Here is a 115,343-nt window from a genome sequence, read left to right as displayed (position 1 = left end):
GATGTCAATTGAATGCTCAAGCAATCTTTTATAATGTCTGGAGTTAGAATTGATATGTTTTTATCAAAAGTGAAACTCATTTCTACACTGCGTTTTCCTTCAGCTAATGATAAGATAGGTGAAGCAATGGCGAAACCCAGAGTTGCGTTGGGTAATTCAGTTGGAAAACTGGAGTCGTTGGTGTAACCAAAAGGCCACCATTGGGTGTTTTCGTCAGGAAATGCTTTTCCTAATCCATCATACGAATTCGCAATCGGACTGGCTACTATTTTTTTTCCAGTCACATCGTTGTATACGTTTTTTAAGGATGTAACGGTAGTTTTGTTGGCTATGAGTTCATCGTTAGAATAATAAGTTCGTGTTTTCCCAGTTGCATCTTTTCCGCCATCAAAACCTGTTTTTGCCTCTATTTTTTCCTGAGTTGCATTTTTAGCTAACTCAAAAATCATATATACTTTATCAGGTGTGGCAGGTAATTTATCAATTTTTAAAATTTGATTATAGTAAAAATCAAGGTGTCGTCGCGTTAAGTCATTGTATCTTTTTTTGCTGTTTTCCAACAACATTAAAAAGGTGATGAATAACGTTAAGTGAGGTGTTATTTCGTTTTCTGTTTTGCTTTCTTCAATCAAATCAACTAAATCCTTTTTGATTCGGTCTAATTTTAATTGATCATCAACCGTCGGGTTTTTTTCGTTCAATTCAAAAAAATCAAAAAAAGCTTTCCAATCACCAGCAGGAGTTTCAGGGTTTGATGTTTCGTAATAGTTTACGTATTGTGAGAAATTATGAGCAAATAAAATCCAATCGGTTATCTCAAAATCATTAAGTTTGGTATTCTCAGGTTGTAACGCACTGATGTACCGCTGCTTTTGATCGCTGCCGTTGGATGTTAAAACACTTACTATAGTACTGCAATTACTCATTTGTTACAATTTATAAATCGGTTCCTTCTTGTTTGTAGAATGGATATACCATGTTAATTCTCGAATTGGTTGCTCGGACTTTAAAATCAATCAAGACTAATAATTCGCCACTCAAATCATCACCTTGAGTAATATCAATTTTTTCGACATCAATTCTAGGTTCGTGATAGAGTATGGCTGTTCTAATCAATTCGGAAACAAAGGTTTTCAGCGTACGATTCAACGGATTAAACAAAAGTTCATCCATATTGCAGCCGTATTTGGGTTGCATGATGCGTTCACCCACTTTAGTAGAAAGTAAAATTTCCAAGCTGCTTTTAATGTCGTCTTCATCAGTTAACATAGTTACTGCCTTTGTTTTTTCTTTAAATTCTGGAGGGAAACTCCATCCAATACCTAAAAATGCTTGTTTATTTTCCATAGTTAACCAATTAAAACAGTGGGTAATCCAGCGATTATTGAACCGCCATGTGAAGTTGAATCTCCCATTCGTGCGGCAGGTTTTCCTCCGATTAATACGGTTGCCGATCCTACAGCAATGGTATCTGGCGGACCTGTACATGTGGCCATATCGCCAACACGAGCAGCTGGAGTTCCTCCAATAAGAACCGTTGGTTCTCCGGAAGGTAGTATTGGTCCGCCCACATGGGGTACAGTTCCTGTTACCATAGGGCAAACGTGCATATCTGTAATTCGTGCGGCTGGTGCTCCCATAATTTAGTTTATTTGTACAACACTTCCTTTTAAAACAGCGGTAGAGCTCGATGACATTTCAACTCCGCCATTTCCTTCGGCTTTGAATTGAGCATTGGCTTTGATGGAGACATTCGTTCCTTCTATAGTGACATCTCCAGAAGCAATTAATTCAATATTCCCGGCGCTTTCCATTTTTATACCAGCACTGTCAATAGTGATTACATTCGAATTTTCATCTTCAATTACAATCACACCTTGATCTTCGTCGAGGGTTATTTTTTTTCCGGCTGGAGTTTCAATTCCGATGGATTTTTTTTCATCATCAAACACTACTTTCATTTCGCTTCGAGTGACAATTCCTTTCTGATGATTATCATCGGATGCCACAATTGGAGCTGGTTTTCCGCTGCTGTGAAGCATTCCTAAAACGATGGCATTATTTGGGTCTTCGTTGACAAAACCAACGATGACTTCGTCTTCAATTTCAGGTCTAAAAAAGATGCCTCTGTTTTCTCCAGCATCGGGCGAAGCTACTCGGCACCAAATGCCTTGTTCTTCGTTGTTGATGATGGGAATTTTAACCAAAATGCGATCTTCGCCGTTGGGATCTTCTTCCAATTGCGAAACAATGCCAACATGTAATCCTTTGATGGCAGGTAGAATTCCCGAACCTGTTGGAGTATGAATGTCATAGGTTTCTGAAAACCACTCTGGGTTCAGTCCAAATTGAGCATCAATCGTCCAATTTCCTTCTGTTATTTCGTGAAAAACTCCTGTTATGTATGCTTTTCCGTTGAATCGATCACCAACACCTTCAAGAGTAATGATGGTATTGGGTTTTACCGCTGGAATACCTTGAAATTTTACTCTTCCGCGAATTTTAGAAAGTTGTTGAAAGAGTAATTTGGCATCGGCCCAATCTTGAAGTTCGACTTCAGTTATGGTTCCGCCGTGTCGCAATTCTAAATTTTCCAATTCAATTATTCCAGCTAAATCAGAAGAAGTGAGATTACCGTTCAGACTCACACTCGGATCTTTGGCTTCAATTTCAACTAATTCTTGATTAGTATAATCCCAACTGTACGAAGACACTTTAGAGAATTGATTTCGAGCGTCCATTTCGGCATCAAAATCCAATAATGTGGCGCCAAAAGTTACCGTTTCGACCGATGATGACGTTACATCAGGCTTACCGATTTTAATTTTTCCGTTTTCAACAAAGCAAAGCTTTCCATTGGCTTGAGCACGCGACACTATAAAATCCCAATCGGAAGTGTTGTATTGAACCAGTTCTTTGTGACTAAAATTGGTAGCTTCTACGTCTTTCTCCAATCCGTAAGTGTCAATTATTTCCTCAAATGCTGCGCTGTCTTTAACATCATAGAAGTATTTGCTTTTTCTTCCGATGGTTAATTTTACCGCTTCATCTTTACATTCGATAATTAACAAAGAAGCACCTCCTTTAATTTTTATTGAATGTTTGATGATTATGCCTTTGTAAATGGTTTCTTCATCGTTGTGATAACCCGCAGTAATTTCAATTTTTTTACCTGGAATCAGTAATTCTTCATTACTCAATTTAAAATCTCGTTCCGAAGCTTCTCCATCTACTAAAACAATTTGAGCCATAGGAATGCGGTTGACTTCGTTTTGCACCACAATACTTTTTACTTGATAAGTTTTGGATAATTCCTCGCCTTCAATTAAAAGTTTGTGCGTTACTAAATCGGCACTCTGACTGGTTTGTATGACTCCACTATTGTTCATTTAAGATTGTTTTTGGAGAGGTGGAAAAAAAATCTTTTGCCCTGTTTTTAATTTTCTAAAATTGACAATGTTATTGGCTTTGGCTACTTCGAGGTAGTATTTTGAATCTCCGTAAATCTGAAACGTCATCAGAGGTAAAGTATCGCCTTCTTTTACAATACGATGGTGTGTTAAATCAGGCGATTTATTGTTCTCTTTTGCGGCTCTTAAATCATCTTCAACAAAACCTTGAAATTTAGCTTTTGCAACTGCTCTGACCGGAGTTCCATCGGGTTTAAAAAGCTTGAATTCAACATCCATTTCGGTCAACGAACCTTTAAAGAGTAATGTTCCCCAAGAAATGATTAGGTAATTGGGTTTGTGCTCGTCGCCATTGTAATCCAAAATGACTTTTTTGAATTTTTCAATATCGTCAATAATGCCATCGTCAGAACTTTCGTAACCGTTGATTACTCCAGAGCGATCAAAAACAAAGTCGAGTTCCAAATTTTCAGGTAATTTTTTACTGAACTTCGGAGAAACCGTACTCGTTCCAGCTGCTTGAGTGTCATCCGCTTCTATTTTATAGTGATAGGTGTACTTTTCTGGATTCATCAAAGTAGAAAATTCACCATCGGCAATTTTGTTATTAAATGCCGGGTCACTATAAGCTACCACTTTCAATTTTTCTAATTCTCCAGGCATGGCTTAGCGTTCTTTTTTACGTTCGATAATTTTCAGTACTTGTTCCACACATTCAGCAACAGCATCTTCACTTTTGCCTTTTGTTGCGGATGGAGAAGCTGAGGGTTTGGATCCTTCGTTCACATTAATTTTGATGTGAAGTTCTTTTATTTCAATGGGCATACTAACTCTTAATTAAGGTGAAATAATTGTAAGTGAGTTCGAAACTTTCTACTACGAGTTTACTTTCTTCAGCATTAAAATCTTCTACCGACCATTTAATTGGATAAGCATGAACGACATTCCAAGAAATCAAAGGTTGGTGTTCTTCGTTGAGCAATTTGACGGTAAGATTCACTGGTTTGAACGAGAAATTTTCAATCGCATCACGGCACCAATCAATAACTGCAGAATCAATCAACATTCCTCTTTTTAATGTCAAATTGGGATATTTTGTTTTGACAGGAAGTTTGTGTTTGAATCTGTTTTCTCCACCTTCGGCAATTTCTTCGGTTTCGATATCAACAGATAAACCGGATACCGATTGAAATTGATGGTCTTTTTCTTGCGATCCAAGACCTTCAAATTCAACTAAAAAGTGAAAACCAACAGGTGGATAATAATTAGCCATGATTAGTCATTTTGGATGGATAGACCTTCGTGAACAAGTTCCATAGATTCGATTGCAACTTCGTTTCCATCTGCCTTCAAGTCGGTCGATTGAACTTTAGTTGGCCAAGCATTTTTAACTTTCCATGTGATTACGGGTTCGTGTTCTTCGTTGAGCAATTTGATGGTAATGTCTCTACGTTCGATAGTATTTAATTTCACCGTATTCCACCAAGCATAGTATTCGTTATCACTTTTAAAAGTGCCTCTTTTCATGGTGATGTTGGAGAATTTTTGCATGCCAGGCATTTTAATTTTGCTGTATTCTGGACTTGCGCCTTGACGGTATTCGATTACTTCGGTTTCAACATCCAAACCTGAAACTTCTGTAAAACCTATTTTTGTTCCACCCCAGTCAACTGAGAAATGAAACTTTGGTAATGGATAACTCATGATGTGTATTTTTTACGTTGATATTAATTAAGATTCTTGCATTTTGTGAGAGAAACGAAGGATGATGAACTCAGCCGGACGAACTACTGCCATTCCGATTTCAATAATCATTCTGCCTTCTAAAATGTCTAAGGCCGACATGGTTTGACCTAGTCCAACTCGAACATAAAATGCTTGTTCTGGTTTTGCACCCGCCAAAGCACCTGCTCTCCATTGCAGAATTAAAAAGTTTTCAATCATCGCTCTAACTCTGATCCAAGTATTGGCATCATTAGGTTCGAATACAAATTGCTCAGTTGCTTTTTTGATGGATTCTTCGGCCATATTGAAGAAACGACGAACCGGAACATAACGCCATTCGTTATCGTTTCCAGCGAGAGTTCTTGAACCCCAAACTAGTGTTCCTTTACCTGTAAAACTTCGGATGGCATTGATGGATTTACCACCAACGGTATCAATATTTAAGTTGTCTTGGTCACCGTTTGTTATTTTTAAAGCAGGTTTCACAACATAGTTTACACCAACGTTAGCCGGAGCTTTCCATACACCTCTATTCGAATCTACTCGGGCATAAATTCCCGCCATAGCACTACTTGGAGGCAGTGTAATTGGTAAGTTAGAGATTTCTGCTTTTATTGCATTGTACGATTTATTGTCTAAACCTTCAATATCACCAAGGTAACGACCGTTCATAGCTCCGTTGTTGGTGTCTGTTGTTGTTACATTGTTGATTTCGTCTCTTATTGCTTCAACAAGTGTCACCATATCTTCAGTTGGTGTTGATTGATTAAAGACATCAACAGTTATAGTTAGACTATTATCTGGCAACTCAATAATTGAGTCAGTTGTTGCAGCTGGGACAGTAAATGACAATAATTTTCCAATTTCTGATATGACATTTGTAGTATTTGTTTTTACGTTTTGTGCCACTTTCAGATTGGTATTTGCAGCTTTTAATTTTGCAGTTAAATCAATTAAATTGCTGGTTACTTTTTCTATTTTATTAGCTCCTTCAAAAAGACCAGTAAAAGTGTCTAAAGCAGCTTGAAGATTATCTCCAGCTCCAGCAATTTCCTCAACAGAAGCAATGGCTGAATTTGCAGCATTTTTGATTTTTTCTTTGTCAGAAATAAGGCTGGTTAAATTGGTGGTTAATGTTTCTAAAAGTGGTGTGAAAGCAGCAGTCAAAGCTACCGTAAATGTTTCCGAACCTGTATCAGCATTGTTGTATCCGATCGGGCCATCATCTATGTAACTCAACACATCAGCAATACTACCTGAAATTAAATCGTTTGTTAAATCGGCGTCATCATCAGTAATTGAAATTAAGCTAGTGATTGTTGGTTGTATGGTTGCTAATGCATCCTCAACTTCTCCAAATGCTGTAGAAATTGCATCCGGAACATTCGTATAATGATTGATTAATATATCGCTTTCGTTGTATCTGTAATCCAAGATGGTTTCTAGATAAGGATAGTATGCAGCCCCATATTTTAGGTAATCTTTTTCCAAGGAAATTCTGTCTCTCAGCACCTCAGAATCATCTTCTATATCACTGCAAGTATGTGTGTCAATTATGGTGAAACGATCTTGCATATCATGGCATTGTGTTAATGCATCACCATACAAAGCATAAAAATCTACTTCACTTAATGCTTTTGCATCTGGGAATAAAATCAATGTTGGTTCGTCTTCACTTTCTAATAGTGTTAATCCATCAGATAAATCACCAAAGAGTACCGAGTTTTCATTACCATTACTATCTTCGTATTTATTGACAGAAACAATATAACATGGTCCACCACCATTTGCAAAATACATTTGTAATGCGTAATACATCAAAAAAGGTTTTGGACTACTCGGTTGATTGACTACGATATTTCGCTCGGTAACGACATTGTCAGTGACAACATCTGTAATTTCAACAGAAATGGAGTCTTCGGGATAAGCAAATCCAAAATAAGTTTCAAAATCAAGCAGCGAAGTGATGCGCGTTGGAACTCTATCCAAATCATTTTCAATTTTTTTGGTGGCTTTTTCAGTATAGCCAATAAAAGCAGGAATTGCTGTTTCTACCTGTGCCACCGATGGAGGAAACTTTACGATTTCCTCAACGTATACTCCAGGCGTTTTGTAAGTTGTTGCCATAATTGATTGTTTTTAATTATTAAATAAATATTTCCGAATAGTAATCACTATTGATTTTTATGATTGATTTTACTGATGGATTGGGATATTGATTTTCTGCAGGTTCAGCAGGAGTGAAGTCAGTTAACGGATCAATTTCAACAAACCCAGAAAAGGTAAGTGGTTTTGAAGAGTTGGTTTCAACTTCGGTTGCATCTTTTCTATTAATGTATTTCCAAATGGTTTTTCTGTTGTCAAAATGGATTAAAAACTCTTTAGTAGGAGCACTAATCTTATTTTGATTAGTTAAAATGCTGCTCGCTAAATCATGTCCAGTCATCGCAATGGATAGGATTCCAAAAAGGCCTCTTGATTCGGCTGCTTCAAAATCGGGATACAGGTTGTTTGATTCTTCTTCTGAAGCTAAAAAGTCGTCAGAAACAAAGATGTTGTCTGTGAGCAATGGAATGTAATTAAAGCCTACTGGGTTAAAAACTTGTTTTACTGGATTAGGATCAGGAATTGGCTCATTGTATTCAATTCTGAGTGGAATTGCATTGCCGAAATAGAAAAGTTGATTGGACGAAAAAGATAAATCCGTGTAATTTTCAAACTGATAATCGTTAATTTTCATAGTAAAAATTAATTCTAAATCGGTTGGAATCTCAATAAATGGGTCAAGATTATACAAAGGATCGTTTTCGTCCAGTTGTTTTACTTTAGCGTAAATTCTAAAACCAGTTTTGGTTTTTTTGAATTGCATTTTATAATTCTTCAAAGTCTTTTGGGTTGAAATACAAGGACTTATGCTAATAAAATTTTCGTGATCATATTTTGAAAGCATTTTTTGTTTTTCTTCACTGGTCATGCTCCCAAAAACAGATTCACCATCATTTAGAAAGTAATTATGAAATACAGTAACTTCAAAAAGGAGGCTATATGAATATTCAAAACTCATAATAATTACTCAGATTTAGTTATACCTTTTACTTGATTAATTAAGCTTCCTTCGCCTTGAGCAATATTTCGCTCAATTTGAATCATACTCACTTTGTAAAGTGCCGATGGAAGTTGTTTGCCACCCAAAGTTCCCCAGATGTAATTCAATTCTTCGAAGGTTGGTGTGTACAGTTCAACTGTGAATCGAAAATTATCGATGTTACTCATGGCGGTATTATTTCGGTTGTAAATTGTGTTGGCTTGAGTAAACAACTTTTTACCTTGAAAAAACTCAATAATTTTAGAAATATCGTTGAGTGAATTAATATATATGGTTCTGTTGGCGCTAAAAAGTAGGTACAGATTTAGATTGATGACACTATTTTTATAAACTGTTTTCGAATTTTCTATCGAATGATTTGGGAAATTTTTCAGAGTAGACTCTTCGTCTAAGTTAATCATGGTAAGTGCTACTTTGTCTTCCAGATTTTCCGCAACCGTTTCGTTTTGTGATTCTAAAAAAGCAATGTTTTCAGGCACCACTGTTTTCTCCAATCCAATCTCGAAAAGATAGTTGTTTACTTGTTCCGAAATTATTTGAATCACTTCAAAAATCATCTTAGAGGTTCGTTTTGATTAGCTACCAAATTTACATCTCAAATTAGGTATCAAAACAGAGTTAAAACCTCCAAATTTGCTCAGGAAAAACACGGTTATTGCTTAAGGAAAATAGCTTTTATTCTTAGAGAAATTCCCTTAAGAAATACAATTAAAAAAACCATCAAACTATTGATTAGATTGATGGTTTATTATGAAAATAGATGATGAGTTATTTAAAGCAAATCGGAATGATTTCGCCTTTGGCTAAGCAGTATTTTTCTACTAATTCGGGAGTGATTTTTGAAGTATAATCTTCCTCTGTTACTTTGAAACCAATGCTTCTTAATTTGTCAAAATAATCTCTTCCGTAGACGCGAACGTGATCGTATTGACCAAATATTTTGGCACGCTCTTTTTGATCCGTTATAGTATCGTCTGAAAATGTGGTTGCTCTTGATAAGTCTTGTGGAATTTGAAAAATCCCCATTCCACCTGGCTTTAAAACTCGATACAATTCTTGCATGGCTTTGGTATCATCTGGAATGTGTTCTAAAACGTGGTTGCAAAAAATAATATCGTACGAGTTGTCTTCAAAAGGCAAATTGCAAATATCGGCTTTGACATCGGCCAAAGGTGATAGTAAATCGGTAGTAGTATAATCGATATTGGTTTGCTTTTTAAAGCGTTTGTAAAATTCTTGTTCAGGAGCAAAATGCAGTACTTTCTTTTTTTCTTTTGAAGTAAAAAAATCGGTTTCATTTTGCAAATACAACCATAATAATCGATGTCTTTCTAATGAAAGTGTGCTGGGAGAAAGTACATTGTTGCGTTGATTTCCGTAACCGTAGGGCAAAAACATTCGGAAGCTTTTTCCATCAATTGGATCGGTAAAACGATTTCCTTTTAATAGAAATGCTAAAATTGGGCGCACCACTATACTCAGCCGAATTAATATTGGTCGAGGAATAGTGTTTAATATTAACTTGAATAGTTTTTTCATTTTTATTTTTACCACAAAGGCACAAAAGAAAATTTAAGTTTTTACTAAATGACTAAAGGCTGTTTTCTAAACTCATCTTCTTCATTACTGACAATTCCCAAAGCATCATAAATGTATTGGAAAGTGGATAAAATTTCGGGTTTCCCGTCAATTAAAGCTACATCGTGTTCAAAATGAGCGCTTGGTTTTCCATCGGCAGTCAAAATCGTCCAACCGTCTTTCAACTGCTTGATGTTTTTGGTTCCCATGTTAATCATCGGTTCAATCGCAACAACCATGCCTTCAACAAACAATTTTCCTCTTCCTTTTTTACCATAATTGGGCATTTCTGGATCTTCATGCATTTTTCTGCCTAAACCATGGCCAACTAATTCACGAACTACACCATAACCATGACTTTCACAGTATTTCTGAATCGCATTACCAACATCTTCTACACGATTCCCAATTTTAAACTCACGAATACCAACGTACAAGCTTTCTTTAGTCACTTGAAGTAATTTTTTTACTTCTGGCGCTACTTCTCCAATTTCAAAACTGTAGGCGTGATCGCCATAAAAGCCGTTTTTCAAAACACCACAATCAACCGAAATCACATCGCCTTCTTCTAAAGGTTTTGCATTCGGAATTCCGTGAACAACTTGTGCATTCGGACTCATGCACAACGAATTAGGGAAACCATAAAGTCCTAAAAAACCTGGAACTCCTCCATTGTCTCTGATGAATTCTTCAGCTAATTTATCCAATTCAAGAGTCGTAACTCCGGGTTTGATGACTTTGGCTATTTCTCCTAATGTTTTAGAAACCAACAATGCACTCTCACGCATTAATTCAATTTCTTCTCGTGTTTTTGGTATGATCATTTTTTGTAAATTCAGAGTGCAAAAATAGTGAAAAGTGTTCAGTATTGCATTATTCATTTTTGGAATTTGTTTTTTCTAATTTGGAATTTCTCCATTTATGAGTTTTGTCATATTTTATGATAATTTCACATTCTAACTTTGCATAAAATTCAAAAGGTATGAGTAAATATGTTTCCGCAGCAGAAGCTGTAAAAGTAGTAAAATCAGGCGATAGAGTATATCTTCAAGCCGCAGCCGCAGCGCCAACCGTATTGGCAAATGCATTAACCGAAAGAGCTTCAGAACTTCGTAATGTAGAAATTTGTCACCTTCATGTCGAAGGCGAAGCCCGATACGCCAATCCTGACTTGGCCGAAAGTTTTCACGTAAATTCGTTTTTTATTGGTGCCAATGTACGTCATACTTTAAAAGCAGGAAATGGTTCGTATACACCTGTTTTTTTGAGTGAATTGCCGTATTTGTTTCGCAAAAATGTGGTTCCACTTGATGTGGCGTTCATTCATGTTTCGCCTCCGGATAGTCATGGTTATTGTTCATTGGGAGTTTCAGTTGAAGCCACAGTAGCAGCGATTGAAAACGCTAAAATTGTAGTAGCACAAGTCAACCCACAGATGCCGCGTACTTTTGGAGATGGAATTCTACACGTTTCTGAAATTGACTATTTGGTTGAGGTTGATGAGGCAATTTATGGTCACGAACCGGTTCCGTTTACTGCCGAAGAAGAAAAAATAGGTGGATTCATCGCTTCCTTAATTGAAGACCAAAGTACGTTACAAATGGGAATTGGTTCAATACCCAATGCGGCGTTAAGTAAATTGAAAAATCACAAAGATTTAGGTTTACACACTGAAATGTTTTCGGATGGTGTCATTGATTTAATCGAAAAAGACGTCATCAATTGTAATTATAAAGGAACCTTGCGCGGACGCGTTTTAGCCACATTCTTGATGGGTTCGAAACGCTTGTACGATTATGTAGATGACAATCCATTTTTTGAAATGAAAGAATCGTCTATGGTGAATGACACAGCGCGTATTCGTAAAAACCCAAAAATGGTGGCAATTAATTCAGCTATTGAAGTTGATGCAACCGGACAAGTTTGTGCGGATTCTATTGGTCCGAATATGTTTTCGGGTGTTGGCGGACAAATGGATTTTATTCGAGGTGCATCATTGAGTCCGGGTGGAAAAGCCATCATCGCATTACCATCGATTACCAAACGTGGCGAAAGCAGAATTGTTCCGTATTTAAAACAAGGCGCTGGAGTGGTAAGTACAAGAGCGCATGTTCACTATATTATTACCGAAAATGGTATCGCCGATTTATACGGAAAAACTTTGCGTCAACGTGTGACAGAATTGGTTAAAATTGCGCATCCCAATCATCAAGAAAGTATTGAACGACAGTACTACGAAATGTTGAATAATTATAAGTAGTAATTTTTTCAATTGCCACTGGCTTTAGCTAGTGGCAATTGAATTATAAGTCGGGATTGGCCATGATTTTAAACAACTCGGCATTCGAAATGAAGTAGCGATTTTCCATACTCAGTTGCGAAAGTTGTGCGCTGACTAAATTGTTTTCCCTCGAATTAATCAAAAAAATCGAACTTTCTCCAAACGAAAATAAGCGTTCTTCGGAGTTCAACATTACTGAATAATCATTGACTAAATCACCAATTAACTGACGTTGGCGCTCCAATGAATTGATCTCGATTTGTTGCGCGTTTATTTTATTCGTCAGTTGAACTTTCTGTAGATTCAACTCGTATTGTGTGTCTTGAATTTTGAATTGTACTATTTTTAAACTTCCGCGTTCTTTTCTTAGAAAAATCGGAAAGCTAAAATTGACACCCACTTTATAATTGTTGAAATCTGTGGTTGAAAAGGCATTCGGTTCGGATAAATAATGATAGCCTAAGTCGATTTTGGGCAATAATTGATTGGCTTTGAGTTTGCGTTCGACTTCCAAAATTCCGATTTTACTTTCTAATGCATCAATTTTTGGGTGATTGTCTAATGATGGATTCGCCAACATCAAATCGTTGGTACGCAACGTTTCTTTGATGGTTTGTTCTAAATTTTCCTCGGGAATTATAGCGTCTTGCAATTCTAACGGGACATTATTTTCCAGCCATAAAAAATTTGACAATTCCAGTTTGGCTTTGGTTAATTTCAATTGGGAATCTTCTAAACTCAGTTTTCGGTTGCGTACGATGATTCCGGCTTCAACACTGTCAATTGCTGGTTTGTCGCCGTTTTTAATTAATTCGGCAACTCCGTTGAAACGAATTTCAGCGTTCTTCAGATAGTTTTTATACAATTCGACCTCATTGTAATTTCGTTTCCAATTGAAATACGCTACCGAAGCATCGTACAATACTTCAATAGCCTGTAACTTTCGTTCGGCTTCGCTCAACTGAATTTGAATTTTGGCTTTGCGCAAATCGGCCATTCGTTGATTGATCAACAACCCTTGACCAACGGGAACGTTGATTCCCAACGAAGTCAATCCTTGGTTAGGTAAAGTGTTTTGCGGATTTACGTAGATTCCTTCGCTGTTGTCAAATCCGGCTTTGACTTCAATTCCGTACCAAGTTGGAATTTTAAAACTGCTGTTGAGCAACGAGTAATATTCTTTGTCTTTGAATTGTTTTTGATCAAAATCGACTTCAATTTTTGGGTCAAAACCACCGCGTGCCATCATCAAATTGGCTTGTGCGCTGTTGACTTGCAAGTTGGCGCTTTTTACCAAAGGATGGAATTTCTTGACATAACCTAAATATTCATTGTAGGTCAGTACATTGGAGTTTTGTGCTGAAACCCAAGTGGTGAATAGTATAAAAAAGAGTGTTTTAAAATTCATTTTTTGTTGCCTTTTGATTGTTTTCTAACCCTGATGGGAGTAATCCGCCTAGGCGGAGACGGACAGCAGGAAAATGGATTACAAGAATGCCCAAGCCTTTGCTTCGCCAGTTCGTTTTCGCTCGGGTCGTTCAAAAAAAAAAATCATTTCTTCTCTGCTGTTGCTTTATTTTGTGGTTGATAATAATTAGGTGGAAAACCGTTGAGAGTTCGCCACAATTCAAACCAAACCGGAACGTTTTCGAGCAAAGCCAACGTTTGTGCACCCGAACCAATACTGACTTGTTTTGGCCAAGGTGCTTCGTTTTCATCGGGAGCAATCAGTACTCTGAATTTGCCATTCGAACTGATGAAATTTTCTACCGCAACAATTTTACCACCAAAAGTTCCGTAACTCATGTTGGGCCAACCCGAAAATACTATTGTCGGCCAACCGTCGAACCACACACGTACTTTTTCTCCTTTGTGAATGAGCGGCAAATCGGTTGGAGAAACAAAAGTTTCTACTGCAATGTCGTACTTAGCAGGCATGATGCTCACAATTTGAGTTCCTTCTTTAATGGTTTCACCAATTCCCGATTGCAAGGCACGGTTGACGTAGCCATTTTGGGGTGCTTTGATGTAATACAAACCATTTCTGATTTGATAATTCACGTATTGATTTTGCAATTTATTCACTTGTGCTTCAGTGTCGTACTGGCTGCTTAGTGCAGTATATTGGTCGCTTTTGGCTTTGGATGCTTTTTCGGCGTATTCGGCTGAGATGCGATTGACTTCAACTTTGGCGTTGATCAATTCGTTTCTACTGGCCAATAATTTGTTTTCTTGAGTGATGATTTTCGCTTCGACTTCTTGCAATTTCAAGCGCTTCTCTTCCACATCAGTCAAAGGTTTTAAGCCTTCTTTGTTGAGTGTAACCGAACGATTGAACTGTGTGGTTGCAATTTTGATTTGTGTTTTTACCGCTTCCAAATCCATACTGTCGCTTTTGACTTTGAGCAGTGATTGACGGATTTTATTTTTGGCTTGTTGCAGTTTCAAATCTTTTTCGTTTTCGATGGCAGCAATTTGAGTGGAAAGCGTGTTGACTTTGCTTCCGTATGATTGAACGGCCATTTTTTTGGCATCCACCTGACTTTTGGTATTGTTCACCAAATTGGGGTCGAAGTATTCTTCTTTGATTTCGGAAATGAACAAAATAGTGTCGCCTTTTTTGACGTAATCGCCTTCTTTGACGTACCATTTTTCTATTCTTCCCGCAATAGCAGAATGTATGGTTTGCGGACGCTGATCAGGCTTTAAAGTCGTAACTGCTCCTGAACCCGAGATGTTTTGTGTCCACGGCAAAAAGAAAATAATCAACACCATTATGGTCACACCGAGAATGATTCGGTTCAGGATTTTATAGTGCGGACGATGCGTCAAATTGCGCACCGAACTGAATTGTTCGATGTTTTCGGTAATCGGATTTTTTTTAGAAATGTTCAACATAATTATTTCGCTTTTGAATCGTGATTAATTTTTCCTTCGTTCATAATAATATTTCGAGTGCATTTCTGCTTCCAGTAGTCGTTTTTTGAAGCCACAATTACAGTCCATTTCTGTTTTTCATCGGTAATAAAATCGATGATTTCTCGAGCGGCATCTTCGTCCATTTTATCCAAAGGATCTTCATAAAACAGAATTTTTGGTTTATTGACGATGCTACGAGCCAACAGAATTTTTTGGGCATTGGACGACGACAATTGTTTGCCTTCGGGGAAAATTTTTGTGTCTAAACCATTGGGTAATGATTTGATGAAGTCACCCAATTTTACACTGTCAATCGCCCATTTAATGTGTTCGTGTGGCACATTTGGGTTGTTGAAAGTAAGGTTTTCTAGTATTGTTCCTTCAAACGGAGTTTCTCCTGTAATTATCGAACCAATTTGAGATCGATATTGAGTCAAATCAATTTTTCGATACGTATCATCATTGATGTAAAACGAGCCTGAGCTAGGTTGTAATAAACCTGATAAAATTCGGATGAGCGTTGTTTTTCCAGAGCCATTATTTCCTTCCAAATAAATTTTTTCAGAAGGTTCGATTTTAAGGTTGATTTTCTCAATCACATAATCATTGGAATCGGGAAATTTAAAACGCAAATTTTCGGCTTCGAGACTGATATTGGTAAAACAATAATCGGGTGATTTGGTATTGGGTTCTTCGATTTGCAAATCAACAATTTGTCCAATTTTCTCGATGGAAGTGAGTACATCGTACAAACTTTCCAATCCGACAATGATTTTCTCAACCGAATTAATGACCAACAAAATAATGATTTCTGCAGCCACAAACTGACCAATATTCATCTTCTGATTCAGAACCAAATAACCTCCAATCAAAAGCAAACTTGCGGTAATGATTACTTTAAAAACAATAAGTTGGGTAAATTGTCTTTTTATTACACCAAAATGTTTTTCGCGGTAATTGAGGTATTCTTCAACCAATTTGTTGTTTTTATCCAGAGCAAATTCGAAATTGTCTTTTTTGCGAAAGCTAAAGTTATTTCGAGCTATTTCTTGCAACCAACTTACTACTTTGTACTTGTATTTGGATTCTTTCAAACTGCTGGATAATCCTGAATTATAGGAAAATTTAAAAATAGAGTAGAGAAGTAGCAATAATAGCAATCCGAATACAATAAAAAACGGATGATACAACGACAGTAAAATAATTCCGAATACAATTTGCAACATAGCCGACGAAAAGTCAATCAGCAATTTTGATGTTCCTTTTTGGATGGTTAATGTATCAAAAAAGCGATTGGCCAATTCGGGCGGATATTGATTGTACAATTCTTCAAATTTGATTTTTGGCAAACGATAAGCAAACTCAAACGAAGAGCGAACAAAGATTTTCTGTTGAAGATTTTCGGTAATGCGCAATTGCATTAACGATAAAATTCCGACCAAAGCCACGCCAATTACTACAATAAAAACCAATACAATCCATGAAATGCTCACTCTTCCGGATTGGATTAGGTTGATGATGGCTTGGATGCCCAAAGGCAAAGATAAACTCACTAAACCAGCAAAAATGGCATAGAAAAAGATTTGAGAAATGTCTCTTCGGTCAAGTTTTAAAAGATTATAAAAACGTTGTAATGGTGTTAGTGTCATGGTGTTATCGTAAAGTGTTTTCGGCAAGATTCAGATAAAAATCAGTTGGAGAAATGGTCTCGTTACAATTGGTAATGGTCTTTAAATGATTGCGTAAAAAGTGTTGATGCAAAGCGCCTTCTACAATAGAGGATGCCAAACTTTTGGCAAAAGGATAATTTGGATTTACATTCGAAATCATTTCAATCAATCGGTTGATTACTCTTTTGTATACCAAGAAAAATCCTTCTTTATTTTCTTGATCCACTTCTTTGGTGAGTAGTGTTTTGGTAAACTCAACAATGATGATTCTATTCAGTATCGATTCGTCAATATGAGTTGTTGAGATGTCGTCTTCTACTTTTTCGGTTACGATTTCGATTCCTTTTCGCAGTTTTTCAAATGGATTGTGAATGTTTGTCGTGGCAAGAACTAATCGGTATTCCATCCAACCCCAATACCAAGAAGACAAATACAACAATAGTTTGTGTTTGCTCTCAAAATAGCGGTAAATGGAGCTTTCGTTGGAACCAATTCGCTCGCCTAATTTTTTAAAAGTGAAATTTTCAAACCCAATTTCGTCAATTAGAATGATGCTGTGCTCGATTATTTTTTTTCCTAATTCGGAAGTTTCTGGGTTTTTTACATACAGTTTATCGTTAACTGCTATGATGATGTTGGAAAGCATATCTTTCATGATTCTTTATTTTTGAATTTGTTGACTAGGAATGGTTTTCATTTGAATGACATCAACCAAAAAAGCAAATGCCATAGAAAAATAGATGTATCCTTTCGGGATTTCGAATTGGAAGCCTTCTGCAATAAGCGAAACACCTATCATCATTAAAAAACATAATGCTAAAATTTTAAATGAAGGATGTTTGGTTATGAACGAGCTAATCGGTTTTGAAGCAATGAGCATTATAATTACTGTTACAATTACAGCTGTATACATTACCCAAAGTTCCTGTACCATACCAACAGCCGTAATAATGGAATCGATGGAGAACACCAAATCGAGTAGAATTACTTCGCCTAATAATTTACCAAAACTTCCTTTTTTGATTTCACTTGTAGCAGTAGCATTCAAAGTTTCAGTTTTGTGGTAGATTTCTTTGGTGCTTTTGTAAATTAAGAATAATCCACCCAGGATAAGAATTAAGCCTTTTCCGGAGAAATCAATTTCAAATACTCTGAACAGTGTAGAATCGAGTTTTAAAATCCATGAAATCAGTGCTAATAAAGCCAATCGCATAAGCATTGCAAGGCCAATTCCCCAATAGCGGAGTTTGTTGCGCTGACTTTCGGGTAATTTGTCGGCTAATATCGAAATGAAAATGATGTTGTCAATTCCTAGGATGACTTCCAATGCGATAAGTGATAATAAAGGTACAATTGCGTCCATCATGTGTGTTAAAATTTGATTTTAAATCCGAAGTTGAGGTTTTTAACGTCTTGTAGTTCGGATCTGATTTGATTGTTATTTAAATCTAAGTACTGCAAATGATGCAATCCTTCAATTTGTTTTGGGATTTCTATGAACCGATTTTGATTGAGGTACAACGACTCTAGGTGTTCTAATTTTTTAAGATTATCGGGTAGCTTTTCAAGTTGGTCGTTTTCTAAATGCAATGATTTTAATTTGGGTAATTTGGATAAGATTTCGATGGTTTTTGGGAGATTCATATTTTTTTCATCATTCAAATACACTTCTTCTAGGTTTTGTAGGTTGATGAATTCTATAGGTAAGGTTTGAAAGTCATTACCGCTCAAGTCTACTATTTTCAGTTTCTTTAAACTCGTAATCTCGATTGGAATTTGCTGTAAATGATCGTTTTTTAAACTTAAATATTCCAAGTTGATGAACTTCTCCCAAACAGAATTGGGTACCACTTCGGTTTGATTACTTAAGTTCAAAAACACTACTTGTTCCGGATTTTTAAGCGCTTCTTTTAAGTTGGTAAACTCCTTTTGAGTTGTATTTTGCGGATTCTGATTTTGAGCATTAACTTCTTGAGTCAGCAAAACTAATCCGATGAGTACGAGTTGCATAATTGATTTCATAATTTTAAGTGTATTAAAATTAATAATATTTTACGCAAAGATAATAGTAATACTATTAAAAATGAAATTTTAACTTTTATTTATAAAAAAAGCCTCTCGTTTGAGAAGCTTTTATAGTTGTCAGAGTGAAAACTTATTTTTTAAAATAATTCAAAACCCATTCGTTTTGGTCGTGGTCTTTTGCATCAGGATTGATCAAATGATTTGCATCGAGTTTGGAATATAGAATCTCTAACGATTCAAAGTCGCGTTGACTAATCACTTTGAAGCCGTTTAATGTAAGTTGAGCCGCACAAACTCCCATTCCGATTTGATGAACTGGAGTTGGAGCAAAACGATTACCGTTGTAAATTACCTGACTGCCACAAGCGGCACTTACATCCATCATTACGGCCAGTTCAATATTGGCATTTCGGGCTACTTCGAGCATTTTTTCGGATGCTTTTATCATTCCGTCGGTCCAATCAATTCCCGATTCGGTAATCACTTTGACTTTGCCATTAAGTACATCAAATCCGTCGCCACCATAAATGTCACACATTTCTCTTGGTGTTCCAAAAGAAAAATGTTCAGGGCAAAATGGTGTTATGAGTATATTCTTGTAATGAGTTAATTTCACAACGCTTGGGTATTCGCCATAACTCGTTCCGTTTGCACCACATTGCGTTCCAATTAGACACGCACTAGTCAAAACCCGCAATGGATTTTCGGGAGTTGGAATTCGTAAGTTACGCAAATACTCTTTATCAGTCATATTTTTATAATAATGAGTGACACTTCATTACAGTTGGTTTTTCAATTCCCATTAATTCTAAAATAGTGGGAGCAATGTCGCCCAAAACGCCGTCTTTAATGTTTTTTAGTTCAGGGTCAACCAAAATAATCGGAACCGGATTGGTCGTGTGAGCTGTATTTGGTGAACCATCAGGATTGATCATGGTTTCACAATTTCCGTGATCAGCAATAATAATGGTAGTGTAATTATTGGCTAAGGCGGCTTCTACCACTTCCTTTACGCAAGCATCAACGGCTTCACAGGCTTTTATAGCAGCTTCCATTACACCAGTATGTCCAACCATATCGCCATTGGCAAAATTCAAACATACAAAATCAACTTCGCCTTTATTTAATTCAGGAATCAAAGCATCTTTCAATTCGAAAGCACTCATTTCGGGTTGCAAGTCATAAGTTGCTACTTTCGGCGAATTGCGTAAAATTCGGGTTTCACCTACAAACGGAACTTCTCTTCCGCCTGAGAAAAAGAAGGTTACGTGTGGGTATTTTTCGGTTTCGGCAATGCGAATTTGTGTTTTTCCTGCTTTTTCTAAAACTTCACCCAACGTTTCAGTGATGTTGTCTTTATCGTAAATTACGTGGACGTTTTGATAGGTATCGTCGTAATTAGTCATGGTTACATAATACAAATTCATTTTATGCATGTTGAATTCGTGGAAGTCTTTTTGCGACAAAGCTTCAGTTAATTCGCGTCCTCTATCGGTTCTGAAATTAAAGAAAATCACCACATCATTTTCTTCGATGGTTGCAATAGGCTTGCCTTCAGCATCAACCATGACAATCGGTTGAATGAACTCGTCCGTTACGTCATTAGCATAGCTTTTTTCAATACTTTCAACGATGTTTGTCGAATGTTCGCCTTGAGCATTTACCAGTAAATCGTAAGCTAATTTGACTCTTTCCCAGCGTTTGTCTCGATCCATTGCATAATAACGTCCAATAACAGAAGCAATTTTGGCATTTGAATCTTTTACATAATCTTGTAAATTGGCAATGTCCAGCAAAGCCGATTTTGGATCAACATCGCGGCCATCGGTAAAAGCATGAATGAATACTTTTTCCAAACCATAAGCTTGTGCAGCTTCCAATAATCCGTACAGATGCGAAGTATGTGAATGTACTCCACCATTAGAAACCAAGCCTAAAAAATGTACTTTTTTGTTGTTATCAAGTGCGTATTGAAAAGCATCAAGAAGCGGTTGTTCTTGATTCATGGTTTTGTTGTGAACCGCCAAGTTAATTTTGGCTAAATCTTGATAGACAATTCGTCCGGCGCCCAAATTCATGTGACCTACTTCGGAGTTGCCCATTTGACCTTCGGGTAAACCTACGTTCAGACCATCAGTACGTAATTGAGCGTTGGGGTATTTTGTATATAAACTATTTATGAAAGGTACGTTTGCGTTGTCAATAGCGGAAACTTTTGGGTCGGGTGATTTCCCCCAACCGTCTAAAATCATTAAAATTACTTTTTTGTTCATTAGAATTCATTTTTAACAAAGGTAATTCATTTCCGTTTTTTACTGTTGAAAATGGAGTTGATTTTTGAAAAAAATACTAACGAAATCGTTATCTTTTTAGTGAATTGTAATCGATGAAGTAGCGGATGCTAACGGAAAAAATATGGTCTAAGTTTTTGTTGTTGACCAAGTTGTTGATGTTAGAGCTGAAATCCTTGTCAACTGTTAATCCAGAAGCATCGGTCAAGGCATTGTTTCGGTACAAAACAGAAATCTGGCTTCCGGGAGCAAACCACCAGGAATACGATAAATCCAGATTCCAGGTATTGAAATTCTCATCGTGGTTGGTAGAGTAAGACGGATTCAAAAGTAAGCTTCCGTCTTCTTGTAAATTAAAAACACTATCGTAAACGGCAAACGACCAATAATGACGCAACGATAAATTGAAGTTCATTACGTTGTTGACTGTATACTTTCCAGATATAGAATTAGTGTAAATGGTGCGGTCTCTTTTTCCGATGTAAATGCCGTTGTCATCGTCATTCACATAACCTAGGTTGTTGTTTAGGAAGTTGAACGAAAATTCGTAAATCAACGAAAATTTGTTTGTAAAACGGTAACGTGGACTGATGTAATAACCAGCGTTATAACGGTTATCACCATCAAAAAAAGTTGCAAATGGATTGATGTCGATAGCAAATTTTCGATTGTAGTTAGAAGAAAAGAAAATCCAAGGGTTAATCCATTTGGGAACATTTAGAAAGCGTTGTTCGTTTTCCGTTCTCGGTTCGTAAAAATCATACGTTTCGAATGGACTACCATTGAATCCAAATCCGTAATAATCATTTTGTTTTGAGGTAATGTTGAAATTCAAGTTTCCGTTAAATCCTTGTAATCTTCCAGTTCTATTATCAAATTCTGAATAATAATTGCTGTTCACATTAAACGAATTGAATTTTTTAGTCGGATTTAAAATTCGGTAACTGTGATTGAAATAAAGCGTGTGATAATGTGTTTGGAAATTAATTCCCAAATCATTGTTGTCCCAATTGGTTGAAACGTATTGGCCACCAAAGGCAAAACGGTATTTTCCGCTGGTTTCTCCAAAATTTAAGGAAGTGTTGTAACCTGAGCGGTTTGGATTATTTTGATATTCGTTGATGTAACTGTATTTGTAATCACCCGATAAGTTGAACGTATTTTTCTTAGTGTTTAAGTCGAAAAGCAATGCAGAAACATTCGCATCTCTAAATTCACCATTTCGGGTAACATTGGTGTTGAGAAAAGAAACGGAAGAATTTTTTCTGAATCGTTGATCCAAAACAAAAACATTGTAATTGGCCAAAGGTTCAATCACTTCAGAGCGTGTTTCACCAGTGACAGTATTTCTGATTTTAGCAGATGTTTTTTCTGTAACGGCATTCAAAACACCAACTCCAAGTCCGCTTTTGGTTCTTCCAGAAATTTTTAACGCATTGAGTAAATCAACTTTTGTAGGAGGATTTTCTTCGTATTCTTCGTCATCATTGAGCGTAGCGCGTGTCGATGGTCTGCCGCCAATTCTTCTGGTATACAATAAAAACCCTTTACTGAAAAGTTCGGTTCCTTCAGTGAAAAATGGTCGGTTTTCGTTGAATTGTTGTTCAAACGGTCCCAAATTCAATTCTACTTTGTCAAAAGCCGCCTGACCAAAATCGGGAACCAAAATCGCATCCAAAGTAAAAGCATCGTTAATTCCGTACTTTACATCCAAACCACCTTTGAATTCGCCTTTGGTTTTTTGGTCGTCATTAGCATTCAAATAAAAAGAAGAATACGGAATTAAAAACAAACGTGTTGGTGTTTCTATATTCTCAATACCTTCTAAAATTCCGGCTTGATTGGCTTCGTTATTGATGTTGTTGTCGATACGATTCCAAGTAAATTTTTGTCTTAAATGGCGCACTTCTCTGTACAAGTTCAAACCCCAAGTTTGTTTCTCTTCTGATGAAAAACGCAAAGCAGCATATGGAATTTTCATTTCAACTACCCAACCAAAATCAGTAATTTCTACATGACTATCCCAAATGGCATTCCACGAAAAATCTTCACCGTTTGATTCGGTATATACACAATCTTGTTGAACACCTGCTGCGCTAACCAAAAAGCGAAAATCCTGTTGGCCATCATTAAAACCATTCAACGTAATACCAAAATGATCAGCAGTTGCAAAATCATCTCTAATGGTAAGTTCTCTCTTAATAGTGTTAGGATTATCATAAAGTATGGCTCCAACATAAATTGCGTCGTTGTTATAGACAATTTTTACTTCAGTTCTTCGTTCTGTAGATTCCAAAGTCCCATTATCGGGCTCAACCATAACAAAATTGGTTGCTATTTCAGCATTTTTCCATGCTTCTTCATCGAGTTTGGCATCTACTGTAATTTTTTCTGATGTGAATTTTGTTTTCAAAGTTTTCTTTTCACTTTGAGCATTACAAAACGTTGACATCAAAACAAATAGAAAAAGGACTATTAGTTTTTTCTTTAGCATTGAGTTAGGGTTGGAAAAGCAAATATAAATATAAAAATGAAACCCGATTAAAATTAACATTTAATCATTGACGCAAAAGTAAGAAAAGAATTATATAAAAAGTTAAAAAATGTAATTAATCGATAAAATATGTAAATAAACGACAAAAAGTGTCGATTTTATTTTTTTTATTGAATCGGTTTTTTATGTTTGTAACCCCAAATTTACTATTAACTTAAATTACTATTATGTTGAAACGCTTTTTGAGTTTAGCGCTAATTGGCTTTTGTTCCTTTACTATTAAAAAGGATTTACCAATAAAAAGCGCTAATTTGATAGAAACGACCAAGAAATCTGAGGTTGTTCCTAGTTCAATGATAATTGACGAAAAATTTGAACGTTATCAATCCATTGAATCCAATGGTTTTGATTTGCCCGAATACGATTCTTTTTCAAAAGCTATGGACGGTTTTGATGTTTTGAAAGACAGACAAATTATCCAGAGTAACATTCTTACTATAATTGATTTTGATTTGCCTTCTACACAAAAAAGATTGTGGGTGATTGATATGGATGAAAATAAAGTACTTTTTCATTCATTAGTAGCCCACGGAAAAAATTCGGGTGAGCTCAATGCTCAATCGTTTTCAAATGAAAATGAATCGTACAAAAGTAGCTTAGGTTTTTTTATTACCAGTGAAACGTATCAAGGTTCGCACGGACTTTCCTTAAAACTTGATGGTTTAGAAAAAAATAAAAACGATAATGCCCGAAGTCGAGCAATTGTAATTCACGGAGCCGATTATGTTTCTGAAGGCTTTATCAGAGAACACAACCGATTAGGAAGAAGTTTTGGTTGTCCAGCATTGCCTTTGGAGTTGACAAAATCGATTATTTCTACCATCAAAAACAAATCGTGTTTGTTTATTCATCATCATTCTAACCAAAGCATTTTACTGTAATTAATAACGCAATTTAGAATACAAATCGGCATCCAAACAGTAAATATCGTCTCTAAATTGAAGTTGGTCGTTCTCCATCCACGAAGTGTTGTAGGTGAAATGAACATAAATATCTTCCGTCATGTTGATGGTTTTGGTTTGGAGTTTCTTAGCGTCTTTCGTTAGCTCATTTATTTTTTCGATGCTCCAATTTTCGGAATCATTAAGTAAATATTCGGCCAAATCAAGTGGATTTTCAACGCGAACGCAACCCGAACTCAAAGCGCGGTAATCGTATTTGAAATAATTACGATGATTGGTGTCGTGCAAATACACCGCATACTTGTTGTTGAAGTTGATTTTCATAAATCCTAACGAATTGTTTTTACTCGGATTTTGAACGTATTTGTATCGTTTGGCATCAGACAATTTCCATTTAGAAGCGCTGACTTCACGATTTTTAGAATCCAAAATGTGTAAACCTCTTCGACTGAATGCGCTTCTGCTTCGCACTGCTTCCGGAAAAACATCTTCTGCTAAAATAGTTGGTGGAACCGTCCAATTCGGATTCAAAACAATATTGGTCAGTTTAGATGATAATAATGGTGTTTTTCGAGAGTCTTTTCCAATCACAACTTTATGTGATAAAATGCTGTCGTTGTCTTTAAATACAGTGAGATAATAATCAGGAAGATTAACTAAAATGTAGTGATTTCCCAAGTTGTTGGGCAACCATCGCAGTCGTTCCATATTGACAACTACTTGCTCAATTCGTTGGTCTCGTGAATAGTTTAATGCTTCTATGGTTCCGCGTCCAATGACTCCATCAGGTCTTAAGCCATGTCGTTTCTGAAATTTTTTGACAGCAGTTTGAGTTTCCTTGTCGTAGAGTTTGGTCAAAGCTGAATCTTTTCGTTTCAAATCACCCCAATAAATTAATTTTCTTTTGATGGTGATGATCGATTTGGATGAAGTATTTGGGTTGAATTTTTCCCTTAAATCAATTTGCTCCACAGTGGTGTCAGGAAATTCATTAAGTTTTTTTAAAGCCAATTTCAATTGTTGATACATTTTGAGTTGAGGCTTTTGTTTTTCGAAAATTTCAGTAAAATTATTTTGATCAAAACATTCTTGAAGGACAACACTAGCGTCAATTGTTTTCTTTCCTAAATCCCAATCATCGTAGATTTCATATGGGTTTACTTTTCCTTTATTTAAATGATTGATGAATTTTTGAACACTTCTCGTCAGTTGAATATCGTAAGTAATCAATTCAGGTTCAGTCAAGCTATCGTATTTGGTTTCATAACGTTGCAAATACTGAACATAATAATCATTAGGCTCTAAACCATCTTGGTAGGATTGAGTCAATTCGTTCAAAACAAGGTTTCTGTTTTCTTTTGAATCCCATGCTACTTCGTAATTGTTTTTTTTGTAAAATGCTTTTAAAATGGTGTCGTTGTACGAAAGAATTAAAGTAGAGTCAATCTTAATTTTATCTTCCTTAAAAAAACCAAAAATATCCATAAAGGAAGCACTTTCTGTATTGGTAACAGACTTGTGATCCTGGCAGGAAATAAAAAAAGTAAATAAAAAAACGAAGTAGATTTTCCCCATAGGCTATTGCCCTAATTTTTTTTATACATTATAAAATGTGTTCCTATATCTTTAATTTCGAATGCATCGCTTACAATTTCATACCCTGATTTCTGATAAAATGGAACTGCATTTTCTCTCGCGTTGAACCAAATCAAATTCCCTTTTTGAGTAATTACATATTGCTCTGCTTGATCCAATAATTGTTTGCCAAAATTTTTTCCTTGACATTCTTTCAGCACAGCCATTCCTCTAATTTGGAACTGATTTTGAGCACTAAAGATAGCGTTTTTATTTTTGAAAATTGAAATAACTCCCACTAATTTTTTGTCACAAAACAAACCAAAATGCACTGTGGTTTTTAAGTCATCTCCATCAAAAAAACAACTCTCAATGGGTTTTTCATCTCGTAAAACAGGATGCCGAACAGAAAAAGTGGTGGTATAGTCAATATTTTTTATTTCAATCATACAAGAGTAAATTAAGTGATAACGAATCAATTATAAACTGTTTTAGAGCAAAATTAATTCTAGAAAACAGTAATTGACGAATTTTTTCAAAAAAAAATTTGCATCCAATACAACAAATGCTATATATTTGCACTCACCAAAAAAACAAATGCGGAAGTAGCTCAGTTGGTAGAGCTCCAGCCTTCCAAGCTGGTTGTCGCGAGTTCGAGCCTCGTCTTCCGCTCTGAAATTGAAAACCTCTAATTTACGTTAGAGGTTTTTTATTTGCATAAGGCGAGAAGTTTATCCCGATGGCTATCGGGAAGCCTCGTCTTCCGCTCTGAAATAAATTCCCCCGAACTTTAGTTCGGGGTTTTTTTATGATTATAAGTGAGAAATTTACTTCCGCTCTGAAATAAACTCTACCCCAAAAAACTCAAATCCGTTCCCGATTCAATTTCAACCGGAATTTCATTTTGTCGAAACAAACGCGCCGTCAAATCGCCTTTTAATATAATTTGCTCTCCATTCACTCGCAACCAACTTCCTTCTCGAAGTCCTAAAACTGCAGTCGAATTGAATGCATGAAACTCTTTGATTCTAGTTTCGCGGGTTTCTCCCATATGTGTGCTGTTGGTGTCTGGATCAAGGTAATGCGGATTCAAATTAAACGGAATGATGTTCAAAGTAGCAAAACTCGGCGGATAAATAATAGGCATATCGTTGGTAGTTTGCATCGAAACACCAGTAATATTACTTCCGGCACTAGTTCCGAGATAAGGAACTCCTTTTTTTATCGCTTCAGATAAAGCCTGCATCACGTTATTTTCATACAATTGAGTGACCAATAAAAAGGTGTTTCCTCCGCCAGTAAATAGTCCTTCTGCTTTGGTTATCGCTTCAGTTGGGTTTTCAAATTCATGTAATCCAACCACATTTTTATTGATTTTGGCGAAAACGCTTCGTACTTTTTCTGTGTAATCATCATGACTAATTCCGCCCGGACGAGCATACGGAATAAAAATAATCGTCTGACTATTACCAAATAGAAGTTCTAATTCGCTCAATAGATAATCCAAATAATCGCCATTATAAACGGTTGATGTACTTGCTATAATTAAGTTTTTCATTTTTAATAGTGGATTTCTACAAAACTACAAACAAAATCGAATTTTAAATTAACATTTTATTACATTTTACTTGGCTTAATTTTTGGAAGGCTTTCAAGTACTTTTACAAAATAATAGTAGAGATATAATGATCAAAAAGTACCTTCTGTTGAGTTTGTTTTTCGCCTTTTTTTCTTCTGTCTTTGCACAAAGAAGTGAAGTAAAGGGTAAAATTAGAGCTTACACAGACGACTTAGAAGGCATTCACATTATCAATCTGAACTCCAATTCTTCAACAATTTCAAAAAGTGGTGGCTATTTCGAAATTTTAGGACAAGAAAATGACACACTACAATTCTCTGCGGTTCATTTAAAAGGAAAGAAAGTGGTGCTAAAGTACACCGATATAAAGTCGGAGTTGTTTTTTGTTACTATGGAATTGGCAAGTTACAACTTGAAAGAAGTAGTCATCAATCAAAACGATATTAATGCTGTGAGTATGGGTATTTTGTCTAAACCCGCCAAAAAATATACACCCGCAGAGCGAAGATTGTACACAGCAACTGGTGGCGGAAACACCTACGGATTGAATACTCAAGTATCTTTTGACGGAATTTTAAATGCAATTTCGGGTCGAACTTCAATGCTGAAAAAAGAAGTAGCTGTTGAACGGAAAGAATATACTTTAAGAAAAATAAACGAATGGTATGAGGAAACTTTTTATACCGAGCAACTCAAAATCCCAGCCGATTATGTCAAAGGCTTTCAATATTATTTAGTTGAAAACACTCGTTTTGAAGAAGCTGTAAAGAGCAAAAATAAAACTTTAGCAACATTTATAATGGGTGAAATTGCAGTGTCTTATTTAGAAGTCATCAAAGAAAAAAAATAGTGTATGAAGCCATTTTTACTTTTATTTTTAATTGGTTTTTCAATGGAAGCCGTTTCTCAGAATAGAAAAATTGAGGTGTTCAAAGGTGTGCTCGTGTGCGATTCATTAAAAGTTGAACGCGCCACAATTACCAATACAACTCTTGAAACCAACACTATTTCAGATGATTTAGGTTTCTTTTCCATTTATGCCAGAGAAGGCGATACTATTGTTATTTCAAGCGTGACTTTTGATACGGAACGATTAGTTCTCAAAGCATCCGATTTTAAAAAATTAATATCCGTAATTCATTTGACAATGAAAATCAATCAACTTGATGAAGTGAAAGTGGGCGCATTCAAACTCTCGGGTGATTTGGTCTACGATGCCAAAAGAATCAAAGTGAAACCACCAATAAAAGCCGACTTGTCTTCCATCGATTTTAAGAACTTAGAAATAACTGGTGTAAAAACAACTGCAAATTTAGCAATGCCCAGTGAAGCTAATGTTAATCTTGGTGTGAATTTTGTTAAGTTAGGAAAGAGTATTTTTCAATTATTCAATACGAATGATGAGTTTTCAAAGCCAAAACCAACCAAAACCTATAATTCAAACGAATTTGTAGCTGAAATGAAGTCCCGATTTACACCCGGTTTTTATGAAAAGACACTTACTATTCAAGAAGATAAAATAGGATTGTTTTTAGAGTATTGTTTTTCGGAGGAAATCAATCAGAAACAACTTTTAGAAAGGGTAAATTCATTGCAATTAATTGATTTCTTGCTGGAGAAAAGCATTGCCTTTCACAAAGAATAGTACATTTGTAAAATGAAAAAAATAATTCAAAATAGTGCTTTTGTGGTTCTGTTTCTCATGCTAACATCACTGTCGGCCCACAAATTCTATGTGGCAATTTATCAGATCAATCATGTTAAAGAGAAAAAAATGCTGCAAATCACAGCGCGACTTTTCATCGATGATATCAACGAAGCCATAGAAAAAAAATACAACAAAAAATCCTATTTAGCTTCAGATAAAGAAACTCCAGAGCACATTGAATTGCTCAAAAAATACCTTTCAGAAAAATTCATCATCAAAATAAATAATCAACCCAAAAGTATGATTTTCGTTAGTAAAGAAACCGAAGACAACGTGCTAATTTGTTATTTGAAAATGGTTGATGTTGCTAAAATTACTTCCCTTGAGGTCGAAAATTCCATCATTATGGAAAATCACTTCGACCAACAAAACATCATTCAAGCCAATTTTAATGGAAGCAAGCACAGTTTGCTTTTGACTTCTGAAAGTTTTAAAGGAATGTTAAAATAAATAGGTATTCCCGAAACTCACTTTAAAATACTTATTTTTATTGCCTTATTTTATTAATCATGAGAAAATTTCTTCTAGGTTTAGTCCTTTTTCCATTGTTGTCAATAGCTCAGGAAAAGAAAGCCGAAAAAAATCCAGATAAGTTCAAACAAATGTACGATTTGTTGGCTACTCCCAATATGTATCGTACCGCTTCAGGTGCGCCTGGACCTGAGTATTATCAGCAACAAGCCGATTACAAAATCGACATTGAACTCGACGATAAAAACACCAAATTATACGGTCAAGAAACAGTAACCTACACTAATAATGCCAAAGAAGGTTTGGATTATTTGTGGATGCAATTGGATCAAAACCAACAATCCAGAAAGTCGCTTTCGCCAATGGTGGAGAACAATGTAACTGATCCAGTGATGAGTCCGAAAGGATTCTCTCGTAAGTATTTGGAAGAAGATTTTGACGGAGGTTTCAACATCGAGTACGTAAAAGATGCTTCAGGAAAACCAATGAATTATACCATCAATCAAACAATGATGCGAATTGAATTGGCGACACCACTAAAGCATGGTGAAAAAATTTCTTTTTCCATCAAATGGTGGTACAATATTAACAACTATAGATTGGACGGCGGACGCTCGGGTTATGAGCAATTTGAAGACGGAAATCGTCTGTACATTTTGGCTCAATTTTACCCAAGAATGGCCGTTTACAATGATGTAGAAGGATGGCAAAACCAACAATTTTGGGGCGCAGGTGAATTTGCTTTGCCTTTCGGAAATTTTGATGTTAACATTACGGTTCCAGCCGATCACATCTTGGAAGCTACGGGCGAATTGTTAAATAGAAGTGAAGTGTTTACTCCAGCGCAATTGGCACGTTATGCTCAAGCTGAAAAATCGTTTGACAAGCCTGTAATTGTGGTGACTCAAGCCGAAGCCGAAGCCGCAGAAAAAGGATTTTCAACTCAGAAAAAAACATGGAAATTCAAAGCAACTAATGTGCGTGATTTCGGAATTTCAACCTCAAGAAAATTCATTTATGATGCGATGGCAGTGAAATTAGCTACACGAAATACCATGGCCATTTCATTATATCCAAAAGAAGGAAACCCGCTTTGGGAAGAATATTCCACCCGAATTGTAGCGCATACTTTAAAAAGTTATTCAAGTCATACTTTTGATTATCCCTATCCTAAAGCAATTTCAATTAATGCCGAAGATCAAGGAATGGAATATCCGATGATTTGTTGGAATTGGGGTCGACCTGATGCTGATGGAAAATACTCCGATCGAGTAAAACACGGAATGATGAGCGTGATTGTTCACGAAGTAGGTCATAATTTCTTTCCCATGATTGTTAACTCTGATGAGCGTCAATGGACATGGATGGACGAAGGTCTGAACTCGTTTATGGAATACATGGCATTAATCGAATGGGATCCAAATTTCCCAGCCGATCGTGGTCCAGCCAAAAATATTGTTCCCTACATGAGTGGCGATGAAAGAGGTTTAGAACCAATTATGTCCAACTCAGAAAGCATTCGCCAATTTGGTAATAATGCTTACGGAAAACCAGCTGCGGCATTGAATATTCTTCGTGAAACCGTAATGGGAAGAGAATTGTTTGATTATGCTTTTAAAACCTACGCCAATCGATGGAAATTCAAACATCCTACACCAGAAGACTTCTTCAGAACCATGGAAGATGCCTCGGCATTCGATTTGGATTGGTTTTGGAGAGGATGGTTTTACACTACCGATTATAATGATATTGGTGTAAAAGAAGTGAAGAAATATTTTGTAAGTAACGAACCTTCTAAAGAAGTAAAAGACTTTTTGAAAACACGCCGAAGAAGAAACCGTATCGAAGGTCCGATGGTCTACATGATTGCTGATGGAAGCGAAAGCTATAAACCAGACATGAACAAACCGTTTGAAATTAAAGATTGCAAAACGCTTCAAGAGTATGTTGAAAAAACCTTTACCAAAGAGGAGCAAGCCAAATTAAAAACACCTAAATACTTTTATCAGGTTACTTTTGATAAACCAGGTGAATTGGTGATGCCTATAATTGTAGAGTTGACTTTTGAAGACGGAACAACTGAAATGCATCATTTTCCGGCGCAAATTTGGAGAATGAACGATAAAGAAGCCAATCGAACTTTTGCAACCGATAAAGCCATCGTAAAAATAAAAGTAGATCCAAAAGAAGAAACGGCCGATATTAATACAACTAATAATTCTTGGCCAAAAGAAGAAGTAAAATCCAAATTTGATTAATTTAGTTTGTAACTTTGCTCAATAAATTGTAAAACTATGTTTGGAATCGGTGGAGGCGAATTAATTTTCATCATTTTTATTGCCTTGATGCTTTTCGGTACTGATAAAATTCCGGTGATTGCCCGCAATCTCGGAAAAGGTATGGCGCAACTTAAAAACGCTACTAACGAAATCAAATCCGAAATAAAGAAAAGCGCTGAGGCTAATGGTTTAGATACTTCCATCAACGAATTGACCTCTACATTTACCAAAGAAGTAGAAAGTGTAAAAGACAGTTTGGATACTAACATATCGAATCCAATTGATACCATGAAACACGATATTGAGGAAGCTACTGGTCCAATCAAACGCCAAATGTAATGTTGGAAAAGCTAGTTGATCTCGATAAAAAAGTCTTCGTTTTCCTTAACGGATTGGGTTCGCCTACTTTTGATGCGCTTTGGTTGTTCATTACAAAACAGTTCCACTGGACACCATTTTTTTTACTTTTAGCGTTTCTTTTGCAAAGAAAAATTGGCTGGAAAAATTTAGGAATAGCTGTATTGTTTATTGCTGTTCTTCTTTTAGTGGGCAATGAAACCGTCGAGTTGTGCAAAGTTACTTTTGAGCGACTTCGTCCGTGCAATGATCCCGAAATTAAAGACATTATTCGCATAGTTCACCAATCAGATACGTTCAGCTTCTTTTCAGGTCATGCTGCCAATTCTATGGCCACAATGACGTTCATTTATTTGATTCTGAAACACTATTACAAGTATGCTTTCTTGGTTTTCCTTTACCCACTAATTTTTGCTTACAGCCGAATTTATCTTGGTGTTCACTTCCCAACTGATATTCTAACGGGTTATGCTTTTGGTGGAATGTTAGGTTTTATTTTCTTCAAATTATACCAAAGGTACCTTCACAAGAGAGGATTTTAAACTAAGTAACATTAGTTACAAAAAAGCTTAAAATTTGAGTGTAATTTTACAAGATGAAATACTTTGCACTTTTCTTATTCTTCTATTTTAGTGCTTTGACTGTGTTGCCTGCAGTGAAAGTAATCAAGATGCATTTTGTTGAAAATTGTGAATCTTCGTGTCATAAAAGCACTACTTCAGACGAAACAGGAGCTTGTCCAAAAGAAAAATGTCTACTTAACTTTAGTTTTACCAATTATACTTATGTTTTGTTTGCCAACAATTTCGAGTTGAAAAATAACCTCGTTTTTGTTCCTCAAAAATACAATATCGAATACCACAAAAATTTCATTTCTCACTACAACGTAACTATTTGGCAACCGCCAGAATCATTTTATATTTCTTGAATAATTTCAAATAAAAAATAAAATTTAAAAATATAATCATGAAAAAAATAGTTTCAATATTCGCAATTATTGCCTTGTTCCTTTCTATGAATGCCAACGCGCAACAAGGTCCAAAACAGAAAAAACAAAAAGCAAAAACCGAAAAATCATGTTCTGCTGAAGAGAAAAAATCGTGCGGAACAGATAAAAAAGGTGGATGTTGTTCTTCTAAAAAAGCAGAAGAGAAAAAATCATAATTGTAATGTAATAGTATTGTATAGTGTCTATTTTCATAGGCACTGTACAACTATTGCCTAAATCTAAAAAGATGAAAACATTATACAGTATTGTATTTTTTCTAATCGCAAGTACTTTATTTTCGCAAACTACTTTCGATTATCAAATACAATTAAATCCGATAACAATTCCGAATTTTCCTGGAATTCATTCTTATGCTTTTGCCCAACACAATGGCAAATGGCTCATCATTGGTGGTAGAGTAGACGGAATCCACGCGCGCCAACCTTTTAACGCATTTCCAGCTTCTAGTAACAACACTTCTATTTTTGTAGTAGATGTTGCAACGAATCAGTTTTGGTCGGTTTCGGTCAATTCGTTATCTACACCATTAAAAGAGCAATTGCAAGCCACCAATTTTAATTTCTATCAAGATGGAGAAACGCTTTACATTATTGGTGGTTACGCTTTTTCGGCTACAACCAATGATCATATTACGTTTAACAAATTGACTTCAGTTGATGTTCCGAACTTAATCAATGCGATTGTCAATGGTTCGTCCATTTCAAGCTATTTCAAACAAATGACCGATGAAAATCTTGCTGTTAATGGCGGACATTTAGCTAAAATTAATACCACTTTTTATTTAATTGGTGGGCATCGTTTTGATGGACGATACAACCCAATGAATAATCCGACTTTTACGCAAACGTATACCAATAGCATCAAGAAATTTCAAATTGATAATTCAGGTTCGCAATTGAGCATTTCCAATTACCAAGTCATTACCGATGCGGTTCATTTGCACCGACGCGATTATAATTTGTTGCCTCAAATATTTCCTGATGGTTCACAAGGTTACATGATTTCATCAGGTGTTTTTCAAATTAATGTTGATTTGCCTTTTCTATATCCTGTTGATATCAAAGAAGCGGGTTATATTCCACAAACCACTTTCAATCAGTATTTAAGTAATTACCACAGTGCTGTTTCTGCTTTGTATGATGCGACTCAAAATAGAATGCACAATTTGTTTTTTGGCGGAATGAGTCAGTATTATTACAACGGAACGACGTTGGTTCAAGATAATAATGTGCCTTTTGTAAACACTATTAGTAGAACTACTCGTTTTGCTGATGGCTCGTTACAAGAATACCAAATGCCCGAAACCATGCCGAGTTTGAAAGGTGCAAGTGCCGAATTCATTCCGAATGAATCACTTCCACGTTTTGAAAATGAAGTAATAAAATTGGATGAAATCACAGCCGACGAATTTGTAATTGGTCACATTGTAGGTGGTTTGAGCAGTCCGACACAAAATCCGTTTAGTGTAAATCAAACCAATACAACTAGTGCAAGCGCTACCATTTATGAAGTAAAACTCATTCGAAATGAGCCGTTGAATGTTCATGAAATTGATGGGAAAAATCCGTTTTCAATGACTATTTCACCTAATCCAACGTCAAACAACATTGTGAAAATCAATTTTACAATGCCATATGCAACGACTATTGATTATTTTGTTTCTACTATCGATGGGAAAATCATTGCCGATGGTGAAATCGAAGATACAGAGCAAGGAGAAAATACTATGGATTTCGATTTGGAAAATGCTTCCAATCAAACGGTTATCATTACGTTTGTTTTTGATAATAAATTTTATGTTTCTCAAAAAGTAGTAATTCAATAAATCTAAACTTCAATAATTTAAAAAGTGTTCAAGTAATTGGGCACTTTTTTTTGTAACCTAAGTTACACAGTAACACTTGTTACTGTCAGCGCGTTTTTACCGTTCTATTTTTGCTTCATAATTCAGATAAAATAGTATGAAAAAATTCAGTTATATTCTTTTTTCAGGAGCACTTTTGAGTTCGTTCTTTGGATTCGGTCAAGATACCTTGGCTATTTCCAAAAGCGATTTACTCCAAAAGATTTCAGATAAAAATCTACAGATAAAAATCGCCGAACAATCCTATGCTTCTGCTAAAGCCGATTACAGTCAGTCGAGAGCTTTGTTCTTGCCCAATGTGAATATTTCGCACACCGGAATCTCAACTACCAATCCGCTGATGGCTTTCGGATCTAAATTGAATCAGGAGATTTTAACTCAGTCTGATTTCAATCCCGATTTATTGAACAATCCGGAAACGACTCAAAATTTCGCTACTAAATTCGAAATCCAGCAACCGTTAATTAATGTTGATGGTTGGTTCGAACGAAAAGCAGCCAAAGCCAAAATGGAAGCCTATCAATTGCAAACCGAACGCACCAAAGAATATTTGGAATTGGAAGTTTCCAAAGCTTACATGCAATTACAGCTGACTTACAGAGCGGTAAAAGTATTAGAAAAAGCAAATGCAACTGCCAAAGAAAATCTGAAACTAGTGCAGAATTATTTCAAAAACGGAATGTTGCAAAAAACCGATGTGTTGAACGTTCAAGTGCGTGTCAATGAAATCAAAAACCAATTGCAATACGCCAAAAGTAATGTCCAAAATGCTTCGGATTATCTCGCTTTTTTGTTGAATGAAGATGCTAAAGATAAGTTGTACAAACCAACAGAAGAACTCGAAAATACCATCGCTATTGAAACCATTAATCCAACTCTTTCCGACAGTAGAAAAGACATTCAAGCCATGAGTAAATCTTCAGAAGCGTATGGTAAAATGTTACAATCAGCCAAAACAACATTTTTACCTCGATTGAATGCTTTTGGTAGTTATGAATTGTATGATAGAAACCTATTCGGAACTTCTGCAAAAGGATATTTAGTTGGCGCACAATTATCATGGAATGTTTTTGACGGTTACAAATCCATCGGAAAATACGATAAAGCCAAAGCCGAATTTCAAAAGTCTGAAACCGAAAAAGACCAATATAAAAAACAAAGCCAACTCGAAGTAAATAAAACAAGTCGCCAGCTTAAAGATGCCGAAAACAAAGTGAATCTTTCGCAATTGGCTTTCGAACAATCGCAAGAAGCATTTCGTATTCGCCAAAATCGTTACGCACAAGGTTTAGAAAAAACCACCGATTTACTAACGTCAGAAACGCAAATGATTCAAAAAGAATTAGAACATCTGCAAGCTATTTTCGAATACAATTTCACTAAACAGTATTTACAGTTTTTAACTAAATAAAAATCAATGACAATATCAATTTCAAAAATCAATATAAATTTTAAAATGATGAAGAAAATATATTCAATACTAACTGTCTTTTTATTAGTTCTCACTCTTTTCTCGTGTGGAAATGACAAAAAAGAAACCGCCAACAACGAACCCGCTATTGCTGTTCAAGTAAGCGGAATCAACAACGATAATAACAGCCCATTTGTAACAGCAAGCGGAAAAATTGAAGCTGAAAACAGCGCCAATTTAAGTACCCGAATGATGGGTTACGTAACCAAAGTACATGTAAAAGTAGGGCAAAAAGTAGGTGCCGGACAATTATTAGTCAGTATCAACAACACCGATTTACACGCCAAAAAAGCTCAAGTAGACGCTTCCATTTTACAAGCGACTGCGGCGTACAACAATGCTAAAAAAGATTACGATCGTTTTGTCAATTTATACGCTCAACAAAGTGCATCGCAAAAAGAATTGGACGATATGACCGCGCGTTATGAAATGGCCAAAGCGACTCTAGAAGGTGCGCGTCAAATGCGAAATGAAGTCATGGCACAATTCAGCTATTCGAACATTACAGCTCCATTTTCGGGAGAAATTACTAACACTTTTGTCAAGGAAGGCGATATGGCCAATCCAGGAATGCCTTTAGTAAGTGTCGAAGGTGCATCGCGAATGCAAGTTACCGCTATGGTTTCTGAAAGTGATATTTCATCTATAAGCAACGGAATGGCAGTTAAAATTAGGGTGAAATCGTTAAATAAAGAAGTAACTGGGAAAGTTTCCGAAGTAAGTGGTTCGGCTAAAAATACAGGTGGACAATATTTAGTAAAAGTAAATCTCACTCAAACTGACAAATCAATTTTATCTGGAATGTTTGTCAATGTTCAGTTTCCTGTGGTGAATAAAAAAGAAACCACAACAACTGTTTCCGATAAAGTAATGGTTCCCGAAAGTGCTTTGGTCAAACAAGGTCAACTCACCGGAATTTACACTGTTGGAAATGGAAATACAGCCATTTTACGTTGGTTGCGCATCGGGAAATCATTCGGCAATCAAGTTGAAGTGTTGTCAGGTTTGAGTGCTAATGAGAAGTACATCATCTCTGCAGAAGGCAAATTATTCAACGGAGCAAAAATCAGTGTTCAGTAATCAGTTACGGTTTTAAGTTTTAGTCGGTTAACAATTTTAAACTTTTAAACCTTAAACATTTAAACAAAGAAACATGCAAGAAGGTATATCAGGTAAAATAGCACATTTTTTCATCAACTCAAAATTGACCATTTTGTTGATGGTCGCGCTGATGATTATTGGTGTGTACAGTTCGTTTTTAATTCCACGAGAAGAAGAACCACAAATCAACGTTCCAATGGCCGATGTGATGGTCGGTTATCCTGGCGCAAGCCCGGCCGAAGTGGAAAGTAGAGTTGTAAAACCATTAGAGAAAATCATCTCTAATATAAAAGGAGTAGAGCATGTTCATAGTATGGCGATGAACGGTCAAGCGATGATTATTGTGCAGTTTTTTGTAGGTCAAGATGTAGAACGCTCGTACGTGAAATTGTACGACGAGTTGGCCAAATACGAAAACATGTTTCCGCAAGGCGTATACAAACCCATGGTCAAAACGCGTTCCATCGACGATGTTCCAATGTTGGGATTGACGTTGTGGAGTGAGAAACTAAACGATTTTGAAATCCGACTAATCGCTGAAGAAGTCACTTCTGAAATCGAAAAAGTAAAAGACGTTGCGATTACCAAAGAAATCGGTGGACGAAATCGTGAGGTAAAAGTAGTGCTTGACAAAGATAAAATGGCCGAAAATGGTGTTGATGCGCTTGGAATTATGCAAATGATTCAAGCCAATAACGGAAGCTCACAATCGGGTAGTTTTGTGTCGAACGACCAAGAATTTTTAGTAACAACAGGTCAGTTTTTAGCTACTTCTGAAGATATTGAAAACTTAGTGGTTGGTGTAAATTCCAATATGCCAGTCTATTTAAAACAAGTTGCTTCGGTACAAGATGGTCCGTCAACGCCTAGAAGTTATGTATCGTTTGGGTACGGAAAAGCCAACGAAAGTTTCGCAAAAAATAAATCGGTATATCCTGCGGTTACCATTTCCATTGGTAAAGTAAAAGGTGCCGATGCAATGAAAATTTCGGAGAAGATTTTGGAAAAATTAGAACATTTAAAACGCACAGTTATTACCGATGATGTTCACGTAGAAGTGTCTCGTAATTACGGTGAAACTGCGTCTCATAAAGTTGGTGAATTATTAATGCACTTGGGAATCGCTATTATAGCTGTAACTATCTTAGTAATGTTAGCGATGGGATGGCGCGGCGGATTGGTCGTGTTTTTCTCCGTTCCGTTGACGTTTGCATTGACGTTATTTTCTTATTATTTATTAGGATATACATTAAATAGAATCACTCTTTTTGCCCTAGTTTTTGTGGTCGGAATTGTAGTTGACGATAGTATCATCATTGCCGAAAACATGCATCGCCATTTTAAAATGAAGCGACTGCCATTCAAACAAGCCGCAATTTATGCCATTAACGAAGTCGGAAATCCTACTATTCTGGCAACATTCACCGTTATTGCGGCTATTTTACCAATGGCGTTTGTATCGGGAATGATGGGTCCATATATGAGTCCGATGCCAATTGGTGCTTCGATTGCGATGTTGTTGTCGTTGTTTGTTGCATTAACTGTAACACCTTATTTAGGATATCATTTATTACACGAGAAAGACGAACAAGAACATAAAGCCGAACAAGGATTAGATACATCGTGGATCTACAAAATCTACAACAAATGGGAACGTCCGTTTTTAGAAAGTTCGAAAAAACGCCGCTTAATGTTAGGAATTACAGTACTGCTTTTATTAGGTTCGGTGATGATGTTTTTCACCAAATCAGTGGCAGTAAAAATGTTGCCTTTTGATAATAAAAATGAATTTCAAGTGGTGATTGATATGCCTGAAGGAACAACATTAGAACGTACAGCAGCAGTGACACAAGAAATCGCTCAGTATTTGTCGACCATTCCAGAAGTGGTGAATTACCAAAATTACATCGGAACGTCTGCACCAATCACATTCAACGGTTTAGTACGTCACTACGATTTGCGTGGCGGAAGCAATATGGCCGATATTCAAGTGAATTTACTCCACAAAGAAGACCGCGATTTACAAAGTCATGATATTGCTAAAATCGTTCGTCCAGAAGTACAAAAAATAGCTAAAAAATACGGAGCCAATGTCAAAATCATTGAAGTTCCGCCTGGACCGCCAGTTTTATCGACTTTGGTTGCTGAAATTTACGGACCCAATTATAAAGATCAAATTGCAGTAGCTAATCAAGTGAAAACTATTTTAGAAAACACTAATGATATTGTTGATATCGATTGGATGGTAGAAGACAACCAAACCGAATACAGATTGGAAGTCGACAAAGAAAAAGCCATGCTCAACGGAATTGCACCACAACAAGTAGTCGGAAATTTAACGTATTTGTTAAAAGAATATCCCGTTTCAAACTTGTACGATGAGCGTTCTAACGACAATGTTGGTATTGTGCTTTCCTTGGATGACAAAGACAAAACCTCGTTACAAGACATCCAAAACTTAAAAATTAAAGGCAGTCATGGTAACGTAGTTCCGGTTTCCGATTTGGTAAAAGTGGTAACCGATACTTTACAGAAAACCATTTTCAGAAAAGATCAAAAGCGTGTTGTATATGTAACAGCAGATATGGCGGGCGCATTGGAAAGTCCGGTGTATGCGATTTTGGGAATGAACGAAAAACTGCAAAAAATGAAGCTGCCCAAAGGTTACAAAGTCAACGAATTGTATATGGAACAACCTGCCGACGAAAGTGATTTCACTGTAAAATGGGACGGCGAATGGCAAATTACATTGGAAGTATTCCGCGATTTAGGAGCGGCATTTTTAGTGGTAATCGTGATTATTTATATGCTGATTGTAGGTTGGTTCCAAAATTTCAAAACACCAATGGTGATGATGATGGCGATTCCGCTTTCGTTAGTCGGAATTGTATTAGGTCACTGGTTGTTAGGCGCATTTTTCACAGCGACTTCTTTTATCGGAATGATTGCTTTGGCTGGAGTAATGGTACGAAATTCCGTACTGCTCATTGACTTTATCGAAATTCGATTGAACGACGGAATTCCACTTAAACAAGCCATTATCGAAGCGGGCGCCGTACGAACAACCCCCATTTTATTAACAACAGGCGCGGTGGTAATTGGAGCATCCATTATTCTTTTTGATCCAATTTTCCAAGGATTAGCGATTTCGTTAGTATTCGGAGCCATTGTTTCAACATTGCTGACTTTGATTGTTGTTCCGTTGATTTATTATATCACCGAAAGAAAAAAATGGGAGAAACCAGAAGTTAAAGAGGAGACAGAAGCTAATAACTAAAGAAATGAAACTATTATTAATCACAGCAGTAGCCGAATTTGAAAAAGAAGTAAAAAGCATTTTGAAAAAAGCGCAAGTAAAAACCTATTCATACAAAGAAGTAACGGGTTTTCGCGATGCTTCTGAAGATGCTATTGAAAGCAATTGGTTCGGCACCGAAATGAACGAAAATGAATCGATATTGTTTTACGCTTTTGTGGCAAAAGAGAATGTAGATATCGTTTGCGATTCGGTGAAAGAGTTCAATGCTAAGCAAGAAACACTTTCACACATTCATATTGCAGTTTTAAATATTGAAAAAACGAATTAACATGAAAAACAGAATCATCAGAGCAATAGCAGGAACTTTCATCCTAATCAGTTTGCTTTTAGCAATTTATGTCAATCAGAATTGGTTGTGGTTTACCGCTTTTGTAGGTGCTAATTTGCTACAATCGTCCATCACCAAATGGTGTTTAATGGAAGATATTCTGACCAAATTAGGCGTAAAAGATTAAAGCACGCGACTAACAGTCAAACCATCGCGAATAGGAAGTAACACACTTTCTACTCGCGTATCGGTGTTTAAAAGCTGGTTGTATTCCAATAATACTTTGGTAGAAATATCATTCGGATGGACTTCTTCCACCACTTTTCCGCTCCACAACACATTGTCGGATAAGATGATTCCGCCTTTGTTCATCTTAGGAACAATCAAATTAAAATAATGGATGTAGTTTTCTTTATCAGCATCTATAAATACCAAATCGAATTTCAAATCGAGATTCGGAATAATATCCAATGCTTCACCTAAATGTTGCACAATCTGATTTCCCCAAGGCGATTTGTCAAAGTATTTACGTTGAAAATCTACCAATTCTTCTTTGATGTCAATGGTGTGTAAAAAGCCATTTTCTTGCATTCCTTCGCACAAACACAAAGCCGAATAACCGGTGTAAGTTCCGATTTCTAAAATAGTTGCAGGTCGAATCAACTTTGATAACATACTCAAAACCCTTCCTTGAAAATGACCACTCAACATACGTGGTAACAAAATTTTTTGATAGGTTTCTTTATTGAGTTGCGCCAATAATTCGGGTTCGTTTTGCGAATGGTTTTCGATGTAAATCTCTAAATCTTCAGATAGAAAATGCATGATATGTAAAATTTGTTTTGCCTCAAATGTACAGAATAAGTCAGTTTTTTTTATTAAAATGTGATAAATGATGTGGTAAATTTTCTGCCACGAATTCACGAATTAAAAAATATAGCTTAGAACATAAAATTTGTTCATCTTAGATGAACATTCGAATAAAATCAAATTATACTGTAATTAATTTGTGAATTCGTGGCCAAAAAAATAAAATTATAGCTTCAAAATCGTGCCTGCCAAACCGTTTTATGCAATGCAAAATTCTTGTCAATTGCAATTTAAACACTATTTTTAGCACAAAGAAATCAGTAATGTCTAAACCTATTTATGTGCTCGGAACGGGATTATCGCACAACGGTTCGGCTGTTTTGTTGAAAGACGGAAAAGTGTGTGTTGCCATCGAAAAAGAACGCATTACCCGTGTCAAACACGATGGAGGAAACGATTCTGATGCCATACAGTACTGTTTGGATGCAGAAGGAATTTTATTAGATGATATTACAGTTGTAGTGCAATGTGAAAATTTTACGCTTCCCAAACGCGATTTTTTCAAAGGAAAAAGATTGTTCTCCGATACTGATCAACCTAAAATAATTGATATTTCTCATCATTTGGCGCATGCGTACAGCGCAGTTGGAACTTCACCGTTCTCCGATTGTAATGTAATGGTGATTGATGGTTGCGGAAGTCCGTTAGACCAATTCATCGAATTACATCCGGAACAAAAAAATAGTATTGATGCTTCTTTTCTCCAAATCAAACAAATGCAATGCGAAAAAGACAGTTTTTACCATTTTGACGGACAAAAACTCACACCATTGATTAAGGATTTCAGTGTTATGGCAGAGCATTCGGCGAGTGAATTTCAATTACCAACTACGCAACATTCCATCGGCGGATTTTATGCTTCCATCAGCAATTACGTTTTTGGCGATATGGACGACGTAGGAAAACTAATGGGTTTGGCGCCTTTCGGGAAGTCTGGTATTTATAATTTTGATGCTTTTGAATTTCAATCCGGTAGGTTGTATGTCAAAGACGATTGGAAACACCATTTTACCAATCCATCAAAAGGATATGACTATTTTAAGGAGCACTTTGATTATTACGCCAACGTAGCCAAATGGGCGCAAGAGCAAGTTGAAAGAGCCGTCATCTATTGCATTAAAAATAGAGTAGAACAATTCCCTAACGAAAATCTCTGTTACTCTGGTGGTGTGGCTTTAAACGCTGTAGCGAATGCCAAACTCGAAGAGTTGAATCTGATTAAAAATCTTTACATCGAACCCGCAGCTGCCGACAACGGTTTGGCTTTGGGTTGCGCTTTTTACGGTTGGTTAGAGTATTTAAAAATGCCAAAAGTAGAGCATGATGGAAGTACTTGTTTTGGAAAAAATTATACAAAAAAAGAAGTAGATGAGGTAGTAATTTCATCAGAAGAATATACAAAAATAGAATTCAATAACGAAGATGAAGTAGTGAGTTATTGCGCCCAAAAACTCAACGAAGGCAAAACCCTAGCATGGTTTCAATCGGGTTCTGAGTTTGGACCTCGTTCTTTAGGGCGACGAAGTATTCTTGCGCATCCAGGCTTCGTAGGAATGAAAGACTACATCAATAGAAATATTAAATTCAGAGAAGATTTTCGTCCGTTCGCACCTGCAGTTTTAAAAGAAAAAGTAAATAACTATTTTGAGGTTGGTAGAAATAGTCCGTATATGATTTTGGTCGACCGAACCAAAAAAGAATTTCTCCAACAGCTTTGTAATGTCACACATCAAGACGGTTCGGCACGCGTTCAAACCATTGAAAAATCATGGAATCCGAAGTTTTATAAATTGGTAGAAGCCTTTGAAAAAGTATCGGGTATTGCCGTTGTTCTCAATACGAGTCTGAATCGAAAGGGAATGCCAATCGTAGAAACTCCAGCACAAGCATTGCAATTATTCAAAGAAACGGCTTTGGATGTTTTGGTTGTTGAAGATACGGTTTTGGAAAAGCGAGCGTAATCCACAAATTGTTTTACCTTTGCAACATGATGGAGAAAAAAGACATTCGAAGCTTAACCAAAGAACAATTGCGCGATTTTTTTGTAGCTAATGGCGATAAAGCCTTTCGCGGCAATCAAGTCTATGAATGGTTGTGGAGTAAAGGTTCGCACGGATTTGACGACATGACTAATGTTTCAAAAGAAACCCGTGCCATGCTCGAAGCCAATTTTGTCATCAACCACATCAAAGTCGATCAAATGCAACGCAGTGAAGACGGAACCGTAAAAAATGCCGTCCGTTTGCACGATGGTTTGGTGGTAGAAAGTGTTTTGATTCCGACCGAAACCCGAACTACAGCCTGTGTTTCTTCGCAAGTAGGTTGCAGTTTGGATTGTAATTTCTGCGCAACGGCTCGTTTGAAACGCATGCGCAATTTAGAACCAGGCGAAATTTACGATCAGGTTGTGGCGATAGATAGAGAAAGTCGTTTGTACCACAATCGTCCGCTTTCGAACATTGTCTTTATGGGAATGGGCGAGCCGTTAATGAACTACAACAACGTAATCAAAGCCATCGATTTAATCACTTCGGATGAAGGTTTGGGAATGTCGCCCAAGAGAATTACCGTTTCCACATCTGGCATTCCAAAAATGATTAAAAAAATGGCCGACGACGAAGTGAAATTCAAATTAGCCGTTTCTTTACACTCGGCAATCGATGAGGTTCGTGCCAAAATCATGCCTTTCTCTGAAAATTTTCCATTAAAAGATTTGAAGGAATCACTCGAATATTGGTACCGAAAAACCAAAAGCAAAGTTACGTATGAATATGTAGTCTGGAAAGGAATCAACGATACCAAGGAAGCCGTTGATGCATTAGTTAAATTCTGCAAATACGTTCCGTGTAAAGTCAATTTAATCGAATACAACCCAATTGATGATGGCGAGTTTCAGCAAGCTTCCGATGCGGCCATCGATTTGTATATAAAAGAATTATCCAAATACGATATCGTAGCCAAAGTGCGTCGCAGCCGCGGAAAAGACATTGATGCAGCCTGTGGTCAATTGGCCAATAAACAATAAAAAAAACTCTCTGTTGTGCAGAGAGTTTTTTGTTTTATAATTAGGGTTTTTAGTTTCCGATTACAATCGTATAGGATGTGCCGTTGAAGGTGAAAACAGCAAAATTATCGCAAGTACCATCTCCATAATCTAAGGTTGAAACATTGTCGTTTCGAGTAATAGTGATTACACCTTGAACCAAAAGCGGTTTATTCGCAGCAATACAACTCATTTTTACTTTTAGTGGTGAAGTAATTGTACTAGTTCGTATTGATGAATCAGGAAACAAAGTCGTCCAGCTTCCAGTTACTCGGTACACATTATCGGCAAATACTGGAGTACTGTAACCTTCAATGATTTCTCTTACTCTTTGTCCAACTCTTGTGTATGAATTTCCACTTGGGAAAGTGGCTACCATGTCCATGTCCATAGTAACTACCGGATGACTTGGGTTGGTGTCAGTGCCAACAGTCATAGTTCGGGTAAATACTTTTGAACCTACAAATTTGATGGCATTGTGATAGAAATCATCAAAAGTATAATTAATAGTATGTGTAGTAGCGTCAGGTTGAAATACAAACGAAATAATGATTTTTCCTTTTACCACATTTCCGTTGGCCAAAACACATCCTACTGTTCCAAAATCAATTGTTTTTGTTACAGTTGTTCCAGGTGTAATGGCGGTTCCAAAAGCGGGAACTCTTGTTACCGTTGCACAAGTTGATAGAGTAGAAGGAGAAAGTTGCTCTGTTTTTCCACTCACAGAATTAGCGTAAGTACTCGATTCTTGTTCTTCTACAATGTCGGCCACATCATCACTAGCGATGTCCATTTTAGCGTTTATGGTTGCTTCTTCGGCGGTCATTGTCGAGTTGTCATCATCTTTGGAACAACTGAAAATGGTCAAAGCCAAAGCCAATCCGAAAATAAATGAGGTTGTTTTTTTCATAATTGATATTTTTTAAGTTATGGTTATTAATCGCGATTTTAGTTGAAATTCAAAAGTAAGACAACATAAATTATAAATGGTTTAAAGCTATCATAAAATATTTTTCAAATTCCCTCATTATTGTATCTTTGAGGTCGATGAATATTACTTCGCAAATAAAGCAGCCGATAGTCAAAGAAATGGAACTTTTCGAAAAGAAGTTCTTCGAATCGATGTCGTCTAAAGTTGCGCTACTTAACCGAATCACCTATTATATTGTCAACCGCAAGGGGAAACAAATGCGTCCGATGTTTGTTTTCTTGACGGCAAAAATGATTTCAGGCGGAACCGTTAATGAGCGAACCTATCGCGGTGCATCTGTTATCGAATTGATTCACACAGCCACTTTGGTTCACGATGATGTAGTAGACGATAGCAACCGTAGAAGAGGTTTTTTCTCAATCAATGCGTTGTGGAAAAATAAAATTGCAGTTTTAGTAGGCGATTATTTATTGTCAAAAGGATTGTTGCTTTCGATTGACAATGGCGATTTTGATTTGCTTCGAATCATTTCAGTTGCTGTTAGAGAGATGAGTGAAGGCGAATTGCTTCAAATTGAAAAAGCGCGTCGATTGGATATTGACGAATCCATTTACTACGAAATCATCCGCCAAAAAACGGCGACTTTAATTGCGGCTTGTTGTGCATTGGGAGCTAAATCAGTTTCCGAAGACGATGAAACCGTCGAAAAAATGCGCAAATTTGGAGAACTCATCGGAATGGCGTTTCAAATCAAAGACGACTTATTTGACTACACCGACGAAGCCATTGGAAAACCAACTGGAATCGACATTAAAGAGCAAAAAATGACTTTGCCTCTGATTTATGCTTTGAATAATTGTTCGAGTTCAGAGAAAAGTTGGTGCATTAATTCCATCAAAAACCACAACAAAGACAAAAAGCGCGTCAAAGAAGTCATCCAATTCGTAAAAGACAAAAATGGATTGGCCTATGCCGAGCAAAAAATGGTGCAATTCCAACAAGAAGCACTTCAGTTAATTCACAATTTTCCTTCATCAGAATACAAAGACAGCCTTACTTTGATGGTGAATTACGTTATCGAGCGAAAAAAATAATTTTTTTTTATATTCTGTCAACCATTGATTTTATTGAATTTTTTCATTTTCAAATTTCAAAATTGAAAAATTTTCAAATGCTCATGCAACCCTTTTTCAACTCAACTCGTCTATGCTAATAGAACACTTTAATACAATCTAAGATTCTAAAAATCCAACGATCTAAGAAGTCTAAAAATGAAGGTAATTAACTTACATCAAGAAGAAAAAGAATTAATCGAGTTGGCCGTCGACAACAATCGACATGCACAACAAAAGATTTATTCCAAATTCGCTCCCAAAATGTTGAGTGTTTGCCGTCAGTATATAAAAGATGTTCATCAGGCAGAAGACATCATGATTACGGCTTTTATGAAAGTGTTTACGAGTTTGAAAAATTTTGAACATAAAGGCAGTTTTGAGGGTTGGATCAGAAGAATCATGATTAACGAATGCATTTCTTACATCAGAGTACAGAAAAAAGTGACTTTTATTGAAGACGAGACGTATTTTGAAGAAAGCTTCAATAACATCGAAAGTAAATTTTCAGTAGAAGACATACAAACTCTAATAGACAGTTTACCCGATGGATATAAAATGGTGTTCAATTTATATGCGATTGAAGGATTCAAACACCACGAAATTGCATCGATGTTAGGAATCAATGAAGGAACGTCTAAATCGCAACTTTCTCACGCTAGAAAAATGTTGCAAGAACAAATTAACAAGTTAAAAAATTACAGTAATGGTACCGAATAAATTTGAAGAACAAATAAGAGAGCAACTCAACGCTCGCGAAATCCAACCCAGCGAAAATGCTTGGGATCGATTGGATGCCATGCTTTCTGTAGCCGAAGAAAAAAAAACAAAGCGTTCTTTTGGCTGGTTGTATATTGCTGCAAGCATTTTGGTTTTCGTAACTGCTGGTTTGTATTTTTTCAATCAAAATACTTCAGAAAGCACTCCTGATGCAACGATTGTAAATCAAGAAATGACGAAAGACTCAGTAAATGATTCTTTAGAGAAAATTCAAAATGAAGTGCCAACTGAAAATATACAACCGTTAGTTCAAACAGAACAAAATACAACTCAACCCAAAACCCAAAACCCACAATCTACTCCAACCTACAACTTACAACCTACAACCAATAACCGAGTTTCAATCATCAAATCCAATCAATCAATTGCCCAAAAATCGACGCCAAATCCAACTAAAAACACACCAAGCCCAAAGCAAGAAGTAATCGCCCAAAACAACGGAAAAAGTGAAGTCAAAAATCCAACTCCCGTTTTCAATACTCCAACCACTATTGAAAACAAAGAGGTAATTGCTCAAAACGAGGTGAACCAAAAACCATCTACAAAAGTAACTGTCAGCGCAAACAGTTTATTATCGCAAGTAGATGGTGAATTAGAACTTACGTTCAGAGAAAAAGTACTTCAAAAAGTGAGCAAAAATTACAAGGAAGTGAAAGTCGCTTTATCCACTAGAAATACACAAGAGTAAAAATCATCATTAATCAAAAATCAAATATCATGAGAAGTATTACTATTTATTTAACCTTGGCTGTTTGTCTTTTGGCAACCAAATTAACAGCACAAGAGACGTTCGAAGCCAAAGCCAGAGCCATTGCAGAGAAGATTGAAAAAATCACTCAAGAAGAAAAAGAAGCCTTAAAAATTGAAGTAGAAGAAGTGAACAAACAACTCGAAAACGGTTCGCTTACTAAAGCTCAAGCCGATGAGAAAAAACAAAAATTAGCCGAAGCCAGAGCCACGATAATCGAAAACAAAGTAGCTGTTGCTCAAGCCGAATTAAAAGATTTAGTGCAACAAAAAGTAGACGGAAAAATCAAAGAAGTTTCTAAGGATAGAAGTTACACAATTGATCTTGGCTGGAAATCCAAAAACGATTCACTCAAAAAAGCCAATGGAGAACCACGAACTACTTCGCAATTTGTTTTTGCAGCCGGATTGAATAATTTGGTAACCGATGGCGATGTTGAAAATTCTGATTTCCGTTTTCTAGGTTCGCATTTCTACGAATGGGGAGTTTCATACAACACTCGTATAGCTAAAAACAGCAACTTATTGCATTTCAAATACGGTTGGTCAGTAATGTACAACAATTTACGTCCAACAGATAACAGAAGTTTTGTTGTAACTGGCGATCAAACCAATCTTGAAACCAGTCCGTACAACCTTGATGAATCGCGTTTACGCAATGTGTATTTGGCCATTCCAATGCATTTAGAATTCGATTTTTCGGGTAAAAAAGTAAAAGACGATAAAACCATTTTCAGATCGCATCAATCGTTCCGTTTTGGTTTCGGAGGTTACGGTGGAATTCGCCTAAAAACCAAAGAAATTTTGAAATACGAAGACGAAAATGGCGACGACATCAAACAAAAAACCAAAAAAGATTTCAACGCAAGCAACTTCATTTATGGAGTAAGTGCGTACATCGGATACAAAGAAACCAGTTTGTACGTGAAATACGATTTGAACCCATTGTTTCAAAACAATCCAATCAAACAAAACAATGTGTCACTTGGAGTTCGATTCGATTTAAATTAAAATTTGTTTAGGTTAGTTTTATACTTCGAAAAGGCGTTTCTGTTTGGAAACGCCTTTTTTTTATTTTAAATTTTAAATTTTAAATTCTGAATGTGTAATTTTACCGACATTCATTTTTTAGGGTTCTAAAAATCTAAAAATCCAAACTTGATAACAAGAGAAACCATAGACAAAGTTTTTGAAACCGCACGCGTGGAAGAAGTCATCGGTGATTTCGTTCAGCTCAAACGTGCCGGTAGCAATTTCAAAGGATTGAGTCCTTTTTCAGACGAACGAACACCTTCGTTTATGGTATCGCCAGTAAAACAAATTTGGAAGGATTTTAGTACGGGAAAAGGCGGAAGTTCAGTGACTTTCCTCATGGAACACGAGCATTTTTCCTATCCCGAAGCGATTCGTTATCTTGCTAAAAAGTACAATATCGAAATTGAAGAAACCGAGCAATCCGACGAAGACAAAGCCGAAGCCAACGAAAAGGAAAGTATGTATTTGGTTTCCGAATTTGCCAGTAAGTATTTTCAAGATGTTTTACTCAATCACGAAGAAGGAAAGGCCATCGGTTATACGTATTTTAAAGAACGTGGTTTTACCAATGAAACCATCAAGAAATTCAACCTTGGTTATTCGCCCAATCAGTGGGATGCTTTTACCAAAGAAGCATTAGGAAAAGGATATAAATTAGAGTATTTAGAAAAAACCGGACTCACCATTGTTGGCGAAGACAAACAGTTTGACCGATTCAAAGGCCGCGTGATGTTTCCCATTCATAGTATGAGCGGACGCGTTTTGGGTTTTGGAGGTCGTATTTTGACACAAGACAAAAAAGCTGCCAAATACCTCAATTCGCCCGAAAGCGATATTTACCATAAGAGTAAAGTTTTGTACGGAATTTTCCACGCCAAACAAGCCATCGCCAAACTCGATAATTGTTTTTTGGTGGAAGGATATACCGATGTGATTCAAATGCATCAATCCGGAATTGAGAATGTGGTAGCGTCGTCTGGAACCGCTTTAACGCCCGATCAAATTCGATTGGTCAATCGGCTAACCAAAAATATTACCGTATTGTTTGATGGTGATGCGGCAGGACTTCGTGCTTCCATTCGCGGAATCGATTTAATTCTCGAAGAAGGAATGAACGTGCGCGTTTGTACGTTTCCCGACGGCGATGATCCGGACAGTTTTGCCAAAAAAACGTCGTACGAAGATTTGGTAAACTATTTGAGTGAGAATGCTATGGATTTCATTCAGTTCAAAGCGTCACTTTTGATGAAAGAAGCCAAAAACGATCCAATCAAAAAAGCCGATCTGATTCGCGATATGGTGACGAGTATTTCCAAAATTCCCGATCGCATCAAACGCGAAATCTACATTCAGGAAACGTCGCGCATTATGGATATTTCCGAAGACGTGCTGTTCAATACGTTGGCTCAAATTACCAAAAAAGACATACAGGAATTAGGCAAAAAACAAAAAGAAGACCAAAAAGCATTTGAAGTTCATAAAAACGAACCGATTGCTTTAAGTTCTAATGTGGATATTCAATTCGAACTCGAACGAAAAATCATAGAAATACTTTTATTGTACGGAAATAGGGAAGAAGAATTTGAAGATGTGCTTCTGAAAGCCAATGAAAATGGTGAAATGGTAGAAGTGAAAGAGTTGAATAATTACAAGGTTTATCAGCGCATCTTTTTGAGTTTGCAAGAAGACGAAACCGAATTGGCAAATCCGGTTTTCAAGTCGATTTACAATGATTTAATCAACTATTTTCATCAAAACGAAAATTTCGAAATGGAGCATTATTTACAACAATTGCCTCCAGAAATTTCCAATGAAGTAACGTCAATTTTGATGAACGACGAACGCGAAGTGCTCCACAATTGGGAAACCAAACACATCTATGTTAAAGGAAAAGACCAAACCATTGGTCAATACGTTTCCGAAACCATACTAACGTTGCGTTGGTTTTTAGTCAATAAAATCATTGAAGAACTAAAAGGAAGCGTCACCTCCGAACCCGAAACCGACAACTCCGAAACCTTATCGATGGTAGTTGATTATTTAGGATTAACCAATATGTTTTCCAAAAAATTAGGAAGAGTCATCTCACGTCATAGCTAATCAATCCGCCGCAGATTACTTCGTCAGTTCGCTTTGCTCGTGTCACTGATTTGCAAATTTTAAATTTCATTAACTTTTATTGTTCCAATTATTTTTGTGATTCCTCCTTCGTCGGACTCTAGAGCTTTGCTCAAACTGGCGAAACAATGTCAAGTCTGGCCAAAAAAAATCCCGATTCAATCGAACCAGGATTTTATATATTTTAGTAAACTTTGACACGAGCCCATAGGACGACTGGCTTAGCAAACTTTGAAACTTTTTAAACAATATCCAACGTCTTCGCCTTATTCACCAAATCCACCAAATTAGTAACGTTCAATTTTTGCAACAAACGCAATTTATACGTACTAATCGTTTTTTCGTTCAAGCCTAAAGTTTTTGATATTTCGTTGTTTTTCTTTCCGTCGCACAAGAAACGCAATACTTCAATTTCTCTATTCGATAATTTTCGGTACAAACGCTCCGATTTATTTTGTTTGGCAATCAACGCTAAATTCTTTTTCAAACTCTCACTCAACATCACCAAACCTTGATGAACACGTATGATGGTTGTTCCTAATGTTTCCAGTTTTGCCGATTTGTGTACATAACCCGCAACTCCAGCTTTAATGGCATTAGGTGCGTAAATTTGCTCATTTAAATTAGTGAAAATCAATACTTTCGTTTTTGGGAAGTTTTTGATGATCGCTTTTAATTCGTAAATACTTTTTAAGCCGTCCAATTCTAAATCGATTACCAAAACGTTAATTTCTTTATTGCGAAGTGCATCCGGAACCATAAAAAAACTACCAACGTTTGAAACCACGCTAATTTCGGGGTGTTCCTTAAAATAGGATTTCACTCCAAAATGAACTACAGGAAAATTATCGGCTAAACAAACATTTATCATAATTCTATTTTTAGAAAAAAATTAAAAAAACTGCATGTAAAAATAGTAAAAAAAATAAAACAAGCAGTGAAAATGTTAAAAAATCATTTATAACTCATTGGAATCAAACAAACTGGAATTGGTTGCATTTTGTGTTGATTGGCTTTGTTTAGGCGCGTATAGATAGAAAAAACCTCTTTTTCTCGGCCTGAAAAATCATCAATTGTCGCTCCTTTTTCACTTTCATTCATCGCCCATTCTAATTCATCATAACTCGCACCCAATTGATCTTCATCCGTTCGCGAATCGCCAAACAATCCATCCGTTGGCGCAGCCGTTTGTATCGATTCCGGAATCTCTAGAAATTTTCCTAAAGCGTAGACATCACTTTTCATTAAATCGGCAATCGGACTCAAATCAACGCCTCCATCACCGTATTTGGTGTAAAATCCAACACCAAAATCTTCTACCTTATTTCCTGTTCCCGCTACAAGCAAACCATGAATTCCGGCATAATAATACAACGTCGTCATGCGTAAGCGCGCTCTAGTATTGGCCAATGACAAATACAATCGGTGTTCGTTTTCAGTATTCGGAACTTGTTGTACAAAACCCTCAAAAACGCTAGTCAAATTCGTTTCCGCACGTTGCACGTTCGGAAATCGTTTTTGCAATTGCTCAATGTGTTCTCTGCCTCGATTCACCTGACTCGGATGCTGATGAATCGGCATTTCCACACACAAAGTCGTCAATCCAGTCTGCGCACAGAGTGTAGAAGTCACTGCCGAATCCACGCCACCAGAAATTCCCACAACAAAACCATTTACTTTTGCGTTATCCGCATACGTTTTTAACCAATTTACAATGTGATCATTCACTTTTTCAACCTGAATCGTGCTTTTTTTAGCCATTTTTAATGGAAGATTTTGAGTTTGGTACTGTATATTTGCAAAAATAAATAATTAATAATTAAAATACGTAGTTTGTCCAAGGTTGTTGTGTTAAGAAGCTGTAACCAGCTATTCGCTCCAATCTTTTACTATTTTAAAGTGTTTTTCTAACTTCAAAAGGAGCTTCTTGCCAGTCGCTCTTTTTCAGCAAGAAAAACTACTTCAAAATAGCAAAAGGATTTCCGCTACTATCTGGGCTAAAACCATAGAATAAAAATGAAAAAAATCGTTTTATTAGTTCTTTTAGTTTTTACTATTTTCTCGTGCGACAAAAAAAGCAAAGTCGAACAAGCCGTCGAAGAAATTCCGATGCAAATGAAACTGCACCGATTCGAACAAGCTTTTTTCGATGCTAAACCAGCCGAATTGTCTTTAGTGAAGGCAGAATACCCCGATTTTTTCCCTGAAGGAACACCCGATGAAGTTTGGATTGAAAAAATGCAAAACCCGCTATGGCGTGAAATGTACCAAGAAGTGGAAAAAAAATACCGCAATTTTAATTCCGAACAAACCGAAATAGAAGAGTTGTTCAAACACATTAAATACTATTTTCCAACGGTAAAAACTCCTGAAATCTATACTGCCATTGGCGAAATGGATTATAATGCAAAGGCCATTTACTCAAATGATAAATTGGTCATTGCTTTAGAAATGTTCCTTGGTAAGGATCATCGTTTTTATAAAGGTGTAGAAATTCCAGAATACATCACGCAACACTTTGAACCACGCCAAATGATGCCTGAAATTGCTTCTAGTTTTGCATTCGGAGTGATTCCGGTTCAAAATGATGGAACTTTTTTATCTCAAATGATTTACTACGGAAAAGAATTGTACCTAAAAGACGTTTTGTTGGGTGACAGTTACACTGATGCCGAAAAAATTGCCTATACGCCAGAGCAAATCGCATGGAGTAAAGACAACGAATCCTATATCTGGGAATATTTTGTAGCCAATCAGTTGTTGTACAGTACCAATTCTAAACTGCCAAGTCAGTTTTTAAATTTAGCGCCGTATTCCAAATTTTACTTAGAAATTGACAACGAATCACCAGGTCGAATCGGTCGTTGGATTGGTTGGCAAATTGTACGTTCCTACATGGAAAACAACGACAAAGTCACTCTACAAGATATGATCAAAACCGACGCAAAACAAATCTTCGAAAATTCAAAATACAAACCCAAACGAAATGAGTAATTCCATCCAATCCGAAATAAAATTCAACGTTCTATTAGACGAAAACCGCGTTCCAGAATCACTAGCATGGACTGCCCAAGACGGCGGAGTCAACAATGAAGAAACCAAAGCCATTATGCTTTCCATATGGGACAACAACGCTAAAGAAACCTTGCGCATTGATCTGTGGACCAAAGACATGCCAGTAGACGAAATGAAACAATTTTTCCATCAAACTTTAGTAGCCATGTCGGATACGTACCAACGAGCAACTAACGATGAGAAAATGGCCGATACGATGCGTGATTTTTGTGAGTATTTTGCCGAGAAATTGGAACTGAAAGGCTAAAAACCTTGGTTGTTTTTGAAGACGTCTTCGTTGATTTGTTCAATATAATTCAGAAGCTGTTCTTTACCAGTAGAATCAACAGAGGAAGTCACAAAATACGGAGGCATTTCTTCCCAATTGTTGGCTAAAATCTGCTTTTTATACGCCGCAATGTGCGAATCTACTTTAGTTTTTCCAATCTTATCAGCCTTAGTGAAAATAATGCAAAACGGAACTTGTGTTTCACCCAAATAGGTGATGAATTCCAAGTCGATTTTCTGTGCCTCCAATCGAATGTCAATCAACACAAAAGCACACACCAATTGCTCGCGAGTTTCAAAATAATCAGTAATAAACTTCTGAAAAACTTCTTTGGTTTTCTTTGAAACTTTGGCATAACCATAACCGGGTAAATCCACCAAAAACCAATTGTTATTGATCTTAAAGTGATTAATCAATTGCGTTTTCCCAGGTCGTGAAGAAGTTTTAGCCAAACTATTGCGTCCGGTCAACATATTAATTAATGACGATTTACCCACATTCGAACGCCCAATAAAAGCATATTCAGGAATGCGTTCGAGCGGGCATTTTTTTACGTCAGAATTACTGATAACAAACTCGGCGGTATTTATTTTCATTGAATTTTCATTAAAATAAAAAAGTCCAAAACGGACTTCCTTACTATTATAAATTTACTTTTTTCAACCATTCGTGAAGCAATCTATTGAACTCGTCCGGATGTTCCATCATCGCCGCATGTCCGCATTTGTCTATCCAGTACAAAGTCGAATTTGGCATTAGTTTGTGGAATTCTTCAGCTACTTCTGGTGGAGTTACTTTGTCGTCTTTTCCCCAAATCAAACACGTTTGTACATGCATTTTAGGTAAATCTTTGGCCATATTATGACGAATAGCGCTCTTGGCAATGGTAAGCGTTTTGATTACTTTAATACGATCATTTACAATAGCAAATACTTCGTCAATCATTTCTTTAGTCGCAGTTTTTGGGTCGTAAAAAACGCCTTCCGTTTTGGTTTTGATGTATTCGTAATCACCGCGTTTTGGGTAACTATCGCCCATGGCACTTTCGTACAAACCTGAACTACCAGTTAAAACCAATCCAGCTACTTTCTCAGGATACATTTTAGAATGGTACAAACCAATGTGTCCGCCCAATGAATTTCCTAATAGAATCACACGGTCAAAACCTTTAAAAGTGATGAAATCTTTCACAAACTTAGCAAAAGCTTTAACATTGGTTTTTAAAATATTCTGAGAGTACAAAGGCAACTCCGGAATAACAACTTTGTATCCAATTTGAGAAAAATATTCTGCAACAGCATTAAAATTACTCAGTCCGCCCATAAGTCCATGTAATACTAGGATTGGCGTTCCTTCACCTATTTCGTAATACGTGTATTTTCCTTCCGTTTTTAAACTTTTTTCCATCTTTATGCTGAATAGTTTCAGTGTTGTATCGTAATTGAAGTTGCAAATATAGACTATATATCTAAGATTGCTAATATACATTTTTACATTCAATTGTAAAAACTTCTTTGTGATTCATAATCTTTAATTACTGTAAATCGTTAATTATCAACATAAATTTAGCTTTTCCAAGTTTTTATAAAACTCCAAAATCATTAAAAAGATAACAGTAAAATTAACTTTTTTTTAATTATTCTTCTAAAAATCAATCATGAATAGCGGTTTCGATATTTATTTTTCAAAACTCATAAAACCACTTTTGGTGATTAAAGAACAATCAAGTGGTAAAACTTATTAACAAAGTGGATTTTTGTGGTAAAATGTGGTAAATTATTTTATATTTTTGCTCATTATCATAAATTTCAGTTGTGAACTCATTAATAGGAACATACGAATGTAAAGTAGACGCTAAAGGAAGGCTTCTTTTGCCTGCGCCTTTGAAAAAGCAATTGTCTGCTTCGCTTCAAGACGGATTTGTTTTGAAACGTTCGGTTTTTCAGCCGTGTTTGGAGTTGTATCCGATGAGCGAGTGGAATTTGATGATGCAAAAAATCAACAAACTCAACCGATTTGTAAAAAAGAATGACGATTTCATTCGTCGTTTTTCAGCAGGTGTAAAAGTGGTTGAAATTGACAATCTGGGTCGGTTATTAGTGGCTAAAGACTTGTCAACTTTTGCAAAAATTACTAAAGATGTAGTGCTCAACTCGGCCATCAATATAGTTGAGATTTGGGATAAAGATTTATACGAAAAAGCCATTGATGATTCGGTTGTTGATTTTGCTGATTTAGCTGAAGATGTGATGGGAAATGTAAATGATGATGACAATGGAATATCATAATCCAGTTCTTTTAAAAGAGACAGTAGACGGACTCAATATCAAACCCGACGGAATTTATGTTGACGTGACGTTTGGTGGTGGCGGTCATTCAAAAGAAATTTTAAGTCGACTCGGACCCAACGGAAAGTTGTTTGGTTTTGATCAAGATGAAGATGCAATCGCGAATGCTTTGCCAGACGATCGATTTACTCTAATCAGTGAGAATTTCAGATACATCAAACGTTTTTTGAGATTTTATGGGGTAAAACAAGTCGACGGAATTTTAGCTGATTTAGGTGTTTCATCACATCAGTTTGATGTTCCAGAACGTGGTTTTTCAACCCGATTTGATGCGGGTTTGGATATGCGAATGAGTAAGAAAAACGATTTGGATGCATACAAAGTTATCAATGAATACGATGATGCCAATTTGAAACGTGTCTTTTATGATTATGGCGAATTGAAAAATGCTCCATTACTTTCAAGAACCATCATCGAAGCCAGAGAAAGAAGAGCAATTAGTACAACTGATGATTTAAAGATGGTTTTAGGAAAATACTTGCCAGAAAAAGTAAAGAATAAAGTGTTGGCACAAATTTACCAAGCCATTCGAATTGAAGTAAATCAGGAGATGGACGTGTTGAAGGAGTTTTTAGAACAATCGTTAGAAGTTTTAAAACCCGAAGGCAGATTGAGTGTGATTTCGTACCATTCATTGGAAGATCGATTGGTAAAACGATTCATGAAAAACGGAATGTTTGAGGGCGAACCTGAGCGCGATTTCTTTGGAAATTTCTCGGTTCCATTCAATTTGGTTGGAAAGTTAATTGTTCCATCGGATGCTGAAATCAAAATCAACAATCGAGCACGAAGCGCCAAACTTCGAATCGCGGAGAAAAAATAAAAATTTAGAATTTTAATAATACTATCACAAAGCACTGAACACTCAAAAATGAAGGGCGGAATATATAACATAGTAAAAGCACGATTTCTAGTCAATGAAGATGCTACCAAAAATTGGCGCTTTATTTTGTTTTTGATTCTTCTGGCCATTATCATGATTGCCAACACGCATCGATTTGAGCAAAAAGTGTTCAAGATAGCCGATTTGACCAACGAAGTAAAAGAATTGCGCTCCGAATTTGTAGATCGTCGTTCCGAATTAATGCAACTTAAAATGGAATCCACCATTTCAAAAAAAATGGAAGCTAGAGGAATTCTGCCTTCGCAAGTTCCTCCCGTAAAAATAAAAGTTAAAAAACCAAAAGAGGAAAGTTTCTTTAAAAAGCTATGGCAGTAGAAGATAAACAAATATCGTATCGTATTTATCTTGTGGCGTTCGTCTTGTTTTTGATGGCGATTGCTGTTACTGTGAAACTAACTAATATTCAGTGGGTTGAAGGCGATTATTACCGGAAATTAGCTAAAGAACGAACAGTGAAAAACTTTGTAATTCCTGCTAATAAAGGAAATATTTATTCAGCCGATGGAAGTTTGTTGGCCACATCAATTCCTAATTATACGATTCGTTTCGATGCCGTTGCTCCTAAAGACGAAGATTTCAAAGCTAATGTTGATTCTCTTGCGATAGGTCTTTCAAAATTAATAGGAAAACCAAGATCAGTTATTGCTGAAGAATTGCGCAAAGCAAGAAACAATCAAAACCGCTATTTGCTGATAGCCAAAGGATTAACTTATACGCAATATGTTGATGTAAAAAATCTACCACTTTTCAATAAAGGTGCTTACAAAGGCGGAATCATTGTTGAACAAGAAACAGTTCGTGAACATCCTATTGGTAAAATCGCTGAACGAACCATTGGTTACGAGCGAATTGACGAAGATGGTGTGCTGAAAAGAGTCGGAATTGAAGGTGCTTTCGGCAAGTATTTGAACGGAAAAGACGGAAAAATTCTCAAACAAAAAATAGCTAAAGGTCAGTGGAAACCCATTCGCGACGTCAATGAAGTAGAACCTCAAGATGGTTATGATGTTATTTCTACCATTGATGTTTATATTCAAGATATTGCTCACCATGCTTTATTGAAACAATTAGAGTTCTATCAAGCAGACCATGGTTGTGTGGTAGTTATGGAAACCAAAACTGGCTACGTAAAAGCCATTTCCAATTTAGGTAGAGCCAAAGACGGTTCGTATTATGAAACGATAAATTATGCAGTAGCCGAATCGCACGAACCAGGATCAACTTTCAAATTAGTTGATATGATTGCACTGTTGGACGATAAAAAAATAGACACCAATAAGGTATACGATAGTCGTGGAGGAGAAATTGTTTATAACGGTAAAAAAGTACGCGATTCACATAAAGGCGGTTACGGAAAAATTTCGTTGGCCAAAGGTTTTGAAGTTTCATCCAACACGGTTTTAGTTCAAGCAGTGTACGAAAATTACAAAAATAATCCAGAAGAATTCGTTAATCGAATCAACCGAATGGGTTTGAATAAACCGCTTGGTTTGCCTTTCAAAGGAGAAGGAATTCCAGTAGTACATCAACCAGGCGAAAAAGGCTGGGACAAAAACACGCTGCCTTGGATGGCTTTTGGTTACAGTGTTGCTGTTACACCTTTACAAACATTGACATTGTACAATGCAATTGCTAACAATGGTGAAATGGTAAAACCCCAATTTGTGTCGGAAATCAAAGAATGGAACAAAACCATCAAAAAATACGATAAGAAAGTCATCAATAAAAGTATTTGTGATCAAACAACCATCAATAAAATAAAAGCGATTTTACAAAATGTAGTGAAACGCGGAACGGGTTCAAAATTGTATTCCAAAGATTTTTCGATGGCTGGAAAAACAGGAACCGCTCAAGTAAATTACAATAAGAAAGATGAAATGTATTACTCTTCTTCGTTTGTTGGTTTTTTTCCAGCTGAAGAACCCAAATATTCGTGCATAGTTGTGGTTCACAAGCCTAATGTTTCTGCAGGATATTATGGTGCCGATGTTGCTGGACCAGTTTTCAAAAGAATCGCGCAAAAGATTTTTACCGACGCACCAACAACCAATGAAGTTAAAAATTTAAATAAAAAAATAAACACTCAAGAAAACAATTACAATACTTACTATTCTAAAGTGAACAGTAAACCAAAATACATCCCAAATTTAAAAGGAATGTCGGGTATGGATGCAGTCACTCTTCTTGAAAGTTTGAAGTTAAAAGTAAAAGTAATCGGAGTCGGAAAAGTAAAATCGCAGTCACTGAAACCCGGTGAAGCCATTCAAAAAAACAGAACCATCATATTAGAATTATCGTGATTATTCTTAAAGACATATTATACAAAGTAGCTATTGAAGTCGTAAAAGGTTCAACAGAAATGTCCATCAATAAAATCGAATTTGATTCGAGAAAAATTGTTGAAAATGATGTTTTTGTTGCCATTCGCGGAACCGTTTCTAATGGTCATGATTTCATCGAAAAAGCAATTAATCTCGGAGCAGTTGCAATTGTTTGTGATGAAATTCCATCAGTTGTAGTTAGCGGAATTACTTATATTCAAGTAAAAGACACCAATGCGGCTTTGGCTTTTATGTCGACCAATTACTACGATAATCCATCGACTAAGTTAAAACTAGTTGGAATTACCGGAACCAATGGTAAAACGACGATTGCTTCATTGTTGTACCAATTATTCAAAAAAGCAGGTTACAAGGTAGGTTTATTATCAACCGTAAAAATCATGGTTGATGATGTCGAGCACAAAGCAACACATACTACTCCCGATTCGCTTACCATTAATTATTATTTGAATGAAATGGTAGCTGTTGGTTGCGAGTACTGCTTTATGGAAGTGAGCTCGCACGGTGTTCATCAAAAACGTACTGAAGGTTTAGAGTTTGCAGGAGGCGTTTTCACTAATTTATCACACGATCATTTGGATTACCACGCCACTTTTGCTGAATACCGAGATGTAAAAAAATCGTTTTTTGATCATTTGCCAAAATCGGCATTCGCACTAACCAACATCGACGATAAAAACGGATTGGTAATGTTGCAAAATACACTAGCCAAAAAGTTGACGTATGCTTTGAAATCGTACGCCGAATACAAAGCAATCATTCTCGAAAATCAATTGGGTGGTTTGTTACTCAAAATCAATGAAAATGAAGTTTGGGTGCGATTGATTGGAACTTTTAATGCCTATAATTTATTGGCGATTTACGGAACGGCGGTTGAATTGGGTCTAGAACCATTAGAAGTTTTGAGGCTTTTATCCGAATTAGAAAGTGTTTCAGGACGATTCCAATTCATTGTTTCATCTTCGAAAATCACTGCGATTGTTGATTACGCTCACACGCCTGATGCATTGGAAAATGTCTTAAAAACCATTGATGACATCCGAACCAAAAACGAGCAATTGATTACTGTTGTAGGATGTGGTGGTGATCGCGATACAACCAAACGTCCAATCATGGCGAACATTGCAACTACCATGAGTGATAAAGTGATTTTGACTTCGGATAACCCAAGATCGGAAAATCCAGAAACAATTATCGCCCAAATGGAAGCGGGTGTTGAACCTCAAAATTTTAAAAAATCACTTTCTATAGTTGATAGAAGGCAAGCCATAAAAACCGCGTGTCAGTTGGCCAATCCCAATGATATCATTTTGATTGCTGGAAAAGGACACGAAACGTATCAAGAAATACAAGGCGTACGCCACGATTTTGACGATATGAAAATTGTGAAAGAATATTTAGAACAACTAAACAAATAAAACAGATTCTCAGCCGTGTCATTCTCACAAAGGAAGAATCTCATACTATAACAAACCAAACTAATAACTATGTTATACTACTTATTTGAATACCTAGATAAAACCTTAGACGTTCCCGGAACTGGAGTGTTTCAATACATTACGTTCCGTTCGGCTTTGGCCATCATTTTGTCGTTGATGATATCCACCATCTACGGGAAAAAAATCATCAATTTTCTTCGCAATCAGCAAGTAGGTGAAACAGTACGAGAATTAGGTTTGGAAGGTCAAACACAAAAAGCAGGAACACCAACAATGGGTGGATTAATCATTATTATTTCCACATTGATTCCAGTTTTATTGTTAACCAAACTGAATAATATTTATATCATCTTGCTGATCATCACAACAATTTGGATGGGAACGATTGGTTTTATTGACGATTACATTAAAATATTCAAAAAAGACAAGCAAGGACTAAAAGGGATTTTCAAAGTTATCGGACAAGTTGGCTTAGGGCTAATAGTGGGTTCGGTGTTGTATTTTCATCCAAGTGTTACGGTTCGCGAGAAATCATCTACACCTATTACTTTCAATCAAAAAGAAAATGTAATTTCTAGTGTTCCTGTCGAATATAAATCTACAGCAACGACAATCCCGTTTGTAAAAAACAACGAATTTGATTACGCCGAATTAATCGCTTGGACAGGCGATGGTTACCACAATTGGGCTTGGTTGATATTCATTCCAATTGTAATTTTTATTATCACAGCAGTTTCCAACGGAGCTAATTTGACCGACGGAATCGATGGTCTCGCCGCCGGAACTTCTGCCATTTCTGTTCTGGCGCTCGGGATTTTCACTTTCGTTTCGGGTAATATTATCTTCTCAAGTTACCTCAATATAATGTACATCCCCAATTCGGGAGAAATGACAGTGTTTATTGCGGCATTTGTTGGAGCATTAATCGGATTCTTATGGTATAACTCCTATCCAGCATCAGTGTTCATGGGTGATACCGGAAGTTTGACTATAGGCGGAATCATAGCAGTTTTGGCGATTTCAGTACGTAAAGAAATGCTGTTACCCGTATTATGTGCCATTTTCTTTGCCGAAAGCGCTTCAGTAATCATTCAAGTAACGTATTTCAAGTATACCAAGAAGCGATTTGGCGAAGGTCGACGCGTATTTCTAATGTCGCCTTTGCATCATCATTACCAGAAAAAAGGCTACCACGAAAGTAAAATCGTAACCCGATTCTGGATTGTGACCATCTTACTAGCCATTGTTTCTATAGTAACATTAAAATTAAGATAATGAAACGATTGGTGGTTCTTGGTGGTGGCGAAAGTGGAGTAGGTACGGCCATTTTAGGAAAGAAAGAAGGATATGATGTTTTTGTGTCCGATTTCGGAAAAATAAAAGACAATTACAGAGACGTTCTTAATCAATATGAAATCAAATGGGAAGACGAGCAGCACACAGAAGAAGTAATTCTGAATGCTGATGTAGTAATGAAAAGTCCCGGAATACCCGATAAAGCACCAATAGTGAAAAAATTGGTCGAAAAAGGAATTCCAGTCATCTCCGAAATTGAGTTTGCTGACCCATTCAACAAAGCACTCACTATCGGAATCACCGGAAGTAATGGTAAAACAACCACAACGATGCTGACGTATCATTTGCTCAAAGAAGGCGGATTGAATGTGGGTTTAGGAGGTAACATCGGAAAAAGTTTTGCTTGGCAAGTAGCTGAAGAAAACTACGATTCGTATGTGTTGGAATTGAGTAGTTTTCAGTTGGATGGAATCGTAAATTATAAGCCGCACATTGCCATTATTACGAACATTAGTCCTGACCATTTAGACCGATACGATTACAAATATGAAAATTACATCGCATCGAAATTTAGAATAACAATGAATCAAACGGAAGAGGATTATCTCATCTACGACGCCGATGATGAAGCCATCTCCAATTGGTTACAAAATAATAAAGTGAAAGCACAATTAATACCTTTTTCAATTTCTAAACCAGTTGAAAACGGAGCATACCTAAACAAACAAATTATGGAAATCAACATCAATCAAGAAGAGTTTTTAATGGAAACAGCCAACATTGCATTGGAAGGCAAACACAACATGAAGAACGCTATGGCAGCAACTTCAGTGGCTCAATTAATGCGCATTAGAAAACAAACCATTCGCGAAAGTTTGTCCAATTTCCAAGGTGTTGAACACCGTTTGGAAAAGGTACTAAAAATTCAAAACGTTCAGTACATCAACGACAGTAAAGCAACAAATGTAAACGCTACTTTTTTTGCCTTAGACAGTATGACAACTCCAACCGTTTGGATTGTTGGTGGTGTAGACAAAGGAAACGATTATACCGAGTTGATGTCATTGGTTCATGAAAAAGTTAAAGCAATCATCTGTCTCGGAATTGATAATAAGAAAATCATCGAAGCTTTCTCTAATATTGTTGATATGATGGTCGAAGTCGATAACATGCGCGATGCCGTTCATACAGCCAAACACATCGCTGAAAAAGGCGATACAGTATTGCTTTCACCAGCTTGCGCAAGTTTTGATTTGTTCCAAAATTACGAAGACAGAGGAAATCAATTCAAAAACGAAGTACGCAATTTGTAATTTTAGATTTTAGAATTCAGATTTTAGATTATGACAACAAATGAATTAAAGAATAGAACAAAGAAATTTTCATTGTTGATTATTGATTTAGCTGAAAAAATACCAAATACAATAGCAAGTAGAATAATAATTAATCAACTTGTTAAAAGTGGAACTTCGGTCGGAGCAAATTACAGAGCAGTCTGCAGAGCAAGAAGTGATAGGGAATTTGTTTCCAAAATGAATATTGTATTGGAAGAATCTGATGAAACTCTTTTTTGGTTAGAAATCATCTCTGAAAAAGAATGGTTTGAAATTAAGAAGCTCGAAAGTTTGATAAAAGAAGCGAACGAATTAACAGCAATTTTTGTTAGTTCATTAAAAACGGTAAATAATAAAATTAATAACTCAAAGTAAATACACAAGGAATTTAAAATCTAAAATCTGAACTCTAAAATCTGAACTCTAAAATCAAAAATTCAATGCTAAAAATAATAAACAGTTTAAAAGGAGATAAAGTCATATGGGCATTCGTTGCTCTTTTGGCACTGTTTTCATTTATGCCTGTTTTTAGTGCAAGTAGTAATTTGGCTTACATGCGTCATGGTTCCGGAAATGCAGTAACGTATTTAATCAAACACTTGGCGCATATTTTCATCGGATTTTTTATCATTTACCAAGTGCATAAAATTCCGTACCACTATTTTCGCGGCATTTCTCGAATCGCTTTGCCCATAGTTTGGCTACTGTTGATTTATACTTTAGTGAAAGGAACAGTAATCGAAGGCGCCAATGCCAGTCGTTGGATACAAGTGCCATTCATCGGAATATCATTTCAAACATCAACCTTAGCAGCCATTATTTTGTACATTTATGTGGCGCGCTATTTGTCTAAAAAACGCGAAAAAGAACCCAACTTCAAAGAATCGTTCATCGATTTATGGATTCCAGTTTTCATCACTTTGATGTTCATTCTTCCAGCTAACTTTTCCACCGCAGCACTCATTTTTGCTATGGTAACCATGTTGGCGTTCATAGGCAAATATCCTTTGAAATATATTGGTTTAATTATTGGCTCCGGAGTCGTAGTATTAACTATGTTCATCTTAGTTGCAAAAGCGTTTCCTGATGCTTTTCCCAATCGTGTCGATACTTGGATTAGTCGTATTGATAGTTTTACGAGCGACAAACCCAACGAAGACGATTACCAAATTGAAAAAGCCAAAATCGCTATTGCGTCTGGTGGAGTGTATGGTTTAGGTCCAGGAAAAAGCGTTCAGAAAAATTTCTTGCCACAATCATCATCCGATTTTATTTATGCAATCATCGTTGAAGAATACGGTTTATTGGGCGCGTTAACTGTAATGGGAATGTACTTGCTATTGCTTTTCCGATTCGTCGTAGCAGCACACAAAGCCAATTCGATGTTTGGGAAGTTAGTAGTAATCGGACTCGGTTTTCCCATCATCTTTCAAGCTTTAATCAATATGGCTGTTGCTGTTGAATTATTGCCTGTAACCGGTCAAACTTTACCATTAATTAGTTCGGGTGGAAGTTCGGTTTGGATGACGTGTATCGCCATCGGAATCATCTTGAGCGTGACCAAAAAAGAAGAAGAAATTGCCGAAGAATTACAAGAAAAACAAAAGAGAGAAGAAGCCTTGCAACGATTAATCGATAAACAATTAAAAGAAGAGGAAGAAGCTGAAAATGAAGATGAAAATTTCTCTATTGAAGATAATCCAATGAATGCTGTTTTAAATAAATCTTAAATGCTTGCTGAATAATCCAGTGCTAAAACGCTGGGACAATAAAGAAAATGAAAAAACACAAATTCATATTAAGTGGCGGCGGAACAGGAGGACACATCTATCCTGCTATCGCGATTGCCAATGAATTAAAATTGCGTTTCCCCGATGCAGAATTTTTGTTTGTGGGTGCGCAAGATAAAATGGAAATGCAAAAAGTACCTCAAGCAGGTTACGAAATTGAAGGTCTTTGGATAGCTGGAATTCAGCGCAAATTGACGGCTCAAAATGCCATGTTTCCATTAAAATTAATCAGTAGTTTATGGAAATCTAAAAAAATACTACGCCGATTCAAACCCGATGCAGTCATCGGAACAGGTGGTTTTGCAAGCGGACCGTTGTTGCAAATGGCCAACAGTATGAACATTCCAACGGTAATTCAAGAACAGAATTCGTATCCCGGAATTACCAATAAAATGCTCAGCAAAAAAGCCAATGCGATTTGTGTAGCGTACGAAAATTTAGAGCGATTTTTTCCAAAAGACAAAATTGTATTCACAGGGAATCCAGTACGACAAGATTTGCTCGATGTTGATTCTAAACGAAATGAAGGAATTGACTATTTCAAGCTGGATGCAACAAAAAAAACATTGTTGGTTTTGGGAGGAAGTTTAGGTGCGCGTCGCATCAATCAACTAATCGAAAAAGAATTGGATTTTCTATTGAGCAACGGAATCCAAATTTTCTGGCAATGTGGAAAATTATATTACGAAGACTATAAAAAATACAACGATAAAGAAAATGTTCAAGTAGTGGCGTTCATTGACCGAATGGATTTGATTTATGCGGCTGCCGATTTTGTGATTTCACGTGCTGGAGCATCATCGGTATCGGAATTATGTTTGGTGGGGAAACCAACCATTTTTATTCCGTCACCCAACGTTTCGGAAGATCATCAAACCAAAAATGCCAAAGCGATAGTCGATAAAAAAGGGGCGATTTTGCTAAAAGAAAGCGAATTGGATTCGACGTTTGAAACGGTTTTTTCCGATTTGATTTCCAATGAAAATAAACAAAAGGAATTTAGCCAAAACATCAAAAGTTTAGCCAAGCCCAACGCGACTAAAGATATAGTTGAACAAATAATAAAGTTAATAAAATAAATAAGCTAAGATACTCATTTACACAGCTTCTCAGTTACTCAAAATGAATTTAAACCAAATACATAACGTCTATTTCATCGGAATCGGAGGCATCGGAATGAGTGCTCTTGCACGCTATTTCCAAAACATTGGAAAGAAAGTATCCGGATACGATAAAACGCCAACCATGCTTACTGACGAGTTGATTGCAGGCGGAATGAACATTCATTTTGAAGATAGCATCGATTTGATTCCTACGGATTATTATGTTGAAAATACACTAGTTATTATTACGCCAGCAGTTCCTATATCGCATTCGGAGTGGAATTATTTCCTCGAACGAAATTATACAGTTAAAAAGCGTGCTGAAGTACTTGGAATCATTACTAAAGATACTTTTTGCTTCGCTGTAGCAGGAACACATGGTAAAACTACAACTTCAAGTATACTCGGACATATTTTATACGAAAGTGGCGCTGATGTTACGGCTTTTTTAGGCGGAATTGTCGAAAATTACCATTCTAATTTAATTGGAAGTGGAAAAACAATTACAGTGGTTGAGGCCGACGAATTTGATCGTTCGTTCTTGCATCTTCATCCGGATATTGCCTGTGTAACCTCGATGGATGCCGATCATTTGGATATTTATGGAGACAGTTCGGCTATTGAGGATTCGTTTAGAGAATTTGCAAATAAAGTAGCAGACAAAACCAAGTTGTTCGTTCCAAAAGGATTGCCGTTAGAAGGATTGACTGTCGCAATAAATGAAGAAGCCACATATAAAGCATTCAACATCAGAGTAGAAAATAGCGCTTACGTTTTTGATGTTCAAACGCCATCAGAAATCATACAAAATATAGCTTTCGGTTTACCTGGAAGACACAATTTAATGAATGCGCTAACCGCTTTAGCCATGGCCAAAACCAATGGAACCCCAACCGACTCCATCGTTAAAGCGTTAGCGTCATTCAAAGGAGTGCAACGCCGATTTTCGTACCAAATTAAAACCAATGATTTGGTGTATATTGATGATTATGCACATCATCCAACCGAAATTAATGCGGTGCATCAGGCAGTACGTGAATTGTATCCCAACGAAAAAGTATTGGCTATCTTTCAACCGCATTTATTCAGTAGAACAAAGGATTTTGCTGATGACTTTGCCAAAAGTCTTTCTGCTTTTGATGAAGTGATTTTGTTGGACATTTATCCAGCTCGCGAATTACCCATGGAAGGTGTAACTTCTTCGTGGTTAATGAGTAAAATGACGAACCTAAATACGAGTTTGGTTTTGAAAGAGAATTTGCTTTCAACAATTGTTAAAAATGACGCAAAAATCATCGTTACAATTGGTGCTGGAGACATCGGTGAAATGGTGCCAAAAATTAAAAATGAATTGCTTCAAAATAAAGCATAATTATAAACAAAAATGAAGAAAATTTTCAATTGGTCTACGATACGATTAGTGCTGATGTTTGCGTTAGTATTATTTCTGTATTCCTTTACAGCCAACAGAAATTTGAATCGAAAGCTCAAAAAATCGGAGGTGATTTTTGTGAATAATAGTCAACATTTTATCAGCCAAGAAGCGGTTAATAAATTGTTAATAGAAAATAAAAGTGACGTAAAAACCATTGCAAAAGTTGAAGTAGATTTGAACAAATTGGAGAAGTCTATCAACAAAAATAAAATGATTGAAAAATCAGACGTTTTTGTGACCATAGATGGCACGTTGAGGGCAATTGTTAAACAAAAAACTCCTATCGCTAGAGTTTTTACTAACGAAGGTTCTTTTTATATTGATTATGAAGGAAGTACGATGCCGCTTTCTGAATTAAATTCAGCGAGAGTTCCACTTGTTTTGGGGGAAATTACTGAAAAAAACAAGAAAAAATTATCTGAAATTTTAAAGATGATTTACGATGATGATTTTTTGAAAAAAAACATCATCGGTGTTCAAGTTTTGCCCAAAGACGAACTTTTGATGAAGAACAGAAATTACAATTTTGATATTTTGTTTGGGAAACCAATCAACATTGAAAAGAAATTCAACAATTACAAAGCCTTTTTTCAAAAAGAAGTTAATGATAGTGTGTTGAAAAAATACAGAAAGATAAATCTGAAGTTTACACAACAAGTTGTTTGTATAAAATAATTAGATGATGGAAAAAGAGAATATTGCAGTAGGTTTAGACATCGGAACAACTAAAATCGTTGCCATGATTGGCAAGAAGAACGAGTACGGGAAGTTAGAGATTTTAGGTGTTGGGAAGTCGAAAAGTTTAGGTGTCGCTCGTGGAGTGGTGAATAATATCACTCAAACCATACAGTCGATCCAACAAGCTATTGTTGAAGCCGAAGAAAATTCAGGCTACAAAATCAACGATGTGGTTGTAGGTATCGCAGGGCAACACATTCGCAGTATTCAACACACTGACTACATCAGCCGAAGTAATCCAGAAGAAGTAATCAGCGGAAAAGACATTCAATTATTGATCGATCAAGTGAATAAACTAGCCATGCTTCCAGGCGAAGAAATTATTCACGTGTTGCCTCAAGAATTCAAAATCGATGGGCAATCCGAAATCAAAGAGCCGATTGGAATGTACGGTGGGCGATTAGAAGCGAGTTTCCATGTAGTAGTCGGACAAGCTTCTTCCATTCGAAATGTAGGTCGTTGCATCCAAAGTTCCGGAATTGAATTATCCGGATTAACATTAGAGCCTTTGGCTTCCTCTGATGCTGTTTTAAGTCAAGAAGAAAAAGAAGCAGGTGTTGCGTTAATTGATATCGGTGGTGGAACTACTGATTTGGCCATTTTCAAAGATGGTATCATTCGTCACACTGCTGTAATTCCGTTTGGAGGAAATGTTATCACAGACGACATCAAAGAAGGTTGTTCGATTATTGAAAAACAAGCAGAATTGTTAAAAACAAAATTCGGTTCGGCTTGGCCAGGAGAAAATAAAGACAACGAAATAGTTTCTATTCCAGGGTTGCGTGGAAGGGAGCCAAAAGAGATTTCGTTGAAAAATTTATCCAAAATCATTCACGCTCGTGTGGTGGAAATCATCGAGCAAGTATACGCCGAAATCAAATCGTACGGTCACGAAGAATCGAAAAAGAAATTAATCGCCGGAATTGTGCTAACGGGCGGTGGTTCGCAACTGAATCACATCAAGCAGTTAGTAGAATACATCACCGGAATGGACACTCGTATTGGTTATCCTAACGAGCATTTAGCCGGAAATTCAAGCGAAGTAATTTCAAGTCCGTTGTACGCAACCGCAGTTGGTTTAGTAATGAACAGCGTTGCCAACAACACTCAAAGTGCTTATAAATTGGAACTGCGTGATACTTTTAAAGAAGTAAAACCAGTAGCACAACCGGTGGTGGAAGTTCAAGAACCAGCACCAATAATAGAAAATAATGTAGAAGAAAAGAAAGCCAAAGACACCGAAACTACGGGCGAAAAAATCAAAAGATCGTTTTTTGATAAGTACGTAGACAAGATCAAAGACTTTCTTGACAATGCAGAGTAAAAAATAGAATACAAAATCAAGCAAAACCAAAATAGTATGATAAGCAACTCAGAATTTGGAAACATTTCATTTGATTTACCCAAAAATCAGTCAAATGTGATTAAAGTTATCGGAGTTGGTGGCGGAGGAAGCAATGCCATTAACCACATGTTCAAACAAGGAATCAAAGGAGTGGATTTCGTGGTTTGTAATACCGATTCACAGGCGTTACAAAACAGTCCAGTTCCCAACAAGATTCAATTAGGATTAAGCCTAACTGAAGGTCTTGGTGCTGGAGCAAATCCAGACGTAGGTCAACAATCGGCTATAGAAAGTATCGCCGAAATCGAGCAAATGCTTGATAGCAATACCAAAATGGTATTCATCACAGCTGGAATGGGTGGCGGAACCGGAACGGGTGCTGCGCCAGTAATCGCTCAGTTGGCTAAAGAAAGAGATATTCTTACGGTAGGTATCGTAACTATTCCGTTTCAATTTGAAGGGAAAGTACGTTCAGATCAAGCTTTAAATGGGGTTGAACGATTGAGAAAACAAGTCGATTCGCTTATCGTCATCAATAATAATAAATTAAGAGAAGTATACGGAAATCTGGGTTTCAAAGCTGGTTTCTCCAAAGCCGACGAAGTGTTGGCAACCGCTTCTCGTGGTATTGCTGAAGTAATTACACACCACTATACGCAAAACATCGATTTAAAAGATGCTAAAACAGTATTGGCCAATAGCGGAACTGCAATTATGGGTTCGGCAACGGCTAGTGGTGATAATCGTGCAAAAGATGCGATCATCTCTGCACTTGATTCGCCTTTGTTAAATGATAATAAAATTACTGGTGCCAAAAACGTATTGTTGCTTATCGTTTCAGGAACTAGTGAAATTACTATTGACGAAATCGGAGAAATCAACGACCATATTCAAACTGAAGCAGGCTTCAATGCCAATATTATCATGGGAGTTGGTGAAGACGATTCATTAGGTGATGCTGTTGCCGTTACTATCATTGCAACGGGTTTTAATGTTGAACAACAAAACGGAATCGTAAATACAGAACCAAAGAAAATCATCCATTCATTAGAAGATGATCAGAAAATTGTACGCGATTTAACTCAGAGACCAATCGAAACCATCGCAACTGTTGTTGAAGAACCAGTAGTGGTTGTTCCAGAAGTGAAAGCGGAAGTGGTAGAAGAGAAAGTGATCTTTGAATTGATTGATGAAGAAATCGAAGCTCCAATTGTAGCTAAAATCAATGAAAATGATTTGGTTGCAATGAACGATTTCATTCGCAATTTAGACGTGACTTTTGAAATCGTTTCGCCAATGACAGAAATGACATTCGAAATTCAATCGCCAGTAGTGAATGAAGTAAAAGAAATCAACGAAATCAAAGTAATTGATACTGAGTTTGTGTCTAAAGATGAGCAAATCACATTCACTTTTGATATTCCAGCTCCAAAAGCGGAACCCGTTGAGAATAAAATCATCTTCGATTTAAGTGATGAAACTAAAGATATTAAAGTAAACGAGCACGTTGAGTTTGTTCCGGTAACCGAATTGAACAAAGATGGAGTAGTGCGTTATTCTTTAGAAGAATACATGGAAATTGAATCGGAATTATTGGGTTCAAAACCTGCTGCAAATGTAGTAAGTGAGCCAGTAGATACCGAATTGGATTTTACTCTAAAATCAACTGCAGAAACACAAGAGCCAAAATTTGCTACTCATTTTGAAGATGTAACTCCAGTAGAAATGACTATTGAAGAGACCTTGAAAATGCGTGCCGACGAAAGAAGACGTAAATTAAAAGAGTTCAATTATAAATTCCACAACAACAATTCGAGAGTAGAAGAGTTCGAAAAAGAACCTGCTTACAAACGATTAGGAATTGACATTTCAGACAACAGTACATCATCCAATGCTTCTCGTATGTCATTGGGTACCGACAGTAACGACGATGTGCAGTTGCGTTCTAATAACTCTTTTTTGCACGATAATGTAGATTAATTAAAGTTAATTAAAATGTTCCTTTTTAACCCGAAAATGTTGTAGCGTTTTCGGGTTATTTTTTATACCATTACCTCTCTTACAATCAAAAAAATCACTAAATTTGCTTGCCTTTTTGGAGCAGATGAATTGTTTTTCTTTCAACAGTCGTCCTGCTTTCCGCAGTATCTGTCATTGCGAGCATAGGGAAGCAATCTATAAAGGATTGCCGCGTTTCTCGCAATAACAGGATACTTGCTCCAATCAGGGCTAGAATAGCAATTTTGTAGTATAATCCAAATTCAAAACAATGAGCTTAGAAACACAAATCATGGACGAAATGAAAAACGCCATGAGAGCAAAAGATACCGTGGCTTTAGAAGCATTAAGAGCCATCAAATCGGGCATTATTTTAGCCAAAACAGAGGCTGGAGCTTCTGATACGTTATCCGCCGATGACGAAATCAAATTATTGCAACGTTTGGTAAAACAACGCAAAGACAGCGCTACCATTTACACAGAACAAGGAAGAGCTGATCTAGCCGAACCCGAATTGGCTCAAGTAGCTGTTATCGAAAAATTCCTACCGGCTCAACTATCAGAAGCTGATGTTGAAACTTTAGTAGCAAAAATTATTGCAGACAATGGTTTCTCCGGAATGGCTGCTATGGGACAAGTAATGGGAATTGCCTCAAAAGAATTGGCAGGTAAAACTGACGGTAAAACCATTTCGACCATCGTTAAAAAGTTATTAGCATAAAAAGATTATTAGACCTCTTAGAAAGTTAGACTACTTAGATTGTGTTTGTCATGGACTAATCTCTAAGATGTCTAAATGGTCTAACAATCTAAAAATCTAGAAAAATGGCTGCGTAGTTCAACTGGATAGAATATCAGATTTCGGCTCTGAGGGTTGGGGGTTCGAATCCCTTCGCGGTCACGAATGAATACTTGTAAAAGGAAAAAACGCCAAGCTCGCTTGAGCGTTTTTTTCTTTTACAAGTATTCTCAAAGCGGAGCTTTGAGGGATGGGCGCAGCCAATCCCTATTTATATATAGAACAAGCCAAGCTCGCTTGAGCGTTTTTTTGTTTAAAGACTTTTCTCATCCCGATAGCTATCGGGAGGAGCTTTGAGGGATGGGCACAGCCAATCCTGGAATATAAATAACAATAGGTCAGTAATTTCAAAATCATTTGATTCTCAAATTGTAGTTTAATTTTCTCAATAGAATGTTTTTATTTTTTAGATTTGATAAAAAAATAAAAGCATGAAAAACTATTTACTCCTTTTTGTACTCTTAACGTATCAATTCTCTTTATCAAATGTTGTAGTTCCGCCAATTGCCAATTCGATTGGTAATCAACAAATTTGTGATGAAGGACCATTAATGGATGGAGTAGATTTTTTTGATTTGACTTCCTATAGCCCATTGATATTACAAGGCAATCCAGCGCCACTTTCTAATTATTTGGTTTCGTTTTACGTTGCTCAAAGCGATGCGATCAATAATGTAAATGCGGTATCAAATCCAAGTAGTTTTAGCGGTACTAATGGTCAAACCATTTGGGTTAGAGTAACTGATTCTACTACTTCGGAATATTCATTAACTAATTTTGGTTTGGTTGTGAATTTGCCACCCGCTATTGTGGCGCCATCCAATCCATTAATGACTTGTGATTTTGATGGAGTAAATGATGGTTTTACTTTTTACGATTTAAGTGTTTTAACTACAGAAATTTTGAATGGTTTATCAGCTTCAAATTATACTGTTGGCTTTTATGAAACACAAAATGCGGTTAATCCAATACAAAATGCTTCTCTTTATTATGCTAGTACTAGAACAATTTGGTGTAGTGTAGCAAACAACTCTACAGGATGTGAAAGTTCAGTATCTTTTAATTTAATCGTAGAGCAACTTCCTGAACCCTTTATAACTAATCAAGCTAATACGATTTGCGTAGATTATTTGAGTAATACTGTTGAAACAGCACTTTTATTAGAATCTTCAAACATGACTAGTTATTTGAATGCACCACAAGTTCCGGTGCCAGATTATTGGTATCAATGGTATATGAATGGTGTTTTAATTGCTGGTGCAAATTCGCCTAATTTTTTAATTGCTTCTCCTTTATCTGATAATAGTTCAGCTGTTTTTACTGTTGAAATGAACAGTATGACTGCTGGAGGTTGCACGGCTATTTCTGAAGATTTTGTAGTTTACCAATCAGGACAAGCTTCGCCTATTGGTATTGGATATTCAATCGTAAATAATTCGGGAAATCAAATCATAACGGTTGAAATAGAAGGTTATGGTGTTTATCAGTATTCACTTGATGGTGGACAGCAACAAGATAGTCCTATTTTTGAAAATGTATCTCTAGGAACGCACACAATCACTGTTTGGGATATTGAAGGCGGACCCAATTACAGTTGCAATCCATTGCTGTTAAGTAATATTGAGGTAATAGCGGCTCCATTACCTCCGCCAACTGGGAATGCTTCACAATCTTTTAGTCAAGGCGCTACTTTAGCAGATATTCAAGTGTCAGGCGAAAATATTCGTTGGTATGAAACGAATACGAGTGTTATTCCGTTGCCTATGAACACAGTTTTAGTGAATGGTTCAACCTATTTTGCCACTCAAAAAGTTGGTGGTTATGAGAGTGTTGCTCGATTGGCTGTAACGGTTCAAACCACCTTAAATAACGTTGAGTTTAATAAAAATGATTTCTTAGTTTCTCCTAATCCAGTTGTCGATAATCTGAAAATTAAGAGCGATAAATCGATTAATAACATACAACTGTATAATCTTCTTGGTCAAGTTGTTTACGAACAAAATTCAAACCAAATCGAGGTAGAAATAAATTTGAGTTTTTTAAAATCAGGTAGTTATTTAATGAGAGTTCAATCGGAAGGGAATAGTTCCTCAAAAATGATTTTAAAAAACTAGCATCAAATTTGTAACATTAATTAGTCTTCTGATTTTTATCATATTTCCTCTCGTAGAGTAATCGTAATTTTAAGGAAGATTAAAATGAAACGATTATGAAACAAAATGTTCCCGTGTCAACCATAATGACTAAAAATGTGATTAAGTTGAACCTTACAGACGATTTGACTAAAGCCGAGAGTTTATTTAAGAAATATCATATCCGACATATTCCTGTGGTCAATGGGAATATAATAGTTGGAATGTTAAGTTATACTGATTTGTTGCGTATTTCATTTGCTGATGCTGTTGATGAAGACGAAGAGACAGTTGATGTAACTGTTTACAATATGTTTTCGGTTGAGCAAGTGATGGCGCGCAATTTAGTCAAAGTGGATCCCGAGGCAAGCATAAAAGAAGTCGCAGAAATACTGTCTAAAAGAGAGTTTCATGCATTGCCTGTAGTTCATGGTGATTTGTTAGTCGGTATTGTAACCACAACTGATTTAATCAAATATTTGTTAGAGCAATACAACTAAAATTGTAGTTTATCGATTTTCTATGAAATAAATCGTATTCCCGAATTGACTTTTGAAAATAAATGTAAATTGCGCCAAAGTTTCAAAATCAGTCAAGTATGGGGGAAAAATTACTTACATTTTTTTGTTTCAGTTTTGTGTTGTTGTTGGTCAACGATAGTAGTGCTCAATTGTATTCTAATGGTTCGTTAGCTACTGGAACAGTTGCAACAGATAGTTTTACAGCTCCAGCGGGTTATTCGTGGAGTGAATTGCAAAACAATACAGGGAATAATTTGCAAGTGAATGGAACTTCAGGATTACCTGGTTATTATTATGCTGATGGAAGTTTAAATTATGCTTTAGCGGATGATTTTATAGTACCTGAAGGTCAGGTGTGGTCAGTTACAAGTTTTGATTTTTTTTGTTATGAACCGGTTTATTCAGGGTCAGTTCCGCCAATCAACCAACTCAGAATTAGATTGTATAGTTCTAATCCTTCATTAGCAGGTTCGACTCCAATTGCGGGTGATTTTAGTACAAATGTTTACGACGCAACCAATAGCGAAAATGCTTTTATTTACCGTATTTTCAATGCAACAATTCCTTCGCCACAGCAGCCGAATTTTTCTAGAAAAGTATTTAAAGTAAGAGGAAATTTAAGTGCAACCCTTCCGGCTGGACATTATTGGGTAGAATTTCAAGTTCACGCTACAGATAATACCGAAATTTTCTTTCCACCCGTAACTGTTGTTGGTAGTCGGTCAGTAGCCGGAGCCAACTCAAAAATTAATGTTATTGCTTCTTTCTTTCCTTCTGATGTTTTGGGTTGGGGAACAAATACTGATATCGGAATTCCCAATTCGGCTCCCGATGTTGCCTTAGCACTGCCTTTTATGGTGAATGGAACTTCAACGTTATCTCTTGAAGATTATGTTTATACGGATGAAGTTACAATAGCTCCTAACCCAGTAAGCAATTTTTTAAACTTGTCAAGTGCGAATAATATAATGAGAGTTGAATTGTACAATCTGCTTGGTCAACTAGTTTTATTTAAACACATCAATACTACTCAAGATCAAATTGATGTTTCTCAACTAACCTCCGGTACTTATTGGGTTAAAGTAGTGTCTGATAATAAACAAAAAATAATAAAAATGGTGAAAGAATAATTCACTATTCCTGAATAAAAAAGCCCTGAGAAAACAATCAGGGCTTTTTTTAATTTTTAGATTGAAGTTAATTTTTTCAAATCGGCTATGGTTTGGTTTGGGTCGCTAGCTTTAAAAACGTAGTTTCCAGCAACTAAGACGTCGGCGCCTGCTTGTACCAATTGAAGCGCGTTTTTATCGGTTACTCCGCCATCAATTTCGATTAGAGTGGAAGCATTTTTGCGGCTAATCATTGCTTTTAATTTCTCTATTTTGGTGTAAGTGTTTTCGATGAACGATTGACCTCCAAATCCTGGGTTTACACTCATCAAACATACCATGTCAATATCGTTGATTACATCTTCTAATAAGTCAACATTGGTGTGCGGATTTAAAGCGACTCCTGCTTTCATTCCTTCTGCTTTAATAGCTTGTAAAGTGCGGTGAAGGTGCGTGCAGGCTTCATAGTGAACTGTAAGTATATTGGCTCCTAAAGAAGCAAAAGTTTTGATGTAGCGATCCGGATCGATGATCATTAAATGTACGTCGATAGTTTTAGTAGCGTGCTTTGTTATGGCTTCTAAAACAGGCATTCCAAACGAAATATTCGGAACAAAAACGCCGTCCATGATGTCGATGTGAAACCAATCGGCTTGACTGTTGTTGACCATTTCAATGTCGCGTTGTAAGTTGGCAAAGTCGGCAGCCAATACCGAAGGTGCGATGAGTGTGTTTTTCATTGTGGATGAAATGAGTTAGTGTTGTTTAGGCAAAGGTAAAATTTTAACCGCAAAGAGCGCAAAGGTTTTTCGCAAAGTTCACTAAGAAAAATAAATGAGTTTTTATTGCTGGTTTGCGTGAAGGATTGAGCAATTGTTTGAGCTCTTTTTGTAGTGTGTAATGCAATGGAACACTGCAAAAAAGCGAGTGCGAAAGCCTGACCTGAAAGGGCACGCCCGAATTTAAAACTTCAAAATTCGTTGTTCAACGTTGAATATTCAACTTGGAATGTTGAATTTTGAAGTTTTTTTAAAAGCAAAACTCCGGTAATCAGCCGGAGTTTCAATCATCAATCAAAAAACGAACAGTTTTGAAACTGTTGTTGCGTTTATAGGATTAACCTAAATACGTTTTCAAGATTTTACTTCTTGAGGTATGTTTTAATCTGCGGATTGCTTTTTCTTTAATTTGACGAACGCGTTCACGAGTTAAGTCGAATGTTTCACCAATTTCTTCTAACGTCATTGGGTGTTGATCGCCTAAACCAAAATACAAACGAACTACGTCGGCTTCTCTTGGAGTAAGGGTTTCTAATGAACGCTCGATTTCGGTGCGTAATGATTCGTGAATCAACTCTCTGTCAGGGTTTGGAGATTCTCCTGAACGTAAAACGTCGTACAAGTTAGAATCTTCTCCTTCTACTAAAGGCGCATCCATTGATAGGTGACGACCCGAGTTTTTCATGGATTCTTTTACGTCGTTTACGGTCATGTCTAGTTCTTTTGCAATTTCTTCAGCAGAAGGTGGACGTTCGTTCGATTGCTCTAATAAAGCGTACATTTTGTTGATTTTATTGATAGAACCAATTTTATTTAATGGTAAACGAACGATACGAGATTGTTCTGCCAATGCTTGAAGAATCGATTGACGAATCCACCAAACGGCGTATGAAATGAATTTGAAACCACGAGTTTCATCAAAACGTTGAGCGGCTTTAATCAAACCTAGATTTCCTTCGTTAATTAAATCAGGCAATGTCAATCCTTGGTTTTGGTACTGTTTTGCTACCGAAACCACGAAACGTAAATTGGCCTTAGTTAATTTTTCAAGTGCGCGTTGATCTCCTGCTTTGATGCGTTGTGCTAATTCCACTTCTTCATCGGCAGTAATCAAATCTACTTTTCCAATTTCTTGTAGGTATTTGTCTAAGGATGCAGTTTCACGATTAGTTACCTGCTTGGTGATTTTGAGCTGTCTCATTTAATTTTCTCCTTTTTCTTTTAAAGTGTTCAGGTAGTTATACGTAGCCAGTTACAAAAAAGTTACAATTATTAAACTATTTTCTAAAAAATGTGTCCGAATTCATACAGATTAAATTTTTCAGGACACCGCTTTTTAAGGTTTGATTCAAATTTGCTGAGTACAATCAAATTTAAAAATATAGTTATGAAAGCGAAGTATTTTAAAAAATCGGAAGAGGAAAAAGAGTTTTATAATCAACTTAAATCGAAGGTGTATCAAAAGCTAGAGGGTAAAGTAATTTCTTATGGAGATTTTAGATTTTGGTTTAAAGGTATATTTTGGACACTAGTATGCTATTTTTCATACAGCTTGTTGTTTTTGGAATCCATAGCAAAAATGGAGTTTTGGGTTTTGTACGTTGTGTTTCAATTGTCAGGATTGTTAATTGGATTCAGTTTTGGTCACGATGCTTCACATAATACCGCTTTTAAAAGCAAGAAAGCCAATGGTGTATTGCATTTTTTTAGTTTTCTGACGGTTGGTATTGATCCGTTACTTTGGGGTTTGCGACACATTCGCTCGCATCACTTGTACGCCAACGTTGAAGGTAGCGATGTTGACATTGATAAAAATCCGTTTTTGCGATTGAGTCCAACGCATCCGTGGAAACCAAAGCACAAGTATCAGGCTTATTATGCACCATTTGTATATATGTTTACCTTATTGCATTCTGTTTTTATGAGTGATTGGGTGTATTTGTTCTCAAAAGAATACCATTGGATGAAAAAAGGAATTTCCAAACCAGAATTATTCACTCGATTCGGATTGTATAAAGTATTTTATTTTTCAATTGTTTTGGTTGTTCCAATTTTGTTTGCTCATTTTTCATGGAGTTTTATCGTTTTAGTCTATCTGTCGGCGAGCGCATTTACATCATTAGTTTTTATTATTATGTTGGTGGGAACGCATTTTTTTGATGGTGCTGATTATCCACAACCTGAAGGAGCATTTTTAGAACACACTTGGGCAGTTCATCAACTGTATACGAGTTGTGATTGGAATGCTAATCAATCGTGGGCTCGATTTTTAAGCGGTGGTTCTAATTGTCATGCTGCGCATCATTTATTTCCAGGTATTTGTCATACTAATTATTCGGAAATCAATCAATTAATTCAAGAAACTACCCGAGAATATAAATTGCCCTATCATCACAAAACGTTATTTGAGATGATGGTTTCTCATTTCCGTCATTTAAATAAGATGGGTAAAATATAATAGAAAAAACCCCAGCTTTAGCAATAAAGTTGGGGTTGACTAACAAACAGAAAATAATGAAATTACAATTTATAACTGATTCCGGCTTTTAATGATAGGTAATAAGGGTAAAAACTTGAAACGTTTTTATGACTCATGATTTGAAATTGAAATTCGGGATATACATCCAATTGAATTCTTTTTGAAAGATTGTAAAATAAATTCAGTTTAGTGTTGATGACAAAACTTTGTGCTGCGCTGTTTTTTGAAGTGCCAATTTTAAATTTGCTAAGATTCTCCGATTCCAAATAAACATCGTTTTTATTCAAAAGGAATAGACTCACGCCAAAAGAACTTGCTAACCCAAATTTTTTATTAGACAGGACATAATATACTTCAATAGGAACTTCAATGTAGCTATTTTCTTCATAGAATTTTACTTTTTGATCGTTTTGTAGCGCTGTCGAATAATTTACCAAAGGATTGTCTAATTCTAAATTAGTATTGTTGCTAAAAAAGATGTCGTTTTTTTCTACTTCCGTAAATCGATTGGTTTGTACCATTCCAATTCCGGTTTGGATTCCGATTTTTTCTGTTCCCATCCAGCGGACTACTACACCAAAATTTTGAGCTACTTTTCCTCCTTCATCCAAAACGTTATACTGTGTTGATAACGAATTTCCGCCTCCAAATTTCCCTGCATAAGAATAACCGTAATAAGGTGCGATTATGATGTTGTACTCTTTTTCCTTGGGCAGTTCAGGAACACTGTCTTTTTTTGTTTCATTCAGCGACTTTTCTTTTTCAGTCAAGGTATTGTTTTTCTTTTGTAATGAATCAATTGCTGTTGGGTTAGGTTTTGTTTCTGTAATCGATTGAAGGTTTGTTTTCTCTGTGTCTAAAACGTTTTTTTCTGAGTTTTTTTCTGATGAATTTTCAACTGAAGCCAACTGATTTAGCGGGTGATATGAAGTTGTTTTAGAATTTAGATTCTGTTTCTGTTTTGTTTTCTTAGAATTAAAAGCGATGTTTTGGTTTTTGTTTGTTCTATTTTTTGATTTCGAATTCTTGTGAATTCTTTCACTATTTTTTTCAGAAGTTACTGTCGTTGATGCGGCGGAACTTGATGCTGTGTTTTTCGAATTAGTATTGGTTGCGGATTCAATTTTATTAGAAGTTGAGCCTATGGATGAATCAATAGTGTTTTTTGGATTTTTTTGTTTGTTGCTATTGTAATCAGTTGTAGTTATATCGTTTGAATTTTTTATGGTTTCTTGTGGACTTGAGTTTTTATCATCGGTAGAATTAAAATTAGGCACACTATCCAAATGCAAAATAGTATAAGTACATAATGAACCACCAATAAAAGCAGCTATAAAAAACCAGATGAAGAACGGTCTTTTTTTCTTTTTTTCTTTTAATTCTTCCTCAATTCCATCCCAAACCATTGCCGAAGGAGCGACATCCAGTTGGTCTAGATTTTCCCTGAAAAATTTCCCTATGTCTTTTTTAGATTCCATTTTTATATTTTCTAGGAGTGTTTTCGGTTAGTTTGTTTTTTAGGATCAATTTTGCCTTGTGTAAATTTGATTTTGATGTTCCTTCAGAAATTCCAAGCATTTCTGAAATTTCCTTATGACTGTAATCGTCTAGTTCGTATAAATTAAATACCAAACGGTATTGATTAGGCAATTCTTGAATTAATTTCAACAAATAATCCAATGAAATAGTTTCGGTGTCAATTTCTATTTCGGTATTGATTAGAGGATATATCGTTGAATCAAGTGTTGTGGTGTTGATTGATGATTTGAATTTAGTAATGGCTTTGTTGATGGTGATTCGTTTCATCCAACCTTCAAATGAGCCTTTGTTTTCAAAACGATTACAATTTGATAGAATTTCGATAAAGGCATCATGTAAATTGTCTTCAGCTTCCTCTGCTGAGGTACAATATTTCAGACTTAATTGATATAGATTTTTCCCATAGAGATTGTAAAGCGCCTTTTGATGCACTAAACTATTTTTTTTACAACCTTGTATGATTTCCTCTAAATTCAAATGAAGTTATTTTAAAAATACCGAATTGGTCTTGTTTTAATCGAAGGTGAATTTTTATATAGAGCAGACATTTCTCCATTGCTAAAGTTAATGCATTTTGCACTTGAAACGGATTCTTCGGAAGAACTCCAGTATAATTCATCGCTAAAATTACCCAAGCCGACACTTTTAAGATTGTCGTAGAGTAGGAGTAATTCCAACATAGACGGAACAAACCAATCATCCTTTGAGTTAATTACTAATTGGATTGCAGTTTTACTAGAAACAGTACCGTTGCTCAAACTACTACACACACTTGGATTGGTGAAATAGTTGGTTAGATTGTTGTGAAAGTTTGTTACAGCTACTGAGTTTTGATATCCAGTTCCGATTTCCTCGTAATCAGCATCAATAATTTCGCCGTTCAAACAACCCCATTCTTCAATAATTAAATCGTCTTGTGCTACTTCGATATAACGCCAACCGTTGGTAAATTCTCCTTTATCATATGCTATAATTCCACCACTTGGGCCAGTTTGACCGATAGTGTAGAGTTGTGTACTCGAACATTTTTTTACTAAAGTTCTCGAAAAAGTAGGCGTTTGAAGTCCCATCGTTTCACCGGTGAATGAAATGATTTTAAAGTTATAGTTCCAATTTTGCACTGTTGTGGATGTTCCTTCAAGATTAATGTTTAAATGCAGTTCATCATTTAAAAATAAAAATATCCAAGTGCCATCATAAGTTGCGTTGTGATGATAAAGTGTAATAGTTCCTGTTGCATCTGCTGTGAATACTGCTCCAGCAAAGTCATTGTTTGCTCCTTCGATATAGGGAATTTCCCACACACATGTTCCTTGAGGAATTCCAAATAAACCACTGCAATAACTAATGATGTCTTCTCTTGAACAAGAATCGATAGCAATTTTTAATTCAGCATTATTAGTTACGCTGAAAATAGTGCCGTCTGATAATGTGGTCTCAAGTGGATAACTGATGCTGATGGATTGATTGGCAGGCAACTGAGCTAAAAAGGCACTAAATTGACCGTCTCCACCCAGAATGACTTCGCCTTGTGGAACCAGATTTGCATCATATATGAATACCTTAAACGGATAAATGAAGTCAATGCAAACGGTGTTTTCAATTGGATCATCTCCTCGATTGACTACCGATTCTAATAAACCGAACAATTCCGAATCTTTTGTTATGGTTTCTCTTGTTAAGTCGACAACCTCATTGTCGTCTAAATCGGTACAACTGCTTATAGAAAACAAAAGCAATAGTGTTCCTAATAGAATATTTAAGTTGATCTTTTTCATAGCAATCTTTTTTGTTTATATTTTATAGTGTGAATAAATTCAAAAAGGTTGCTTTGATTGATGAAAAAAACAAAAACCCTGATTTGAAATTTCAAATCAGGGTTTTTTATGAATTAATTATAGATTAATTAACCTTGTGGAGCGTCTTTTTTCTCTTCTCTTGGAGGACGTGGAAGAAGTGCTTTTTTCGACACTTTTTCTTTTCTTGTTTTAGGGTCAACACCTAAGTATTTCACCATAAATACGTCGCCCATTTTCACCACATCAGCAACGTTTTCTGTACGTTCCCATGCTAATTCCGATACGTGAAGTAATACTTCGTTTCCAGGTGCTTGTGTATATTCTACAACAGCTCCAAAATCGAGCATTTTTATTACTTTTACTTCGTATGATTCACCCATTACAGGTTTGAAAATAATCGAATCGATTTTAGCTAATACTGCTGCAATTCCGTCTGGATCAGTTCCTAAAATTTCAACAACACCTTGCTCGTCTACTTCGTTAATAACAATCGTTGTTCCTGTAGCTTTTTGTAATTCTTGTATTACTTTTCCACCTGGGCCGATTAAAGCACCGATGAAGTTTCCAGGGATAGTTCTAGTAATGATTTTTGGAGCGTGTTTTTTAACATCTGCTCTTGGAGTAGCAATCGTTTCAGTAAGTTTGCCTAGAATATGCAATCTACCTTCGCGAGCTTGATTTAATGCTTGCTCCATTATATCGTAACGCAAACCATCAATTTTGATGTCCATTTGACAAGCGGTAATTCCGTCAGCAGTTCCTGTTACTTTAAAGTCCATATCACCTAAGTGATCTTCATCTCCTAAGATATCAGAAAGAACAGCAAATTTTTGACCATCTGTGATTAATCCCATTGCTATACCTGAAACGGGTTTTGTCATTTGAACACCAGCATCCATTAACGCCATTGTACCAGCACAAACCGTTGCCATTGATGACGAACCATTTGATTCTAATACTTCAGAAACAACACGAATGGTGTAAGGACAATCAGCAGGAATCATGTTTTTTAACGCACGTTGTGCTAAGTTTCCGTGACCCACTTCTCTACGTGAAGTTCCTCTTAAAGGTTTAGCTTCGCCCGTTGAAAAGGGTGGAAAATTATAATGTAAGTAGAATTTTTCTTCTCCTTGTTCTGATGGTGAATCGATTTGGTTAGCTTCTCTTGAAGTTCCAAGAGTTACAGTAGCCAAAGCTTGAGTTTCACCACGTGTAAATAAAGACGAACCGTGAACAGAAGGTAAATAGTCAATTTCGCACCAAATTGGTCTGATTTCGGTTGTTTTTCTTCCGTCTAAACGAATGCCTTTTTCAAGAATTACATTACGAACTGCTTCTTTATTAGTTTTGTAGAAATATTTTCCTACTAATCCAGCTAAGTCACTGTTTTCTGCGTATTCTTCTTCAGTAAACAACGCTTTACATTCTTCTTTTACAGCGGCAAATTTTTCGCCTCTTTCACTTTTTCCTGAAGCTTCTTGAGCAATTGCATAGCATTTGTCGTAACCTGCAGCTTTTACTTTTTTGTATACTTCTTCGTCTTCAACTTCTCCTTCATAAGTACGGATTTCTTTTTTTCCGAAAGCTTCTTGAAGTCGTAATTGAGCGTGAATTTGAACTTTAATGGCTTCGTGAGCAAATTTAATTGCTTCTACCATTTCAGCTTCTGAAATTTCTTTCATTTCACCTTCAACCATAGCTACTGAGTCTAAAGAAGCGCCAATCATCATGTCGATGTCTGATAATTCTAATTGTGCTCTGCTTGGGTTAATTACAAATTTTCCGTCTATACGTGCAACACGTACTTCGGAAATTAAGTTGTAAAAAGGAATGTCGGAAACTGCTAATGCTGCTGATGCTGCTAAACCTGCAAGCGCATCAGGCATTACGTTTTCGTCGTGCGACATTAATTGAATCATCACTTGAGTTTCAGCATGGTAATCATCTGGGAAAAGCGGACGCAAAACACGGTCTACTAAACGCATAGTCAATACTTCACTGTCACTCGGACGTGCTTCTCTTTTGAAAAATCCGCCAGGAAAACGACCTGCAGCGGCAAATTTTTCACGGTAATCTACCGTTAAAGGTAAAAAGTCAACACCAGGGTTTGATGTTCTTGCGGATACTGCTGTTGCTAAAAGCATACAGTCGCCTAAACGAACTACAACTGAACCATCTGCTTGTTTGGCTAATTTACCTGTTTCGATTAGGATGGTTCTTCCATCACCTAAATCGATTGTTTCTTGGGTTACTTTTGGAATCATAAAATTTAATTCTGTTAAACAATTAGGTTAGTTGTGTTGTTGTGTGTAGTTGTTTGTAACCCAATGAAAAACCGAAACTTTTCTTCTTTATTTTAAAACAAAAAGAGGCGCGCAAGCACCTCTTTAGATATGTATTATTTTCTAATACCTAATTCTTTGATAATCTCACGATATCTGTTAATGTCTTTTTTCTTCAAGTAGTCAAGAAGACTTCTTCTTTTACCTACTAAAAGTACTAATGAACGCTCAGTGTTGTAATCGTGACGATTTTTTTTCAAGTGTTCAGTAAGGTGAGTGATTCTGAATGTGAACAATGCGATTTGCCCTTCAGCAGAACCAGTGTTTTCAGCTTTACCTGCGTGTTTAGCGAAGATTTCAGCTTTTGTTTCTTTAGTTAAATACATTCCAATATTATTTAAATGATTATTATGTATGAAAAAGGATTTTCCTAATTCGTGTGCAAAGGTAAAAATAAAAACTACCTACACAAATTAAATGAATGATTATTTTTAAATGTCGAGACATCAAAGAGGAATAGAAATTGATTTAATTCTTACTAATCTGATGTAAATGATATTGGGATGGAATAGCTCGTTTTCACTTTGATTCCTCTCAATTCTCCCACGCCCCAGTCAGGATATTCACTAATTAATCGGATGGCTTCATTGTTGTATTCATCATTCATTCCTTTTAATATACGCACATTAGTGATGCTTCCGTCTTTATCAATCACAAAATCTAGAATAATTTTTCCGTCTATGTAACCATATTTTTTGGGAATTCTGAATTTTTTTGCTATGTATTTATAAAAATGGTCAATTCCTTTTTTAGGTCTTGGAGGAAGAAAAACTTTTTCATAATTGTACTCATTGTTGAGTGTGTCAATGCTTTTGCCTGAGATTAGTTTAGTGTCTTTGTATATTTCAACAAATGTGTACTTCAACATTGGATGTCTTCCTTTCCATTCACCCTCTTTCCAGCCATTTTTAACCTTACCTGAAGCAATGGAGTACGTTTCAACTTCATCATATTCACCATTTCCATCAACCACAGTTTGTACGTTTTTTGAATTCCAAAATTGTAAAACCTTTAAATCATATTCAAGTTTGTCGTCACTTTTGGCGATGTATTCACCAATCATTCTCTTGTTGCCATTTTCATACCATTGCTCAATGCTTCCGGAAGGGCGACCATTTACATAATTGGTAATGGACTCTTTATTTCCGTTTTCGTGATATGAAATCCATTTTGATCGGTATGAGATTTTGTCTCTAGTCTGGGAAAGTCCTTCGCCTTTTAGTGCCCCTGATTTGTAATACTCTTTGATCTCATACTCTGGTTTGTTGAGAAAATAGTCTTTTACTAATCGGTAAAATACATGATTCTCTTTTGATGTTTCCTTTTTTAGAGAATCCAAATAAATAATTTTATCGTTGGATTCTTGTCCAACAAGCACTGAAGTGAAAATCAGATAAAAAAAGAGAAATTTTTTCATAGAAAATTTATACTGCTACAGCTCCTTTAATATGTGGATGTGGTTCGTAACCTTCTAAAGTGAAATCCTCAAAAGTAAAATCAAAGATGTTTTTTACATTCGGATTTAAAATCATTTTGGGTAATGGCTTGGGTTCGCGCGACAATTGTAATTCTACTTGTTCAAAATGATTGTTGTAGATGTGTGCGTCACCAAAAGTGTGAATGAACTCACCAACTTGTAGGTCACACACCTGTGCAATCATCATCGTGAATAAGGCATATGAAGCAATGTTGAACGGAACACCCAAGAAAATATCGGCACTTCGTTGGTACAATTGACACGATAATTTTCCGTCGGCAACATAAAACTGAAAAAAGGCATGGCATGGAGGCAAAGCGGCTTTTCCGTTGGCTACATTTTCTGCAAATGATTTAGTCGTGTCAGGCAAAACCGATGGATTCCAAGCCGAAACCAACATGCGTCGGCTGTTAGGGTTTTTCTTTAATGTGTCGATTAATTCGGTAATTTGATCAATTTCTTCGCTGTTCCAATTTCGCCATTGATGACCGTACACCGGACCCAAATCACCATTTTCGTCGGCCCATTCGTCCCAGATTTTCACACCATTCTCTTTCAAATACCCAATATTAGTATCGCCTTTCAAGAACCAAAGTAGTTCGTAAATAATCGATTTTAAGTGTAATTTTTTAGTAGTTACCATCGGAAAACCTTCGGATAAATCAAAACGCATTTGATATCCAAAAACACTCTTGGTTCCAGTTCCTGTGCGGTCGCCCTTTTGGGTTCCGTTTTCTAAAACGTGCTTAACTAAATCGTGGTATTGTTTCATAACAATTGATAATTGATAATTGATAATTGACAATTATTCGGTTAGCTGGAAATTATCCATTATCCATTGTCCATTATCCATTTTGTTAACTTTCTCTTTTCGATATTTCGTCTCTGATTTTAGCTGCTTTTTCGTAGTCTTCGTCTTGAACTGCACCTTCTAGCAATTCGTGTAATTCCGATAAACTGAATTTGGTATAACCTTCGTCTAATTTTCCTTGACCACTATCAAATCCAAAAGTTTCTGGAGTTGATAAAACGCCTTCGTTTTCATCTTCTGAATTTTCAGTTTCAGGTGAATTAGGGTTGAGGTAAATACCAGCCTTGTCCAATATATTTTTGTATGTAAAAATTGGAGCGCTGAATCGTAATGCTAAGGCAATTGCATCCGAAGTACGAGCGTCTATGATTTCTTCAATTTTGTCTCTTTCACAGATGATGCTAGAGTAAAACACACCATCCACCAATTTGTGAATGATGACTTGTTTGACAACGATATCAAATCGATCGGCAAAACTTTTGAAAAGGTCGTGTGTTAAAGGACGTGGCGGTTTGATCTCTTTTTCTAGTGCAATGGCAATAGATTGCGCTTCAAAAGCGCCAATTACTATAGGTAATTTTCGTTCACCGTCAACTTCATTTAAAATAAGTGCATAAGCACCGTTTTGTGTTTGGCTGTAAGAAATTCCTTTTATGGTAAGTTTTACTAAACTCATTTTATGTTAAATCAGATGTGAAAGATAAAGAAATACTGCTCTAATTGACTGTCTTTTATAATGACTGCAAAGTAACAAAAAACTTTCGCTTCTTAAAACAAAAAAAATAAGCTACCCAAAAATTAATTCAGATAGCTTATCAAGTTTGAGTTAGTTTTATTTTTAAGAACAAATCGTGAAATTCCAATTTCAAAAAAACAAAACCCAAATAAATTCAAATTTTTCAAATAATAAACTTCAAAAAGCATTTTGAATTTGAAATTTAGAATTTTGAGATTATTTGTAATTTGTGATTTGTTTTTTGGAATTTACTATCCGTTGTTCGCTTTGAATTCCTTTAATTTTTGTGTCAACCTCGGAACGATGTCAAAAGCGTCACCTACAATTCCGTAATCAGCTACTTTGAAAAAAGGTGCTTCAGCATCAGTATTGATTACCACTTTTACTTTAGAAGAGTTGATTCCAGCAATGTGTTGAATTGCTCCTGAAATTCCGATAGCAATATACAAGTTAGTAGCTACAGGTTTTCCGGTTTGACCTACGTGTTCGCTGTGAGGACGCCATCCTAAATCGGAAACGGGTTTTGAGCAAGCCGTTGCCGCTCCAAGTGTTGTGGCTAATTCTTCAAGCATTCCCCAGTTTTCAGGACCTTTTAATCCGCGTCCGCCTGAAACAACGATATCAGCATCAGCAATTGTTACTTTTCCTGTAGTTTTTTCAATTGATTCTACTTTTACTGCAAAATCAGCATCGTTTAAACTAGGAGCAAAATCTTCTTCTGCTAATGATGAAGTTGATTCTACTAAACCAAATGAGTTTTTGGCTAATGAAATTACTTTTACATCAGTTGAAATTTCAGTAATGTTAAAGGCTTTGTTCGAAAATGCATTTCGTTTTACTTGAAAAGGAGAAGTGCTTAGCGGCAATCCTACAACATTCGATGCAAATCCGGCTTCCAATCCAACTGAAACCAATCCAGCAAGATACAAACTGTCGGTTGTAGACGAAAGTACAATCACTTTTGCTCCTTCTTTTTGTGCTGCTTGTTTAATTACATCAGCATAAGCTTTAGCGTTAAAGTTACCTAATTTATCGTTGGTTACTTTCAACACTTTGTTTACACCATAATTGGCTAAATCAGCAACATTTCCAGGGTTTACTGTCACAGCTGTTACTGTAGTTCCCATTGATTCAGCTACTTTTTTCGCATAAGATGCCAATTCAAAAGCTACTTTTTTGAATTTTCCATCTTGTGATTCTGCGTATATTAATAATGACATGATTTATTGTTTTAAATTATGAATTTTAAATTTTAGAATTAAGCCCAAAGTAAAGTTACAAGTCAAAAGAAACTTTCTTTTCGACTTTTGACTTTCGACTTCGATAATTAGATCACTTTTGCTTCGTTGTGAAGTAAGTTGATTAATTCGTCTAAGTTGTCAGGTGAAACTAATTTCACTGCCGATTTCGGAGCTGGTTTTTCAAATTTCACGGCTTTAGTTGCATTGTCAGCACCAATTGGTTCAACTACATTCAGTGCTTTCGTGCGTGCTGTCATGATTCCGCGCATGTTTGGAATTCGTAAATCTTTTTCTTCAACTAATCCTTTTTGTCCACCAACAATTAATGGTAATGAAGCAGCAATTACTTCTTTTCCGCCATCAATTTCACGAGATGCTTTTGCTGATGTTCCGTCAATAGTAAGTTCGGTACATGAGTTTACAAAATTATACCCCAACAAACCGGCTAACATTCCAGGAACCATTCCGCCATTGTAGTCTAAGGATTCTTTTCCGCAAATGACTAAATCATATCCGCCATTTTTAACGACTTCTGCCAATTGTTTAGCAACATAAAATCCATCAGTAGGATTTGCGTTTACACGAATTGCATCGTCGGCTCCAATGGCCAATGCTTTTCTTAAAGTAGGTTCAGTATCGGCTCCACCCACATTTACCACAGTTACTTTAGCGCCTTGTTGTTCTTGAAACCAAACTGCTCGTGTTAAACCAAATTCATCATTCGGATTGATTACGTACTGAACACCATTAGTGTCAAATTCAGAATCACCGTTAACAAAGTTGATTTTGGAAGTAGTATCAGGAACATGGCTGATGCAAACTAATATTTTCATTGTGTATTGAATTAAAATTTTCTGAGCGTAAAAGTATAAAATATATTTCGAATAATTATATGCGTGCATACTATTTTTTTAAAAAATAGCAGTATTATATCGATTTCGTTGAGGTTTGAGTCTTTTTAAAAAAATTATCAGGCAACCATTTTCAAAGTAAGTAGTCTATTATAGTATAACCTTAAATCAAGATTGCTTTATGAAAAATTTAAATTATTTCCCGCTTATTCTTTTATTAGTTGTTGTTTCATCGTGTTCAAATCAAGAAGCTATTGAGTCAGATCAAGACAATACAATTCAAATTAGTCACTATGTTCATAAATCCTATGATTTGTCTGGAAATGTTATTCGAACAATTGAATATTCATTAGAGAACAATAAAATTATGAACTCACTATCAACAGTTTTCGCTACTTCACAAACGGCTAATTCTATATATACTTACTCTGATGATAAACTAACTACAATTTCAAATTATTCTAATGGTAGTCTGACTTCTCAGTCTAATTATCAGTACAACGCAAACAATGATTTGGTCGAGATGAGACAAAATTCGTTTAATACAGCCAATCAAATCACTACCATTCAAAAGCATACTTTTACACATACTTCTGATACTATTTTTTCACAATGGAGCAGAAGCACAGATGGCGGAGCAACCTATTCAAATATTGCCAATTTTAAAATTGTTTTGGACCAAAATAACAACCGTGTTTTTCTTGAAGAGCACAACATAACGGATGGAAATACAGATCGAATTGTTAGTACTTACGACTCAAACAACAATTTAATTAATGAGCAGTATTTTAGCGTTTTTGCAGACGGGCAAACAACTCAATATCCTACTAACACATACACTTACACTAATCAAATAAATCCCTTAGCGATTGCTTTTGAAGCAACTTACCAGAGAAAAACATTAATGATGCTGTATCACCTACAGACCAATGCAATTAATCAAATAAATGCCAGAAACATATCGCCTAATTCAATACAGACGTTCATCACCGATTTAGGAGATGGTACGGTTACATTTGAAATTGACAATATTCCGTTTAACACCGAATATACAAAAAGCAGTGACTATAAAACTTTTTATTCGGGTAGCCTTTATGCTCGATTTGGTTTGGAATACTTTTTTGAATAGAAAATAGATGTCAATTATAACGTTTTCGTTAAAAACAAAATTCATTTTTGATGAAAACAAACAACAAAATCGCTTAAAAAAATTCTTTTATCACTTTTAATTTTTACTTTTGCTTTCCAAAATTGATCCTTCGAAAGGCTCAGTACGACAAAATAATAAGAATATATGAGAACGATACAATTTAGAGAAGCGATTGCCGAAGCGATGAGTGAAGAAATGCGTCGCGACGAGTCAGTATATTTAATGGGTGAAGAAGTTGCAGAATACAATGGCGCCTACAAAGCATCAAAAGGTATGTTAGACGAATTCGGACCCAAAAGAGTAATCGATACACCAATTGCTGAATTAGGTTTTGCTGGAATTGCAGTAGGTTCTGCAATGAATGGTTGTCGTCCAATAGTAGAATACATGACGTTCAATTTCTCATTAGTAGGAATTGACCAAATCATCAATAATGCAGCCAAAATGCGTCAAATGTCGGCTGGACAATTCCCAATGCCAATGGTATTTCGTGGTCCAACGGCTTCTGCAGGTCAATTAGGTGCAACACACTCACAAGCTTTTGAAAATTGGTTCGCCAACACGCCAGGCTTAAAAGTAATTGTTCCTTCTACTCCATATGATGCCAAAGGGTTGTTGAAAGCAGCCATCCGTGATGATGATCCTGTTATTTTCATGGAATCAGAACAAATGTATGGTGACAAAGGTGAAGTGCCAGATGGTGAATACATTCTACCAATAGGTGTGGCCGATGTAAAAAGAGAGGGTTCTGATGTAACCATCGTTTCTTTTGGTAAAATCATTAAAGAAGCTTTCATTGCAGCTGATGAATTGGCTAAAGAAGGAATCTCGTGTGAAATCATAGATTTGAGAACGGTTCGCCCAATGGATTACGATGCCATCATCAATTCAGTGAAGAAAACCAATCGTTTAGTGGTTTTAGAAGAAGCTTGGCCTTTTGCTAGTGTGGCTTCAGAAATCACCTATATGGTTCAAGAAAGAGCTTTTGATTATCTTGATGCTCCAGTACAACGAATCACAACTGCCGATACTCCAGCACCGTATTCGCCAACATTATTAAAAGAATGGTTGCCGAATTCAGAAGATGTTGTTAAAGCAGTGAAAAAAGTAATGTATAAATAATAGAAACTATTATATTTGAGCCATCTACTTTTGTAGGTGGCTTTTTTATTTCAACTATGACGAAAAATACTATTTTTAAAATCCTATTTTTATTATTTGCTGTACCAACTGTCTTTTCTCAAACCAAAGTGAGTGGAATCATAGTAGATAAAAAAAACGAACCTGTTCCTTTTGCTAATGTTATTTTTAGTGGATCGAGTGAAGGAATCGTGAGCAACGAAGACGGTCGGTTTTACCTCGAATCTCAAAAAGACTATACCGCAATTGAAATTTCTTTTATGGGATATGTTACCAAAGAAGTTCCTCTGACCAAAAAGGTAACCTACGAAATGAAAATAGTTTTGAATGAAGAAGAAGTGCTCAAAGAAGTAGTTATCTACACCGGGAAAACTTCCAAAAAAAATAATCCAGCGTTGGATATTTTACGCAAAATTTGGGAACGTCGACGCAAAAACGGACTCAAAATGTTCAATCAGTATCAGTATGAGAAATACGAGAAAGTTGAATTTGATATGAATACCATCGACAGTGCTTTTATGAAAAGTAAAATTTTCAAAGGCATGGAATTCATCTTCGATAAAGTTGATACTTCTAAAGTTACCGGAAAAACCTATTTGCCTATTTTTATAAACGAGGCCATTTCAGATGTTTATGGTGATAATCAAAAAAATAAAGTCAAAGAAATTCTGAAAGCCAACCGTAATTCTGGTCTCGAAAACGGCGATATGGTTAATACTTTTATTAAAGATTTATACAATGAATACGACATCTATAATAACTATTTGGTGTTCTTTGATAAAAGTTTTACAAGTCCGCTTTCGCGAACAGGAATCGATGTGTACAATTATGTGTTGTCCGATAGCGCTTACATTGACGACAAATGGTGTTATAACATTTTGTTCTATCCGCGTCGAAAAAACGAACTCACTTTCAAAGGAAACTTCTGGGTAAACGACTCCACTTTTGCCATCAAAAACATCAGTATGGCAGTGACCAAAAGCGCCAATATCAACTGGGTGAAAGAAATTTACATCGAACAAGATTTTGAAGTGTTGAATGATTCAGTTTTCTTGCTTACTCGCGATCACATGATGTCGGATTTTGCTTTGCGTAAAAAAGAAGAATCAAAAGGTGTGTATGGCAAACGAACCACACTCATCAAAAACCACAAATTCAACGAAGAAAAGCCTGATAAATTCTATAAGGAAGAAGTCAACTTTATCGATAATTCCGTTTATGCTCGAGATGAAGAATACTGGAATCAAAACCGATTCGAAAAACTCAACAAAGACGAAGAAGGCATCTATAAAATGCTCGATACACTCAAAACGGTCAAGAAATTCAAGCAATTGTACAATTTAGTGTCCATTTTAGGAAGTGGTTACATCGAGTTTAAGAATTTCGATTATGGTCCGATTTACTCCACTTTTGGTTATAATGAAGTGGAAGGAATCCGCGTTAGAGTGGGCGGTCGAACCTATTTCGGGCGCAACGATCCATGGCGTATTCAAGCCTACACAGCTTATGGTTTTGACGATAATAAATTCAAATACGGCGTTTCCGGTAAATGGATGATTGAAAAGAAAAATCGAATCATCATCTCTGGAGGAAATCGACGAGACGTAGAACAAATCGGTGCCAGTTTAACCACAACTAACGATGTTTTGGGTCGAAGTTTTGCTTCGTCCAGTTTGTTCTCATCGGGAAATAATGGAAAATTGACCAACATCAATCTGACTAATTTCTCAGCCGAAATAGAGCCGATTAAAAATTTTACTATTCAAACCGGTGTAACGTACCGAACTTTAGAATCGGCCTCTGATACCTTCAAGTTGGATTATTTTGTTGACGAAGCGCGAACCATTACGAAAAGTGAAGTCAAACAAGCTGAATTCAATGTGCAACTCGAGTTCATGCCCAAACGTAAAACGATTGGTTACGGTGTAGAACGAATGTATGTGGATAGTCCGTACAGCCACATTTTTGTCAATTACAGTCAAGGTTTCAAAGGATTAGCCAATAGCGATTTTGATTACCAAAAAATTCAATTGTACTACAAGCAACCGTTGCTAATCGGTCCAATTGGGCGAACCAATTTAATCATGGAATTAGGGAAAACATTCGGGAAAGTGCCACTCGGTTTGATGAGTGTCGTGCCTGGAAACCAAACCTATTTCACCATAGAAAACACGTTCAACAACCTTAATTTTTACGAGTTTGTGACCGATGAATACGCTACTTTGCAATGGACGCACAACTTTCAAGGAAAACTTTTTGCCCGCGTACCGTATTTGAGAAAACTGAATTGGAGGGAAATCATCGGAATTAAAACGGTATACGGAACCACTTCGGAAGAAAACAGATTGCTCAATGCTTCTGGGTTGACTTACATTTCACCCGAAAAACCGTATTGGGAATACAGCGCCGGAATCGGAAATATTTTCAAAGTATTCCGCATCGATTGCAGTTGGAGAGGCAATTACAGAGACGTTCCAGACACCAATAATTTTACAGTAAAAGGTTCTTTTGGATTCTACTTCTAGTCATTGCGAGGAGTAATGACGAAGTAATCTGAAGCTATTTCCTGCTATCCATTACAAGTCCTCAGTCCAAAAAGTGTTTTTCTAAGCCTTTCAAAAGCTTCCGTTGGTCGCTTCTGCAAGTCAACAAAAACTACTTTTTTGGCCTTGCGGGCTTTCCATTGCTATCAGGGCTAAAATAAAGGTAAATCAGAACCTAAACTTATTTCAAAATTCGTTGCTCGTTATTCAACATTCAACATTTTTGAAGTTTGAACAACGAACACTGAATAACGAATTTTGAAGTACTATTATGTATGCAACACACTATTGATTTTTTGATTGCAAAAGATACAGTTTTAAAACATATAATAACTACTTTCGGTCATCCCATCATTCAAAAACGCGACGAAGGTTTTGCTTCTATGTGTCACATTATTTTAGAACAACAAGTGTCCATCGAATCAGCCAAAGCATGTTACGTCAAAATCCAAAACAAACTAAAAAATATCACTCCCGAAAACATTCTGAACTGCTCCGATGAAGACTTGCGAAGTTGCGGTGTTTCGCGTCAGAAAATCATCTATTTAAAAGATTTAGCTGATAAAGTTCTTTCCGGCCAAATTAATTTCGAAAGCTATCCAACCAAATCCGAAGAAGAAATTCGCGCCGAACTCATCACGATAAAAGGCGTCGGAAATTGGAGTATCGAAGTGTATTTAATGTTTTGCCTTCAATCACCCGATATTGTTCCGCTTGGCGATATAGCCATCAAAAATACACTCAAAGAATTGTACAACTGCCAAACCCACGAAGACATGCAAACCGTTTCTGACAATTGGAAACCGTACCGCACTTTTGCTTCGTTTACCATTTGGCATTACTATCTTAAAAAAAGGAATAAGATTTAGTCGAATCCTCTAAAACAAATCAACATTCAAAATTCCAAGTTGAATATTCCTTGTTTAAAATTGGAATGTTCAATCGAGAACACTGAATGTTGAGACTTAAATTGTATCAAAAAATGTATTAGTGCTTTTTCAGTAATTTATAATCTAAACTGTATTTTCCCGGACCAGTAAAAAACAACGCCAAGTACAATATAAAATAGATGAATGAACTGTTCAGTTCAAAACCGTTGTCGTTGTGCATCACCATCGAAAATGGGAATACCACCAAAAAGATGTACGCCATACAAATCAATAGCGGAATCAAACTCAATCGAGTAAACAACCCGACAATCAAAAGCAAACTGCAGAAAAATTCCGCAAATACAGTTAATCCCAAAGGGAAGGCACCATTCATTCCTAAAAAACTAACTTCCTTCATCCAGAAATCAGAAGCAGCCATTTCTTGAAAATGAGTCAATTTTTGTAATCCGTAGCAAGCCATTAAAGCTCCCATTACCACTCTAAATAGTAATAATCCGATGTCGGTGTTGATTGAATTTGCCGAAAATAATTGTAGTCTTTTCATAGTGTTAAGCAATTTTAATGATTTAAGTTATAGATTTATAATACAGTAGCTATACAAATTTAGCATATTTATTTTTATAAAATCAATCTAGTTGTTATAGTTCTTAAAATTTTGTTATTTTTGCACCCGATAAATTAAGAACAAAAATTAACCTTATGGATTCATTTATGATTTATGTGCCAATAGTTATGGCAATCATTGGGCTAGCTTTTATGGCTGCCAAAAGAGCTTGGGTGTTAAAGCAAGATGCAGGTGATGGTAAAATGAAAGAGATTTCAGATTACATCTACGAAGGAGCATTGGCTTTCCTTAAAGCAGAGTACAGATTATTAGCAATCTTCGTAATTATTGCAAGTGTTGTTTTAGCTGGAATTACTTTTCTTCCAGGAGTTAAAACACATTTATTAATAGTTGTTGCTTTCATTTTTGGAGCGTTATTTTCAGCTTACGCTGGTAATATCGGTATGAAAATCGCTACAAAAACAAATGTTAGAACAACACAGGCTGCTCGTAGTAGTTTACCACAAGCTTTAAAAGTATCTTTTGGTGGTGGAACAGTTATGGGATTGGGCGTTGCTGGTTTAGCCGTTTTAGGTTTAACTGCATTTTTCATTATCTTCTTTAACATCCTTTCGGGTGGTGTTTGGAAAGATACTGAGGCAATGACCGTTGTTCTTGAAACATTAGCTGGTTTCTCTTTAGGAGCTGAGTCTATTGCATTATTCGCTCGTGTTGGTGGTGGTATTTATACTAAAGCTGCTGACGTTGGTGCTGATTTAGTAGGTAAAGTAGAAGCAGGTATTCCTGAAGATGATCCACGTAACCCAGCGACTATTGCTGATAACGTAGGTGATAACGTAGGTGACGTTGCAGGTATGGGTGCCGATTTATTCGGTTCGTATGTAGCAACAGTTTTGGCTGCGATGGTTTTGGGTAACTACGTAATTAAAGATATGGGTGGTAACATCGTTGATAAAGGTTTCGGCGGAATCGGACCTATCTTATTACCAATGGCTATTGCTGGTTTCGGAATCTTATTCTCTATCATCGGAACGATGTTAGTAAAAATATCAAGCGACGATGCTAAAGAAAAACAAGTTCAAGGTGCATTGAACGTTGGAAACTGGGTTTCTATCGCTTTAACTGCTGTTGCTTGTTTTGGATTAGTAAAATACATGTTGCCAGAAGTAATGCAAATGGAATTCTACGGAGAAGGTTTAAAAGAAATCTCTTCAATGAGAGTATTCTATGCAACAATCGTAGGTTTAGTAGTAGGTGGAGTTATTTCATCTGTAACTGAATATTATACAGGTTTAGGTACAAAGCCAGTTTTGGCAATTGTACAAAAATCATCAACTGGTGCCGGAACTAACGTAATCGCTGGTTTAGCAACAGGTATGATTTCTACTTTCCCAACAGTATTGTTGTTTGCTGGTGCAATTTGGGCTTCGTATGCATTTGCTGGTTTCTACGGTGTAGCTTTAGCAGCTTCTGCTATGATGGCTACAACGGCTATGCAATTAGCAATCGACGCTTTCGGACCAATCTCTGATAATGCTGGTGGTATCGCTGAAATGAGTGAATTACCAAAAGAAGTTCGTACGCGTACCGATATTTTGGATTCAGTAGGAAATACAACTGCTGCAACAGGAAAAGGTTTTGCTATCGCTTCTGCTGCGTTAACTTCATTGGCTTTATTTGCTGCTTATGTAACATTTACAGGAATTGACGGTATCAACATCTTCAAAGCTCCAGTATTGGCAATGTTGTTTGTTGGAGGTATGATTCCAGTAGTGTTCTCTGCATTAGCAATGAACTCAGTGGGTAAAGCTGCGATGGACATGGTATACGAAGTACGTCGTCAGTTCAAAGAAATTCCAGGTATTATGGAAGGAACTGGTAAACCTGAATACGGAAAATGTGTTGAAATTTCTACAAAAGCTGCATTACGTGAAATGATGTTGCCTGGAGTTTTAACCATCGGTTTCCCAATTGCAATTGTACTTTTAGGTAAATTAGTTTATGCTGATAACAACCAATTAATCGCTGAAATGTTGGGTGGTTATATGGCCGGAGTTACCGTTTCGGGTGTACTTTGGGCTGTATTCCAAAACAACGCAGGTGGTGCTTGGGATAACGCTAAAAAATCATTCGAAGCGGGTGTTGAAATCAACGGTGAAATGACGTACAAAGGTTCTGATGCTCACAAAGCTGCCGTAACTGGAGATACAGTTGGAGATCCATTCAAAGATACTTCAGGTCCATCTATGAACATCTTAATCAAGTTAACGTGTTTGATCGGATTGGTAATTGCTCCAATCTTGGGTGGTGATCACGTAGAAGCTGCAACTAAAGCTTCTTGTTGTGCAGCAACGGAGCAATGTTCATCAATGTCAAAAGAAGAGTGTGAAGCAAAAGGATGTACTAAGTCAGATTGTGCACACATGAAAGGCGATGCAACAACTGCTATGGTTGGGAAATGTGACATGAGCAAATGTGCTTCAATGACCAAAGATGAATGCGCTAAAATGTGCGACTCTTTGGGTTGTTCTGCTGAAGACAAAGCTAAATGTATGGCGATGTACGATGAAAACGGTAAATTCAAAGGTGAAGCTACTAAGTAATTCATCTTCTTAAATAAATACAAAGCCTTGCATTAATTTGTGAGGCTTTTTTATTGTTTTTTACTTAAATTTAGCCTGTACAAACAACCTAATTCATGACAAGAAACTATTTCCTACTTTTTGTATTGGTTTTTAATTTGGGTTTCTCTCAAGCGCAATTGCCAATCATTCCTCAACCTAAAATGTCCAAAACGAGAGACGGCGTTTTCGTTTTGACCAAAGAAACGGTCATTCAAGCCAATCCCAAATCATTCGAAGGGCAATTTCTTCAAAAAAGTATTGCACAACTAGCAGGACTGAATTTGAAGTTGGTTTCTGCTTCCAAATCGCCATCAGTAATCAATCTGAATTTGATCAAACCAGCAAATGAGAACTACGATAAAGAGCAATACAATCTTTCTATAAATGATAATTTAATTCAAATTCAAGCGGCAGATAGTAAAGGAATTTTCTACGGAATTCAATCGTTGTTGCAAATGCTTCCCATTACAAATCAAACCGAAATTAAGTTGCCTTTTGTTGAAATTATTGATAAACCCAAATACAGTTGGCGCGGAATGCATCTTGATTGTGCACGGCATTTTTTTCCAAAAGAGTTCGTCAAAAAGTACATTGACTATTTGGCGATGTACAAAATGAATACCTTTCATTGGCATCTTACCGATGATCAAGGTTGGCGTATCGAAATCAAAAAATACCCAAAACTGACCGAAGTAGGTGCGTGGCGTAACGGTTCGATGGTAGGTCATTACAACGATCAAAAATACGACGACAAAAAATACGGTGGTTTTTACACTCAAGCTGAGATTAAAGAAATTGTTGCTTACGCGAATGAACGACACATTACCATCGTTCCTGAAATCGAAATGCCAGGTCATGCACAAGCGGTTCTTTCGGCTTTTCCCCAGTTTTCATGTACAGGAAAACCAATTGAAGTGGCCAAACAATGGGGCGTTTTAGACGATGTTTTTTGTCCCAAAGAAGAAACTTTTGCTTTTTTAGAAGATGTTTTAACCGAAGTTATTGCGCTTTTTCCTTCTCAATACATTCATGTGGGTGGCGACGAATGCCCGAAAACACGTTGGAAAAACTGTTCGCATTGTCAAAACCTAATCAAAGAAAAAGGCCTTAAAGACGAACACGAATTGCAAAGCTATTTTGTACAGCGAATCGAAAAATTTGTAAACAGTAAAGGCCGAAAAATCATCGGTTGGGACGAAATTCTCGAAGGCGGATTGGCTCCCAACGCTGCTGTTATGAGTTGGCGCGGAACCGAAGGTGGAATCGCAGCTGCCAGACAAAAGCATTATGTGGTAATGTCACCTGGTTCGCATTGTTATTTTGATCATTATCAAGGTGAACCTAAAAATGAACCTCTAGCAATTGGTGGTTATACTCCAGTCGAAAAAGTATATTCGTTCAACCCTACACCAAAAGAACTTTCTTTCGAAGAAAGTAAGTACATTCTCGGCGCTCAAGCCAATCTTTGGACGGAATACATCGAAACTCCGCAGCACGTTGAATACATGATTTTTCCGCGGATTATGGCGTTGTCTGAAGTGCTTTGGGGAACATCCAAACCCGAACAGTACAAAGAGTTTCAAAACAGGATGATTCAACAATTTTCTTTATTAGAAAAAAAGAACATCAATTACAGTAAATCCATTTTTGAAGTGACTACTCAAGTGAGTCCATCGCAATCTGGAAACGGAATTGCTTTTACTTTGAAATCGGCTAATGATTCGAGTAAAATCAAGTATACAACCGATGGTAGCAATCCAACAATTCAGTCACTTTCGTATTCAAACCCAATTGAAATCAACACGGATCAAACCATTAAAGCAGCTTATTTTGAAGGATCAAAACAAAAAAGCGCTACAGTTGAACAAACTTTTTACCTCAATAAAGCAACAGGAAAAAAAATACAATTAGTTCATCAACCGCACGAAAATTATTCCATTGGTGGCGCTTTTACTTTAGTAGATGGAATGATAGGTAACCGAACCAAATTTGGGCGCGATTGGCTGGGTTTCTGGGGAAAAGATGCCATTGCAACAGTCGATTTGGGTAAAAAAGAAAACATCCATTCCGTTTCAGTAAGTGTATTGTCCAACGAAGGCAGTTGGATTTACTACCCAAAATCCATTGAAATTTTGACGTCGGTTGATGGACAAAATTTCCAATCACTGAAATTGGTTTCATCCGAAGAAATAAAATCGGAAAAAGGAGAAATTATACTGAATTTCCCAATTCAAAATGTCCAATTTGTCAAAGTTATCGCCCTAAATAATGGAATAATTGCCGATGGTTTTCCCGGAGCAGGTTCGCAATCGTGGCTTTTTGTTGATGAAATAGGTGTTCAATAACGACTAAAAAAGAAGCAATGTCAAACAGAAGAAATTTTATAAAAACGGCAGCTGTAGGTTCAATAGCTATAGCCTTGAATTCCTTTAAATCCAAAGACGATGAACAGGTTTCAATAACTGATAAAGTCAATAAACCCATAGTGCTTTCAACGTGGAATTTTGGCGTACAGGCCAATGGTGCAGCATGGGAAATTCTAAAAAATAACGGTCGCGCCTTGGATGCTGTTGAAGCGGGTGTTAAAATTCCGGAAGGCGATCCCAACGAGCGCAGCGTAGGTTATGGCGGGCGACCTGATCGCGATGGAAAAGTCACACTTGATGCCTGTATTATGGATGAATTTTCCAATATTGGTTCAGTGGCGTGTTTGGAACACATCAAACATCCAATCTCTGTGGCACGTGCTGTAATGGAAAAAACACCACACGTTATGTTAGTGGGCGATGGAGCGCTTCAATTTGCACTTTCACAAGGGTTCAAAAAAGAAAACTTATTGGTTGAAGCTTCTGAAAAAGAATGGAAAGAATGGCTGAAAAAAAGTGAATATTCACCTAAAGCCAATATTGAAAATCACGATACTATAGGCATGATTGCTTTGGATAGTTTCGGAAATTTATCGGGCGCTTGTACCACGAGCGGAATGGCATTCAAAATGCATGGACGAGTAGGTGATTCGCCCATTATTGGAGCGGGTTTGTATGTAGATAACGAAATCGGAGCCGCAACAGCAACGGGTCACGGTGAAGAAGTTATCCGCATTGCAGGTTGTCATTTGGTAGTCGAACTCATGCGTCACGGAAGGTCGCCTCAAAAAGCCTGTGAAGAAGCCGTAGCTCGCATTGTAAAATTGACCAACAATAGAAATAAGAACTTAAAAGACATTCAAGTAGGTTTCATTGCGCTCAACAAAAAAGGCGAATACGGTGCGTATTGTGTACAAGGTGGTTTTAATTATGCAGTGAATGATGCTTCAGGAAATAAATTAATCGATTCGGATTTCTTTATGAAATAATATAAAAATGATTGCAAAACACCAATTAGAAATCGCTTGTTTTACTGCCGATGCTGCTTTAATTGCTCAACAAAACGGTGCCAATAGGGTTGAATTATGTGGTGTAATGAAAGTCGGTGGAATTTCTCCAACGATTGAAATTGTGAAACAAGTACGAGCTAATGTATCCATCGATTTGTATGTCATGATTCGACCAAGAGGTGGAAATTTTGTTTATTCAGATGCCGAATTTCTGCAGATGAAAACTACAATTTTAGCATTTAAAGAGCTCCAAGTAGATGGTTTTGTATTCGGAACTTTAAATGAAAACAATCAGATTGATATAGAAAAAAACAAAGAATTAGTTGAGTTAGCTCATCCGTTGCCGTGCACATTTCATCGCGCTTTTGATGAAGTTTCAGATGTGTTTCAATCATTAGAAGATGTTATAGATTGCGGTTTTACAACACTATTAACTTCTGGTCAAGCCCAAAATGTTGTTGATGGAGTTGCTGTTTTATCGGAATTGGTTCGAAAAGCCAACAACAGAATCATCATTATGCCTGGCGGTGGATTGCGGTCAACCAACATCGAATTCATTATGAAAAAAACGAATGCGCTTTTCTATCATTCTTCAGCAATTACTGACGATAGTGAAAGTCCAAATCCGACCGAAATCAAAGTATTAGTATCAAAATTAAAACCGTCATCATGATGCATTACAAAAGACTTGTTTGGTTGATTTTATTCCTAATCAGCAATTGGGTTTCGGGTCAAAAATCGGAGAGAGATTTATCTTCAGAGCAATGGCAGTTTTCCAAATTAGGTGAAAATAAATGGTTGTCAGCTACAATTCCAGGAACTGTTCACACCGATTTATTAAAGAACAATCTCATTCCTGACCCTTTTTTTGGTGCCAATGAAAAAAAACTGCAATGGATTGAAGAGGAAAATTGGGAATATCAAACGAGTTTTTCGATTACAAAAAATGAAATAGACAATCAAAACATACTTCTACAATTTGACGGATTGGATACAGATGCAATTGTTTATCTTAATAATTCCAAAATTCTATCGGCCAATAATATGTTTCGTACATGGAAAATAGAAGTAAAAAAGTTATTAAAAGTCGGTAAAAATGTGTTGCGTGTCGAGTTTTTTTCTTCAGTAAAAAAAGCAAAAGAAGAGGCGAAAAAGTTATCTTATGTGTTACCTGGCGATGAAAAAGTATTTGTCAGAAAAGCGCAGTATCAATTTGGCTGGGATTGGGGTCCGCGATTTGTCACTTGTGGAATTTGGAAAAAAGTAAGTTTGCAATTTTCGAATTCGGCTTCTATTTCTTTTGTTAAATACAATCAGAAACTATTGACAAAAGAGTTGGCTGAATTGGAATTTTTAGTTCAAATTAATGCAGGTGTGGAAGGTAAATTCAAAGTCAATTTAAATAATGATTCGCAAGAAGTGGTTTTGAAAAAAGGATTCAATACACTTAAATTGAATCATTCCATTCAGAATCCACAATTGTGGTGGACCAATGGTTTGGGGGAAGCACATTTGTATGATTTTAAAATTAGTCTTTCAAAAAGTCTGACTCTCATTGATTCAAAATCACTAAAAATCGGTTTGAGAACCATCGAGTTAGTCCAAGAAAAAGACAAAATCGGAACTAGTTTCTACTTCAAATTAAATGGAGTTCCCGTTTTTATGAAAGGCGCTAACTACATTCCAACGGATAGTTTTTTGCCCAAAACAAAAGATACAGATTGTCAAAAAATAGTACAAAATGCGGTCGATGCCAATATGAATATGCTTCGTGTTTGGGGTGGCGGAGTCTATGCCGACGATACTTTTTACGACGAATGCGATAAAAATGGAATTCTTGTTTGGCACGATTTTATGTTTGCTTGTGCGATGTATCCCGGCGGTAGTTCTTTTCTAGATAATGTAAAACAAGAAGTCATTGATAATGTGTCTCGACTACAAAATCATCCGTGTATTGCATTGTGGTGTGGCAATAACGAAATTGACGAAGGTTGGCACAATTGGGGTTGGCAAAAACAATACAATTATTCGAAAAAAGATTCCACTGAAGTTTGGTCGAATTATAAAAAATTATTTCACGAAGTCATACCGAAGACATTAGACAGTTTGCTTCCTAAAACCGAAAATCGATATTGGTCGTCATCGCCTTCTATAGGTTGGGGAAGAAAAGAAAGTCTACTTCAAGGCGACTCTCATTATTGGGGAGTTTGGTGGGGAAAAGAACCTTTTGAAGTTTACAAAAAAAAGGTCGGTCGCTTCATGAGTGAATACGGTTTTCAAGGAATGCCTAATGTGAAAACATTGCAATCTGTTGTGAATGAAGATGAACTGAATCTCCATTCCGAATCGATTAAAAATCATCAAAAGCACCCAACAGGTTATGAAATAATTAATGAGTACATGCAACGCGATTATGTAGTTCCAACCAAGTTTGAAGATTATATATTTGTATCTCAATTACTACAAGCTGATGGAATGAAAACTGCTATAGAAGCACACAGACGAGCTAAGCCAAATTGTATGGGAACTTTATATTGGCAATTGAATGATTGTTGGCCAGTGACTTCGTGGAGTTCAGTTGATTATTATGGAAGATGGAAAGCGCTTCATTATCAAGTAAAAAGGAGTTTTGAAAATCTTTTGATTTCTTTTGATGATGATAAAGACAATTATTTGATTTATGTTATTAATGATGATTTAAAACCCATTAACGGAGTGCTGGACATTGTTCTTTATGATTTTAAAGGCAAAGTAGTTTGGGAAGCAACATCTACAGGTCTTGTCTACGGAAATTCTTCTAAAGTTCTTTTTGAAATCCCTAAAAAAGAATTTGATGAATTTTCACTAAATGATGTTGTTCTAAATGCTTCAATTACTGATGAAGAGAAAGTAGCAAAATCTAATTTTTATTTTGTAAAACCTAAAGAATTGAATTTGTCAAAACCGACTATTCAAATCACCAAAATTGATGAAACAACCATTGAAATAACTTCTGATGTTCTCGCCAAAGACGTTTTTCTTTATGCTGATGAAGATGTCTTTTTTAGTGATAATTTTTTTGATGTGTTACCCAATCAAAAAGTGATAATTAAACTTTCAAAACCTATTAAAACAATAAACGCGAAGTCATTATTTGATACGTTAAAATATTAGTGCTTTTGAAACACTATAAAACGAAAAAGGTTGCCATTTCTGACAACCTTTTGTTTTTATTTAATTAGAAATTAGTCTTTCTTAATTACTTTAACCACTTTCTCTTTTCCTTCAGAAATTACTTTTACAAAATAAGTTGCTTCTGCCAATCCAGATAAATCAATCTGAACTTCTGTTGAATTGGTCTTTTTAGTCATAAGTTTTTGACCTAAAAGATTCGTTACACTTACTTCAGAAATCATATGTGAATAGGAAATGTTCAAAATAGATGAAGTTGGGTTTGGAGAATAAGCGAAGTTAATATCGTCAAACTCATCATTGCCTAATGTTACATTCACAGTAACTGCAAATGGAGTACTTGGACAAGTACCAACAACATTTACAGCGTAATAAGTTGCACCATTAGTAAGAACTGTAGTGTTTGGTAAAGCATTAACTCCAGCTTGAGCATCGGCTAACGAACCATACCATATAACAGATGTTGGGCTTACCACAATATCTTCAAGTGTTGCGTCACCAGCTGTTGGGGCAGTAATGGTTTGTACCGCATCTCCTGTTGGTTCTGGTGTGCTTTGAACAGTAATAGTCATAGTAGTAGTGCCTAAACATTGACCTGCAACTGGTGTTGGAGTAAATGTATAAGTAGTTGTGGTTGTATTGTCTAACGCTGGCGACCAAGTTCCCGCGATTCCATTTGTTGAAGTTGTTGGTAATGGTGATAATGTACCACCAGAACAAATAGCAGCTACTTGATCAAATGTCGGAATGGTTAAAGGTGTAACAGGAACTGTTACTGTTACAGTAGACGAACAACCAGTTAAATTATTTGTTACAGTTACCGTAAAGTCGGTATCAGCATTTAAAACTCCTGTGTTTGTTGTTTGAGTTGTATCACCATTACCCCATAAATAACTTACAGGTGGGGCAGGGTTTAGAGTTACATTCACTTCGTTTGCAGTCATAGAAGCAATAAGAGCTTGACCATCAGCCAAAGTAATTCCGTAAACAGGGATAGTTACACCAGGAGCAGTTCCACCCGGAATAATTGCTCCAGCAACATTGTTGTAAATAATTACTCCAATTGCACCTGCATCCTGAGCGTTTTGTGCTTTAACAGCAAATGCACAAGTACCGCGTTGGATAAGAGCAATTTTACCTGCAAATAAACCAGCCGCAAATGGCGCGCATCCATTACTAGGTGCTAATGCTAAAACTCCTGATAAAGGAGAAGTTACTGGAGTACCAAAAAGTGCAGCATTCATGTTGAATGTTTGTGAACCATTAGAAATGGTTGGGGTTGCGTTGGTTACATTAGCAGTTAATACAGTGCTAGAGCCAGCACATACTGGGAATGGGTTAGCGGTAAAAGCAACTGTTGGAAGAGGATTTACTACAATTGTCATTGTAGTTGTAGTCGCACATTGACCTGCATCTGGTGTAAATGTATAGGTAGTTGTAACAGTAGCATCAAGAGCAGGAGACCAAGTTCCAGTTACTCCGTTGTTTGATGTTGTTGGTAATGGAGCTAATGTTCCACCAACACAAATTGGTGCAACTTGTGTAAAAGTTGGAGGAGCAGGAGTGTTTACAATTACATCAAAACTACAAGTTGAAGTACAACCAGTTGATCCGTTTGTAGTAGAATAAGTCACAGTAGTGGTTCCAACTGGGAAAACACTTCCAGAAGGTAATCCGCTTACCAATGTAGCTGAGCCAGGTTGAAGAATGTCGGCATCTAGAATAAGATGTAGATTAGGGAATCCTACAGCAGCATAATCTGTAGGTTCAGTAACTCCACAATCAACGGCTTTGATATAGGAAGCTCCTGATTGTCCATCACCATTAGCACCTGGTAAAAATGCATTACCAGCATCAGAAAGTACACTGTACGATACTACTAATTTAGAACCACCGGGCACCGTCAAATTGCCCATACTTACATTATAAGACACAGGGCTTGTTGAAGCATTAGCTAGAACCGAACTCAATCCTATTTGCGTTAGATTAGCATTTGTCAATGGCCCTGATAAAGTGTAAGCTCTTACGTCTACCATACGATCATTTTGACTAGATTGAACCGTAAATTTGATAGAGTTTAATGTTACATCACTAGTATAGCCTAAAGCTGCTAAATCATAAACTCTATAAAAGGCATTATCACCACCAGGATTACAAGCAACACTTGAAGCAAGATTAGGAACATTGCTGGTGCTTTGTGTTAAAGTTACTACGGTTTGTGCATCAGTAGTCACTGTATAATTAACTGTTTCACCTTCACAAGCAGTAATGTTGCCAGGGCAAGTAATAGTTGGTAGAGGGTTTACTGTAATTACTAATGTAGCTGTTGTTGCGCATTGACCTGAATCGGGAGTAAATGTATAAGTTGTCGTAGCTGTATTGTTCAATGCGGGTGACCAAGTTCCTGTAATTCCTTCGTCTGAAGTGGTAGGAAGTGGTGATAAGGTATCTCCATTACAGATTGGACCGACAGCAGGGAAACTAGGTACAACTGATGGTGTTACAGTAAACTCAGCTAAAGATCTACATGACTCTCCAGGGAATTGTGCCCAAAAAGGTGTGGTTCCAACGGTATTAGTGTCAGTTAAACCACTGCCAGGCACTCCAACTGGGTTAAACGGAGAACCAGTTCCGATAGGTGTTCCACCAGTAGAAGATGTATACCATTCTACACCAGCAACTGTTGTTGTTGGAGTAGTAGAGGTAATTGTGTAGGGTCCAGCTTCAGAATTAGCAAATCCAGAAAATACAAGTACATACGATGTGCCTCCAACTAATGTAGCAGTGATGGTTGATTGAGCGCCGCAGACGTCATCACTTGATTCGATTAGTGTATTTCCTGCACAAGCTCCAGCCGGATTAAAAGGTGCTTGATACAATGACAAGAAAGTGTCAAAAGTAGCTCCACCACAAGTACTGAATACATAGTCGCCCGATACAGGCGCGGTAAATGTATGTGAAGTATATTGAACTGCATTACCAACGCCAGAATTAGTACATGTTCCACCTTGATTCATCGCTGTAGGACGATTATAAGTTGGTCCACCTGTATTGTCTCCTGAATAATTAGGAAGAGGTGTTGGAGGTGTGCCTCCACCTAAATTTGAAGTTAATCCACCAGAAACTGCTAAACCTTCACATACAGAATAATTACCTGTAACCGGTGCAGTTTGAACAGTTAGGCTTAATGATGCATTTGGGCCTGTAGCCAATGATAAGTTTTTGATAGTTGGCCATTTGAATGGAGCAACTGTATTGGCACACGTAATAGTTACACTTGTGATTGGCGTAGTTGAAGTATATCCAAAAAACTCAGTATCTGTTGTTACGTTTCTGGCATCAACAAAACCCGTTGAATAAGTAACCGTAATGTCTCCTGCTGTTACAGCATCAGCAATATCTGTTGCGTAAATATTGGCAGCAAATCCATAAACTCCAGGTCCTAGTGTAATTGTTAAAGCGTCAGTGGCAGTATTTGTTCCAACAAAAGTTCCAGTTGTATACATACCATTCGGAGCACTCATAGAAACTGCAGTTCCACCTACTGTTAAATTAATAGGATTTGTGTTGGGTATACCGCCCAAACTGTTGGTAGCAATCGTGGTGTTGTGAGCCGTTACATTGTTCAGATAGGCTGTTTGGCTGTTGTACCCTTGAGTAATACCATTGGACGTATACGTACCAGAAGAAGAGTACGTTACTCCGTTTGTTGGCCAAGTGTACGGCCCGCATGAACTTACAACTTCAGCAGGAACACCTGCAGCACGAGCTGCAAAAACATGTGATACATTTTTACCCTGAACTTTTCTAGCGCTTTGGGTAGATTTAAGTTTCGTTTGTGCATAATTTGTAAGATGCACAGTAAACATCAACAAGAGTGCTAAGACGACTTGCTTGTTTAATACGTAATTTTTTTTCATAAAGTGTGTGTTAAAAATTGGTTTAAAATTCAAATTTTTTGTTAAAATTAACTAAATTTTTTTATAGAATACAAACAAAATGTATAAAAGAATTTATTTGCTGTATAAGTTGCTTAAAATACCACTTAATACTCTACACAAATTTAGATTTTCTCAACTTCTACATCCACGTAGTTTTACGTGATTTTTGTAAGAAGACAAAAAAATACCCAACTTAACAAGTTGAGTATTCAAGAGTCTGAAAATCAGATTGTTCTTAAAAAAGACCGTTGATTTCCGCGTCAATTCGATTGATGATCATTCCTAAATCTTCTGGGTTGTTGACAAAATCAATGTCATCAACGTCTATAATTAATAATTTTCCTTTGTCATAAGTGGTAATCCACGCTTCGTATCGTTCGTTCAAGCGGCTCAAATAATCAATGGAAATGGTATTCTCATAATCCCTTCCACGCATGTGAATTTGCTTCACTAAATTCGGAATCGAGCTTCTCAAATAAATTAATAAATCAGGAGCTTCTACCAAACTTTCCATCAATTCAAAGAGGGATGAATAATTCTCAAAATCACGATTGGTCATCAATCCCATCGCATGTAAATTGGGAGCAAAAATATGAGCATCTTCATAAATGGTTCGATCTTGAATAATTTTTTTACCACTTTCTCGAATTTGCAACACTTGTCTGAAACGACTGTTCAAAAAGTAAATTTGTAAGTTGAACGACCAGCGTTCCATCTGATGGTAAAAATCATCCAAATACGGATTGTCTACAACGTCTTCAAAATGAGGTTCCCATTTAAAATGTTTGGCTAGAAAACGAGTCAAAGTGGTTTTTCCGGCACCAATATTCCCTGCTACTGCTATATGCATTATGGTAAAGTGATTTTATAATTCGTAATTCCTTTGTCGGTAAAAATAGATAAAATTTGGTCTTTGTAATAGATTTTTTTGAACGATTTCTCAACAATTTCAATTTGGTAGACTGTGTTTAGTTTAACATCTTTAATGTAAACCAAGTTGTTGTTGGTGAATAGCGTTTTATTGATGTCCAAAAGTTGAATTTGCTTTCCAGTTTCAATTTTTCCATTAGAAAATACCCTTCCAAAAATAGTACAAGTATTCCATTGCCCGTCTTTATTAATCCAATGAAAATAATTAAAATCCGTTTGGTAATAGCTAAATTCATCCTTAATCGGAACTCCCAAATTCTGATAGTTGGCATTGGTTAAATCGTATAAACCTATTTGCTGATTCAATGAATTGAATATCCAAAGTTTATTTTGTCCAGAAATTCCAATTGCAGCAGCAACTATTGGGATAGGAAGATTGGAAAAGTCAATGCGTTGTATTTCATTCATCTGATTGTCTAGTACTACAGCCGAATTAAAATCTTTGTAAAAAACAATTACTTTCAAAGGATTGACAATGTCTACTTTGGTGATTTTCCCTAAAGAAAGGTTTTGATACTGTAAAATTGTTGCTTCAACCTTTTTGTAAATTACATTATTCTGAATGTAAAAACAATTTCCGAAGCCATCAAAACCAACAAAATCATCAGCAATTAAGTCGGTTTCGCTCACTTTCTGAGCTTTGATTTTTTGTCCCTGAACGCTGTTGAAGTTACAAGTGAAAATAAGAAATATAAAAAACAGATTTTTCATAGAGGTGCTAATTTACATTAAACCAATTAAATTCTGAATAACTATGTAAATTATTTTAACAAAAGATTGGTAACAAAACCCAAACGCTTTCGTCATATTTGTTATGCTTTATCTAAAAACAAAAATCATGAAAAAATTAGTTCTTACTCTGTCTTTTTTATTAGTTGCGGTTATTTCAAACGCTCAAAGAGACTTTCAAGGTGTTGCAATTTATGAGTCAAAAACCAGTACAGCCGATTTTAAAGCACGATTTGAAGGCAACAAAGATATTACGCCCGAAATGCAAAAAATGATAGAGGAACGAATGAAAAAAATGTTCGAAAAAACCTTTATTCTCAATTTTGATAAGTCAGCTTCCATTTATAAAGAAGAAGAAAAATTAGAAACTCCAGGGCAACAAGGTGGCGGAATGCGCATGATGACGTCTTTTATGGGCGGAGGCGGAACTTTCTATAAGAATGTGAAGGAAAAAATGTACACCGTTGATAAAGAATTTATGGGGAAAGAATTTCTCGTAAAAGATTCTCTTAAAGTATACAATTGGAAAATGGAAGGCGAAACTAAAGTAATTGGTGGTTACACTTGCTACAAAGCCACAGCTGTTGTGCCGGCAAGTAAAACGGATTTTCGTAATTTCAGGATGAAAAACGATAAGAAAACAGATGAAGCCAAAAAAGAAGAGCCAAAATCAGAAGACGGTAAAGAAAAGAAAACGAACTTTTTTGACGAAGTAGACATGCCCAAAGAAATTACCATTACGGCATGGTATGCGCCAGAAATTCCTATCAATCAAGGTCCAGAAGGCTATTGGGGTTTGCCTGGTTTGATTCTGGAAGTAAACGATGGGAAAACAATTACTTTGTGTTCTAAAATTGTTTTGAATGCCAAAGAAAAAGCCGATATCAAAGCGCCCAACAATGGTAAAGAAGTTACCCAAACCGAATACGACGAAATTGTAACCAAAAAAATGGAAGAAATGATGGAAATGAACCAAGGTCAAGGCAGAGGCGGAATGCAAATAAGAATGTCGCGATAATTAAATTTTTTCCCTATCAACTTTAATTATCACTACCCAATGAACAAAATCCTTTCCCTTTTTCTATTCTTTTCTACCATCACGTTCTCACAAACCATTCGCTACGAAGGTAGCGTGGTTGACGATACCAAAACTCCTCTCGAAATGGCCAATGTGATGGCGGTAAATCAAGCCAACAAAGCCGTCGACGCCTACGCAATTACTAATGATAAAGGGAAATTTGTATTGAATTTGAAAGTTAATTCAACGTACATCATCAAATTCAGTTACCTCGGAATGAAAAATAAGGAAGTAACGGTAACTACAAAATCCGAAAACATTACCGAAAATATCGTCATGGAAGCAGGCGGAATTCAACTCGATGATGTTGAAATTGTACGCGAAATGCCCGTTTCCATCAAAGGCGATACCATTGTCTACAATGCCGATTCATTCAAAAACGGAACCGAACGCAAACTCGAAGATGTGCTCAAAAAATTGCCTGGAGTTGAGGTCAATGCCGATGGTGAAGTAGAAGTAGAAGGTAAAAAAGTAACCAAATTAATGGTTGAAGGAAAAGATTTCTTTGATGGCGATACTAAACTCGGCGTTAAAAACATTCCTGCTGATGCCATTGATAAAGTACAAGTACTTCGCAATTACAATGAAAATTCGATTTTAAAAGGTGTTGAAAACAACCAAGACAATTTGGCAATGAACATCAAACTCAAATCGGGAAAGAAAAACTTCTGGTTTGGGGATGCTACAGCCGGAATTGGAGTTGGACACACCGATGAACGCTACATCATCAACCCAAAACTGTTTTATTACAGTCCGAAATACAGCATTAACCTAATTTCAAATTTCAATAATATAGGCGAATTACCACTGACCATCAATGATTATTTTAAATTTACGGGTGGTTTTAGAAGCATGATGGCCAAAGGTGGTTCTAGCTTCAATGTGGCTACCAACGATTTAGGAATCGCACTGCTGCGTAACAATCGCGCAAAAGAAATCGAAACGCAATTTGGAGCCACTAATTTTTCTTATAATCCTACAAAATCATGGTCGTTGAGTGGTTTCGGAATCCTTTCTACCTCGATAACCGATTTAGAAACGGTTTCTTCGGTCAACTTTTTGCGACCCAATTCGGGCG

The 115,343-nt window shown here is 36.4% G+C and carries 102 protein-coding genes and 2 tRNA genes (2 of these 104 running past the window's edge); 57 read left to right on the top strand and 47 right to left on the bottom strand.

Going from position 1 to position 115,343, the window contains the following annotated elements; all coding sequences use genetic code 11:
• From VK161_RS14695 to map, 13 genes are all read right to left on the bottom strand, one after another.
• Positions 1 to 926, bottom strand: partial view of a baseplate J/gp47 family protein gene (locus tag VK161_RS14695; RefSeq protein WP_324215548.1) — the 5' portion only. Its footprint begins 2,248 nt before the window's first position; 926 of the gene's 3,174 nt are visible here — the first part of the coding sequence; it begins with the start codon at positions 924 to 926; its stop codon lies beyond the left edge, outside the window.
• Positions 927 to 936: 10 nt separating this feature from the next.
• On the bottom strand, positions 937 to 1,347 hold the full coding sequence (locus VK161_RS14690; protein ID WP_324215547.1) for a GPW/gp25 family protein: 411 nt from the start codon (positions 1,345 to 1,347) through the stop codon (positions 937 to 939).
• Positions 1,348 to 1,349: 2 nt separating this feature from the next.
• Positions 1,350 to 1,640 carry a PAAR domain-containing protein gene (locus VK161_RS14685; protein ID WP_324215546.1) on the bottom strand — a complete coding sequence of 97 codons (291 nt, stop codon included), beginning with the start codon at positions 1,638 to 1,640 and terminating at the stop codon, positions 1,350 to 1,352.
• A 3-nt stretch (positions 1,641 to 1,643) separates the two neighbouring features.
• Positions 1,644 to 3,389 carry a type VI secretion system tip protein VgrG gene (gene vgrG / locus VK161_RS14680; RefSeq protein WP_324215545.1) on the bottom strand — a complete coding sequence of 582 codons (1,746 nt, stop codon included), beginning with the start codon at positions 3,387 to 3,389 and terminating at the stop codon, positions 1,644 to 1,646.
• The gene (locus VK161_RS14675; protein ID WP_324215544.1) at positions 3,390 to 4,073 is read right to left on the bottom strand and encodes a LysM peptidoglycan-binding domain-containing protein; all 684 of its coding nucleotides are present in this window, start codon (positions 4,071 to 4,073) and stop codon (positions 3,390 to 3,392) included.
• A gap of 3 nt (positions 4,074 to 4,076) precedes the next feature.
• Positions 4,077 to 4,235: a DUF5908 family protein gene (locus tag VK161_RS14670; RefSeq protein WP_324215543.1), complete on the bottom strand. Its 159-nt coding sequence runs from the start codon at positions 4,233 to 4,235 to the stop codon at positions 4,077 to 4,079.
• Between the two features lies 1 nt (position 4,236).
• Positions 4,237 to 4,683 carry a phage tail protein gene (locus VK161_RS14665; RefSeq protein WP_324215542.1) on the bottom strand — a complete coding sequence of 149 codons (447 nt, stop codon included), beginning with the start codon at positions 4,681 to 4,683 and terminating at the stop codon, positions 4,237 to 4,239.
• A 2-nt stretch (positions 4,684 to 4,685) separates the two neighbouring features.
• Positions 4,686 to 5,114 carry a phage tail protein gene (locus tag VK161_RS14660; protein WP_294924179.1) on the bottom strand — a complete coding sequence of 143 codons (429 nt, stop codon included), beginning with the start codon at positions 5,112 to 5,114 and terminating at the stop codon, positions 4,686 to 4,688.
• Between the two features lie 27 nt (positions 5,115 to 5,141).
• Positions 5,142 to 7,262, bottom strand: coding sequence for a phage tail sheath C-terminal domain-containing protein (locus VK161_RS14655; RefSeq protein WP_324215541.1), 2,121 nt, complete (start codon positions 7,260 to 7,262; stop codon positions 5,142 to 5,144).
• 19 nt (positions 7,263 to 7,281) lie between these two features.
• Entirely contained in the window at positions 7,282 to 8,004 is a 723-nt protein-coding gene (locus VK161_RS14650) for a hypothetical protein (protein ID WP_324215540.1), read from the bottom strand.
• A gap of 200 nt (positions 8,005 to 8,204) precedes the next feature.
• On the bottom strand, positions 8,205 to 8,798 hold the full coding sequence (locus tag VK161_RS14645) for a DUF4255 domain-containing protein (protein WP_324215539.1): 594 nt from the start codon (positions 8,796 to 8,798) through the stop codon (positions 8,205 to 8,207).
• Positions 8,799 to 9,009: 211 nt separating this feature from the next.
• Positions 9,010 to 9,780 (bottom strand): class I SAM-dependent methyltransferase, encoded by a 771-nt coding sequence (locus tag VK161_RS14640; protein ID WP_324215538.1) that lies wholly within the window; start codon positions 9,778 to 9,780, stop codon positions 9,010 to 9,012.
• Positions 9,781 to 9,824: 44 nt separating this feature from the next.
• On the bottom strand, positions 9,825 to 10,643 hold the full coding sequence (gene map, locus VK161_RS14635; RefSeq protein ID WP_324215537.1) for a type I methionyl aminopeptidase: 819 nt from the start codon (positions 10,641 to 10,643) through the stop codon (positions 9,825 to 9,827).
• 158 nt (positions 10,644 to 10,801) lie between these two features.
• On the opposite strand from map, the gene VK161_RS14630 reads away from it, so the two are divergent.
• Positions 10,802 to 12,079 carry an acetyl-CoA hydrolase/transferase family protein gene (locus VK161_RS14630; RefSeq protein WP_324215536.1) on the top strand — a complete coding sequence of 426 codons (1,278 nt, stop codon included), beginning with the start codon at positions 10,802 to 10,804 and terminating at the stop codon, positions 12,077 to 12,079.
• Positions 12,080 to 12,122: 43 nt separating this feature from the next.
• Here VK161_RS14630 and VK161_RS14625 read toward each other — a convergent pair whose 3' ends face one another.
• The 9 genes from VK161_RS14625 to VK161_RS14585 form a co-directional block, all read right to left on the bottom strand.
• Entirely contained in the window at positions 12,123 to 13,508 is a 1,386-nt protein-coding gene (locus VK161_RS14625; protein ID WP_324215535.1) for a TolC family protein, read from the bottom strand.
• A gap of 143 nt (positions 13,509 to 13,651) precedes the next feature.
• Positions 13,652 to 14,998, bottom strand: a complete 1,347-nt coding sequence (locus tag VK161_RS14620) for an HlyD family secretion protein (protein ID WP_324215534.1) — start codon at positions 14,996 to 14,998, stop codon at positions 13,652 to 13,654.
• A gap of 2 nt (positions 14,999 to 15,000) precedes the next feature.
• Positions 15,001 to 16,668 carry a peptidase domain-containing ABC transporter gene (locus VK161_RS14615; protein WP_324215648.1) on the bottom strand — a complete coding sequence of 556 codons (1,668 nt, stop codon included), beginning with the start codon at positions 16,666 to 16,668 and terminating at the stop codon, positions 15,001 to 15,003.
• A 4-nt stretch (positions 16,669 to 16,672) separates the two neighbouring features.
• Positions 16,673 to 17,344, bottom strand: a complete 672-nt coding sequence (locus VK161_RS14610; protein ID WP_324215533.1) for a TetR/AcrR family transcriptional regulator — start codon at positions 17,342 to 17,344, stop codon at positions 16,673 to 16,675.
• Between the two features lie 6 nt (positions 17,345 to 17,350).
• A complete protein-coding gene (locus VK161_RS14605; protein WP_324215532.1) occupies positions 17,351 to 18,055 on the bottom strand; it encodes a TerC family protein in 705 nt (234 codons plus the stop codon).
• Between the two features lie 5 nt (positions 18,056 to 18,060).
• On the bottom strand, positions 18,061 to 18,711 hold the full coding sequence (locus VK161_RS14600) for a leucine-rich repeat domain-containing protein (RefSeq protein WP_324215531.1): 651 nt from the start codon (positions 18,709 to 18,711) through the stop codon (positions 18,061 to 18,063).
• A gap of 133 nt (positions 18,712 to 18,844) precedes the next feature.
• Positions 18,845 to 19,465, bottom strand: coding sequence for a DUF523 domain-containing protein (locus VK161_RS14595; protein WP_324215530.1), 621 nt, complete (start codon positions 19,463 to 19,465; stop codon positions 18,845 to 18,847).
• 4 nt (positions 19,466 to 19,469) lie between these two features.
• Positions 19,470 to 20,987 carry a 2,3-bisphosphoglycerate-independent phosphoglycerate mutase gene (gene gpmI / locus VK161_RS14590; protein ID WP_324215529.1) on the bottom strand — a complete coding sequence of 506 codons (1,518 nt, stop codon included), beginning with the start codon at positions 20,985 to 20,987 and terminating at the stop codon, positions 19,470 to 19,472.
• Positions 20,988 to 21,075: 88 nt separating this feature from the next.
• Positions 21,076 to 23,418 carry a DUF5916 domain-containing protein gene (locus VK161_RS14585; RefSeq protein WP_324215528.1) on the bottom strand — a complete coding sequence of 781 codons (2,343 nt, stop codon included), beginning with the start codon at positions 23,416 to 23,418 and terminating at the stop codon, positions 21,076 to 21,078.
• Between the two features lie 308 nt (positions 23,419 to 23,726).
• Here VK161_RS14585 and VK161_RS14580 point away from each other — a divergent pair, with 308 nt between their 5' ends.
• Positions 23,727 to 24,440, top strand: a complete 714-nt coding sequence (locus VK161_RS14580; protein ID WP_324215527.1) for a murein L,D-transpeptidase catalytic domain family protein — start codon at positions 23,727 to 23,729, stop codon at positions 24,438 to 24,440.
• Here the strand turns inward: VK161_RS14580 and VK161_RS14575 are convergent, their stop codons facing one another.
• Positions 24,441 to 26,036 carry a L,D-transpeptidase family protein gene (locus VK161_RS14575; protein ID WP_324215526.1) on the bottom strand — a complete coding sequence of 532 codons (1,596 nt, stop codon included), beginning with the start codon at positions 26,034 to 26,036 and terminating at the stop codon, positions 24,441 to 24,443.
• A gap of 11 nt (positions 26,037 to 26,047) precedes the next feature.
• Positions 26,048 to 26,485 carry a GNAT family N-acetyltransferase gene (locus VK161_RS14570; RefSeq protein WP_324215525.1) on the bottom strand — a complete coding sequence of 146 codons (438 nt, stop codon included), beginning with the start codon at positions 26,483 to 26,485 and terminating at the stop codon, positions 26,048 to 26,050.
• A gap of 150 nt (positions 26,486 to 26,635) precedes the next feature.
• Between VK161_RS14570 and VK161_RS14565 the strand changes: the two genes are divergently transcribed.
• Positions 26,636 to 26,708 (top strand) — tRNA-Gly (locus VK161_RS14565).
• Between the two features lie 178 nt (positions 26,709 to 26,886).
• Here the strand turns inward: VK161_RS14565 and pepE are convergent.
• Positions 26,887 to 27,594 (bottom strand): dipeptidase PepE, encoded by a 708-nt coding sequence (gene pepE, locus VK161_RS14560; RefSeq protein WP_324215524.1) that lies wholly within the window; start codon positions 27,592 to 27,594, stop codon positions 26,887 to 26,889.
• 127 nt (positions 27,595 to 27,721) lie between these two features.
• Between pepE and VK161_RS14555 the strand changes: the two genes are divergently transcribed.
• The 14 genes from VK161_RS14555 to VK161_RS14490 all read left to right on the top strand — a co-directional run bounded on the left by VK161_RS14555 (position 27,722) and on the right by VK161_RS14490 (position 41,649).
• Positions 27,722 to 28,465, top strand: a complete 744-nt coding sequence (locus VK161_RS14555; RefSeq protein ID WP_324215523.1) for a hypothetical protein — start codon at positions 27,722 to 27,724, stop codon at positions 28,463 to 28,465.
• Between the two features lie 3 nt (positions 28,466 to 28,468).
• The gene (locus tag VK161_RS14550) at positions 28,469 to 29,260 is read left to right on the top strand and encodes a hypothetical protein (protein ID WP_324215522.1); all 792 of its coding nucleotides are present in this window, start codon (positions 28,469 to 28,471) and stop codon (positions 29,258 to 29,260) included.
• A 12-nt stretch (positions 29,261 to 29,272) separates the two neighbouring features.
• Positions 29,273 to 29,773 (top strand): DUF6702 family protein, encoded by a 501-nt coding sequence (locus VK161_RS14545; RefSeq protein ID WP_324215521.1) that lies wholly within the window; start codon positions 29,273 to 29,275, stop codon positions 29,771 to 29,773.
• A gap of 59 nt (positions 29,774 to 29,832) precedes the next feature.
• Positions 29,833 to 32,052: a M1 family metallopeptidase gene (locus VK161_RS14540; protein ID WP_324215520.1), complete on the top strand. Its 2,220-nt coding sequence runs from the start codon at positions 29,833 to 29,835 to the stop codon at positions 32,050 to 32,052.
• A 36-nt stretch (positions 32,053 to 32,088) separates the two neighbouring features.
• A complete protein-coding gene (locus VK161_RS14535) occupies positions 32,089 to 32,412 on the top strand; it encodes a twin-arginine translocase TatA/TatE family subunit (protein WP_324215519.1) in 324 nt (107 codons plus the stop codon).
• A complete protein-coding gene (locus tag VK161_RS14530; RefSeq protein WP_324215518.1) occupies positions 32,412 to 32,972 on the top strand; it encodes a phosphatase PAP2 family protein in 561 nt (186 codons plus the stop codon). The genes VK161_RS14535 and VK161_RS14530 overlap by 1 nt, the downstream gene beginning before the upstream one ends.
• A gap of 53 nt (positions 32,973 to 33,025) precedes the next feature.
• Complete coding sequence (locus VK161_RS14525; RefSeq protein WP_324215517.1) at positions 33,026 to 33,358, top strand: hypothetical protein; 333 nt, start codon at positions 33,026 to 33,028, stop codon at positions 33,356 to 33,358.
• Positions 33,359 to 33,396: 38 nt separating this feature from the next.
• Entirely contained in the window at positions 33,397 to 33,594 is a 198-nt protein-coding gene (locus VK161_RS14520; RefSeq protein ID WP_324215516.1) for a hypothetical protein, read from the top strand.
• Positions 33,595 to 33,665: 71 nt separating this feature from the next.
• A complete protein-coding gene (locus tag VK161_RS14515) occupies positions 33,666 to 35,264 on the top strand; it encodes a hypothetical protein (protein WP_324215515.1) in 1,599 nt (532 codons plus the stop codon).
• Positions 35,265 to 35,400: 136 nt separating this feature from the next.
• Positions 35,401 to 36,714, top strand: coding sequence for a TolC family protein (locus VK161_RS14510; protein ID WP_324215514.1), 1,314 nt, complete (start codon positions 35,401 to 35,403; stop codon positions 36,712 to 36,714).
• 48 nt (positions 36,715 to 36,762) lie between these two features.
• Positions 36,763 to 37,854 (top strand): efflux RND transporter periplasmic adaptor subunit, encoded by a 1,092-nt coding sequence (locus VK161_RS14505; RefSeq protein ID WP_324215647.1) that lies wholly within the window; start codon positions 36,763 to 36,765, stop codon positions 37,852 to 37,854.
• Positions 37,855 to 37,927: 73 nt separating this feature from the next.
• Positions 37,928 to 41,152, top strand: a complete 3,225-nt coding sequence (locus VK161_RS14500; RefSeq protein WP_324215513.1) for an efflux RND transporter permease subunit — start codon at positions 37,928 to 37,930, stop codon at positions 41,150 to 41,152.
• A gap of 4 nt (positions 41,153 to 41,156) precedes the next feature.
• Positions 41,157 to 41,462, top strand: a complete 306-nt coding sequence (locus VK161_RS14495) for a hypothetical protein (protein ID WP_324215512.1) — start codon at positions 41,157 to 41,159, stop codon at positions 41,460 to 41,462.
• 1 nt (position 41,463) lies between these two features.
• Entirely contained in the window at positions 41,464 to 41,649 is a 186-nt protein-coding gene (locus VK161_RS14490; protein ID WP_324215511.1) for a DUF2892 domain-containing protein, read from the top strand.
• On the opposite strand, the gene VK161_RS14485 is transcribed toward VK161_RS14490, so the two are convergent.
• Positions 41,646 to 42,287: an O-methyltransferase gene (locus VK161_RS14485; RefSeq protein WP_324215510.1), complete on the bottom strand. Its 642-nt coding sequence runs from the start codon at positions 42,285 to 42,287 to the stop codon at positions 41,646 to 41,648. The genes VK161_RS14490 and VK161_RS14485 overlap by 4 nt on opposite strands.
• 308 nt (positions 42,288 to 42,595) lie before the next feature.
• Between VK161_RS14485 and VK161_RS14480 the strand changes: the two genes are divergently transcribed.
• Both VK161_RS14480 and rlmN read left to right on the top strand, forming a co-directional pair.
• Positions 42,596 to 44,293, top strand: a complete 1,698-nt coding sequence (locus VK161_RS14480) for a carbamoyltransferase family protein (RefSeq protein ID WP_324215509.1) — start codon at positions 42,596 to 42,598, stop codon at positions 44,291 to 44,293.
• A 26-nt stretch (positions 44,294 to 44,319) separates the two neighbouring features.
• Positions 44,320 to 45,357, top strand: a complete 1,038-nt coding sequence (gene rlmN / locus VK161_RS14475) for a 23S rRNA (adenine(2503)-C(2))-methyltransferase RlmN (protein WP_324215508.1) — start codon at positions 44,320 to 44,322, stop codon at positions 45,355 to 45,357.
• A gap of 49 nt (positions 45,358 to 45,406) precedes the next feature.
• Here rlmN and VK161_RS14470 read toward each other — a convergent pair whose 3' ends face one another.
• A complete protein-coding gene (locus VK161_RS14470) occupies positions 45,407 to 46,285 on the bottom strand; it encodes a hypothetical protein (protein WP_324215507.1) in 879 nt (292 codons plus the stop codon).
• Positions 46,286 to 46,422: 137 nt separating this feature from the next.
• Between VK161_RS14470 and VK161_RS14465 the strand changes: the two genes are divergently transcribed.
• The 5 genes from VK161_RS14465 to dnaG all read left to right on the top strand — a co-directional run bounded on the left by VK161_RS14465 (position 46,423) and on the right by dnaG (position 52,080).
• Positions 46,423 to 47,400 (top strand): polyprenyl synthetase family protein, encoded by a 978-nt coding sequence (locus tag VK161_RS14465; protein WP_324215506.1) that lies wholly within the window; start codon positions 46,423 to 46,425, stop codon positions 47,398 to 47,400.
• 177 nt (positions 47,401 to 47,577) lie between these two features.
• Positions 47,578 to 48,138: an RNA polymerase sigma factor gene (locus VK161_RS14460; protein WP_324215505.1), complete on the top strand. Its 561-nt coding sequence runs from the start codon at positions 47,578 to 47,580 to the stop codon at positions 48,136 to 48,138.
• On the top strand, positions 48,125 to 48,886 hold the full coding sequence (locus VK161_RS14455) for a hypothetical protein (RefSeq protein WP_324215504.1): 762 nt from the start codon (positions 48,125 to 48,127) through the stop codon (positions 48,884 to 48,886). The genes VK161_RS14460 and VK161_RS14455 overlap by 14 nt, the downstream gene beginning before the upstream one ends.
• A 29-nt stretch (positions 48,887 to 48,915) precedes the next feature.
• Positions 48,916 to 49,956: an OmpH family outer membrane protein gene (locus VK161_RS14450; RefSeq protein WP_324215503.1), complete on the top strand. Its 1,041-nt coding sequence runs from the start codon at positions 48,916 to 48,918 to the stop codon at positions 49,954 to 49,956.
• 147 nt (positions 49,957 to 50,103) lie between these two features.
• On the top strand, positions 50,104 to 52,080 hold the full coding sequence (dnaG, locus tag VK161_RS14445) for a DNA primase (RefSeq protein WP_324215502.1): 1,977 nt from the start codon (positions 50,104 to 50,106) through the stop codon (positions 52,078 to 52,080).
• Between the two features lie 259 nt (positions 52,081 to 52,339).
• Here the strand turns inward: dnaG and VK161_RS14440 are convergent, their stop codons facing one another.
• Positions 52,340 to 52,969 carry a response regulator transcription factor gene (locus VK161_RS14440; RefSeq protein ID WP_324215501.1) on the bottom strand — a complete coding sequence of 210 codons (630 nt, stop codon included), beginning with the start codon at positions 52,967 to 52,969 and terminating at the stop codon, positions 52,340 to 52,342.
• An 83-nt stretch (positions 52,970 to 53,052) separates the two neighbouring features.
• Entirely contained in the window at positions 53,053 to 53,859 is an 807-nt protein-coding gene (gene nadE, locus VK161_RS14435) for an NAD(+) synthase (RefSeq protein WP_324215500.1), read from the bottom strand.
• Positions 53,860 to 54,114: 255 nt separating this feature from the next.
• On the opposite strand from nadE, the gene gldB reads away from it, so the two are divergent.
• Positions 54,115 to 55,092 (top strand): gliding motility lipoprotein GldB, encoded by a 978-nt coding sequence (gene gldB, locus VK161_RS14430; RefSeq protein ID WP_324215499.1) that lies wholly within the window; start codon positions 54,115 to 54,117, stop codon positions 55,090 to 55,092.
• Entirely contained in the window at positions 55,085 to 55,420 is a 336-nt protein-coding gene (gene gldC / locus VK161_RS14425; protein WP_324215498.1) for a gliding motility protein GldC, read from the top strand. The genes gldB and gldC overlap by 8 nt, the downstream gene beginning before the upstream one ends.
• Here gldC and yihA read toward each other — a convergent pair.
• The gene (gene yihA / locus VK161_RS14420) at positions 55,417 to 56,037 is read right to left on the bottom strand and encodes a ribosome biogenesis GTP-binding protein YihA/YsxC (protein WP_324215497.1); all 621 of its coding nucleotides are present in this window, start codon (positions 56,035 to 56,037) and stop codon (positions 55,417 to 55,419) included. The genes gldC and yihA overlap by 4 nt on opposite strands.
• Positions 56,038 to 56,083: 46 nt before the next feature.
• Positions 56,084 to 56,848: an alpha/beta hydrolase gene (locus VK161_RS14415; RefSeq protein WP_324215496.1), complete on the bottom strand. Its 765-nt coding sequence runs from the start codon at positions 56,846 to 56,848 to the stop codon at positions 56,084 to 56,086.
• A 407-nt stretch (positions 56,849 to 57,255) separates the two neighbouring features.
• Between VK161_RS14415 and mraZ the strand changes: the two genes are divergently transcribed.
• The 19 genes from mraZ (at position 57,256) to VK161_RS14320 (ending at position 78,095) form a co-directional block, all read left to right on the top strand.
• Entirely contained in the window at positions 57,256 to 57,729 is a 474-nt protein-coding gene (mraZ, locus tag VK161_RS14410; RefSeq protein WP_324215495.1) for a division/cell wall cluster transcriptional repressor MraZ, read from the top strand.
• Positions 57,704 to 58,612 (top strand): 16S rRNA (cytosine(1402)-N(4))-methyltransferase RsmH, encoded by a 909-nt coding sequence (gene rsmH / locus VK161_RS14405; RefSeq protein WP_324215494.1) that lies wholly within the window; start codon positions 57,704 to 57,706, stop codon positions 58,610 to 58,612. The genes mraZ and rsmH overlap by 26 nt, the downstream gene beginning before the upstream one ends.
• Positions 58,613 to 58,660: 48 nt before the next feature.
• Positions 58,661 to 59,008 carry an FtsL-like putative cell division protein gene (locus VK161_RS14400; RefSeq protein WP_324215493.1) on the top strand — a complete coding sequence of 116 codons (348 nt, stop codon included), beginning with the start codon at positions 58,661 to 58,663 and terminating at the stop codon, positions 59,006 to 59,008.
• On the top strand, positions 58,999 to 60,993 hold the full coding sequence (locus tag VK161_RS14395; RefSeq protein WP_324215492.1) for a penicillin-binding protein: 1,995 nt from the start codon (positions 58,999 to 59,001) through the stop codon (positions 60,991 to 60,993). Before VK161_RS14400 ends, VK161_RS14395 begins: the two co-directional genes overlap by 10 nt.
• The gene (locus VK161_RS14390; RefSeq protein WP_324215491.1) at positions 60,990 to 62,453 is read left to right on the top strand and encodes a UDP-N-acetylmuramoyl-L-alanyl-D-glutamate--2,6-diaminopimelate ligase; all 1,464 of its coding nucleotides are present in this window, start codon (positions 60,990 to 60,992) and stop codon (positions 62,451 to 62,453) included. The genes VK161_RS14395 and VK161_RS14390 overlap by 4 nt, the downstream gene beginning before the upstream one ends.
• 69 nt (positions 62,454 to 62,522) lie before the next feature.
• Positions 62,523 to 63,749 carry a phospho-N-acetylmuramoyl-pentapeptide-transferase gene (gene mraY / locus VK161_RS14385; RefSeq protein ID WP_324215490.1) on the top strand — a complete coding sequence of 409 codons (1,227 nt, stop codon included), beginning with the start codon at positions 62,523 to 62,525 and terminating at the stop codon, positions 63,747 to 63,749.
• Positions 63,749 to 65,083, top strand: a complete 1,335-nt coding sequence (gene murD / locus VK161_RS14380; protein WP_324215489.1) for a UDP-N-acetylmuramoyl-L-alanine--D-glutamate ligase — start codon at positions 63,749 to 63,751, stop codon at positions 65,081 to 65,083. The genes mraY and murD overlap by 1 nt, the downstream gene beginning before the upstream one ends.
• 30 nt (positions 65,084 to 65,113) lie before the next feature.
• Positions 65,114 to 65,479, top strand: a complete 366-nt coding sequence (locus VK161_RS14375) for a four helix bundle protein (RefSeq protein WP_324215488.1) — start codon at positions 65,114 to 65,116, stop codon at positions 65,477 to 65,479.
• Positions 65,480 to 65,544: 65 nt separating this feature from the next.
• Positions 65,545 to 66,834 (top strand): FtsW/RodA/SpoVE family cell cycle protein, encoded by a 1,290-nt coding sequence (locus tag VK161_RS14370; protein WP_324215487.1) that lies wholly within the window; start codon positions 65,545 to 65,547, stop codon positions 66,832 to 66,834.
• Between the two features lie 47 nt (positions 66,835 to 66,881).
• A complete protein-coding gene (gene murG / locus VK161_RS14365; protein ID WP_324215486.1) occupies positions 66,882 to 67,973 on the top strand; it encodes an undecaprenyldiphospho-muramoylpentapeptide beta-N-acetylglucosaminyltransferase in 1,092 nt (363 codons plus the stop codon).
• A gap of 43 nt (positions 67,974 to 68,016) precedes the next feature.
• Complete coding sequence (murC, locus tag VK161_RS14360) at positions 68,017 to 69,369, top strand: UDP-N-acetylmuramate--L-alanine ligase (protein WP_324215485.1); 1,353 nt, start codon at positions 68,017 to 68,019, stop codon at positions 69,367 to 69,369.
• 12 nt (positions 69,370 to 69,381) lie between these two features.
• Positions 69,382 to 70,107 (top strand): cell division protein FtsQ, encoded by a 726-nt coding sequence (locus VK161_RS14355; protein WP_324215484.1) that lies wholly within the window; start codon positions 69,382 to 69,384, stop codon positions 70,105 to 70,107.
• Positions 70,108 to 70,114: 7 nt separating this feature from the next.
• A complete protein-coding gene (ftsA, locus tag VK161_RS14350) occupies positions 70,115 to 71,494 on the top strand; it encodes a cell division protein FtsA (protein ID WP_324215646.1) in 1,380 nt (459 codons plus the stop codon).
• Between the two features lie 36 nt (positions 71,495 to 71,530).
• Positions 71,531 to 73,495, top strand: a complete 1,965-nt coding sequence (gene ftsZ, locus VK161_RS14345) for a cell division protein FtsZ (RefSeq protein ID WP_324215483.1) — start codon at positions 71,531 to 71,533, stop codon at positions 73,493 to 73,495.
• Positions 73,496 to 73,784: 289 nt separating this feature from the next.
• Positions 73,785 to 74,234 carry a GatB/YqeY domain-containing protein gene (locus VK161_RS14340; protein WP_324215482.1) on the top strand — a complete coding sequence of 150 codons (450 nt, stop codon included), beginning with the start codon at positions 73,785 to 73,787 and terminating at the stop codon, positions 74,232 to 74,234.
• Positions 74,235 to 74,340: 106 nt separating this feature from the next.
• Positions 74,341 to 74,414, top strand: a tRNA-Arg gene (locus VK161_RS14335).
• A gap of 329 nt (positions 74,415 to 74,743) precedes the next feature.
• Positions 74,744 to 76,426 carry a T9SS type A sorting domain-containing protein gene (locus VK161_RS14330; protein WP_324215481.1) on the top strand — a complete coding sequence of 561 codons (1,683 nt, stop codon included), beginning with the start codon at positions 74,744 to 74,746 and terminating at the stop codon, positions 76,424 to 76,426.
• A 95-nt stretch (positions 76,427 to 76,521) separates the two neighbouring features.
• Positions 76,522 to 76,944 carry a CBS domain-containing protein gene (locus VK161_RS14325; protein WP_324215480.1) on the top strand — a complete coding sequence of 141 codons (423 nt, stop codon included), beginning with the start codon at positions 76,522 to 76,524 and terminating at the stop codon, positions 76,942 to 76,944.
• A gap of 98 nt (positions 76,945 to 77,042) precedes the next feature.
• Positions 77,043 to 78,095: a T9SS type A sorting domain-containing protein gene (locus VK161_RS14320; protein WP_324215479.1), complete on the top strand. Its 1,053-nt coding sequence runs from the start codon at positions 77,043 to 77,045 to the stop codon at positions 78,093 to 78,095.
• Positions 78,096 to 78,151: 56 nt separating this feature from the next.
• Here VK161_RS14320 and rpe read toward each other — a convergent pair whose 3' ends face one another.
• Both rpe and VK161_RS14310 read right to left on the bottom strand, forming a co-directional pair.
• Positions 78,152 to 78,814 (bottom strand): ribulose-phosphate 3-epimerase, encoded by a 663-nt coding sequence (rpe, locus tag VK161_RS14315; RefSeq protein ID WP_324215478.1) that lies wholly within the window; start codon positions 78,812 to 78,814, stop codon positions 78,152 to 78,154.
• Between the two features lie 376 nt (positions 78,815 to 79,190).
• The gene (locus tag VK161_RS14310) at positions 79,191 to 80,054 is read right to left on the bottom strand and encodes a sigma-70 family RNA polymerase sigma factor (RefSeq protein ID WP_007804760.1); all 864 of its coding nucleotides are present in this window, start codon (positions 80,052 to 80,054) and stop codon (positions 79,191 to 79,193) included.
• Positions 80,055 to 80,240: 186 nt separating this feature from the next.
• Here VK161_RS14310 and VK161_RS14305 point away from each other — a divergent pair, with 186 nt between their 5' ends.
• Positions 80,241 to 81,311 carry a fatty acid desaturase family protein gene (locus VK161_RS14305; RefSeq protein ID WP_324215477.1) on the top strand — a complete coding sequence of 357 codons (1,071 nt, stop codon included), beginning with the start codon at positions 80,241 to 80,243 and terminating at the stop codon, positions 81,309 to 81,311.
• 62 nt (positions 81,312 to 81,373) lie between these two features.
• Here VK161_RS14305 and VK161_RS14300 read toward each other — a convergent pair whose 3' ends face one another.
• The 10 genes from VK161_RS14300 to VK161_RS14255 all read right to left on the bottom strand — a co-directional run bounded on the left by VK161_RS14300 (position 81,374) and on the right by VK161_RS14255 (position 92,110).
• Entirely contained in the window at positions 81,374 to 82,810 is a 1,437-nt protein-coding gene (locus VK161_RS14300; protein WP_324215476.1) for a hypothetical protein, read from the bottom strand.
• Complete coding sequence (locus VK161_RS14295; RefSeq protein WP_324215475.1) at positions 82,800 to 83,348, bottom strand: sigma-70 family RNA polymerase sigma factor; 549 nt, start codon at positions 83,346 to 83,348, stop codon at positions 82,800 to 82,802. Before VK161_RS14295 ends, VK161_RS14300 begins: the two co-directional genes overlap by 11 nt.
• An 11-nt stretch (positions 83,349 to 83,359) precedes the next feature.
• On the bottom strand, positions 83,360 to 84,649 hold the full coding sequence (locus VK161_RS14290) for a hypothetical protein (RefSeq protein ID WP_324215474.1): 1,290 nt from the start codon (positions 84,647 to 84,649) through the stop codon (positions 83,360 to 83,362).
• A 128-nt stretch (positions 84,650 to 84,777) separates the two neighbouring features.
• Positions 84,778 to 86,934, bottom strand: coding sequence for a polyribonucleotide nucleotidyltransferase (locus tag VK161_RS14285; protein WP_324215473.1), 2,157 nt, complete (start codon positions 86,932 to 86,934; stop codon positions 84,778 to 84,780).
• Between the two features lie 134 nt (positions 86,935 to 87,068).
• Positions 87,069 to 87,338 (bottom strand): 30S ribosomal protein S15, encoded by a 270-nt coding sequence (gene rpsO / locus VK161_RS14280; protein WP_324215472.1) that lies wholly within the window; start codon positions 87,336 to 87,338, stop codon positions 87,069 to 87,071.
• Positions 87,339 to 87,490: 152 nt separating this feature from the next.
• On the bottom strand, positions 87,491 to 88,429 hold the full coding sequence (locus tag VK161_RS14275) for an energy transducer TonB (RefSeq protein ID WP_324215471.1): 939 nt from the start codon (positions 88,427 to 88,429) through the stop codon (positions 87,491 to 87,493).
• 7 nt (positions 88,430 to 88,436) lie between these two features.
• Positions 88,437 to 89,261 carry a thymidylate synthase gene (locus tag VK161_RS14270; protein WP_324215470.1) on the bottom strand — a complete coding sequence of 275 codons (825 nt, stop codon included), beginning with the start codon at positions 89,259 to 89,261 and terminating at the stop codon, positions 88,437 to 88,439.
• Positions 89,262 to 89,346: 85 nt separating this feature from the next.
• Complete coding sequence (locus VK161_RS14265; protein ID WP_324215469.1) at positions 89,347 to 89,976, bottom strand: bifunctional nuclease family protein; 630 nt, start codon at positions 89,974 to 89,976, stop codon at positions 89,347 to 89,349.
• Positions 89,977 to 90,287: 311 nt separating this feature from the next.
• Positions 90,288 to 91,256 carry an electron transfer flavoprotein subunit alpha/FixB family protein gene (locus VK161_RS14260; RefSeq protein WP_324215468.1) on the bottom strand — a complete coding sequence of 323 codons (969 nt, stop codon included), beginning with the start codon at positions 91,254 to 91,256 and terminating at the stop codon, positions 90,288 to 90,290.
• Positions 91,257 to 91,363: 107 nt separating this feature from the next.
• Positions 91,364 to 92,110, bottom strand: coding sequence for an electron transfer flavoprotein subunit beta/FixA family protein (locus VK161_RS14255; protein WP_324215467.1), 747 nt, complete (start codon positions 92,108 to 92,110; stop codon positions 91,364 to 91,366).
• A gap of 199 nt (positions 92,111 to 92,309) precedes the next feature.
• On the opposite strand from VK161_RS14255, the gene VK161_RS14250 reads away from it, so the two are divergent.
• From VK161_RS14250 to VK161_RS14235, 4 genes are all read left to right on the top strand, one after another.
• Entirely contained in the window at positions 92,310 to 93,257 is a 948-nt protein-coding gene (locus VK161_RS14250) for a hypothetical protein (RefSeq protein ID WP_324215466.1), read from the top strand.
• A 165-nt stretch (positions 93,258 to 93,422) separates the two neighbouring features.
• Positions 93,423 to 94,400 (top strand): pyruvate dehydrogenase complex E1 component subunit beta, encoded by a 978-nt coding sequence (locus tag VK161_RS14245; RefSeq protein WP_324215465.1) that lies wholly within the window; start codon positions 93,423 to 93,425, stop codon positions 94,398 to 94,400.
• A gap of 56 nt (positions 94,401 to 94,456) precedes the next feature.
• Positions 94,457 to 96,943: a DUF5686 family protein gene (locus VK161_RS14240; RefSeq protein ID WP_324215464.1), complete on the top strand. Its 2,487-nt coding sequence runs from the start codon at positions 94,457 to 94,459 to the stop codon at positions 96,941 to 96,943.
• A 293-nt stretch (positions 96,944 to 97,236) separates the two neighbouring features.
• The gene (locus tag VK161_RS14235; RefSeq protein WP_324215463.1) at positions 97,237 to 97,830 is read left to right on the top strand and encodes a DNA-3-methyladenine glycosylase 2 family protein; all 594 of its coding nucleotides are present in this window, start codon (positions 97,237 to 97,239) and stop codon (positions 97,828 to 97,830) included.
• A gap of 118 nt (positions 97,831 to 97,948) precedes the next feature.
• On the opposite strand, the gene VK161_RS14230 is transcribed toward VK161_RS14235, so the two are convergent.
• Positions 97,949 to 98,395 carry a DoxX family protein gene (locus VK161_RS14230; RefSeq protein ID WP_324215462.1) on the bottom strand — a complete coding sequence of 149 codons (447 nt, stop codon included), beginning with the start codon at positions 98,393 to 98,395 and terminating at the stop codon, positions 97,949 to 97,951.
• Between the two features lie 155 nt (positions 98,396 to 98,550).
• Between VK161_RS14230 and VK161_RS14225 the strand changes: the two genes are divergently transcribed.
• The 5 genes from VK161_RS14225 to VK161_RS14205 all read left to right on the top strand — a co-directional run bounded on the left by VK161_RS14225 (position 98,551) and on the right by VK161_RS14205 (position 107,569).
• Positions 98,551 to 101,019, top strand: a complete 2,469-nt coding sequence (locus VK161_RS14225; protein WP_324215461.1) for a sodium-translocating pyrophosphatase — start codon at positions 98,551 to 98,553, stop codon at positions 101,017 to 101,019.
• Positions 101,020 to 101,114: 95 nt separating this feature from the next.
• On the top strand, positions 101,115 to 103,385 hold the full coding sequence (locus VK161_RS14220; RefSeq protein ID WP_324215460.1) for a family 20 glycosylhydrolase: 2,271 nt from the start codon (positions 101,115 to 101,117) through the stop codon (positions 103,383 to 103,385).
• A gap of 17 nt (positions 103,386 to 103,402) precedes the next feature.
• A complete protein-coding gene (locus VK161_RS14215; RefSeq protein WP_324215459.1) occupies positions 103,403 to 104,395 on the top strand; it encodes a N(4)-(beta-N-acetylglucosaminyl)-L-asparaginase in 993 nt (330 codons plus the stop codon).
• Between the two features lie 7 nt (positions 104,396 to 104,402).
• Complete coding sequence (locus VK161_RS14210; protein WP_324215458.1) at positions 104,403 to 105,089, top strand: copper homeostasis protein CutC; 687 nt, start codon at positions 104,403 to 104,405, stop codon at positions 105,087 to 105,089.
• Entirely contained in the window at positions 105,086 to 107,569 is a 2,484-nt protein-coding gene (locus VK161_RS14205) for a beta-mannosidase (RefSeq protein ID WP_324215457.1), read from the top strand. The genes VK161_RS14210 and VK161_RS14205 overlap by 4 nt, the downstream gene beginning before the upstream one ends.
• Positions 107,570 to 107,640: 71 nt before the next feature.
• Here VK161_RS14205 and VK161_RS14200 read toward each other — a convergent pair whose 3' ends face one another.
• The 3 genes from VK161_RS14200 to VK161_RS14190 form a co-directional block, all read right to left on the bottom strand.
• A complete protein-coding gene (locus VK161_RS14200; RefSeq protein ID WP_324215456.1) occupies positions 107,641 to 111,507 on the bottom strand; it encodes a PA domain-containing protein in 3,867 nt (1,288 codons plus the stop codon).
• Between the two features lie 256 nt (positions 111,508 to 111,763).
• The gene (locus tag VK161_RS14195) at positions 111,764 to 112,378 is read right to left on the bottom strand and encodes a deoxynucleoside kinase (protein WP_324215455.1); all 615 of its coding nucleotides are present in this window, start codon (positions 112,376 to 112,378) and stop codon (positions 111,764 to 111,766) included.
• A complete protein-coding gene (locus tag VK161_RS14190) occupies positions 112,378 to 113,169 on the bottom strand; it encodes a hypothetical protein (RefSeq protein WP_324215454.1) in 792 nt (263 codons plus the stop codon). Before VK161_RS14190 ends, VK161_RS14195 begins: the two co-directional genes overlap by 1 nt.
• 127 nt (positions 113,170 to 113,296) lie before the next feature.
• Here VK161_RS14190 and VK161_RS14185 point away from each other — a divergent pair, with 127 nt between their 5' ends.
• Together VK161_RS14185 and VK161_RS14180 are read left to right on the top strand one after the other, a co-directional pair.
• The gene (locus tag VK161_RS14185) at positions 113,297 to 114,205 is read left to right on the top strand and encodes a GLPGLI family protein (protein WP_324215453.1); all 909 of its coding nucleotides are present in this window, start codon (positions 113,297 to 113,299) and stop codon (positions 114,203 to 114,205) included.
• Between the two features lie 39 nt (positions 114,206 to 114,244).
• Positions 114,245 to 115,343, top strand: the start of a protein-coding gene (locus VK161_RS14180; protein ID WP_324215452.1) for a carboxypeptidase-like regulatory domain-containing protein. It continues 1,661 nt past the right edge of the window; only the first 1,099 of its 2,760 coding nucleotides appear in the window; it begins with the start codon at positions 114,245 to 114,247; its stop codon lies beyond the right edge, outside the window.

This window comes from Flavobacterium sp., assembly GCF_035299245.1.
Lineage (GTDB): Bacteria > Bacteroidota > Bacteroidia > Flavobacteriales > Flavobacteriaceae > Flavobacterium.
Note: the sequence above shows the minus strand (reverse complement) of the source record. Positions and strands in the feature narration are given on the sequence as shown.

What these genes read in the sequence shown, in the direction of transcription:
- VK161_RS14240 (WP_324215464.1), top strand. Translation starts at nt 94,457, where the DNA reads ATGACGAAAAATACTATTTTTAAAATCCTATTTTTATTATTTGCTGTA.
- VK161_RS14605 (WP_324215532.1), bottom strand. Translation starts at nt 18,055, where the DNA reads ATGATGGACGCAATTGTACCTTTATTATCACTTATCGCATTGGAAGTC.
- VK161_RS14615 (WP_324215648.1), bottom strand. Translation starts at nt 16,668, where the DNA reads ATGACACTAACACCATTACAACGTTTTTATAATCTTTTAAAACTTGAC.
- pepE (WP_324215524.1), bottom strand. Translation starts at nt 27,594, where the DNA reads ATGAAAAACTTAATTATAGCAAGTACATCAACCGTTTATAATGGCGAT.
- VK161_RS14185 (WP_324215453.1), top strand. Translation starts at nt 113,297, where the DNA reads ATGAAAAAATTAGTTCTTACTCTGTCTTTTTTATTAGTTGCGGTTATT.
- VK161_RS14510 (WP_324215514.1), top strand. Translation starts at nt 35,401, where the DNA reads ATGAAAAAATTCAGTTATATTCTTTTTTCAGGAGCACTTTTGAGTTCG.
- VK161_RS14490 (WP_324215511.1), top strand. Translation starts at nt 41,464, where the DNA reads ATGAAAAACAGAATCATCAGAGCAATAGCAGGAACTTTCATCCTAATC.
- VK161_RS14400 (WP_324215493.1), top strand. Translation starts at nt 58,661, where the DNA reads ATGAAGGGCGGAATATATAACATAGTAAAAGCACGATTTCTAGTCAAT.
- VK161_RS14310 (WP_007804760.1), bottom strand. Translation starts at nt 80,054, where the DNA reads ATGAGACAGCTCAAAATCACCAAGCAGGTAACTAATCGTGAAACTGCA.
- VK161_RS14685 (WP_324215546.1), bottom strand. Translation starts at nt 1,640, where the DNA reads ATGGGAGCACCAGCCGCACGAATTACAGATATGCACGTTTGCCCTATG.
- VK161_RS14395 (WP_324215492.1), top strand. Translation starts at nt 58,999, where the DNA reads ATGGCAGTAGAAGATAAACAAATATCGTATCGTATTTATCTTGTGGCG.
- VK161_RS14550 (WP_324215522.1), top strand. Translation starts at nt 28,469, where the DNA reads ATGAAGCCATTTTTACTTTTATTTTTAATTGGTTTTTCAATGGAAGCC.
- VK161_RS14505 (WP_324215647.1), top strand. Translation starts at nt 36,763, where the DNA reads ATGAAGAAAATATATTCAATACTAACTGTCTTTTTATTAGTTCTCACT.
- ftsA (WP_324215646.1), top strand. Translation starts at nt 70,115, where the DNA reads ATGGAAAAAGAGAATATTGCAGTAGGTTTAGACATCGGAACAACTAAA.
- VK161_RS14230 (WP_324215462.1), bottom strand. Translation starts at nt 98,395, where the DNA reads ATGAAAAGACTACAATTATTTTCGGCAAATTCAATCAACACCGACATC.
- gpmI (WP_324215529.1), bottom strand. Translation starts at nt 20,987, where the DNA reads ATGAACAAAAAAGTAATTTTAATGATTTTAGACGGTTGGGGGAAATCA.
- VK161_RS14535 (WP_324215519.1), top strand. Translation starts at nt 32,089, where the DNA reads ATGTTTGGAATCGGTGGAGGCGAATTAATTTTCATCATTTTTATTGCC.
- VK161_RS14515 (WP_324215515.1), top strand. Translation starts at nt 33,666, where the DNA reads ATGAAAACATTATACAGTATTGTATTTTTTCTAATCGCAAGTACTTTA.
- ftsZ (WP_324215483.1), top strand. Translation starts at nt 71,531, where the DNA reads ATGATAAGCAACTCAGAATTTGGAAACATTTCATTTGATTTACCCAAA.
- VK161_RS14660 (WP_294924179.1), bottom strand. Translation starts at nt 5,114, where the DNA reads ATGAGTTATCCATTACCAAAGTTTCATTTCTCAGTTGACTGGGGTGGA.
- VK161_RS14265 (WP_324215469.1), bottom strand. Translation starts at nt 89,976, where the DNA reads ATGAGTTTAGTAAAACTTACCATAAAAGGAATTTCTTACAGCCAAACA.
- VK161_RS14625 (WP_324215535.1), bottom strand. Translation starts at nt 13,508, where the DNA reads ATGAATTTTAAAACACTCTTTTTTATACTATTCACCACTTGGGTTTCA.
- VK161_RS14300 (WP_324215476.1), bottom strand. Translation starts at nt 82,810, where the DNA reads ATGGAATCTAAAAAAGACATAGGGAAATTTTTCAGGGAAAATCTAGAC.
- VK161_RS14250 (WP_324215466.1), top strand. Translation starts at nt 92,310, where the DNA reads ATGAAAAATTTAAATTATTTCCCGCTTATTCTTTTATTAGTTGTTGTT.
- VK161_RS14290 (WP_324215474.1), bottom strand. Translation starts at nt 84,649, where the DNA reads ATGAAAAAGATCAACTTAAATATTCTATTAGGAACACTATTGCTTTTG.
- VK161_RS14570 (WP_324215525.1), bottom strand. Translation starts at nt 26,485, where the DNA reads ATGATTGAAATAAAAAATATTGACTATACCACCACTTTTTCTGTTCGG.
- VK161_RS14460 (WP_324215505.1), top strand. Translation starts at nt 47,578, where the DNA reads ATGAAGGTAATTAACTTACATCAAGAAGAAAAAGAATTAATCGAGTTG.
- VK161_RS14375 (WP_324215488.1), top strand. Translation starts at nt 65,114, where the DNA reads ATGACAACAAATGAATTAAAGAATAGAACAAAGAAATTTTCATTGTTG.
- nadE (WP_324215500.1), bottom strand. Translation starts at nt 53,859, where the DNA reads ATGGCTAAAAAAAGCACGATTCAGGTTGAAAAAGTGAATGATCACATT.
- VK161_RS14355 (WP_324215484.1), top strand. Translation starts at nt 69,382, where the DNA reads ATGAAGAAAATTTTCAATTGGTCTACGATACGATTAGTGCTGATGTTT.
- gldB (WP_324215499.1), top strand. Translation starts at nt 54,115, where the DNA reads ATGAAAAAAATCGTTTTATTAGTTCTTTTAGTTTTTACTATTTTCTCG.
- murD (WP_324215489.1), top strand. Translation starts at nt 63,749, where the DNA reads ATGAAACGATTGGTGGTTCTTGGTGGTGGCGAAAGTGGAGTAGGTACG.
- rsmH (WP_324215494.1), top strand. Translation starts at nt 57,704, where the DNA reads ATGATGATGACAATGGAATATCATAATCCAGTTCTTTTAAAAGAGACA.
- VK161_RS14215 (WP_324215459.1), top strand. Translation starts at nt 103,403, where the DNA reads ATGTCAAACAGAAGAAATTTTATAAAAACGGCAGCTGTAGGTTCAATA.
- VK161_RS14370 (WP_324215487.1), top strand. Translation starts at nt 65,545, where the DNA reads ATGCTAAAAATAATAAACAGTTTAAAAGGAGATAAAGTCATATGGGCA.
- VK161_RS14275 (WP_324215471.1), bottom strand. Translation starts at nt 88,429, where the DNA reads ATGAAAAAATTTCTCTTTTTTTATCTGATTTTCACTTCAGTGCTTGTT.
- VK161_RS14210 (WP_324215458.1), top strand. Translation starts at nt 104,403, where the DNA reads ATGATTGCAAAACACCAATTAGAAATCGCTTGTTTTACTGCCGATGCT.
- VK161_RS14675 (WP_324215544.1), bottom strand. Translation starts at nt 4,073, where the DNA reads ATGCCTGGAGAATTAGAAAAATTGAAAGTGGTAGCTTATAGTGACCCG.
- VK161_RS14540 (WP_324215520.1), top strand. Translation starts at nt 29,833, where the DNA reads ATGAGAAAATTTCTTCTAGGTTTAGTCCTTTTTCCATTGTTGTCAATA.
- VK161_RS14690 (WP_324215547.1), bottom strand. Translation starts at nt 1,347, where the DNA reads ATGGAAAATAAACAAGCATTTTTAGGTATTGGATGGAGTTTCCCTCCA.
- rlmN (WP_324215508.1), top strand. Translation starts at nt 44,320, where the DNA reads ATGATGGAGAAAAAAGACATTCGAAGCTTAACCAAAGAACAATTGCGC.
- VK161_RS14270 (WP_324215470.1), bottom strand. Translation starts at nt 89,261, where the DNA reads ATGAAACAATACCACGATTTAGTTAAGCACGTTTTAGAAAACGGAACC.
- VK161_RS14480 (WP_324215509.1), top strand. Translation starts at nt 42,596, where the DNA reads ATGTCTAAACCTATTTATGTGCTCGGAACGGGATTATCGCACAACGGT.
- VK161_RS14495 (WP_324215512.1), top strand. Translation starts at nt 41,157, where the DNA reads ATGAAACTATTATTAATCACAGCAGTAGCCGAATTTGAAAAAGAAGTA.
- VK161_RS14440 (WP_324215501.1), bottom strand. Translation starts at nt 52,969, where the DNA reads ATGATAAATGTTTGTTTAGCCGATAATTTTCCTGTAGTTCATTTTGGA.
- VK161_RS14500 (WP_324215513.1), top strand. Translation starts at nt 37,928, where the DNA reads ATGCAAGAAGGTATATCAGGTAAAATAGCACATTTTTTCATCAACTCA.
- yihA (WP_324215497.1), bottom strand. Translation starts at nt 56,037, where the DNA reads ATGAAAATAAATACCGCCGAGTTTGTTATCAGTAATTCTGACGTAAAA.
- gldC (WP_324215498.1), top strand. Translation starts at nt 55,085, where the DNA reads ATGAGTAATTCCATCCAATCCGAAATAAAATTCAACGTTCTATTAGAC.
- VK161_RS14630 (WP_324215536.1), top strand. Translation starts at nt 10,802, where the DNA reads ATGAGTAAATATGTTTCCGCAGCAGAAGCTGTAAAAGTAGTAAAATCA.
- VK161_RS14530 (WP_324215518.1), top strand. Translation starts at nt 32,412, where the DNA reads ATGTTGGAAAAGCTAGTTGATCTCGATAAAAAAGTCTTCGTTTTCCTT.
- VK161_RS14650 (WP_324215540.1), bottom strand. Translation starts at nt 8,004, where the DNA reads ATGCAATTCAAAAAAACCAAAACTGGTTTTAGAATTTACGCTAAAGTA.
- VK161_RS14600 (WP_324215531.1), bottom strand. Translation starts at nt 18,711, where the DNA reads ATGAAATCAATTATGCAACTCGTACTCATCGGATTAGTTTTGCTGACT.
- VK161_RS14245 (WP_324215465.1), top strand. Translation starts at nt 93,423, where the DNA reads ATGAGAACGATACAATTTAGAGAAGCGATTGCCGAAGCGATGAGTGAA.
- VK161_RS14220 (WP_324215460.1), top strand. Translation starts at nt 101,115, where the DNA reads ATGACAAGAAACTATTTCCTACTTTTTGTATTGGTTTTTAATTTGGGT.
- VK161_RS14610 (WP_324215533.1), bottom strand. Translation starts at nt 17,344, where the DNA reads ATGAAAGATATGCTTTCCAACATCATCATAGCAGTTAACGATAAACTG.
- VK161_RS14225 (WP_324215461.1), top strand. Translation starts at nt 98,551, where the DNA reads ATGGATTCATTTATGATTTATGTGCCAATAGTTATGGCAATCATTGGG.
- VK161_RS14620 (WP_324215534.1), bottom strand. Translation starts at nt 14,998, where the DNA reads ATGTTGAACATTTCTAAAAAAAATCCGATTACCGAAAACATCGAACAA.
- VK161_RS14455 (WP_324215504.1), top strand. Translation starts at nt 48,125, where the DNA reads ATGGTACCGAATAAATTTGAAGAACAAATAAGAGAGCAACTCAACGCT.
- VK161_RS14450 (WP_324215503.1), top strand. Translation starts at nt 48,916, where the DNA reads ATGAGAAGTATTACTATTTATTTAACCTTGGCTGTTTGTCTTTTGGCA.
- murC (WP_324215485.1), top strand. Translation starts at nt 68,017, where the DNA reads ATGAATTTAAACCAAATACATAACGTCTATTTCATCGGAATCGGAGGC.
- vgrG (WP_324215545.1), bottom strand. Translation starts at nt 3,389, where the DNA reads ATGAACAATAGTGGAGTCATACAAACCAGTCAGAGTGCCGATTTAGTA.
- VK161_RS14645 (WP_324215539.1), bottom strand. Translation starts at nt 8,798, where the DNA reads ATGATTTTTGAAGTGATTCAAATAATTTCGGAACAAGTAAACAACTAT.
- VK161_RS14415 (WP_324215496.1), bottom strand. Translation starts at nt 56,848, where the DNA reads ATGGAAAAAAGTTTAAAAACGGAAGGAAAATACACGTATTACGAAATA.
- mraY (WP_324215490.1), top strand. Translation starts at nt 62,523, where the DNA reads ATGTTATACTACTTATTTGAATACCTAGATAAAACCTTAGACGTTCCC.
- VK161_RS14195 (WP_324215455.1), bottom strand. Translation starts at nt 112,378, where the DNA reads ATGCATATAGCAGTAGCAGGGAATATTGGTGCCGGAAAAACCACTTTG.
- VK161_RS14525 (WP_324215517.1), top strand. Translation starts at nt 33,026, where the DNA reads ATGAAATACTTTGCACTTTTCTTATTCTTCTATTTTAGTGCTTTGACT.
- VK161_RS14235 (WP_324215463.1), top strand. Translation starts at nt 97,237, where the DNA reads ATGCAACACACTATTGATTTTTTGATTGCAAAAGATACAGTTTTAAAA.
- VK161_RS14485 (WP_324215510.1), bottom strand. Translation starts at nt 42,287, where the DNA reads ATGCATTTTCTATCTGAAGATTTAGAGATTTACATCGAAAACCATTCG.
- VK161_RS14255 (WP_324215467.1), bottom strand. Translation starts at nt 92,110, where the DNA reads ATGAAAATATTAGTTTGCATCAGCCATGTTCCTGATACTACTTCCAAA.
- VK161_RS14340 (WP_324215482.1), top strand. Translation starts at nt 73,785, where the DNA reads ATGAGCTTAGAAACACAAATCATGGACGAAATGAAAAACGCCATGAGA.
- VK161_RS14555 (WP_324215523.1), top strand. Translation starts at nt 27,722, where the DNA reads ATGATCAAAAAGTACCTTCTGTTGAGTTTGTTTTTCGCCTTTTTTTCT.
- VK161_RS14580 (WP_324215527.1), top strand. Translation starts at nt 23,727, where the DNA reads ATGTTGAAACGCTTTTTGAGTTTAGCGCTAATTGGCTTTTGTTCCTTT.
- murG (WP_324215486.1), top strand. Translation starts at nt 66,882, where the DNA reads ATGAAAAAACACAAATTCATATTAAGTGGCGGCGGAACAGGAGGACAC.
- VK161_RS14325 (WP_324215480.1), top strand. Translation starts at nt 76,522, where the DNA reads ATGAAACAAAATGTTCCCGTGTCAACCATAATGACTAAAAATGTGATT.
- VK161_RS14260 (WP_324215468.1), bottom strand. Translation starts at nt 91,256, where the DNA reads ATGTCATTATTAATATACGCAGAATCACAAGATGGAAAATTCAAAAAA.
- VK161_RS14665 (WP_324215542.1), bottom strand. Translation starts at nt 4,683, where the DNA reads ATGGCTAATTATTATCCACCTGTTGGTTTTCACTTTTTAGTTGAATTT.
- VK161_RS14640 (WP_324215538.1), bottom strand. Translation starts at nt 9,780, where the DNA reads ATGAAAAAACTATTCAAGTTAATATTAAACACTATTCCTCGACCAATA.
- map (WP_324215537.1), bottom strand. Translation starts at nt 10,643, where the DNA reads ATGATCATACCAAAAACACGAGAAGAAATTGAATTAATGCGTGAGAGT.
- VK161_RS14305 (WP_324215477.1), top strand. Translation starts at nt 80,241, where the DNA reads ATGAAAGCGAAGTATTTTAAAAAATCGGAAGAGGAAAAAGAGTTTTAT.
- VK161_RS14655 (WP_324215541.1), bottom strand. Translation starts at nt 7,262, where the DNA reads ATGGCAACAACTTACAAAACGCCTGGAGTATACGTTGAGGAAATCGTA.
- VK161_RS14200 (WP_324215456.1), bottom strand. Translation starts at nt 111,507, where the DNA reads ATGAAAAAAAATTACGTATTAAACAAGCAAGTCGTCTTAGCACTCTTG.
- VK161_RS14670 (WP_324215543.1), bottom strand. Translation starts at nt 4,235, where the DNA reads ATGCCCATTGAAATAAAAGAACTTCACATCAAAATTAATGTGAACGAA.
- VK161_RS14575 (WP_324215526.1), bottom strand. Translation starts at nt 26,036, where the DNA reads ATGGGGAAAATCTACTTCGTTTTTTTATTTACTTTTTTTATTTCCTGC.
- VK161_RS14595 (WP_324215530.1), bottom strand. Translation starts at nt 19,465, where the DNA reads ATGACTGATAAAGAGTATTTGCGTAACTTACGAATTCCAACTCCCGAA.
- VK161_RS14520 (WP_324215516.1), top strand. Translation starts at nt 33,397, where the DNA reads ATGAAAAAAATAGTTTCAATATTCGCAATTATTGCCTTGTTCCTTTCT.
- VK161_RS14465 (WP_324215506.1), top strand. Translation starts at nt 46,423, where the DNA reads ATGAATATTACTTCGCAAATAAAGCAGCCGATAGTCAAAGAAATGGAA.
- VK161_RS14320 (WP_324215479.1), top strand. Translation starts at nt 77,043, where the DNA reads ATGGGGGAAAAATTACTTACATTTTTTTGTTTCAGTTTTGTGTTGTTG.
- VK161_RS14545 (WP_324215521.1), top strand. Translation starts at nt 29,273, where the DNA reads ATGAAAAAAATAATTCAAAATAGTGCTTTTGTGGTTCTGTTTCTCATG.
- rpe (WP_324215478.1), bottom strand. Translation starts at nt 78,814, where the DNA reads ATGAAAAACACACTCATCGCACCTTCGGTATTGGCTGCCGACTTTGCC.
- rpsO (WP_324215472.1), bottom strand. Translation starts at nt 87,338, where the DNA reads ATGTATTTAACTAAAGAAACAAAAGCTGAAATCTTCGCTAAACACGCA.
- VK161_RS14205 (WP_324215457.1), top strand. Translation starts at nt 105,086, where the DNA reads ATGATGCATTACAAAAGACTTGTTTGGTTGATTTTATTCCTAATCAGC.
- VK161_RS14470 (WP_324215507.1), bottom strand. Translation starts at nt 46,285, where the DNA reads ATGAAAAAAACAACCTCATTTATTTTCGGATTGGCTTTGGCTTTGACC.
- VK161_RS14285 (WP_324215473.1), bottom strand. Translation starts at nt 86,934, where the DNA reads ATGATTCCAAAAGTAACCCAAGAAACAATCGATTTAGGTGATGGAAGA.
- VK161_RS14190 (WP_324215454.1), bottom strand. Translation starts at nt 113,169, where the DNA reads ATGAAAAATCTGTTTTTTATATTTCTTATTTTCACTTGTAACTTCAAC.
- VK161_RS14330 (WP_324215481.1), top strand. Translation starts at nt 74,744, where the DNA reads ATGAAAAACTATTTACTCCTTTTTGTACTCTTAACGTATCAATTCTCT.